Source organism: Kitasatospora sp. Ki12, assembly GCF_054601375.1.
This window is the reverse complement of record NZ_BAAIHT010000002.1, coordinates 1,135,513-1,248,419: the sequence shown is the minus strand read 5'-3', so window position 1 is coordinate 1,248,419 and position 112,907 is coordinate 1,135,513. Positions and strand designations below refer to the sequence as shown.

Annotated in this window: 105 protein-coding genes (2 of these 105 only partly in view); 58 read left to right on the top strand and 47 right to left on the bottom strand. The window is 74.3% G+C overall.

Annotation, left to right across the window (positions count from 1 at the left end):
• The 7 genes from ACYP53_RS23160 to ACYP53_RS23130 all read left to right on the top strand — a co-directional run.
• Positions 1-841 carry the end of a HelD family protein gene (locus tag ACYP53_RS23160; RefSeq protein WP_459649814.1) on the top strand. 1,187 nt of this gene lie to the left of the window's left edge, so 841 of the gene's 2,028 nt are visible here — the last part of the coding sequence; its start codon lies off the left edge, out of view; the stop codon is at positions 839-841.
• 142 nt (positions 842-983) lie between these two features.
• The gene (gene map, locus ACYP53_RS23155) at positions 984-1,751 is read left to right on the top strand and encodes a type I methionyl aminopeptidase (protein WP_189918849.1); all 768 of its coding nucleotides are present in this window, start codon (positions 984-986) and stop codon (positions 1,749-1,751) included.
• 51 nt (positions 1,752-1,802) lie between these two features.
• Positions 1,803-2,498: an HAD family hydrolase gene (locus ACYP53_RS23150; RefSeq protein WP_189918847.1), complete on the top strand. Its 696-nt coding sequence runs from the start codon at positions 1,803-1,805 to the stop codon at positions 2,496-2,498.
• A gap of 135 nt (positions 2,499-2,633) precedes the next feature.
• A complete protein-coding gene (locus tag ACYP53_RS23145) occupies positions 2,634-3,059 on the top strand; it encodes an acyl-CoA thioesterase (RefSeq protein WP_459648795.1) in 426 nt (141 codons plus the stop codon).
• A gap of 172 nt (positions 3,060-3,231) precedes the next feature.
• Positions 3,232-4,779 carry an alpha/beta hydrolase gene (locus tag ACYP53_RS23140; protein ID WP_459648794.1) on the top strand — a complete coding sequence of 516 codons (1,548 nt, stop codon included), beginning with the start codon at positions 3,232-3,234 and terminating at the stop codon, positions 4,777-4,779.
• A gap of 248 nt (positions 4,780-5,027) precedes the next feature.
• Entirely contained in the window at positions 5,028-7,319 is a 2,292-nt protein-coding gene (locus ACYP53_RS23135; RefSeq protein WP_459648793.1) for a transglycosylase domain-containing protein, read from the top strand.
• 87 nt (positions 7,320-7,406) lie between these two features.
• On the top strand, positions 7,407-7,730 hold the full coding sequence (locus ACYP53_RS23130) for a hypothetical protein (RefSeq protein ID WP_459648792.1): 324 nt from the start codon (positions 7,407-7,409) through the stop codon (positions 7,728-7,730).
• Positions 7,731-7,753: 23 nt separating this feature from the next.
• Here the strand turns inward: ACYP53_RS23130 and ACYP53_RS23125 are convergent, their stop codons facing one another.
• The gene (locus ACYP53_RS23125; RefSeq protein WP_189918840.1) at positions 7,754-8,353 is read right to left on the bottom strand and encodes a hypothetical protein; all 600 of its coding nucleotides are present in this window, start codon (positions 8,351-8,353) and stop codon (positions 7,754-7,756) included.
• 31 nt (positions 8,354-8,384) lie between these two features.
• The gene (locus ACYP53_RS23120; RefSeq protein ID WP_459648791.1) at positions 8,385-8,933 is read right to left on the bottom strand and encodes an RBBP9/YdeN family alpha/beta hydrolase; all 549 of its coding nucleotides are present in this window, start codon (positions 8,931-8,933) and stop codon (positions 8,385-8,387) included.
• Positions 8,934-9,188: 255 nt separating this feature from the next.
• Between ACYP53_RS23120 and ACYP53_RS23115 the strand changes: the two genes are divergently transcribed.
• From ACYP53_RS23115 to ACYP53_RS23105, 3 genes are all read left to right on the top strand, one after another.
• Positions 9,189-9,755 carry a DJ-1/PfpI family protein gene (locus ACYP53_RS23115; protein WP_189918836.1) on the top strand — a complete coding sequence of 189 codons (567 nt, stop codon included), beginning with the start codon at positions 9,189-9,191 and terminating at the stop codon, positions 9,753-9,755.
• Between the two features lie 168 nt (positions 9,756-9,923).
• Positions 9,924-10,439 (top strand): serine hydrolase, encoded by a 516-nt coding sequence (locus ACYP53_RS23110; protein WP_459648790.1) that lies wholly within the window; start codon positions 9,924-9,926, stop codon positions 10,437-10,439.
• A gap of 57 nt (positions 10,440-10,496) precedes the next feature.
• Positions 10,497-11,042 carry a gamma carbonic anhydrase family protein gene (locus ACYP53_RS23105; protein ID WP_189918834.1) on the top strand — a complete coding sequence of 182 codons (546 nt, stop codon included), beginning with the start codon at positions 10,497-10,499 and terminating at the stop codon, positions 11,040-11,042.
• Here ACYP53_RS23105 and ACYP53_RS23100 read toward each other — a convergent pair.
• A complete protein-coding gene (locus ACYP53_RS23100) occupies positions 11,039-12,298 on the bottom strand; it encodes an MFS transporter (RefSeq protein WP_459648789.1) in 1,260 nt (419 codons plus the stop codon). The genes ACYP53_RS23105 and ACYP53_RS23100 overlap by 4 nt on opposite strands.
• A 153-nt stretch (positions 12,299-12,451) precedes the next feature.
• On the opposite strand from ACYP53_RS23100, the gene ACYP53_RS23095 reads away from it, so the two are divergent.
• The 4 genes from ACYP53_RS23095 (at position 12,452) to ACYP53_RS23080 (ending at position 14,342) form a co-directional block, all read left to right on the top strand.
• Complete coding sequence (locus tag ACYP53_RS23095) at positions 12,452-12,688, top strand: DUF2277 domain-containing protein (protein WP_189918830.1); 237 nt, start codon at positions 12,452-12,454, stop codon at positions 12,686-12,688.
• A 25-nt stretch (positions 12,689-12,713) separates the two neighbouring features.
• Complete coding sequence (locus ACYP53_RS23090; RefSeq protein ID WP_189918828.1) at positions 12,714-12,950, top strand: DUF6296 family protein; 237 nt, start codon at positions 12,714-12,716, stop codon at positions 12,948-12,950.
• 56 nt (positions 12,951-13,006) lie between these two features.
• A complete protein-coding gene (locus tag ACYP53_RS23085) occupies positions 13,007-13,309 on the top strand; it encodes a DUF427 domain-containing protein (RefSeq protein ID WP_189918826.1) in 303 nt (100 codons plus the stop codon).
• 91 nt (positions 13,310-13,400) lie between these two features.
• Positions 13,401-14,342, top strand: coding sequence for a hypothetical protein (locus ACYP53_RS23080; RefSeq protein ID WP_459648788.1), 942 nt, complete (start codon positions 13,401-13,403; stop codon positions 14,340-14,342).
• A gap of 25 nt (positions 14,343-14,367) precedes the next feature.
• On the opposite strand, the gene ACYP53_RS23075 is transcribed toward ACYP53_RS23080, so the two are convergent.
• The 5 genes from ACYP53_RS23075 to ACYP53_RS23055 all read right to left on the bottom strand — a co-directional run bounded on the left by ACYP53_RS23075 (position 14,368) and on the right by ACYP53_RS23055 (position 18,441).
• Positions 14,368-14,706, bottom strand: a complete 339-nt coding sequence (locus ACYP53_RS23075) for a hypothetical protein (RefSeq protein ID WP_189918822.1) — start codon at positions 14,704-14,706, stop codon at positions 14,368-14,370.
• Positions 14,707-14,809: 103 nt separating this feature from the next.
• A complete protein-coding gene (locus ACYP53_RS23070) occupies positions 14,810-14,974 on the bottom strand; it encodes a hypothetical protein (RefSeq protein ID WP_189918820.1) in 165 nt (54 codons plus the stop codon).
• Positions 14,975-15,132: 158 nt separating this feature from the next.
• Positions 15,133-16,347 carry a cytochrome P450 gene (locus ACYP53_RS23065; protein ID WP_459648787.1) on the bottom strand — a complete coding sequence of 405 codons (1,215 nt, stop codon included), beginning with the start codon at positions 16,345-16,347 and terminating at the stop codon, positions 15,133-15,135.
• Positions 16,348-16,456: 109 nt separating this feature from the next.
• Positions 16,457-16,675, bottom strand: a complete 219-nt coding sequence (locus ACYP53_RS23060) for a ferredoxin (RefSeq protein ID WP_189918815.1) — start codon at positions 16,673-16,675, stop codon at positions 16,457-16,459.
• Between the two features lie 215 nt (positions 16,676-16,890).
• Positions 16,891-18,441, bottom strand: a complete 1,551-nt coding sequence (locus tag ACYP53_RS23055) for an ATP-dependent DNA ligase (protein ID WP_308437591.1) — start codon at positions 18,439-18,441, stop codon at positions 16,891-16,893.
• Between the two features lie 132 nt (positions 18,442-18,573).
• On the opposite strand from ACYP53_RS23055, the gene ACYP53_RS23050 reads away from it, so the two are divergent.
• The 5 genes from ACYP53_RS23050 to ACYP53_RS23030 all read left to right on the top strand — a co-directional run bounded on the left by ACYP53_RS23050 (position 18,574) and on the right by ACYP53_RS23030 (position 24,089).
• Positions 18,574-19,113 (top strand): ArsR/SmtB family transcription factor, encoded by a 540-nt coding sequence (locus ACYP53_RS23050; RefSeq protein WP_189918811.1) that lies wholly within the window; start codon positions 18,574-18,576, stop codon positions 19,111-19,113.
• The gene (locus tag ACYP53_RS23045) at positions 19,110-20,408 is read left to right on the top strand and encodes an MFS transporter (RefSeq protein ID WP_459648786.1); all 1,299 of its coding nucleotides are present in this window, start codon (positions 19,110-19,112) and stop codon (positions 20,406-20,408) included. The genes ACYP53_RS23050 and ACYP53_RS23045 overlap by 4 nt, the downstream gene beginning before the upstream one ends.
• Before the next feature lie 289 nt (positions 20,409-20,697).
• Positions 20,698-21,177 carry an N-acetyltransferase family protein gene (locus ACYP53_RS23040; protein WP_459648785.1) on the top strand — a complete coding sequence of 160 codons (480 nt, stop codon included), beginning with the start codon at positions 20,698-20,700 and terminating at the stop codon, positions 21,175-21,177.
• 115 nt (positions 21,178-21,292) lie between these two features.
• Positions 21,293-22,261, top strand: a complete 969-nt coding sequence (locus ACYP53_RS23035) for a CAP domain-containing protein (protein ID WP_459648784.1) — start codon at positions 21,293-21,295, stop codon at positions 22,259-22,261.
• 211 nt (positions 22,262-22,472) lie between these two features.
• Entirely contained in the window at positions 22,473-24,089 is a 1,617-nt protein-coding gene (locus tag ACYP53_RS23030) for a sigma-70 family RNA polymerase sigma factor (protein WP_459648783.1), read from the top strand.
• 49 nt (positions 24,090-24,138) lie between these two features.
• Here the strand turns inward: ACYP53_RS23030 and ACYP53_RS23025 are convergent, their stop codons facing one another.
• The 3 genes from ACYP53_RS23025 to ACYP53_RS23015 form a co-directional block, all read right to left on the bottom strand.
• Complete coding sequence (locus ACYP53_RS23025) at positions 24,139-24,375, bottom strand: hypothetical protein (protein WP_189918804.1); 237 nt, start codon at positions 24,373-24,375, stop codon at positions 24,139-24,141.
• A 106-nt stretch (positions 24,376-24,481) separates the two neighbouring features.
• Complete coding sequence (locus tag ACYP53_RS23020; protein ID WP_189918802.1) at positions 24,482-24,910, bottom strand: nuclear transport factor 2 family protein; 429 nt, start codon at positions 24,908-24,910, stop codon at positions 24,482-24,484.
• A gap of 291 nt (positions 24,911-25,201) precedes the next feature.
• The gene (locus tag ACYP53_RS23015; protein ID WP_459649813.1) at positions 25,202-26,671 is read right to left on the bottom strand and encodes a M1 family metallopeptidase; all 1,470 of its coding nucleotides are present in this window, start codon (positions 26,669-26,671) and stop codon (positions 25,202-25,204) included.
• Between the two features lie 403 nt (positions 26,672-27,074).
• On the opposite strand from ACYP53_RS23015, the gene ACYP53_RS23010 reads away from it, so the two are divergent.
• Positions 27,075-27,980, top strand: coding sequence for a carbohydrate kinase family protein (locus ACYP53_RS23010; RefSeq protein ID WP_459648782.1), 906 nt, complete (start codon positions 27,075-27,077; stop codon positions 27,978-27,980).
• A gap of 73 nt (positions 27,981-28,053) precedes the next feature.
• Here the strand turns inward: ACYP53_RS23010 and ACYP53_RS23005 are convergent, their stop codons facing one another.
• Complete coding sequence (locus ACYP53_RS23005; RefSeq protein ID WP_459648781.1) at positions 28,054-28,593, bottom strand: GNAT family N-acetyltransferase; 540 nt, start codon at positions 28,591-28,593, stop codon at positions 28,054-28,056.
• Between the two features lie 288 nt (positions 28,594-28,881).
• On the opposite strand from ACYP53_RS23005, the gene ACYP53_RS23000 reads away from it, so the two are divergent.
• Positions 28,882-29,871, top strand: a complete 990-nt coding sequence (locus ACYP53_RS23000) for a polysaccharide deacetylase family protein (RefSeq protein WP_229928775.1) — start codon at positions 28,882-28,884, stop codon at positions 29,869-29,871.
• A gap of 18 nt (positions 29,872-29,889) precedes the next feature.
• Here ACYP53_RS23000 and ACYP53_RS22995 read toward each other — a convergent pair whose 3' ends face one another.
• From ACYP53_RS22995 to ACYP53_RS22980, 4 genes are all read right to left on the bottom strand, one after another.
• Positions 29,890-30,330, bottom strand: a complete 441-nt coding sequence (locus tag ACYP53_RS22995; RefSeq protein WP_189918792.1) for a YchJ family protein — start codon at positions 30,328-30,330, stop codon at positions 29,890-29,892.
• Positions 30,331-30,458: 128 nt separating this feature from the next.
• Positions 30,459-31,115, bottom strand: coding sequence for an NADPH-dependent F420 reductase (locus ACYP53_RS22990; RefSeq protein WP_459648780.1), 657 nt, complete (start codon positions 31,113-31,115; stop codon positions 30,459-30,461).
• Positions 31,116-31,300: 185 nt separating this feature from the next.
• Entirely contained in the window at positions 31,301-32,836 is a 1,536-nt protein-coding gene (locus tag ACYP53_RS22985) for an FAD-dependent monooxygenase (RefSeq protein WP_459648779.1), read from the bottom strand.
• Positions 32,837-32,863: 27 nt separating this feature from the next.
• Positions 32,864-33,475, bottom strand: coding sequence for a TetR/AcrR family transcriptional regulator (locus tag ACYP53_RS22980; RefSeq protein ID WP_189918786.1), 612 nt, complete (start codon positions 33,473-33,475; stop codon positions 32,864-32,866).
• Between the two features lie 202 nt (positions 33,476-33,677).
• On the opposite strand from ACYP53_RS22980, the gene ACYP53_RS22975 reads away from it, so the two are divergent.
• Complete coding sequence (locus ACYP53_RS22975; protein ID WP_459648778.1) at positions 33,678-34,103, top strand: hypothetical protein; 426 nt, start codon at positions 33,678-33,680, stop codon at positions 34,101-34,103.
• Between the two features lie 78 nt (positions 34,104-34,181).
• Here the strand turns inward: ACYP53_RS22975 and qcrB are convergent, their stop codons facing one another.
• Complete coding sequence (gene qcrB, locus ACYP53_RS22970; RefSeq protein WP_189918957.1) at positions 34,182-35,804, bottom strand: cytochrome bc1 complex cytochrome b subunit; 1,623 nt, start codon at positions 35,802-35,804, stop codon at positions 34,182-34,184.
• 409 nt (positions 35,805-36,213) lie between these two features.
• On the opposite strand from qcrB, the gene ACYP53_RS22965 reads away from it, so the two are divergent.
• From ACYP53_RS22965 to efeB, 3 genes are all read left to right on the top strand, one after another.
• Positions 36,214-36,534, top strand: a complete 321-nt coding sequence (locus tag ACYP53_RS22965; RefSeq protein ID WP_189918782.1) for a hypothetical protein — start codon at positions 36,214-36,216, stop codon at positions 36,532-36,534.
• A 257-nt stretch (positions 36,535-36,791) separates the two neighbouring features.
• Positions 36,792-38,927 (top strand): iron uptake transporter permease EfeU, encoded by a 2,136-nt coding sequence (gene efeU, locus ACYP53_RS22960; RefSeq protein WP_459648777.1) that lies wholly within the window; start codon positions 36,792-36,794, stop codon positions 38,925-38,927.
• Between the two features lie 110 nt (positions 38,928-39,037).
• Positions 39,038-40,339 carry an iron uptake transporter deferrochelatase/peroxidase subunit gene (gene efeB, locus ACYP53_RS22955; protein ID WP_459649812.1) on the top strand — a complete coding sequence of 434 codons (1,302 nt, stop codon included), beginning with the start codon at positions 39,038-39,040 and terminating at the stop codon, positions 40,337-40,339.
• Between the two features lie 76 nt (positions 40,340-40,415).
• On the opposite strand, the gene ACYP53_RS22950 is transcribed toward efeB, so the two are convergent.
• On the bottom strand, positions 40,416-41,816 hold the full coding sequence (locus ACYP53_RS22950) for a HAMP domain-containing sensor histidine kinase (protein ID WP_459648776.1): 1,401 nt from the start codon (positions 41,814-41,816) through the stop codon (positions 40,416-40,418).
• Positions 41,817-41,919: 103 nt separating this feature from the next.
• Positions 41,920-42,600 (bottom strand): response regulator transcription factor, encoded by a 681-nt coding sequence (locus ACYP53_RS22945; protein WP_189918776.1) that lies wholly within the window; start codon positions 42,598-42,600, stop codon positions 41,920-41,922.
• Positions 42,601-42,778: 178 nt separating this feature from the next.
• On the opposite strand from ACYP53_RS22945, the gene ACYP53_RS22940 reads away from it, so the two are divergent.
• Positions 42,779-44,356, top strand: coding sequence for a glutamate synthase subunit beta (locus tag ACYP53_RS22940; protein ID WP_459648775.1), 1,578 nt, complete (start codon positions 42,779-42,781; stop codon positions 44,354-44,356).
• Here the strand turns inward: ACYP53_RS22940 and ACYP53_RS22935 are convergent.
• Positions 44,346-45,626, bottom strand: coding sequence for an MFS transporter (locus ACYP53_RS22935; protein WP_459648774.1), 1,281 nt, complete (start codon positions 45,624-45,626; stop codon positions 44,346-44,348). The genes ACYP53_RS22940 and ACYP53_RS22935 overlap by 11 nt on opposite strands.
• A gap of 159 nt (positions 45,627-45,785) precedes the next feature.
• Here ACYP53_RS22935 and ACYP53_RS22930 point away from each other — a divergent pair, with 159 nt between their 5' ends.
• Both ACYP53_RS22930 and ACYP53_RS22925 read left to right on the top strand, forming a co-directional pair.
• Positions 45,786-46,463, top strand: coding sequence for a TetR/AcrR family transcriptional regulator C-terminal domain-containing protein (locus ACYP53_RS22930; protein ID WP_459648773.1), 678 nt, complete (start codon positions 45,786-45,788; stop codon positions 46,461-46,463).
• Entirely contained in the window at positions 46,450-46,962 is a 513-nt protein-coding gene (locus ACYP53_RS22925; protein WP_189918770.1) for an isochorismatase family protein, read from the top strand. The genes ACYP53_RS22930 and ACYP53_RS22925 overlap by 14 nt, the downstream gene beginning before the upstream one ends.
• A 33-nt stretch (positions 46,963-46,995) precedes the next feature.
• On the opposite strand, the gene ACYP53_RS22920 is transcribed toward ACYP53_RS22925, so the two are convergent.
• Positions 46,996-48,450 carry a hypothetical protein gene (locus ACYP53_RS22920; RefSeq protein WP_459648772.1) on the bottom strand — a complete coding sequence of 485 codons (1,455 nt, stop codon included), beginning with the start codon at positions 48,448-48,450 and terminating at the stop codon, positions 46,996-46,998.
• A gap of 220 nt (positions 48,451-48,670) precedes the next feature.
• Between ACYP53_RS22920 and ACYP53_RS22915 the strand changes: the two genes are divergently transcribed.
• Positions 48,671-49,339 carry a HEAT repeat domain-containing protein gene (locus ACYP53_RS22915; RefSeq protein WP_373313785.1) on the top strand — a complete coding sequence of 223 codons (669 nt, stop codon included), beginning with the start codon at positions 48,671-48,673 and terminating at the stop codon, positions 49,337-49,339.
• Positions 49,340-49,345: 6 nt separating this feature from the next.
• Positions 49,346-50,359, top strand: a complete 1,014-nt coding sequence (locus ACYP53_RS22910; protein ID WP_459648771.1) for a HEAT repeat domain-containing protein — start codon at positions 49,346-49,348, stop codon at positions 50,357-50,359.
• Between the two features lie 87 nt (positions 50,360-50,446).
• On the opposite strand, the gene ACYP53_RS22905 is transcribed toward ACYP53_RS22910, so the two are convergent.
• Both ACYP53_RS22905 and ACYP53_RS22900 read right to left on the bottom strand, forming a co-directional pair.
• Positions 50,447-50,878, bottom strand: coding sequence for a ribonuclease domain-containing protein (locus ACYP53_RS22905; RefSeq protein WP_459648770.1), 432 nt, complete (start codon positions 50,876-50,878; stop codon positions 50,447-50,449).
• Between the two features lie 147 nt (positions 50,879-51,025).
• Complete coding sequence (locus ACYP53_RS22900) at positions 51,026-51,919, bottom strand: NADP-dependent oxidoreductase (RefSeq protein WP_459648769.1); 894 nt, start codon at positions 51,917-51,919, stop codon at positions 51,026-51,028.
• 70 nt (positions 51,920-51,989) lie between these two features.
• Between ACYP53_RS22900 and ACYP53_RS22895 the strand changes: the two genes are divergently transcribed.
• Both ACYP53_RS22895 and ACYP53_RS22890 read left to right on the top strand, forming a co-directional pair.
• Complete coding sequence (locus ACYP53_RS22895; RefSeq protein ID WP_189918758.1) at positions 51,990-52,586, top strand: TetR/AcrR family transcriptional regulator; 597 nt, start codon at positions 51,990-51,992, stop codon at positions 52,584-52,586.
• A 383-nt stretch (positions 52,587-52,969) separates the two neighbouring features.
• On the top strand, positions 52,970-53,467 hold the full coding sequence (locus ACYP53_RS22890) for a hypothetical protein (RefSeq protein ID WP_459648768.1): 498 nt from the start codon (positions 52,970-52,972) through the stop codon (positions 53,465-53,467).
• 31 nt (positions 53,468-53,498) lie between these two features.
• Here the strand turns inward: ACYP53_RS22890 and murQ are convergent, their stop codons facing one another.
• Positions 53,499-54,527 carry an N-acetylmuramic acid 6-phosphate etherase gene (murQ, locus tag ACYP53_RS22885; protein WP_459648767.1) on the bottom strand — a complete coding sequence of 343 codons (1,029 nt, stop codon included), beginning with the start codon at positions 54,525-54,527 and terminating at the stop codon, positions 53,499-53,501.
• A gap of 65 nt (positions 54,528-54,592) precedes the next feature.
• On the opposite strand from murQ, the gene ACYP53_RS22880 reads away from it, so the two are divergent.
• On the top strand, positions 54,593-54,751 hold the full coding sequence (locus ACYP53_RS22880; protein ID WP_459648766.1) for a hypothetical protein: 159 nt from the start codon (positions 54,593-54,595) through the stop codon (positions 54,749-54,751).
• Positions 54,752-55,031: 280 nt separating this feature from the next.
• Here the strand turns inward: ACYP53_RS22880 and ACYP53_RS22875 are convergent, their stop codons facing one another.
• Positions 55,032-55,712, bottom strand: a complete 681-nt coding sequence (locus tag ACYP53_RS22875; protein WP_189918752.1) for a DUF6445 family protein — start codon at positions 55,710-55,712, stop codon at positions 55,032-55,034.
• A gap of 85 nt (positions 55,713-55,797) precedes the next feature.
• Complete coding sequence (locus tag ACYP53_RS22870; RefSeq protein ID WP_459648765.1) at positions 55,798-56,445, bottom strand: TetR/AcrR family transcriptional regulator; 648 nt, start codon at positions 56,443-56,445, stop codon at positions 55,798-55,800.
• Between the two features lie 176 nt (positions 56,446-56,621).
• Between ACYP53_RS22870 and ACYP53_RS22865 the strand changes: the two genes are divergently transcribed.
• Together ACYP53_RS22865 and mca are read left to right on the top strand one after the other, a co-directional pair.
• Positions 56,622-58,082 (top strand): MDR family MFS transporter, encoded by a 1,461-nt coding sequence (locus ACYP53_RS22865; RefSeq protein ID WP_459648764.1) that lies wholly within the window; start codon positions 56,622-56,624, stop codon positions 58,080-58,082.
• Positions 58,083-58,175: 93 nt separating this feature from the next.
• A complete protein-coding gene (gene mca, locus ACYP53_RS22860) occupies positions 58,176-59,129 on the top strand; it encodes a mycothiol conjugate amidase Mca (protein ID WP_189918746.1) in 954 nt (317 codons plus the stop codon).
• A gap of 74 nt (positions 59,130-59,203) precedes the next feature.
• Here the strand turns inward: mca and ACYP53_RS22855 are convergent, their stop codons facing one another.
• The 4 genes from ACYP53_RS22855 to ACYP53_RS22840 form a co-directional block, all read right to left on the bottom strand.
• Positions 59,204-60,769, bottom strand: coding sequence for an extracellular catalytic domain type 1 short-chain-length polyhydroxyalkanoate depolymerase (locus ACYP53_RS22855; RefSeq protein WP_189918744.1), 1,566 nt, complete (start codon positions 60,767-60,769; stop codon positions 59,204-59,206).
• Positions 60,770-60,940: 171 nt separating this feature from the next.
• Complete coding sequence (locus tag ACYP53_RS22850; protein WP_189918742.1) at positions 60,941-61,939, bottom strand: YdcF family protein; 999 nt, start codon at positions 61,937-61,939, stop codon at positions 60,941-60,943.
• Between the two features lie 49 nt (positions 61,940-61,988).
• Positions 61,989-62,951, bottom strand: a complete 963-nt coding sequence (gene pip / locus ACYP53_RS22845) for a prolyl aminopeptidase (RefSeq protein WP_459648763.1) — start codon at positions 62,949-62,951, stop codon at positions 61,989-61,991.
• Positions 62,952-63,015: 64 nt separating this feature from the next.
• Positions 63,016-63,663 carry a TetR/AcrR family transcriptional regulator gene (locus ACYP53_RS22840; RefSeq protein ID WP_189918739.1) on the bottom strand — a complete coding sequence of 216 codons (648 nt, stop codon included), beginning with the start codon at positions 63,661-63,663 and terminating at the stop codon, positions 63,016-63,018.
• Between the two features lie 212 nt (positions 63,664-63,875).
• Here ACYP53_RS22840 and ACYP53_RS22835 point away from each other — a divergent pair, with 212 nt between their 5' ends.
• Complete coding sequence (locus tag ACYP53_RS22835; RefSeq protein ID WP_459648762.1) at positions 63,876-65,459, top strand: MFS transporter; 1,584 nt, start codon at positions 63,876-63,878, stop codon at positions 65,457-65,459.
• 105 nt (positions 65,460-65,564) lie between these two features.
• On the opposite strand, the gene ACYP53_RS22830 is transcribed toward ACYP53_RS22835, so the two are convergent.
• The 8 genes from ACYP53_RS22830 to ACYP53_RS22795 all read right to left on the bottom strand — a co-directional run bounded on the left by ACYP53_RS22830 (position 65,565) and on the right by ACYP53_RS22795 (position 77,053).
• Positions 65,565-66,380, bottom strand: a complete 816-nt coding sequence (locus ACYP53_RS22830; protein WP_229928769.1) for a lysophospholipid acyltransferase family protein — start codon at positions 66,378-66,380, stop codon at positions 65,565-65,567.
• Positions 66,377-67,240, bottom strand: a complete 864-nt coding sequence (locus ACYP53_RS22825) for a GNAT family N-acetyltransferase (RefSeq protein WP_459648761.1) — start codon at positions 67,238-67,240, stop codon at positions 66,377-66,379. Before ACYP53_RS22825 ends, ACYP53_RS22830 begins: the two co-directional genes overlap by 4 nt.
• Positions 67,241-67,636: 396 nt before the next feature.
• Positions 67,637-69,016, bottom strand: a complete 1,380-nt coding sequence (locus tag ACYP53_RS22820) for a serine hydrolase domain-containing protein (protein ID WP_459648760.1) — start codon at positions 69,014-69,016, stop codon at positions 67,637-67,639.
• 146 nt (positions 69,017-69,162) lie between these two features.
• Positions 69,163-70,488 carry a M1 family metallopeptidase gene (locus ACYP53_RS22815; protein WP_229928768.1) on the bottom strand — a complete coding sequence of 442 codons (1,326 nt, stop codon included), beginning with the start codon at positions 70,486-70,488 and terminating at the stop codon, positions 69,163-69,165.
• A 47-nt stretch (positions 70,489-70,535) separates the two neighbouring features.
• On the bottom strand, positions 70,536-74,480 hold the full coding sequence (locus ACYP53_RS22810) for a Pls/PosA family non-ribosomal peptide synthetase (protein WP_459648759.1): 3,945 nt from the start codon (positions 74,478-74,480) through the stop codon (positions 70,536-70,538).
• Positions 74,481-74,917: 437 nt separating this feature from the next.
• Positions 74,918-75,784, bottom strand: coding sequence for an NmrA family NAD(P)-binding protein (locus ACYP53_RS22805; RefSeq protein ID WP_459648758.1), 867 nt, complete (start codon positions 75,782-75,784; stop codon positions 74,918-74,920).
• Positions 75,781-76,341 (bottom strand): hypothetical protein, encoded by a 561-nt coding sequence (locus ACYP53_RS22800; protein WP_459648757.1) that lies wholly within the window; start codon positions 76,339-76,341, stop codon positions 75,781-75,783. The genes ACYP53_RS22805 and ACYP53_RS22800 overlap by 4 nt, the downstream gene beginning before the upstream one ends.
• Positions 76,342-76,531: 190 nt before the next feature.
• A complete protein-coding gene (locus ACYP53_RS22795; RefSeq protein WP_189918723.1) occupies positions 76,532-77,053 on the bottom strand; it encodes a MarR family winged helix-turn-helix transcriptional regulator in 522 nt (173 codons plus the stop codon).
• Between the two features lie 248 nt (positions 77,054-77,301).
• On the opposite strand from ACYP53_RS22795, the gene ACYP53_RS22790 reads away from it, so the two are divergent.
• Entirely contained in the window at positions 77,302-78,099 is a 798-nt protein-coding gene (locus ACYP53_RS22790) for a class I SAM-dependent methyltransferase (protein ID WP_459648756.1), read from the top strand.
• Between the two features lie 158 nt (positions 78,100-78,257).
• Positions 78,258-79,013 (top strand): hypothetical protein, encoded by a 756-nt coding sequence (locus ACYP53_RS22785; protein WP_459648755.1) that lies wholly within the window; start codon positions 78,258-78,260, stop codon positions 79,011-79,013.
• A 73-nt stretch (positions 79,014-79,086) separates the two neighbouring features.
• On the opposite strand, the gene ACYP53_RS22780 is transcribed toward ACYP53_RS22785, so the two are convergent.
• Together ACYP53_RS22780 and ACYP53_RS22775 are read right to left on the bottom strand one after the other, a co-directional pair.
• Positions 79,087-79,647 carry an NUDIX domain-containing protein gene (locus ACYP53_RS22780; protein ID WP_459648754.1) on the bottom strand — a complete coding sequence of 187 codons (561 nt, stop codon included), beginning with the start codon at positions 79,645-79,647 and terminating at the stop codon, positions 79,087-79,089.
• Between the two features lie 173 nt (positions 79,648-79,820).
• Entirely contained in the window at positions 79,821-81,095 is a 1,275-nt protein-coding gene (locus ACYP53_RS22775; RefSeq protein ID WP_459648753.1) for an FAD-dependent monooxygenase, read from the bottom strand.
• Positions 81,096-81,216: 121 nt separating this feature from the next.
• On the opposite strand from ACYP53_RS22775, the gene ACYP53_RS22770 reads away from it, so the two are divergent.
• The gene (locus ACYP53_RS22770; RefSeq protein ID WP_459648752.1) at positions 81,217-81,834 is read left to right on the top strand and encodes a TetR/AcrR family transcriptional regulator; all 618 of its coding nucleotides are present in this window, start codon (positions 81,217-81,219) and stop codon (positions 81,832-81,834) included.
• A gap of 15 nt (positions 81,835-81,849) precedes the next feature.
• On the opposite strand, the gene ACYP53_RS22765 is transcribed toward ACYP53_RS22770, so the two are convergent.
• Together ACYP53_RS22765 and ACYP53_RS22760 are read right to left on the bottom strand one after the other, a co-directional pair.
• Complete coding sequence (locus ACYP53_RS22765) at positions 81,850-81,990, bottom strand: hypothetical protein (protein WP_189918710.1); 141 nt, start codon at positions 81,988-81,990, stop codon at positions 81,850-81,852.
• A gap of 169 nt (positions 81,991-82,159) precedes the next feature.
• A complete protein-coding gene (locus tag ACYP53_RS22760) occupies positions 82,160-82,849 on the bottom strand; it encodes a TetR/AcrR family transcriptional regulator C-terminal domain-containing protein (RefSeq protein ID WP_189918708.1) in 690 nt (229 codons plus the stop codon).
• A 128-nt stretch (positions 82,850-82,977) separates the two neighbouring features.
• On the opposite strand from ACYP53_RS22760, the gene ACYP53_RS22755 reads away from it, so the two are divergent.
• From ACYP53_RS22755 to ACYP53_RS22745, 3 genes are all read left to right on the top strand, one after another.
• Entirely contained in the window at positions 82,978-83,310 is a 333-nt protein-coding gene (locus tag ACYP53_RS22755; protein WP_189918706.1) for a hypothetical protein, read from the top strand.
• Positions 83,311-83,569: 259 nt separating this feature from the next.
• Positions 83,570-85,189 (top strand): alpha/beta hydrolase, encoded by a 1,620-nt coding sequence (locus ACYP53_RS22750; protein ID WP_229928767.1) that lies wholly within the window; start codon positions 83,570-83,572, stop codon positions 85,187-85,189.
• Between the two features lie 344 nt (positions 85,190-85,533).
• Positions 85,534-87,159, top strand: coding sequence for an FAD-binding oxidoreductase (locus ACYP53_RS22745; protein ID WP_459648751.1), 1,626 nt, complete (start codon positions 85,534-85,536; stop codon positions 87,157-87,159).
• Between the two features lie 271 nt (positions 87,160-87,430).
• Here ACYP53_RS22745 and ACYP53_RS22740 read toward each other — a convergent pair whose 3' ends face one another.
• Positions 87,431-88,168 (bottom strand): ABC transporter ATP-binding protein, encoded by a 738-nt coding sequence (locus ACYP53_RS22740; RefSeq protein WP_459648750.1) that lies wholly within the window; start codon positions 88,166-88,168, stop codon positions 87,431-87,433.
• A gap of 407 nt (positions 88,169-88,575) precedes the next feature.
• On the opposite strand from ACYP53_RS22740, the gene ACYP53_RS22735 reads away from it, so the two are divergent.
• From ACYP53_RS22735 to ACYP53_RS22725, 3 genes are all read left to right on the top strand, one after another.
• A complete protein-coding gene (locus ACYP53_RS22735; protein ID WP_459648749.1) occupies positions 88,576-91,788 on the top strand; it encodes an FtsX-like permease family protein in 3,213 nt (1,070 codons plus the stop codon).
• Positions 91,785-94,613: an ABC transporter permease family protein gene (locus tag ACYP53_RS22730; RefSeq protein ID WP_459648748.1), complete on the top strand. Its 2,829-nt coding sequence runs from the start codon at positions 91,785-91,787 to the stop codon at positions 94,611-94,613. Before ACYP53_RS22735 ends, ACYP53_RS22730 begins: the two co-directional genes overlap by 4 nt.
• Positions 94,614-94,785: 172 nt before the next feature.
• On the top strand, positions 94,786-95,775 hold the full coding sequence (locus ACYP53_RS22725; RefSeq protein ID WP_459648747.1) for an ABC transporter ATP-binding protein: 990 nt from the start codon (positions 94,786-94,788) through the stop codon (positions 95,773-95,775).
• Positions 95,776-95,838: 63 nt separating this feature from the next.
• On the opposite strand, the gene ACYP53_RS22720 is transcribed toward ACYP53_RS22725, so the two are convergent.
• Positions 95,839-96,021, bottom strand: coding sequence for a hypothetical protein (locus tag ACYP53_RS22720; protein WP_189918694.1), 183 nt, complete (start codon positions 96,019-96,021; stop codon positions 95,839-95,841).
• A gap of 215 nt (positions 96,022-96,236) precedes the next feature.
• Complete coding sequence (locus tag ACYP53_RS22715; protein ID WP_459648746.1) at positions 96,237-98,525, bottom strand: MMPL family transporter; 2,289 nt, start codon at positions 98,523-98,525, stop codon at positions 96,237-96,239.
• A 175-nt stretch (positions 98,526-98,700) separates the two neighbouring features.
• On the opposite strand from ACYP53_RS22715, the gene ACYP53_RS22710 reads away from it, so the two are divergent.
• The 3 genes from ACYP53_RS22710 (at position 98,701) to ACYP53_RS22700 (ending at position 101,219) form a co-directional block, all read left to right on the top strand.
• The gene (locus ACYP53_RS22710) at positions 98,701-99,873 is read left to right on the top strand and encodes a sensor histidine kinase (protein ID WP_459648745.1); all 1,173 of its coding nucleotides are present in this window, start codon (positions 98,701-98,703) and stop codon (positions 99,871-99,873) included.
• Complete coding sequence (locus ACYP53_RS22705; RefSeq protein WP_459648744.1) at positions 99,848-100,510, top strand: response regulator; 663 nt, start codon at positions 99,848-99,850, stop codon at positions 100,508-100,510. The genes ACYP53_RS22710 and ACYP53_RS22705 overlap by 26 nt, the downstream gene beginning before the upstream one ends.
• A gap of 64 nt (positions 100,511-100,574) precedes the next feature.
• On the top strand, positions 100,575-101,219 hold the full coding sequence (locus tag ACYP53_RS22700) for an AAA family ATPase (protein ID WP_459648743.1): 645 nt from the start codon (positions 100,575-100,577) through the stop codon (positions 101,217-101,219).
• Positions 101,220-101,237: 18 nt separating this feature from the next.
• Here the strand turns inward: ACYP53_RS22700 and ACYP53_RS22695 are convergent, their stop codons facing one another.
• Complete coding sequence (locus ACYP53_RS22695) at positions 101,238-101,444, bottom strand: hypothetical protein (protein ID WP_459648742.1); 207 nt, start codon at positions 101,442-101,444, stop codon at positions 101,238-101,240.
• Between the two features lie 267 nt (positions 101,445-101,711).
• Here ACYP53_RS22695 and ACYP53_RS22690 point away from each other — a divergent pair, with 267 nt between their 5' ends.
• From ACYP53_RS22690 to ACYP53_RS22645, 10 genes are all read left to right on the top strand, one after another.
• The gene (locus tag ACYP53_RS22690) at positions 101,712-102,959 is read left to right on the top strand and encodes a serpin family protein (protein WP_459648741.1); all 1,248 of its coding nucleotides are present in this window, start codon (positions 101,712-101,714) and stop codon (positions 102,957-102,959) included.
• A gap of 162 nt (positions 102,960-103,121) precedes the next feature.
• Entirely contained in the window at positions 103,122-103,874 is a 753-nt protein-coding gene (locus ACYP53_RS22685; RefSeq protein WP_459648740.1) for a thioesterase II family protein, read from the top strand.
• A gap of 61 nt (positions 103,875-103,935) precedes the next feature.
• Positions 103,936-105,291: a styrene monooxygenase/indole monooxygenase family protein gene (locus tag ACYP53_RS22680; protein ID WP_459648739.1), complete on the top strand. Its 1,356-nt coding sequence runs from the start codon at positions 103,936-103,938 to the stop codon at positions 105,289-105,291.
• Between the two features lie 128 nt (positions 105,292-105,419).
• Positions 105,420-106,220, top strand: a complete 801-nt coding sequence (locus tag ACYP53_RS22675; protein WP_459648738.1) for a maleylpyruvate isomerase family mycothiol-dependent enzyme — start codon at positions 105,420-105,422, stop codon at positions 106,218-106,220.
• 193 nt (positions 106,221-106,413) lie between these two features.
• Entirely contained in the window at positions 106,414-107,862 is a 1,449-nt protein-coding gene (locus ACYP53_RS22670) for a HEAT repeat domain-containing protein (RefSeq protein WP_459648737.1), read from the top strand.
• A gap of 133 nt (positions 107,863-107,995) precedes the next feature.
• The gene (locus tag ACYP53_RS22665) at positions 107,996-108,451 is read left to right on the top strand and encodes an archease (RefSeq protein WP_459648736.1); all 456 of its coding nucleotides are present in this window, start codon (positions 107,996-107,998) and stop codon (positions 108,449-108,451) included.
• Between the two features lie 76 nt (positions 108,452-108,527).
• Positions 108,528-109,955 (top strand): RtcB family protein, encoded by a 1,428-nt coding sequence (locus tag ACYP53_RS22660; protein ID WP_459648735.1) that lies wholly within the window; start codon positions 108,528-108,530, stop codon positions 109,953-109,955.
• A gap of 162 nt (positions 109,956-110,117) precedes the next feature.
• On the top strand, positions 110,118-111,143 hold the full coding sequence (locus ACYP53_RS22655; RefSeq protein ID WP_459648734.1) for an ABC transporter ATP-binding protein: 1,026 nt from the start codon (positions 110,118-110,120) through the stop codon (positions 111,141-111,143).
• Positions 111,140-111,976 (top strand): ABC transporter permease, encoded by an 837-nt coding sequence (locus ACYP53_RS22650; protein ID WP_189918665.1) that lies wholly within the window; start codon positions 111,140-111,142, stop codon positions 111,974-111,976. The genes ACYP53_RS22655 and ACYP53_RS22650 overlap by 4 nt, the downstream gene beginning before the upstream one ends.
• A 221-nt stretch (positions 111,977-112,197) precedes the next feature.
• Positions 112,198-112,872 (top strand): hypothetical protein, encoded by a 675-nt coding sequence (locus ACYP53_RS22645; RefSeq protein ID WP_459648733.1) that lies wholly within the window; start codon positions 112,198-112,200, stop codon positions 112,870-112,872.
• Here ACYP53_RS22645 and ACYP53_RS22640 read toward each other — a convergent pair.
• A protein-coding gene (locus ACYP53_RS22640; protein WP_459648732.1) for a LysR family transcriptional regulator crosses the window boundary here: on the bottom strand, positions 112,785-112,907 show its 3' end. Its footprint extends 786 nt past the window's final position; only the last 123 of its 909 coding nucleotides appear in the window; its start codon lies beyond the right edge, outside the window; it ends in the stop codon at positions 112,785-112,787. The genes ACYP53_RS22645 and ACYP53_RS22640 overlap by 88 nt on opposite strands.

Here is a 112,907-nt window from a genome sequence, read left to right as displayed (position 1 = left end):
CGGCAGCGCCGAGTTCGACCGGGCCGTCGACCGGCTGTGGCCGCGCCTGACCGCCGAGCGCGTCGTCAACGCCCTGCTCACCGACCCGGCCGCGCTCGCCGCGCACCACCCGGCGCTCACCGCCGAGGAGCGCCAGCAGCTGCTGCGGACGGCGGACGCGCCGTGGACCGGCGCCGACCTGCCGCTGCTGGACGAGGCCGCCGCCCTGGCCGACGGCCCGCCCGAGCGGGCCTTCGGGCACGTCGTCGTGGACGAGGCCCAGGAGTTGAGCGCCATGCAGTGGCGGATGGCCGTACGGCGCTGCCCGGCCCGCTCGATGACGCTGGTCGGCGACTTCGCCCAGGCCGGCCCGGCGGCCACCGCCCGCAACTGGACCGAGGCGCTCGGCCCCCACCTGGGCACCCGCTTCGCCCTGCACACCCTGACGGTCAGTTACCGCACCACCGAGGAGATCCTGGCCACCACCCGCGAGCTGCTGGCCCGGATCGCCCCCGACCAGCGGCCGGGCACCGCGATCCGGCGCGGCGAGGCCCCGCGCACCCGCGCCGCCCACCCCCGTACCCTCACCGGCGCCGTCACCGACGAGCTGTGGGCGCAGGCCGCGGCCCGCCCGGACGACCTGCGGGCGGTGGTCTGCGCCGACGACCGGGTGGCGGAGCTGACCGCCGCCGGGATCGCGGAGTGGGCGGCCGTGGTGCCCGCCTCCCAGGCCCGCGGCCTGGAGTTCGACACCGTCCTGGTGGCCGGCCCGGACGAGATCGTCACCGCCCGTCCCTGCGGTGAGCGCGACCTCTACGTGGCCCTGACCCGCGCCACCAAGCGCCTCGTCACCATCACGTAGACCAGCGGGCGCCGGTCCGGCGCGACCTCGACGCACCCGGGCCCCGCCGTGCTCCCCGCGGCGGGGCCCGGGTGCGTTCGCCCAACCGTCGACCGTGATACAAATACCGGTATAAGAATTGGATCCAGGGGAGTGAAGCACCATGGTCGAACTCAAGACGGACGCCGCCCTCGACGCGATGCGCGAAGCCGGAAGGGTGGTGGCGGACGCGCTGGCCGCCGTACGGGAGACGGCCGCGGTCGGCGTCAGCCTGCTGGAACTGGACGAGGTGGCGCGGGGCGTGCTGACCGCGGCCGGGGCGAGCTCGCCGTTCCTCGGCTACCGCCCGTCCTTCGCGCCCGTCCCCTTCCCCGCCGTCATCTGCGCCTCCGTCAACGACGCCGTCGTGCACGGCATCCCGGACGGCTACCGGCTGCGCGACGGCGACCTGGTGAGCATCGACTGCGGTGCCGTCCTGGACGGCTGGGCCGGCGACGCCGCCGTCAGCTTCACCGTCGGCACCGCCCGCCCCGAGGACACCGCGCTGATCGACGCCACCCAGCGCGCCCTGGACGCCGGCATCGCCGCCGCCGTCGTCGGCAACCGGACCGGCGACATCTCCCACGCCATCGGCCGCGTCGTCCGCGCCGGACGGTACGGCACCCCGGAGGGCTTCGGCGGCCACGGCATCGGCCGCCGCATGCACGAGGACCCGCACCTGGCCAACACCGGCCGCCCGGGCCGGGGTTACCCGCTGCGCCCCGGCCTGGTGCTGGCCATCGAGCCGATGCTCACCGCCGGCGGCCGCGACGACTACGACACCGACCCGGACGGCTGGACCCTGCGCACCGTCGACGGCAGCCGCGCCGCCCACATCGAGCACACCGTCGCCATCACCGAGGACGGCCCCCGGGTACTCACCCTCCGCTGAGGCCTCAGGCCCCACCGGGCCCGTGCCGAACGCCCGGCTAGGCTCGGGCCCATGACCAAAGGCGTGATGTTCGATTTCTCCGGCACCCTCTTCCGGGTGGTCTCCACCGCCGAGTGGCTGGCGGCCCACACCGCCACCGCCGGCCTCGGCCTCTCCGCCCCGGAACAGGCCGAACTCATCGACCGTCTGGAGGAGTTCGGCGCGCTGCCGGGCGGCGTACCGCCGCGCCGGATCCCGGCCGAACTCCAGCAGGCCTGGGACACCCGGGACCTGACCCCCGAGGTGCACCGCACCGCGTACACCGGGCTGACCCGCGCCGCCGAGCCGCCGGCCGCCCTCGACGTGGACGCCCTCTACGACACCCACATGGCGCCCGCCAGCTGGCGCCCCTACCCGGACGCCGCCGCCGTGCTGCGCGAGCTGCGCCGCCGGGGCGTCCCGGTCGCCGTGGTGAGCAACATCGGCTGGGACCCGCGCCCGATCTTCCGCGCCCACGGCCTGGACGAGCTGGTCGACAGCTATGTCCTGTCCTACGAGGTCGGCGCCCAGAAGCCCGACCCGGCGATCTTCGAGACCGCCTGCGCCCGGCTTGGCCTCGCCCCGGCGGACGTCCTGATGGTCGGTGACGACCGGACCTGCGACGGCGGCGCGACCGCGCTCGGCTGCGGCTTCCACCCCGTCGATCACCTGCCCGTCGACCGGCGCCCGGACGCCCTGACACCGCTGCTGGCGCTCCTGCCGACCTGACGCGTACGGCCTGACACGTGAGGCCTGAGCCGTGAGGCTTGACGGGTGTGAGGCCTGACGGGTGTGAGGCTTGACGTGTCAGGGGTGACGCAGGACACGAGGTGGCACCCCGTCGCCCGGAGTAGCGTGCGGGGCATGACCGATCAGGACTTCACCACCCGCATCACCGTCCGCGGGTACGAGACCGACACCCAGGGCCACCTCAACCAGGCGGTGTACCTCCAGTACGCCGAGCACGCCCGCTGGGAGTACCTGCAGGCGGCCGGGATCCGCCAGGCCGACCTGGTCGCCAAGGGCGTGGGCCCGGTCGTCCTGGAGACCACGGTCAAGTACCTGCGGGAGCTGCGCGCGGGCGACTCGGTGGACGTCAGCTGCTCGTTCGCCTGGCGGGACGGCAAGACCTTCCAGGTGGTGCAGCGGCTGGTCCGTGAGGACGGTGTGCTGGCCGCCGAGATCACCGGCGTCGGCGGCATCCTCGACCTGGCCGAGCGCCGGCTGGTCGCCGACCCGCGCGAGCCGCTGCGGACCCTCGCCGCCGAGCCGTCCGTACTCGGGCTCTGACCCGGCCCCCGACAGCCCCCCTGGCGCACCGTCGGACAACCTACCCGCCATCCCCCGGGTGGCAGGCCGCACCCGGACGCGGCCTCCGCCCGGCGGGCGGGGGTTTCCCCCACCCCCGACCGGCCCGCTGTCCGGATGGGCCGAACTGCCCGGTCCCAGCAGACTCTTGGGCATGCCGAAGAACACGAAGCACACGACGAGCACCCCGAAGAACACGCTGAGGAACACGTCGAGGAACGCGCTCACCGCCGCCGCGGCCGCCGCCCTCGCCGTCACCGGGCTGACCGCCCTGCCCGCCGCCGCCGACCCCGGGCGGGCCGGCCAGGACCGCCTCACCTGGTCCGCCTGCGAGGGCCAGGCCGACCCGCGTCAGCAGTGCGCCACCGTCACCGTCCCGCTGGACTACCGCGATCCGCACGGCGAGCAGATCACCCTCGCGGTCTCCCGGATCCGCGCCGCCCGGCCGGACCAGCGCCACGGCGTCCTGCTGACCATCCCGGGCGGGCCGGGCGGCTCGGGCCTGAACGTGCCGGCCAAGGCGGCCAAGCGCCTCCCGCAGTCCGTCCTGGACCGCTTCGACCTGGTCGGGTTCGACCCGCGCGGCGTCGGCCGCTCCACCCCGGTCAGCTGCGGCCTGGACCGCTCCGACCTGTCGATGGTCAAACTGCACGGCTGGCCCGCCGCCGACGGCTCGATCGACGGGAACGTCGCCTACGCGCGCCGCGCCGCCGAGACCTGTGCCCGCAACGGCGGCCCGGTGCTGCGCAGCATCTCCACCGCGAACGAGGCGCGCGACATCGACTCGATCCGCCGGGCCCTCGGCGAGCGCCGGCTGTCCGCCTGGGGCACCTCGTACGGCACCTACGCGGGCGCCGTCTACGCCACCATGTTCCCGCAGCGGACCGACCGGATCGTGCTGGACAGCAACGACGACCCGGACCCGACCCGGGTGGAGCGCGGGTGGCTCGCCGCCTACGGGCCGGGTGTGGAGGACCGCTTCCCGGACTTCGCCAAGTGGGCCGCGTCGCCCGGCAATCCGGACCGGGTCGCGGACACCCCCGAGGAGGTCCGCCCGCTCTTCCTGGACCTCGCCGCCCGCCTGGACCGGGCGCCGCTGCCCTGGCCCGGCTCCGACCCGGCGGAGCTGAACGGGAACGTGCTGCGCGAGGCCATGCTGCAGAGCCTGTACGCGGACGCCAAGTTCCCCGACCTGGCCCGGCTGATGCTGGCCGGCCTCGGCCGCCGCCCGATGCCCGCTCCGGTGACGCTGCCCGACCAGGCCGTGCAGGCCGTGCAGAACTCCGTCGCGGTCTCGGTCGGCACCCTGTGCAACGACGTCGCGTGGCCCACCGACCCGGCCGCGTACGCCAAGGACGTCGCCGCCGAGCGCGCCGCCCGTCCGCTGACCGCCGGCATGCCGGTGAACGTGGGGCCCTGCGCCTTCTGGCCGTTCGCGCCCGCCGAGCCGCCGGTGGAGGTGACCGACCGCGGCCCGGCGAACGTCCTGCTGGCGCAGAACCTGCGGGACGTCGCCACCCCGTACCGCGGCGCGCTCAAGCTGCGTGCCGCGCTGGGGGAGCGGGCCCGGATGGTCACGGTGGACTCGGGCGGCCACGACGTGTACGTCGCCAACGGGAACGCCTGCGGCGACGCGGTGGTGACGGACTACCTGGTGACCGGGCGGCGCCCGGCCGGGGACGTGTTCTGCCCGGCGCGGTGAGCGCGGGCCGGGCCCGGACGGGGGTCGGGCCCGGCCGCCGGAAAGCTGGGAGCCCGCTGGGGAGTTGCTGAGCGTGAGCCGGGGGAGCGGACGGCACGCGGGCTCAACCAGCCGTGGACGAACGACCCTTGCCCCTCCGTGCACGTCCGTTCGACCCTCGTGTATGAGTCGAATCTGTCGCGATTTTGTGACAATCCTTCGCCGACACCCTGCCCGCGAGGTGTGTTCACGGCCTTAATGTTCGAGCTATGTCACCGAAGACCCCACGTCGGATACCCCACCAGGACCCGGGCGACACCTGGGTGCCGCGCCCGAGGCGCCGGCAGACCCCGCTCGGAATCCTGCGCCACGCGGCCACGTTCCTCGGCGCCAGCGTCCTCGGCGGTGTCCTGCTGGCGGGCCTGATCCTCCCGGCGGCCGGCGCGGTGGGACTCGGGGCGAAGAGCGGCGCCGAGGGCTTCGAGAGCATCCCCGACGACTTCAAGACCCCGCCGCTCACCCAGGCCACCCAGATCTTCGACGCCAACGGCGGCCTGATAGCCAAGGTGTACGAGCGCGACCGCACCGTCCTGACCGCCGACCAGATGTCCCCGCTGATGCGCCAGGCGCAGGTGGACATCGAGGACGCCCGCTTCTACGAGCACGGCGCGGTGGACCTCAAGGGCGTCCTGCGGGCCGTCACCAAGAACGCCGAGAGCGGCGCCACCGTCCAGGGCGCCTCCACCCTGACCCAGCAGTACGTGAAGAACGTCAACGTGGAGAAGGCCGGCGACGACCCGGCGGCCGTCCTGGAGGCGCAGCGCAAGACGCTCGGCCGCAAGATCCAGGAACTCCGGTACGCCATCAAGCTGGAGGAGGACCTGACCAAGGAGCAGATCCTCACCAACTACCTCAACATCACCTTCTACGGCCACCAGGCGTACGGCATCCAGGCCGCCGCCCAGCGCTACTTCAGCAAGGACGCCAAGGACCTGAGCCTGCCCGAGGCGGCGATGCTCGCCGGGCTGGTGCAGAACCCGTCCCAGTACGACCCGAAGCTGCACCCGGTGGCCGCCCAGAAGCGCCGCGACACCGTCATCGACAAGATGGTGGAGAACAAGCACGTCACCGCGGACCAGGCCAGGGAGGCGAAGGCCGCCCCGCTGGGCCTCACCTACAAGGACCCGCAGAACGGCTGCATCACCGCCAAGGCGGGCATGGGCTTCTTCTGCGACTACGTGCGCCACGTGGTCAAGCAGGACCCGGTGTTCGGCAAGAGCTCGGCCGAGCGCAAGAAGCTGTGGGACACCGGCGGCCTGAACATCTACACCACGCTGGACCCGGACAAGCAGGCCGCCGCCCAGAACGCCGTCTCCACCAAGGTGTTCGTCACCGACCCGGTCTCGGCCGCGATGACGATGGTCGAGCCCGGCAGCGGCAAGATCCTCTCGATGGCGCAGACCCGCCCGTACGGCCTGGAGAAGGAGAAGAACGAGACCGTCGTCAACTACAACGTGGACGCGGCGATGGGCGGCGGCATCGGCTTCCAGCCCGGCTCCAACTTCAAGCCGATCGTGGCCGCCGCCGCCCTGGAGGCCGGCCTCTCGTCCACCCAGCGGTACGACTCCCCGAACCGCATGGACTGGCCGACCATGAAGACCTGCGACGGCACCTGGAAGAACCTCAGCAAGGGCAAGAAGGAGGGGACGATCCCCAACGAGTCCGAGTCCGAGAAGGGCCCGTACGAGCTCAAGCAGGCCATGGCGCTCTCGGTCAACACCTACTTCGTGCAGATGGAGCAGGAGATCGGCCTCTGCGCGGTCAAGCAGATGGCCAACAAGCTGGGCGTGGCCGGCAAGGCCGACGGCTCGCCGCTCCAGGAGGTGCCCGCGCTCGGCCTCGGCACCCAGGAGGTCTCCCCGCTGACCATGGCCAACGTGTACGCGACCTTCGCCGCCCGGGGCAGCTACTGCGCGCCGATGGCGATCAACCGGATCACCACCGTGGACGGCAAGGACGTGCCGGTGCCGCCGGCCCGGTGCGGCCAGGTGATGTCCGAGGACACCGCCGACGTGATCAACAGCGTGCTGCTGGGGGTCACCGAGAAGGGCGGCACCGCGCGGGACCTCGGCCTGGACGACGGCCGCCAGATCGCGGGCAAGACCGGCACCACGGACGAGAAGAAGTCCGCCTGGTTCACCGGCTACACCGGCAACCTGGCCGGCTCGGTCTGGCTGGGCAGCCCGGGCACCAAGGTGCCGATGCGCAACATCCGGATCGGCGGCAAGTACCAGGCCGAGGTGTTCGGCGCGACCGGCCCGGGGCCGATCTGGCAGAAGGCGATGAGCGACGCGGTCCGGGGCATGCCGGACAAGGAGTTCACCACCGTCTACATCCCGGACCCGCCCAAGCGCGACCCCGGCTGCGCCACCTCCAGCGGCTCGCCGAGCTCGGCCACCTGCACCGGCGCCCCCAGCACCGGCAGTCCGGGCAAGCCGCGCGGTGGCAACCCCACCGGCCGGTCCGCGCCGTCCACCCCGGCGGACCCCGAGGACCAGTAGCCGGACCCGGCCGCACCCGGCCGGAGCGGCCCCGCATGAGTACCCGTACTCATGCGGGGCCGCGGCGTTCCGGCGGACGATGGCGCCATGCCGCACAGCATCCTCGGCGTCCCCGCCGTCCTCTGCCCCTCGACCGGCTACCTGGCCGGCTCCCTGGCGATCGGCCTCGCCGCCGCGTACGAGCTGCGCGCCGGTGCCGGTGCCGCTGCCGCTGCCGACACCGGGGGCGCCGGTACCGCGGTGCGGCAGTGGATCGCGGTGGTCTGGACGATGCCGGGCTTCCTGATCGCGATGACCCTCAACCCGTTCCCGGACGGCTCGACCGCCCGCTTCCTCTCCGCGACCGCCCTGGGCGCGGCCGGCAACGCCGCGCTGCTGGCGCTCGCCGCCCACGCCCTCGGGCTGGGCTGAACCGGCCCCCGCGCGGTTCGGGGCTACCGCGCCTCGACCGGCTCGCCGCTGTCCAGGTCGAGGTTGAACACCCGCCGGTAGGAGTCGGTCACCACGGTGATCTGCTCCCGCCCGGTCCAGCTCGCCTCCACCAGTCGGGCGTCGTCCGGGCCGCCGCCGATGTCGGCCAGCGCCCAGCGCCGCGCCTCCCAGCCCTCGCCGGACTCCAGGAACACCTGCCAGTGCTCGCCCGGCGCGGGCCCGGTGGCGTACGAGCGGTGCACCACCACCAGCGCCCGCTCCGCCCCGGCCGGGGCGGCCTCCCGGCTGCGGGTCTCGGCCGCCGACACCTTGTGCGCGGCCAGCACACCGAGCAGGAAGACCACGCCGGCGGTGACCGTGACCGCCCGGGTGGCCTGCCGCAGGGCGGCGGCGCGCAGGTCCCACAGCCAGGCGGCCGCGATCAGCGCGGCCAGCGCCCCGCCGAGCAGCAGTTCCGGCCGGTTGAGCAGGTCGGCGACCACCATCCGGCCGCCCGAGCGGCTCTCCCACTGCCCCTCGGTGTACAGCAGGACGGCGGCCAGCCCGCCGGCCGCCAGCAGCCGGACCAGGACGCGCCTGGTCCGGGACGTGCGCCTGTCCATCCTCTTGTTCATCGTCCCCCCGTTCACGGTGTCACAGCTCGGCGAGCAGTGTGCGGCCCTCCGGCCAGTCGCCCAGCCCGGAGTCGGAGTTGAGGTGCCCGTACGCGCCCGGCTCGACGTAGCGGGAGCCCCAGGCCGCGGCGAGGGCGCGGGCCCGCGCGGGGGAGACCCACGGGTCGTCGGTGGAGGAGACCACCACGGTCGGGAACGGGAACGGCTCCAGCGCCACCGGCCGGAAGCCCACCAGCTCGGGCACCTCCGCGGTGTCCACGTCGGCCGGGGCGACCAGCAGCGCGCCGCGGACGGCGGCGGTCCGGTCTGCGGGCGCGGTGGCCACCCAGCGGGCCGCGGTGACGCAGCCCAGGCTGTGGGCGACCAGCACCACCGGGCCCTCGGCGGCGGCCGCCGCCACCGCCGCGTCCACCCGGGCCACCCAGTCCGTCCGGTCCGGGTGGTCCCAGTCGGCCTGCTGGACCCGGCGGAAGGACTCCGGCTCGGCGGTCTCCCAGCGGGTCTGCCAGTGCTCGGGGCCCGAATTCTGGTAGCCGGGGAGGACGAGGTAGGTGGTGCGGTCCGGCATGGGCTCCTCCGGGAGAAGGTCGGTCGTGGGCAGCAGGAGTCTAGGACGCGCGGCCCCGGGCGCGGCAGCCGGGCGGCCACCCGGCGCGCACTCCTCGCAACCGGCGCGCACCGGTCCGTATGCGCCGCCGTGCGCCCGGTGCGCCCTGTTGCCAACGGTGCGACGGGTACGGGAGGTTGGACCGGGCCCAGCCGGCCGCCACCGCCCGGAGCCCGTACCGGACCTGACGTTCGATCATGTGGAGGGATGCCGACGATGGCACCGAAGATCCTGCTCGTCACCGGGGACGCCGCCGAGTCGCTGGAGGTGTTCTACCCGTACCAGCGGCTGCGCGAGGAGGGCTACCAGGTCGACATCGCGGCCCCGACCAAGAAGCGGCTGCAGTTCGTGGTGCACGACTTCGTCGAGGGCTACGACACCTACACCGAGAAGCCCGGCTACACCTGGCCCGCCGACATCGCCCTCGCCGACGTCGACCCGGCCGACTACGTGGCCCTGGTCATCCCCGGCGGCCGCGCCCCCGAGTACCTGCGCAACGACCCCGACGTGCAGCGGATCGCGCAGCACTTCTTCGCCGGGGACAAGCCGGTCGCCCAGATCTGCCACGGCCCGCTGATCACCGCCGCCGCCGGTGTCCTGGACGGCCGCCGCACCTCCGCCTACCCGGCGCTGGCCCCGGACATCAAGGCCGCCGGCGCCGAGTTCGTCGAGGGCGAGGCGGTGGTGGACGGCGTGGTCGTCTCGGCCCGCGCCTGGCCCGACCACCCGGCCTGGCTGCGGGCCTTCGTCGAGGTGCTGCGCAAGCACGCCCCGGTCGCCTGACCGCTCCGCCCGCACCGTAGCCGCACGCTGCTGTCGCAGTTGTCGTCGTCGCGGAACCCGGAGCCGTACCCCGAGCCGTCTCGGGGTACGGCTCCGGGTCCGTTCGGGGTTCGTTCCGGGTCGACTCCGCCCCCCGGCGCGACGACGGCCGCTCCAACGCCTGGGAGGGTGTCAGAAGCCGCTGATCACAAGCCGGTTGACCACTCCGCGACCCAGACCAGGGACGCCGGCATGACCGCCGCCCCGACCACCGGCCCGACCGCCGTCACCCTGCTCAACCCCACGATGGCGGGATCCTCCGGCGCCGGCGTCTCCACCACCGCCGACCTGACCGCCTTCCTCAAGGCCCTGTTCGACGGCCGCCTGCTGCGCCCGGCCGAACTCGCCGCCATGCAGCAGACCACCACGCACGGCGAGGGCCGCACCTACGGCCTCGGCCTGCAGCGGCTGGACACCCCCTGCGGCACCTTCTGGGGCGACGCCGGAGGCTTCCCCAGCTACGTCACGATGATGCTGAGCTCGGCGGACGGCAAGCGCCGGTTCGCGGCGAGCACCACCATCTACGACATCCCGGACCAGGACACCGCCGACGCCGCCTGGAACAAGGTGACCACGACCGCACTGTGCGGTCCGCAGTCGGCCACCACCGCCCCCGCGACCGGCCTCGCCCGCACGGCCCAGTGACCGACCCCCTACGCTGACCGGCGACACCACGGCCCACCGTCGCCAGGAGGACGAGACATGGCAGAGCCGCTGATCGCCGCAGTCGGGGGCCGGGTGCCCGCCGTCGACCCCGGTGCCTTCGTGGCGCCGAACGCCGTCGTGGTCGGGGACGTGACCGTCGCCGCCGGCGCCAGCCTCTGGTACGGCGCGGTGCTGCGCGGCGACGCCGAGTCGATCACCGTCGGCGCGGGCAGCAACATCCAGGACAACTGCACCCTGCACGCCGATCCCGGCTTCCCGCTGGTGGTCGGCGAGCGGATCTCGGTCGGCCACAACGCTGTGCTGCACGGCTGCACGGTGGAGGACGACGTGCTGGTGGGGATGAACGCCACCGTGCTGAACGGCGCCCGGATCGGCACCGGCTCGCTGGTCGCGGCCGGCGCGGTCGTCCCGCAGGGCATGGTCGTCCCGCCCGGCTCGCTGGTCGCGGGCGTCCCGGCGAAGGTCCGTCGCGAACTCAGCGAGGAGGAGCGCGCGGGCATCAAGCTCAACGGCGAGGGCTACCTGCTGCTGGCCGACGCCCACCGGGAGATCCAGCCGTCCGCCGGCCTCTCGGAGAGCTAGGCGGTCGTCATCGCGGCCGCCGCCGGTGCCGCCTCCGCCTCGGCTGGTGCCACCACAGCCGGTTCCGCCTCGGCAGGTACCACCACAGCCGGTTCCACCGCCGCCGGGGCGGGCCGGCGCCGGTCGAGTGCCCAGGCGAGTACCGCGACCAGCGCGCCCGAGGCGGCCAGGCCCGAGCCCACCAGCGTCGGGGAGGTCCAGCCGAGCCCGGCGTCCAGGGCCAGCCCGCCGAGGTAGGCGCCCTGGGCGTTGGCGAGGTTGAAGGCGCCCTGCACCGTGGCGGAGGCGAGCGTCGGCGCGCTGCGCGCCTTCTGCATCACCAGGGTCTGCACCGGCGGCACGATCGCGAAGCCGAACAGTCCGACCAGCAGCACCGTCAGGGCGGCCGACCACCGGGCGTGCGCGGTCACCGCGAACAGCGCCAGGGTGGCGGCGAGCAGCACGAAGGCCGCGCAGACGGTCGGTCGCAGCGCCCGGTCGGCGGCGAAACCGCCGAGCACGTTGCCGATCGTCATCCCGACCCCGAACAGCGCCAGCACCAGTGTCACCGAGCCGGTCGCGTACCCGGAGACCTCGGTGAGCAGCGGCGCGATGTAGCTGTAGCAGGCGAAGAAGCCGCCGCAGCCGACCACCACGGTGGCCAGCGCCAGCCACAGCTGCCCGCTGCGGAAGGCCCGCAGTTCGTGCCTCAGCCCGGACTGGGCGGGGGAGGGCAGGGCGGGCACCAGCCTGGCGATGGCGAGTGTCCCGGCGGCCGCGATCACCACCACCACCAGCATGGTCGCCCGCCAGCCCAGGTGCTGGCCGAGCAGGGTGGCGGCGGGGACGCCGACGATGTTGGAGACGGTCAGCCCGGAGAACATCACGGCCACCGCCCGGGCCCGCCGATTCGGCGCGGCCAGTTCGGCCGCGGCCACCGCGCCCGCGCCGAAGAAGGCGCCGTGCGGCAGCCCGGTGATCAGCCGGGCGGCGGCCAGCGTCCAGAAGTCCGGGGCCAGTGCGCACAGCAGGTTGCCGACGGTGAACAGTCCGGCCAGCGCCACCAGCACCGCCTTGCGCGGCCGTCCGGCGGCCAGTGCGGTGAGCAGCGGCGCGCCGATCACGACTCCCAGCGCGTACGCCGAGATCAGCCAGCCCGCCTGCGGGATGGAGACGTGGAGCCCGTCGGCGACCTGGGGGAGCAGCCCCATGGCGGCGAATTCGGTGGTTCCGATGGCGAACGCGGTGACGGCCAGCGCGAGCAGCGCGAGAGGCAAGGGGGTGACTCCGGGGTGATGGCGGCGACCGGGGGAGCGCGCGGCGGATGAATTCGTTCGTCCGGAATCCTAATCTGCCCGGATGTCGCCCCCATGAGGCGAATGTGACGAAAGGGGGTCGCCGGGACGGCCCGCGCGCGCGAGACTGGGTGCATGTGCCGCAACATCAAGACGCTGCGACCGCCCGTCACGCCCGACGCCGACGAGGACGACTTCCGCGCCGCGGCGCTGCAGTACGTCCGCAAGGTCTCCGGCTTCCGCGCCCCGGCCGCGCACAACCGGGAGGCCTTCGACCGGGCCGTGGACGCGGTCGCCGAGGCCACCGCCCGGCTGCTCGCCGACCTGGAGGTCCGTGGCTCGCACGCCCGGGCCGCCGAGGCCGCCGGGTGACGGCGAGAGGGAACAGGAACTGCCGATGAACCCCGAAAAGCGTTACGCCCTCACCTTCCCGGGCACCCCCGGCACCCAGGCCCCGCAGGACGTCGTCGTGGTCACCCGCACCAGTGCGACCGGCCCGGGCGGCCACCCGGTGTACGAGGACGAGAGCGGCATCGTCCGGGCCGAGATCAGCGACTCCGGTGAGGTCCGGATGCTGGCCAGCGGCGGCCACCAGACCCCGCACCTGCCGGTCCACGCCCACCCGCTGCCCTGACCGCGGTCCTCCCGCACCCATGGCCACGGTGATCGTCCATCGGGCACAATCACCGCATGACCACAGCGAGTTGGCAGGGCGTCGTGATCGCCGAGAGCGCGGACACCGTCGTCGTCGAGGGCAACCACTACTTCCCGGCCGAATCCGTCCGCGCCGAGTACCTGCGGCCCTCCGGCACCACCACGGTGTGCGGCTGGAAGGGCACCGCCGGCTACTACACCCTGGAGGTGGACGGGCGGAGCAACCCCGACGCCGCCTGGTTCTACCCCGACCCGATGCCCGGGGCCGAGCACGTGCGCGGCCGGGTGGCGTTCTGGCGCGGGGTCGACGTCACCGAGTCGCCGGTCGACGTCGCCTGAGCCGTCGGTCGACGTCACCGGGTCGGGTCGAGGTCACCGGGTCGGCGGGGGGCACCGCGTAGCCCCCGGGCCGCGGGGGTACGTGATCCCCATGGCAGTCTTCCGCAGACCGAAGCGCCCCGGGCCCGTCCCCGAGGCGGACCTGGGCGAGCAGCTCGCCGACCTGGTCGAGGAGTCCGAGCAGCCCGTCGGCAAGGGGCCGGTGGCCGAGTACGCGGCGAGGCAGCGCGGCCGCGGCCGGGCCGTGGTGGTGCACGCCGCCCGGCTGCTGGGCAACGGCGGGAAGGCCGCCGCCCGGGGCGCCGCGTACGGCGGCAAGGCCCTCACCGAGCAGCTGGTGCGGGCCGCGCCACGGATCCCGGTGCGCGACCTCGCGACCCTGCGGGCACAGCACCCGGGCGCGGCCTCCCCGGAGCAGCTGGCCGACCTCCTGGTCACCGGCGCCGTCCGGGCCTCCGGCGCGCTCGGCGCGGGCGTCGGCGCGGCGGCGATGATGCCGGTGCCGCCCGCGATGCCGGCCGAGATCGCCGCCGAGACGCTGGCGGTCGCGGCCGTGGAGATCAAGCTGATCGCCGAGCTGCACGAGGTCTACGGCGTCCCCGCGCAGGGCAGCGTGACCCAGCGGGCCGGCGCCTACCTCGGTGCCTGGGCCAACCGCCGCGGGATCGACGCGACGCTGCTGGTGCGGCCGGCCGGGTTCGCCGCGCTGGCGATCGGCGCCGAGGTGCGCCAGCAGGTGCGCCGCCGGCTCACCCGCAGCACGCTGCGCCACCTGCCGTCGCTGACCCCATTGCTGGTCGGCGCGGGCATCGGCGCCACGATGAACCGCCGGGACACCCGACGGCTGGCCGACGAGGTCCGGGCGGACCTGCGCGCCCGGCCGCCGGCCGACCGCGCCTACTGGGCCGCGGCCGGGCCGGTGGTGCCGGGTTCGACGGTCCCGGGGTCGGGTTCGACGCTGCCGGATTCGGATGCGGATTCAGGGTCGGGTTCGGGTTCGGGCTCGGCTTCGGGTTCGGATTCGACGGAGTAGACCCCCGCCCACCGGGTGTGGCCGGCTACGTCGTGAGCGGCGGCGGGGCGGCCGCGCCCCGGCCCGCCTTGACGCCGTTCACCATCGCCTGGTGGATCGCCCGCGCGGTGATCTCGTCGGCCGCGGGGACCGGGCTGCCGGACACCGTGTACCAGTCCAGCGCACCGGTGTACTGCACGGTCAGCCGCGCTTCGCCGTCCACCCAGGTGGTGTGCACGGTGAGGTCACCGGAGATCGGGCCGACCTCGGCGGTGGTCACCCCGCCGGGGCCGCTGATGATCGACTGGGTGGTCCAGGTCGCCCACGACGCGCGCGGGTCCGTTGGCGGCCGGGCCTGCCGATTGCCTTGGTCGTGTTCGGTCATGCGCCTATCCTCCCCCGCCGGTGCGTCGCCACCCGGGCAGCGACACCTGCGGTCGCGGCGACCGCCCGGTGGGACCGGGCGGTCGAGTCGGTACGGCGGACGGTCAGTCGAGTCGGTCGGATTCGTCCAGCATCGCGTCGCCCTCCGCCTGGGAGGTGTCCTGCGCGTGCAGGTTCTGCATCGAGGTGATGCCCTCCTCGGGATCCGCGGCGCGAACGTCCTCGTCCTGGTCGGTGCTCACCTCGAACCGTTCGCTCATGTCGGTCATCGCGGGCTCCGTCTCCTCGGCCGGTCCGGGCGCGCCGGTTCGGCGGCACGGCTGGGCCGGGTGTCTCTCTGCCCCTCCAGCCTGCCCCCGCCCCGGCGCCGGGGCCAGCCGGGTGACCGGATCGCCGCCTTCCGCCGCCCGGCCCCGACCGGGCGGGGTCACCAGGTCACGGGCAGTGACCGCATCCCGTAGATGAACGAGTCCGTCCGGAACGCCAGCTCCGCGCGGGGGACGGCCGGCCGCAGGCCGGGCAGCCGCCCGAACAGGGTGGCCAGGGCGATCTGCAGCTCGGCGCGGGCCAGCGGCTGGCCGAGGCACTGGTGCACGCCGAAGCCGAAGGCCACGTGCCGGCGGGCGTCCCGGTCCAGGTCCAGCTCGTCGGTGGACGGCCGGTCGGCGCCGCCGAACACCGTCTCGTCCCGGTTGGCGGTGGAGAGCATCGCGATCACGCCCTCCCCGGCCCTGACCGTGGTGCCGCCCAGCTCCACGTCCTCCAGCGCCACCCGGGGCACCCCGGTGTGCACGATGGTGAGCAGCCGCAGCAGCTCCTCCACCGCGCCGGGCAGCGCGGCCGGGTCGGCCAGCCTGGCGACCTGCTCCGGCCGGTCCAGCAGCAGCGCCGTGGACAGCGAGATCATGTTCGCGGTGGTCTCGTGCCCGGCGATCAGCAGCAGGAGGCCGGTGGCGGCGGCTTCGTCCGGGGTCAGGTCGTCGCGCGTGGCGAGCCGGCTGAGGATGTCGTCCTCCGGCCGCTCCCGCTTGCGGGCCGCCAGGCCCCGCAGGTAGTCCAGCAGCTCGTCCTGGGCCTCCCGGAGCCGCTCCACGGTGCTGGTGCTGTTGAGCAGCGTCCGGCTGACGTCCTGGAAGAACTCGCGGTCCTCGTACGGGACGCCGAGCAGCAGGCAGATCACCAGGGAGGGGACGGGCAGCGCGAAGTCGGCCACCAGGTCCGCCTCCGTACGGCCGGCGGTCATCCCGTCCAGCGCCTCGTCCACGATCCGCTGGACGGCCGGGCGCATCGCCTCGACCCGCTTGACCAGGAAGTCCCCGGTGACCATCCGGCGCAGCCGGGCGTGCTCGGGGTCGTCCAGCCGCAGGAAGGCCGGGTTGTCGGTGACGAGCTCCCGGGCGCCGGCGACCAGGAAGGGGAAGTTCGGGTGGCGCAGGTCCGCGCTGAACCGGCGGTCGGACAGCACGGTACGGACCTCGGCGTAGCCGGTGGCCAGCCAGCAGGACTCGCCGCCGGGCAGGTCGGCGCGGGTGAGCGGGCCGGTGGCGGCCGCCTCGGTGTACGCGGGCGGCGGGTTGAAGGGGCAGCCGGCGGAGTGCGGGGCCGGCAGCCGGACGGCGGGGGTGGTCGGTGTGCTCGTCAAGGCGGGGTCTCCTCGCGTGGCGGTGTGCTCCGGTGGGGGGTGGGGTGACTGGCGTGCCGTCACGGCGGTTCGGGTGGTACGTGGTGGTACGTGGTGGTGCTCCTCCGCGTCAGCCGGTGGGCCCGGAGGACTCGTCCTCGGTGACGGTGATCGCGCCGCCCGGGCAGAGCTGGGAGGCCAGTCGTAGATCGTCGAACTGCTCGGGCCGGAAGGTGGTCTGACGGAGTCTCACCAGACTGTCCTGGTCGTCCTGGTCGAACACCTCGGGAACGTTCATGACGCACATCCCGGAGCTGCAGCAGCGGTCCCGGTCGATGTTCACCCGCATGGTCGGGCACCTCTCGCCAGTGCGCCGCCGGCTGCCCGGCGGCCGCCTCTCGTTGTCATTGCCAACCTAACCCGCCGCTCCTCCGTCCACGGAGGGTGCGGTGGCCGGATCGCCGAGAATGGCCGATTCGGCCCCTGTCGCAACATCCGTGGGGCACAACAGGTTTGAATCTCCATCAGATTCGTCGGAGTCCGCCCTCGGGTCTGGCGGCGAGCTCAGGGGGACAGGCCTTCGGCGGCGGCGATCTCCCGGACGGTCGTGACGGTGTCGGCCTCGGCGGCGCCCTTGTCCGGCCGGTAGCGCACCACCCGGGCGAACCGCAGGGCGAGGCCGGCCGGGTAGCGGGGGCTGCGCTGCAGGCCGTCGAAGGCGATCTCCACCACCAGCTCCGGGCGCACCCGTACCGTCCAGGCGTCCCGCTCGGTCTCCCGGGCCAGCAGTTCGGCGGTCTGCCAGGCGAGCGTCTCGTCGGTGAGGCCTTTGAAGGTCTTGCCGAGCATCACCCAGGGGCCGAGCCCCGGTTCGTCCGCCGCCCGGGCGCCCAGGTGCAGGTTGCTGAGGAACCCGATCCGCCGTCCGCTGCCCCATTCGGCGGCCAGCACCACCAGGTCGAGGGTGTGCCGGGGCTTCACCTTGATCCAGCCGGCGCCGCGCCGTCCGGCCGCGTACGGGGCCGCCGGGTCCTTGACCAGCACGCCCTCGTGGCCCAGGGCCAGGGTGTCGCGGAAGAAGGTCAGCGCCCGCTCGCGGTCCCCGGTCTCGGTGCGGGCCACCCGCAGCTCCGGCGGCGCCGCCCCGGCCAGCGCCGCCCAGCGCTCCCGGCCGGGCCGGTCCACCAGGTCCGCGCCGTCCCGGTGCAGCAGGTCGAAGAAGTGGACGCTGAGCGGGACTTCGGCACGCAGCCGTTCCGGATCCCGCCGGGCCGCGGCGCGCGCGGCGGTCTCCTGGAACGGGCGCGGCCGCCCGTCCGGGCCGAGTGCGATCGCCTCGCCGTCCAGCACCGCCGAGCGCAGCGGCAGCGCCAGCGCGGCCTCCACCACCTCGGGGACGCGCGCGGTGATGTCGTCCAGGCTGCGGGTGAACACCGCGACCTCCCCGCCGTCCCGGTGCACCTGCACCCGGATCCCGTCCAGCTTCCACTCGATCGCGGCCGGGCCGGTGCGCTCCAGCGCGGAGGCGACGTCCGGTGCGGAGGCGGCCAGCATCGGCCGCACCGCCCGCCCCACCTCCAGCCGGAACTCCGCCAGCGCCGGCGCTCCGCCGGTCAGCGCCGCCTCCGCGACCGCCCGGGCCGAACCCCGGAACATCAGCGCCCGCCGCACCGCCGTCGCCGGCACCTCGGCCGCCTGCGCGACCGCGTCCCCGACCACCGCGTCCAGCGCCCCCTGCCGCAGGTCTCCGACCAGCACCGCCCGCAGGAACCCCTGCTCCACCCCGGTCGCCCGCGCGAACAGCCCGTGCAGCAACCGCCGCCGCTCGGTCTGCGACCCGGCGCCGTGCACGCCCGCGATCCGCTCCAGCTCCCGCTCCACCTCCCGCACCCCGAGCGAAGCCTCCCCGGCCGGCCCCGGCAGGCCCCGCAGCGCCGCCGGCCCCACCCCCGTCCGCAGCCGCTGCGACTCCCCGGACAGCAGCGCCACCGCGGCCGGTGCCTCCGCCGGGCCCAACTCCCGCAGACAGCCCGCCAGCAGTCCCGTCTTCGCCCGCCGCCCCGGCTCCGCGGCCACCGCCCGCGACACCTCCGCCAACCGCAGCAATCCGGACACACCACCACCTCCTCCACCCAGCATCCCCGCCCCCGCGGGCCGTCGCCCGGGCAGCGGATTCCGGGCAGCCGATTCCGGAAAACCGGGAAAACCCCCTTGCGCAATGGTCAAGAAGTGTTGACCATTGGAGCCATGCCTACCGATGATCTTCCCGAGACGTTCCACGTCACCACGGACGAGCAACTACGCGCCGTCTCCAACCTCACGCGCCACCGGATCATGGCCGTGCTCCGCTTCGAGCCCGCGACGATCACCCAGATCGCCGAGCGAGTGGGCCTCGCGAAGGGGAGTTCCAGCTACCACGTACGGCTGCTCGAACGGGCCGGGCTGGTGAAGGTGGTGCGGACGCGCAAGGTCCGGGGGGTCACCGAGCGGTACTACGCGATGGCCGCCCGGTCGATCGTGCTGCCGGCCCCGGGCGAGGGAGGGCCGGACGTGCTGATGCGGCACGCGGTGGCGGACCTGGAGGCATCGCCGGCGGACGGCGAGCGGCACGTACGGATGGCGCACCTGCGGCTCACCGAGGAGCAGTTCGCGGAGCTGGGGGCGCGGCTGCAGGCCCTGGCGGACGAGTACCGGGAGCTGTCCGACCCGTCGCTCCCGGACGCGTCACTCGTCTTCGCACTGTTCCACCCGGCGACCCGCGAGCAGGCCGAGGGGGAAGCCAAGTGACCTCGGAGACACAGAAGCTGCCGACCGGATTCGGACGGCTGTGGACCGCGCAGACGGTGTCCTCGCTCGGTGACGGGGTGATGCACGCCGCGCTGCCGCTGCTCGCGCTGACCTTGACGCGGGATCCGATGGCGCTCGCCGTCGTCACGGCCACCGGAACACTGCCGTGGCTGCTCTTCGGCGTGCTCGGCGGTGCGCTGGTGGACCGCTGGGACCGCCGGCGCACGATGTGGATCGCGGACGCGGCCCGCGCGGTGCTGCTCGCGATACCGGCGGCGGCGGCCGCGCTCGACGTGCTGAGCATTCCACTGCTCGCCGCCGTCGCCTTCCTGCTCGGCCTCGGCGGGCTCTTCTTCGACACGGCCGCCACGGCCTACCTGCCGGATCTGCTCGGCCGCGACCCCGCGCTCCTGGAGCGCGCCAACTCCCGTCTGCGCGGCACCCAGACCGCCGCGTCCGGCTTCGCCGGGCCGCCCGCGGGCAGCGCCCTGCTCGCGCTCGGGCGGGCGGTCCCGCTGCTCGCCGACGCGGTCTCGTTCGCGCTCTCCGCACTGCTCGTACGGTCGCTGCCCGCCGCGCCCCGGCCCGTACCGCAGGCCGGTGAGTCGCTGCTGCGGCAGGCGCGGGCCGGCGCCTCGTACGTGTTCCGGGACCGGCTGCTGCTCGGGCTCGCACTACGTCCGGCGGTCGGGAACATCGCCTTCCTCGGCGTGGAGACCGTACTCGCCCTCTTCGCGCACGACCGTCTCGGCACCGACACCTTCGGCTTCGGCCTGCTCCTCACGGCGGAGGCCGCCGGAGGCCTGCTCGGCGCGGGCATCGCCTCCTTCCTCGGCCGACGGCTCGGCACCGGCGCCGCGCTCACCTGTACGGCCGCGGTCGAGGGGTTCGCCATCCTGGGCCTCGCCGCCGCCCCGAACCCGTACGTCGCCGGCCTCGCGCTCGCCGTCTGCGGAGCGGGCATGGGCGCCACGATGGTGCTGGCCCCCTCCCTCCGACAGTCGATCGTCCCCGCCCACCTGATGGGCCGGGTCGCCTCCACCTCCCGCATGCTGAGCATGTGCGCCGCCCCGTTCGGCGCCTTCCTCGGCGGCTGGCTGGCCACCGCCTTCGACGTGCGCACCCCGCTCTACACCGCCGCCGGCCTCCTCCTCACCATGACCGCCGTCACGTCGACCATGACCAACAACCGCCGGGTCGAGGCGGCGCTGCGTGCCGCCGCCCAGGCCGCCGCTCCGGCCGCTGCTCCGGACCGCCCGGAATCCCGGGAGCCCGTTGAGGCAGTCGCCGTCTGACGGCTTCGCGAGGCCGTCGAGCCAGCGCCGAGCCCAAGCCCGGCGTTCCCGGGTGGCCAGGCGCATCGCCGTCGATCCCCATCAATCCCCGTCGTCCTCGGCTCCGCCGGGGTGCCCCCGGACTGACGGCGGGTGGCCCACCCCCTGGGGACCGCTCCGGCACCGCCCGGATGCCACGTGCCGGAGTGGAGCGCGGGGCCGGCGGTCTTGGCCGGGGTGGAGATCGGTGGCGGGGCGACGGGGCGTCATGCTGGGGGCCGCGAAACGCCGTGACCCCGAGGAGACCGAGATGAGCAGCACCCCCGCCGACCGCTGGAGCGTCGGCGCGCCCGAGGCCGACGAGTTCGCCGCCTGGCGTGAACTCTTCCGCGGGTACTGCGACTTCTACCGGGTGCCGTGCCCGGACGAGAAGGCGGAGCTGGTGTGGTCCTGGCTCCGGGATCCGGCCCACGAGCTGGACGGGCTGCTGGTCCGGGACGGCGAGGGGCGGCCGGTCGGCCTCGTCCACTACCGGCCGTTCGCCCGGCCGCTGCACGGAGCCGTCGGATGCTTCCTGGACGATCTCTTCGTCGCGCCGGAGGTGCGCGGCGGCGGGGCGGTGGACCTGCTGCTGGCCCGGCTGCGGGAGATCGCCGCCGAGCGCGGCTGGGTCACCGTCCGCTGGATCACCTCCGAGACCAACTACCGGGCCCGCGCCAAGTACGACCAGGTCGCCACCCGGACCCCGTTCCTCACCTACGACATGGCCCCGGACACCGCGGTGCGCTGAGGCCGTGACCGTCCCGCCGGACATTCGTTCGGACTTTCTGTTATCGGCGCGCCGCCGGGAGGTCTCCCAGGTGTCGGCACCCGACAGCCGGCCCCGGAGCAGAAAGTGTGACGACGTGAACAGCGACGACAGGACGACCATCCTCCCGGCGACCGGTGACGACGGCGGCACGGGTGGCCGGGCCGGTGGCCGGGCCGCGCGGCGGGCCGCCGACCGGCACGCCGGGCGGGGCCGTCGGGGGCGGCGCGGCGGGTTCGTGCCGGTCACCGCCGTCGTCGCGGCGGTCGCCGGGACGGGGCTGATCGCCGCGCTGGCCGGCGCCGGCTACGCGGCGTACGGCGGCAAGCAGACCGACCGGGACACCATGGGCCAGGCGATGGCCGCCGACGCGCTGATCGCCGCCGAGATCGGCACCCACGAGGGCATCCAGGTCCCCGGCGCCGGGGGCGCGGACCTGGGCGCGGCGGTGCCGTCGGCCGGGCCGAGCACGACCGACCCGGCCGCCACCCCGAGCGCCCTGGCCACGCCCACCGCCACCGCCCCGGCCACCCCAACGGCCTCGGCCACCGCCACCCCGACCCCGACCCCCACCGCCTCGGCCTCCGCCGCCAAGGCGACCGCGAGCGCGTCCAGGACGGCGGCCGCCGCGCCGACCACCGCCCGGCGCACCGCCACCGCCCCGGTGGGCGGTGGCGCGGCTCCCTCCGACGCCCAGGCGGTCGTGGACCTGGTCAACGCCGAGCGCGCCAAGGCCGGCTGCGGGCCGGTCGCCGCCGAGCCCAGGCTGGCCACCGCGGCCCAGTCGCACAGTGACGACATGGCCGACCGCAACTACTTCGACCACGCGAGCCCCGAGGGCTACCACGCCGACCACCGGATCGAGGCGACCGGCTACCGCTGGAGCACCTGGGGCGAGAACATCGCCCGCGGGCAGAAGGACCCGGCCGCCGTGATGGACGCCTGGATGAACAGCCCCGGTCACCGCGCCAACATCCTGAACTGCTCGTTCAAGCAGCTCGGGGTGGGTGTGCGGACCGGGTCGGGCGGCCCGTGGTGGACCCAGGTGTTCGCCGCCCCGGCCTGACCGAGCCCGGCCCGGCAACCGGCCCGACCCGCTTCCACGTACCCCCGACCCGCCCGCCCGGCCTGACCCGTGACCTGACCCGTGGCCCCGTTCCGGGCCCCGGGGCGGTCCGATTTTCCGATTCCGCGCACATTGTTGTTATCTGATCACTCCCCACAGGTCTCCGAGGAGGCAGCGGCGGACGGAAACACGGCAATTCGGAGTGCGGACCATGAACGCTGATGTGCAGAACAGGACCGGGAGCACCCTGGTGCTCGCGGCGCAGGCCGGCGACCGGCAGGCCCAGGAGGCGCTGGTCGCCACCTGGCTGCCGCTCGTCTACAACGTGGCCGGCCGCGCTCTCGGCGGCCACGCCGACGTGGACGACGTCGCGCAGGAGACCATGATCCGCGCCCTCGACGGACTGGACGGGCTCCGCGACCCGGAGTCCTTCCGGTCCTGGCTGGTCGCCATCACCATGAACCAGATCCGTCGCCGCCACGCGGCCGGCCAGCAGCAGGCCGTCGGCGGACTGGACGAGACCTGGGAGGTCGCCGACCCCAGGGCCGACTTCACCGACCTCACCATCCTGCGGCTCGGCCTCTCCGGCCAGCGCCGCGAGGTCGCCGAGGCGACCCGCTGGCTCGATCCGGACGACCGCGAACTGCTCTCGCTGTGGTGGCTGGAGGCCGCGGGCGACCTCACCCGCGCCGAGCTCGCCGAGGCCCTCGACCTGAGCACGGCGCACACCGCCGTCCGCGTCCAGCGGATGAAGAAGCAGCTCGAAGCCGGCCGCGTCGTCGTCCGCGCGCTCGGCGCCTACCCGCGCTGCCCCGACCTGACCGAACTCACCGCCGGCTTCGACGGCACCCCGAACTCGGTCTGGCGCAAGCGGATCGCCCGCCACATCCGCAGCTGTGCCGGCTGCGACGGCCTCGGCCGCGACCTCTACCCCGCCGAGGCCCTGCTGGCCGGCCTCGTGCTGGTGCCGATCCCGCTCGGCTCGCCCCTCCTGCTCCACTTCCAGCACACCGCCGCCACCGTGGCCGCCCAGACCGCTGCCCAGAGCGCCGCGGCCGGAGCCGGCTCGGGTGCCGGACTCGGTTCGGGTACGGGAGCCGGCTCCGGCACGGGAGCGGGCGCGCACGCCGGTGCGGGAGCACACGGGGGCTGGGCCGGCACCGCAGCCCGCAAGGCCGTCCTGGTGAGCGGCGCGGCCGCCGCGGTGGCCGTGACCACCCTCGCGCTGGTCTGGCCGCAGCACGGCGAGCCGCCGCAGGTGGTCGTGCCGGAGACGACCGCCCCGGTCGCCGCCCGGGACACCCCGACGGTCGCGGCCGCACCCGTGGCCGTCGTCCCCTCGCCGGTGCCCACCCCGACGCCCACGGAGACCCCGACCCAGACCCCGACGCCCACCGCCACACCGACCGCGACCCGGACCATCAGCGCCCCGCCGGCGCCCAACCCCGAGCGCCAGCTGGTGGACCTGGTCAACGCCGAACGCGCCAAGGCCGGTTGCGCCCCGCTGCGGATCGACCCCAGGCTGCACAGCGCCGCCCAGAAGCACGCGGACGACATGGCCACCCGCGGCTTCTTCGACCACGTCAACCCGGACGGTGTCCGCACCGACGCCCGGATCACCGCCGCCGGCTACCGCTGGTCCCAGTGGGGCGAGAACCTCGACCGGGGCCCGACCACCCCGGCCGCCGTCTTCACCCGCTGGATGGACGGCGGCATCCACCAGTCGAACATGCTCGACTGCGGCTTCAAGGACATCGGCGTCGGCCTCGCGACCAGCCAGGCCGGCACCCCCTACTGGACCCAGGACCTCGGAGCGCCGATGTCCTGAACAGCCCGCCCGGAGCGGACAGCACCGGAACGGAGCGGAGCGGACGGGACTAGGCGGGGGTGACCCCGACCAGCCCGTCCGCCGAGCCGGTCACGTAGCCCGTGGCCTGGCCGACGACCCCGCCCGCGTCGCCGACCTGGCCCGGCACCACGTCGGGCGCGCTGCTCAGCGGCCCGGGCAGTCCCTCCTGGCCGCCCACGGCGCTGGCGTGCGCACTGGGCGCGGTGAGGGAGGCCACGACACCCACGGCGAGCGAGGCGACGGCGAGCATGCTGCGCTTCTTCATGGCCGGTCCAACGACGCTGCGCCGGAAGGGTTACGGGAACGGCGCGCGCGTGCCGCCCCGCACACCCCCCGTCGCGCACCTCCGGCACGCACGCGCAGACGGTGCGTCAGGCGCGGTAGAAGGTCCGCCCGGCGGAGCCGGAGGAGACCGACCACACCTCGGTTATCAGCCCGTCCTCGATCCGCAGGGTGTCCGTCCCGCTGCGCGCCACCACGCCACCCTCGCCGTCGGAGAAACTCGCCAGGTACGGCCGGGCCACCAGACCCGACACCACCCCGTCGACCGACTCCAGGTCGACCACCGCGACGCCCTCGGCCGCGAACCGCAGCTCCGACCGCTTGGCGTGCCACTGCCGGATCACCTCGGCCAGCCCCGCCGGCGTCCGCACCTCGTCGAACACCTCCGACCCCGCCTGCGTGTACCGCAGGGTGAAGTCGGGCGCCATGATCTTCTCGGCCAGCTCCAACTCGCCGTTCCACAGCGCCGTCCAGCGGTCGTAGACCCCGACCCCGAACTCCCTCAGCTCGACACCCATGGACAGCCCCCGTTCGCTCCACGACCGTTCCTCGATCGTGTGGGGAACGCTAGCAGCGGCCACTGACAATCGGGCTCGGGCCGACGCGGACGGGCGGACGGCGACCGGGCGGTGGGCAGCCGGGCGGCCGAGAGCTGGACGGCCCGCGCGCCGGCCGGGACTCAGGCCGGACGGCGGGCGGGCCGTGGGAACCACCATGGCCCCACCAGCCCCTGCCGGTCAGGGCGCGCACGCCGCGGCCGGACGCACACCGGTGCGCCGGGGCGTGCGACAGCCGCCCCGGTCGCGCCGTCAGAGCGTTCCGGAGCCCCGGGCCACCCCCGTCCCGTCCGCCGCCCGGGCCTCGCCCGGAGCGGCTCCCGCGCCGACGGGCGCCACCGTCCAGTCCGGGTGCCCAGGCATCGGAGGTGTGCGCAGCCCGTACAGCCAGTCGTGGAGGAACCCGCCCAGGTCCTGCCCGGACACCTCGGAGGCGGTGCGCACGTAGTCCTCGGTGCTCGCGTTGCCGTACTGGAAGCGGCTCAGGAAGGTGCGTTCGATCCGGTCGAAGGTGTCGGCGCCGACCTTCTCGCGCAGCGCGAACAGCACCAGTGTCCCGCCGGTGTAGCGCTGGCTGTCGAAGAGGTCGGCGGCGTCCGGGGCGGCGACCGGCCCGGAGTCGTGGCGCCACTGGTCGCCGAGGCCGTAGACCTGGCGCATCCGGTCGACCAGGGTGGTGTGGCCCGCGCTGTCCGGCCAGCCGCGCTCGTAGCGGTAGAGCAGGCCGTAGTAGTCGGCGTGACCCTCGTTCAGCCAGAGGTCGGACCAGCGGGCGGGGGAGACGCTGTCGCCGAACCAGGAGTGCACCAGTTCGTGCATCATGTGCGAGCCGATCGCCGCCTCCGGCTGGCGCAGGAAGTTCGGCTTGTAGAGGGTCAGGGTCTGGGTCTCCAGGCCGGTGAACGCGAACGCGGCGGGGTCGTCGGTGTTGGCCGGCATGAGGCCGTAGGTCCGGAACGGGAAGCGCCCCAGGTGCGCCTCGGCCCAGGTGAGTTGGTCGGCGGTGAGGTCCAGCGCGGGTTCCAGCTCGGCGGCGCGGGCGGTCGGCACGACGTCGCGCAGCGTCAGCCCGTGCGGTCCGGTGCGCTCGCGGACGGTGTAGTCGCCGACCGAGACCTGCACCACCTCGGTGGCCATCGGTTCGGCGGAGACGTACCGGCGGGTGGTGCGGCCGTCGCCGTGCCGCTCGGTCCGCGCCAACTCGCCGCCGGCGACGCCCAGCAGGCCGTCCGGGGCGGTCACCGCGATGGTGAACCGCGCCTTGTCGCCGGGGTGGTCGTTGCACGGGAACACGGTGTGCGCGCTCCTGGGCTGGCCGGCCACCGCGAAGCCGTCCGGGGTGGGGACCCAGCCCGTGTGCGGCAGCGCGGCCCGCGGATCGGCGGTGTACTCGACCGTCACCTCGGTGGTGACGCCCTGGCGGAACGGCCTGGCCGGGGTGACGGTCAGCTTCTCGTCGTGGGTGGCGAAGCCGGCCGGGCGGCCGTCGACCCGGACGGCGCGCACGGACAGTCCGAGCGCGTCCAGGTCCAGGTGGGCGAGGGTGCGGTCGGGCCGGGCGGGGATCACGGCGGTGGCGTCCACCGTGCGGCTGTCGGCCCGGTAGTCGAAGGCCAGGTCGTAGGCGAGCGCCCGGTACCCCGTGTTCCCGAGCGTGGGGAAGACCGGATCGCCCAGCCCGTCGACGGCGCCGGCCGTCGGAACGCTCGCGGACAGCAGCACCGCGCTGAACGCGAGCGACAGGAGGAGACCGGTACGGGGCCTGGGCAAGGGCGATCACCGCATTTCAGCAGCGGGGAGCGGGTGCGGGAGCCGCCGGGACAGGAAGACCGCGCACGGATGCTAGTGGACCGCCGGGCGCCGCCGGGCGCGATTCGGAGATCAAGGGGGAACGGCGAACAGGGAGCGGGCGACACTCCGTCGTCCCCCGGACGGCCCACGGTGATGGCGCGGCCCCCGGGCACGGTCTAACGTCGGAAGTGCTTCGTCCCCTGACGGACGGGGCCACGGCCGCCGGAGACCTGGCCAGGTCCGGCGGCCGTACTTCCATGCCCTGGCGCCCCACCCGGACGCACCCCGTAGGCTGGCGGCCCAGCCGACGCCCCACCGGATGCCAGGAGCCGCCGTGACCAGCCCAGCTTCGCACGTACTGGTGATCGGCGAGTGCGTGGCCGACATCGTCCGTACGGATGGCGCCCCGGACCGGGTGCACCCCGGTGGCAGCCCCGCGAACGTCGCGTACGGCCTGGCCAGGCTGGGCCGCCGGGCCACGCTGCTCACCGAGCTCGGACCGGACGCCGACGGCCGGCTGATCCGGGCGCACCTGGAGTCGGCGGGCGTGCGGGTACGGGCCGCCGAGGTCGAGCGGACGCCCACGGCCGTGGTCCGGCTGGACGGGCAGGGGCGGGCCGAGTACGCCTTCGACATCGGCTGGACGCTGCCGTCCACCGCGGTGGCGGCGGCCGAGCTCGCGGAGGCGCCCACCGCGGTCCACATCGGCTCGATCGGCGCGGTCACCGAGCCGGGCGCCGCGGCGGTGCTGGCGCTGGTGGAGCGGTGGCGCGGCCGGGCGGAGATCAGCTACGACCCCAATGTGCGCCCCGCGCTGATGGGGGAGCGGGCCGAGGCCGTCCGGCGGGTCGAGCGCTGCGTGGCCCTGAGCGACCTGGTCAAGGCGAGCGACGAGGACCTGGCCTGGCTGTACCCGGGCGAGCGCCCGGACGCGGTCGCCGAGCGCTGGCTGGCCCTCGGCCCCGCCGTGGTCGCGGTGACCCTCGGCGCCGGGGGCGCGTTCGCCCGCAGCGCGGAGGGTGAGCGGGTCGGGGCGGCGGCCGTCCCGGTCGCGGTGGCGGACACCGTGGGCGCCGGGGACTCCTTCATGGCCGCCCTCCTGCACACCCGCGCGACCGCCGCCGACCTCACGACCTGCCTCTCCCACGCGGTGACGGCCGCCGCCCTTACCGTCTCCCGCCCGGGCGCCAACCCGCCCTCGGCGGCCGAGCTGGAGGCCGCCCTGACGGACGGCCGGTAGCCCTACTCCGACGCGGTGCAGACCCGGACCGTCGCGGCGATCACGTCCAGGGCCGCCGGGTCGTCGCTGCCGCTCAACTCGCCGGGCGGGCGGGCGCGGTGAGCTCCTTGCCGTACCAGACCTGGGCGTACGGGCCGTTGCTGTAGGCGGGGATCTCCTGGTAGCCGTGGCGGAGGTAGAGCGCCCGGGCCTCGACGAGGTCGAGCCGGGTGTCGAGGACGATCCGCTCGGCGCCGAGGGAGCGGGCGGCCTCGGCGACGGCGGCGAGCAGCCGGGCGCCGCCGCCGGTGCCGCGCAGGCCGGGGCGGACGTAGACCCGGGTCAGCTCGACGGTGGTGGCGTCGAGCCGCCGCAGGCCGGCGCAGGAGTGGGCGGTGCCGTCGTGGCGGCCGATCAGGAACAGGCCGTCCGGCGCGGTGAGGTCGTCGCTGGGGGAGTCGGCCAGGCCGGACTCCAGCTCCTCCGGGGTGCCCTCCCGCCCGAGGTGGAGGCGGTAGTAGCGGTTGGCCACGTCGTAGTAGTACTCGCGCAGCAGCTCCAGGGCCTCGGGTGTGGTCACGTCGGCCGGAGAGACGGCCCAGAGGTCGGTACGGCGAGGCGCGGTGTCGGTCATGCGGGCATGATCCACTTCCGGCCGGGCCGTCGCAACCGGTTTTCGGAGCCCTCGCCGTCGTCATCGGTCCCCGGGCGGACGGCTCCCGACGGCTCCGGACGGCTTCCGACGGCTCCCGACGGCTCCCGACGGCAAAGGAACGGCAAGGCCCCCGGCGCGCCGTTGCCCCGCGCGGGTGATGGGGGGATTGGAGGGGGTGCACGGCGGGGGAGCAGTGCAGCTATGGACAGACCATCAGATTGTCAGATTAATGGGGGTTTGAGGGGGAGTCAGAAGCGTCGGGGCGGTGTGCGGAACGGCCTGCTGGCCACCGTCTGCCTCTCCGCCGTCCTCGCCGGCTGCGCCGGTCCGGCCGGCCCCGCCGCGCCCGGGGCGGCCCCGGCCAGGACGGAGCCGGCCAGGACGGACGCGGCACCCGCCCCCAAGGCGGCCGCGGCTCCCGGCGGGCCCGTCGAGGCCGCGGACCGCGGCGCGGCCCGCGTGCCGGCGGCCCCGCCGCTGCTGCCCGGTCTGGCCCGCCAGGAGGAGGAGGCCAGCAGCGAGGCGGTCGCCCGCCAGGAGACCGCCGTCCGGACCGCCCTGGAGACCGCGCAGCGCTGGGGCCTGGAGCGCCCGCCGCTGAAGGCCCTGCCGCGCCCGGCGACCAGGGCCCGGCTCACCCCGGTCCAGGGCGTCAAGCTCGCGGACGGCCGCCCGCCGGTGGTCTACCGGGTGCCGACCGACGACAAGGTGGTCTTCCTGACCGTCGACGACGGCGCCGAGAAGGACCCGGCGTTCACCAGGATGGCCGAGGAGCTGGGCATCCCGTTCAGCGCCTTCGTCTCCGACTACCTGGCCCGCGAGAACTACGGCTACTTCCGCGACATGCACGCCCAGGGCGTGGAGATCAACAACCACACGATCAACCACCGCAACCTGAAGGTCCTGGACTACGAGACCCAGCGCCGGGAGATCTGCGACCAGCAGGACCAGCTGGAGCAGCAGATCGGCGTCCGCCCCCGGCTGTTCCGGCCGCCGTACGGCGAGTACAACGACGAGACGCTGCGCGCGGCGGCCTCCTGCGGCGTGCAGGCCGTGCCGCTGTGGAACGAGGAGGCCTTCCCGGACCACATGGAGTGGCGCTACGACGACCGGCAGCTGCACCCGGGCGACATCATCCTGACCCACTTCCGGGGCACCGACATCTGGAAGGCGACCATGCCGGACCTGCTGCGCAAGGTCGTCAACGACGTCACCGCGGCCGGGTTCACCCTGGGCCGCCTGGACGACTACCTGTAGTTCCCCGGGCGGGGCGGCTCAGCCGAGCGAGAGGGCGTCGAGGTACACCCAGGCGCCCTCGTACCGCACGAAGCGGCTGTGCTCGGCGAGTACGCCCTGCTCCGTGCCCTCGGTCCAGTGCGCGCGGAAGGCGACTGTGCCCTCCGCGTGGAACGCGCCGCCCTCGGTCGTGGAGACCACCTCCAGCCGGGTCCAGCGCAGCGCCGGGTCGAAGTCGACCTCGGCGGGCCGGGTGTCCGGGTGCCAGGTGCGCAGCAGGTACGCCTCGTCCTGCGCGGCGAAGGCGCTGAACCGGGAGCGCATCAGCGACTCGGCGGTGGTGGCGGCGGCCTGGCCGCGGTGCAGTCGGCCGCAGCAGTCCCCGTAGGCGGCGGGCAGGCCGCACGGGCAGGGGGAGGAGGGCAGCAGCCGGGGCGCGGCGGCGCGGGGCTCGGAACGAGGTCGGGACATGCGGTCCATTCTCCCCCACCGCGGTGCGGCCACCGCCGCCCGGGGCCCCGGTCCACCCGGTCCCCGTACGCCGCCCCGTGCGACCCGCGGTGGACGCGGGCCGCCCCCTCGGCGCACCGAGGGGGCGGCCCGGTGCGTTACGCGGGGCGCCGGAACGAGTAGTTGAAGTCGGCGTCGCCGAAGTGCCGCATCATCCGGAGCCAGAGCGGCATCATCATCTCCGTCGCCCGGGCGGCCGAGATGTCCCCGAGGTCGATGATCCACTCGGCCGGCCAGCCGAAGCCGCCGAGCAGCGCGACGGCCTCCGCCTTGGCCGCCGCGTCGTCGCCGGCGATGAAGAGGTTGTGCTCGCCGGACAGCCGGCCCGGCTCCACCATCAGCTCGCAGTTGATGGTGTTGAGGGCCTTGACCACCCGGGCCTCCGGGAACTCGCGCTGGATGCGCTCGCCGACGCTGTCGGTGTTCACCGGGTCGAGGCTGACCTGGCCTTCCGGACCGAAGACCAACGGGTTGGAGACGTCGATCAGCAGCTTGCCCGCGAGGTGCTCGGCCCCGGCCGCCCGCAGCGCGGCCAGGGCGACCGTCCCGCCGGTGGCGTTCAGCACCACCTCGCCGAAGGCGGCAGCCTCGGCGAAGGTCCCGGCCTGGGCGTCGGGGCCGGCCTGCGCGGCCCAGGCCAGGCCCTTCTCGTTGCCCTTCTCGCGGGATCCCAGCGTCACCTGGTGGCCGAGCGAGACCAGCTTGCTCCCCAGCGTCTGCCCGACCATGCCCGTGCCGATGATTCCGATGCGCACAGTTTCCCCGTCTCGTCGGTTGGAGGACCGCCCCCGGTGGGGCGGGCCGCGACGACCATAGTTGACCGGGCGTCACTCGCGCCGGAAGGTCCGGATCAGGTGTTTCCCCCGACGGTGAACACCGGTGAACACCGCGACCACGTGCGCGTACTCAGCCGTGGGCGTGGCGCAGCGGTGGCCGCGACTCAGCCGCGGGCGTCGCCGAACCAGGTGCGCAGGGCCTCGGCGAGGCCGTCCGGATCGGTGTCGCCGGCTTCCGACGCCCAGGCGACGTACCCGTCCGGGCGCAGCAGCAGGGCGCCGGCGGGCGGTTCGGCGCAGTCGGCGACCACGGTGTCCACCCGGTCCCGCCACCCGGCCGCGCCGTCCGCGTGCTTGCCGCCGCCAAGGTCGAGCAGCAAGGGGCGTCCGGTGCGGGCGAGTTCGGCGAGCCGGACGGGCCCGGCGGCGGTGCCGAGCGCGAGGTCCGGCGCGAACCGTCCGGCGAGCGGGTGCGGGCAGCCGGTGTCGTAGCGGATGTCGCTGCCCGCCATCAGCGCGGTGATCCGGCCGAGGTTGTCCGGGTGCGACAGCAGTTCGCCGAACAGGGCGCGCACCGCCGTGGTCCCGGGGCCCGGGGCCATCAGCGCCATCTGGGCCTGCGAGTGCATGAAGACCCGCTCGCCGATCGGGTGCCGCTCGTCGTGGTAGCTGTCCAGCAGGCCGGGCGGGGCCCATCCGGAGAGTTCGGCGGCGAGCTTCCAGCCGAGGTTGGCGGCGTCCTGCAGGCCGAGGTTGAGGCCCGGGCCGCCGGTCGCGGCGTGCACGTGCGCGGCGTCGCCGACCAGCAGGACACGGCCCTGCCGGTAGCGTTCGGCGAGCCGGGTGTTGTGGCCGACCTGGCGGCGCGGGGTGAGCGGGCCGGGCGTGCGGGCCGGGGTGAGCGCCAGGTCGGCGCCGGTCACCCGGCGGATGCTGGCGCGCAGTTCGTCCAGGGTGAGCGGGCTCTCCTCGGCGGGCGTCGGGCCGCCCCACTCCGACGTGGCGACCATGGTGGCGTCCGGGCCGAAGGGGGCGATGACGAAGACGCCGTGCTCGGTACGGGTGTGGGTGAACGGTCGGAACGGGGTCGGGCAGCCGGGCAGCAGGAACTCGCCGGTGTCGGTGGTGCGCACCTCCTCCGGGAGCAGCACGTGCGCGATGCGTGAGACCGGGTCGGGCGAGGTGACCCCGGGGAAGCCGATCCCGGCCAGCTTGCGGACGGTGCTGCGTCCGCCGTCGGCGCCGACCAGGTAGCGGGCGCGCAACCGCCCGTCACCGTCCGGGCCTTGGCAGTCGATCGTCACTCCCGTCGCGTCCTGGGCGAGGCCGGTGAGCTCGCAGCCGCGGCGTACGGCGATGCCGAGCCCGCGGGCGCGCTCCTCGAGGACTTCCTCGATCCGGTGCTGCGGCACCGGCAGTGCGTACAGCGGGTTGCCGTCGAGCTGTCGCAGGTCCAGCGGGAAGGCGCCGAACACGAAGCGCGGCACGGGTCGCGGGGTGCCCGGGCCGGCGAGCGGCTCGTACAGGCCCCGGTGGTCGAGCAACCGGATCACCTGGCCGACGAGGCCGTTGGCCTTCTGGGCCGGCGAGCGTTCGGGCAGCCGTTCCAGCACCACCGGACGGATCCCGGCCAGTGCCAGCTCGCAGGCCAGCATCAGCCCGTTCGGACCGGCGCCGACGACGGCGACGTCGTGGATCATCTCGGGTCCCCCTCTGAGAAGACGGTTTCATCGGGTCGACGGATCGGGCAGCCCGGCTGCCAGCAGGCGCAGCGCCTCGGTGAACAGCGGCTGGAACGGCGCCGGCGGGTCCGCGGTCAGGTACTGGTCGTTGGCGGCCTTGACCGCGGCCATGGCCGCCGCGGCGACCAGCTTCGGGTAGAGGTCCCGGTCCGGGTCGGTCCCTGTCCGGGCGGCCACGGCGGCCGCGAGCTGGGCCTCCTCGGCCCCGCCGCGCCACAGCTCGGCCTGGAGCGCCGGTTCGCTCAGCAGCAGCCGGACGGCGGCGGTCCAGCGCGGGTGCGGCTGCTCGGCCGTGTCCCCGAACGGTTCGAGCAGGGCCCGGGTCAGTGCCTCCCAGAGCGGCTCGGTGGCCGGCCGTCCCCGCAGCGCTCCGGCGGCCCGCCGGACGCGGTCGCGGTGCCGGAAGACGATCGCCTCGGCCTTGCTGGAGAAGTAGTTGTTGTACGTGCGGGGCGACACCCCGGCCTCGGCCGCGATGTCCTCCACCCGGACGTTCTCCAGTCCCCGTTCCACCGCCAGGCGCAGGGCGGCCCAGCTCAGTGCCTCCCGGGTCGCGGCCTTCTTCCGTTCCCGCAGGCCGGGTTGATCCGTCGTCATGGCCACCACTGTCCGGCAAAAGGTGCGCAACGCGCAATAGTGCGTAGCGCGCAACTTTTTCTCGGCGTACGGGGCCGTGGCGAGCCGCTCGCCACCTGCGATTTGTCGCTGGTAGTAGTTGCCTGATCGCGGAGCGATTCCGCCCGGGGGTTCGGCCCCGCACATTCCGGCGGGACGGCCCGACAGGACTTGAGGAGCGGCCATGGGTGGCAGGCAGCGTCCGCCGCGCGCGCGGAACCCCCGCCAGGGCAAGCCCGCCGGGAACGCCCGCCGGGCGGACTCCCGGGAAGAGCCCCGGGCGGACTCCCGGGTGGAGTTCGCCCGGATCGAGGGCTACCTGGCCTGGGAGGCGGAGGTCGCGGCGGCCGAGCGGGACGCCCGCGCCTTCGCCGCGCAGTTCCCCTGGCTGCCGGCCGCGGAACGGGAGAACCTCGAACAGGCCTACACCGCCGACCGGCTGCGCTACGCCGAGGAGGTCGTCGACCGCGCGGTGGAGCGCTGCCGCCGACTGGCCGCCCGCTACCGGGCCGAGTGCCGCCGGATCTGCACCCGCTGGGCGGCGCTCTGCCTCTCCGTCACCGTCGCCGCCGCGCTGTTCGCCGTCGTCCCGGCGGCCCTGCGGGGCTGAGGTTCCAGGGGCGGCCCGAACGACGAGGGCCCGCTGTGCCGTCGGCGCAGCGGGCCCTCGTCGTGCCCCCGGGAGGGGTCAGTGGTGGCCGTGGCCGCTCGTGACCTCGGCGTGCTCCTCCGCCGTGGGCTTGGCGATCTGGCTCTCCCGGCCGTAGAAGCCGCGGGACAGCTTCACCCGGGCGCGGGTCAGCAGACCGGTCTTGCGGACCACCCCGTTCTCGTCCACCGCGGGCGGCAGGACGTCCGGCTGCGGCTGGTCGTGCGAGGTGAGGGTGAAGAGCCGGCCCTGCGGCAGCGGGGCGTGGATCTCGACGAACTCGCCGTGCTGGAGCCGCTTGATGACGCCGGTCTCCCGGCCGTGCAGCACCTTCTCCTTGTCCCTGCGCTGCAGGCCAAGGCACCACCGCTTGGTGATCACGAAGACGATCACCGGCAGGGCGAAGAAGCCGGCCCGCACCGCGTAGGTGATCGCGTTGATCGACAGGTGGAAGTGGGTGGCCAGCAGGTCGTTGCCGCCGCCGGCCAGCAGGATCAGGTAGAGGCTGATCCAGGCGGCGCCGAACGCGGTGCGGACCGGGGCGTTGCGCGGACGGTCGGCGATGTGGTGCTCACCGCGGTCCCCGGTGACCCAGGCCTCCAGGAACGGCCAGCCCCAGAGGACCATCAGCACGGTCGGGAAGATCATCAGCGGGACGAACACCCCGAGGTTCAGGGTGTGGCCGCCCCAGACGCTGATCTCCCAGCCCGGCATCACCCGGATCAGGCCCTCGGAGAAGCCCATGTACCAGTCCGGCTGGGCGTCCGTGGACACCTGGTCGGGCCGGTACGGGCCGTACGCCCAGATCGGGTTGACCGTGGCGATCGCCGACATGACCGCGACCACGCCGAAGACCAGGAAGAAGAAGCCGCCCGCCTTGGCCATGTAGACCGGCATCAGCGGCATGCCGACGACGTTCTGGTTGGTCCGGCCGGGTCCGGCGAACTGGGTGTGCTTGTGGTAGAAGACCAGGATCAGGTGCGCCACCAGGAGCCCGAGCATGACGCCCGGGATCAGCAGGATGTGGACGGTGAACAGCCGCGGGATGATGTCGTGGCCCGGGAACTCGCCGCCGAACATGAAGAACTGCAGGTAGGTGCCGACGATCGGGACGGCGAGGACGGCGCCCTCCATGAAGCGGATGCCGGTGCCGGAGAGCAGGTCGTCCGGCAGCGAGTAGCCCATGAAGCCGTCGAACATGCCGAGGAAGAGCAGCAGCGCGCCGAAGACCCAGTTGATCTCGCGGGGCTTGCGGAACGCGCCGGTGAAGAACACCCGCATCATGTGGGTGAACATCGAGGCGATGAAGACGATCGCCGCCCAGTGGTGGATCTGGCGCATCAGCAGGCCGCCGCGCACCTCGAAGCTGATCCTCATCGTCGACGCGTAGGCCTCCGACATCGGGATGCCCTTGAGCGGGACGTAGGAGCCGTCGTAGACGACCTCGCCCATGCTCGGGTTGAAGAAGAGGGTCAGCCAGACACCGGTCAGGATGATGATGACGAAGGTGTAGAGCGCGACCTCGCCCAGCATGAAGGACCAGTGGTCCGGGAAGATCTTGCGCAGATTGGCCTTGGCCAGGGAGTAGATGCCGAGCCGGCCGTCGGTCCAGTCGGCCAGCGCCTCACCCGCGTTCGACGGTTTGGCGCGCGTGCTGGTCACCGGTCCCGGCTGCGACTGCTGGTCGGCTCTCACGACGGGCTCCCCGGCGTCCTCGGCGTGCCGTGAGGGAGCCCCGTCGGCGGGAGCGCCGGCCGGCGAAGTGTTGTGATCATGGGACCTCTCGATACGGGCCTGCCGGTCGGACCGGCGCGCGGACCGGGTCGGCCCGCTGGACTCGTTGCTCAGGGTGATGGATCGCTTACTCTGACATGCTGTCGGCAGGGGACCGACTGTGCACGTCCATCGGCCCGTCCGGCCGCTCGTGTCGGGCCTTACGGGGGTTCCCGGCGCCCGATCGGCTGGCCGCCGCTCGGCCCAACGGGGGTCGATGCTGCGGTCGGGTGCCGCTGAACCGATTCGGCGCGCGCCGCGTCCGGGGGTCGCGCGGTCGACGGCCTACGCTGCGCCAATGGTGGATCACCGTGAACTCTTCGAGGACGTCACCGGGGCCCTGGCCCGCGCCGGGTTCGACACCGAGCCGGGCCCCTCACCGCTGTGGATCGGCCACCACCCCGAGGGTGTGGTGGTCGGCTGGACGCCGGGCGCGGACCCGGACGGCCCGCCCACCCGGGAGGCGCGCGCGGCACTCAGCGACGCGGCCGCGCTCGTGCTGCGCGAGTGCGGCTACCTGGTCGCCGCGACGGAGGCGGGCGACCTGCTGGTGCGCTCCGCCGAACCGGTGACGGTCCCGGCCGAGCCCGAGCCGGTGCCCGAGCAATGGTGGGGGTGACGGTCCGACGGCCTGACGGGCGGTGGGCTGACGGGTGATGGGCCGGCGCCCCGTCGGGGAGGGCGCGGCCGTCCCCATACCCAACCCTTACTCGCGCTGGGGTTGCAGTTGACCAGTGCGGCTCTAAGGTTTGCCTAAGCTAAGTCGGCGCCCTGGACCGTGACGTCCGGGGCGTTCGACTGTGGCGCCGCGCCGCCGTCGTGGCGGGGCGGGGACAGGTGACGGTCCGGGCCGGGCCCGGGGGAGGAGCCCGCTGCATGTGGGACGAGGCGTTTCCCAGCTTCCTGATCGGGTTGCGCGAAGGCCTGGAAGCCGGACTGATCGTGTCGATCCTGGTCGCCACGCTGGTCCGGGCGGGCCAGAAGGCCCGGCTGCCCCAGGTGTGGACGGGCGTCGCGGCCGCCCTCGCGCTCAGTCTCAGCTTCGGTGCGGTGCTCACCTTCACCGCCGCCAACCTCTCCGGCCACGCCCAGGAGGCGTTCGGCGGGGTGCTCAGTCTGATCGCGGTCGGCTTCGTCACCGCGATGGTGTTCTGGATGCGCCGCTCCGCGCGCACCCTCTCCGCCGAACTGAAGGAGAAGGTCCAGGCCTCGCTGGCGATGGGCGCGGGCGCACTGGTCCTCACCAGCTTCCTCGCCGTCGCCCGCGAAGGCCTGGAGACCTCGCTCTTCCTGTGGACGAACGTGCGCACCGCCGGGGAGTCCACCGGCCCGCTGCTCGGCGCCGCCGTCGGCCTGGTGCTCTCGACCGTCCTGTGCTGGGGCCTGTACCGGCGGGCGCTGAAGATGAACCTCACCCGGTTCTTCACCGTCACCGGCGCCGGACTGATCGTCGTCGCGGCCGGCGTGCTCGGCTACGGACTGCGCGACCTCCAGGAGTCCGGGCTGGTCGGCGGCGGGAGCACGTACGCCTTCGACCTGAGCGGGCACCTGGACGCCTCGTCCTGGTACGCCACGCTCGTCCAGGGCACGCTCAACCTGACCGTCACCATGACGGTCCTGCAGGTCGTCGGGTACGTCGCGTACCTGGGCGTCGTGATGACGATGTTCATCGAGGGCGTCCGGGGCGGGGCGGGCGCTTCGGCCCCGGGCCCGGCTCCGGGCCCGGCTTCGGGCCCGGTTCCGGCTTCGGCTTCGGCGAGGAGTGGGAGTGCGAAGGGTGGGGCCGCGAAGGGTGAGTCCGGGACGGCCGGGGCCGTGGTCGAGGATGCCGGGCGGGTGCGCGCAGGCCGTCCGCGCTGGGTGCTGCCGACCGCGCTGGTCGCCGTCCCGGTGATGGTGGCCGGCGCCGTGATCGCGGTCAGCGACGGCAAGCAGGAGAGCTCCGCCACCGTCACCGTCTCCGAACGGGACTGCGGAAAGGGCTTCGGCACCCCGCGCCCCGGCCAGCAGGTGTTCCAGATGCACAACACCGGCGACAAGGTCTCCGAGGTGTACCTGGTCGACCCGGGCAGCGGCGCGGTCTACGGCGAGATCGAGGGCCTGGCCCCCGGCACCATCCGGGCCCTGACCGCCACCATCGGCTCGGGCGACTACGCCTGGCGCTGCGTGCCCACCGGCGGCAGCGCCGTCACCTCCGCCGCCGTGCGCGTCACCGGTGGCGGCGAGGTCAAGACCGTCAAGGCCGTCAAGCCGGTCTCCGAGGACGACCTCAAGGGCCCCCTCGACAGCTACAAGGAATACGTCGACCAGGGCCTCGCGACCCTCGTGACCCAGACCCGCAAGCTCCAGGACGACGTCCACTCCGGCGACCTCGCCACCGCCAGGGCCGACTGGCTCACCGCGCACCTGCGGTACGCCTCGCTCGGCGCCGCCTACGGCACCTTCGCCGACCTCGACGGCAAGATCGACGGGCGCCCGGACGGCCTCGCCGACAAGGTCCGGGACAGCGGATTCACCGGCTTCCTGCGCCTGGAGTACGGCCTGTGGCACGACCAGTCGGCCGCCGACCTGACACCCGTCGCGGACGAGCTGGCGCAGAACGTCGCCAAGCTGGCACAGGACTTCCCCGGCCAGGACTTCGACCCGGCCGACCTGCCGCTGCGCGCCCACGAGATCCTGGAGAACACCCTCCAGTTCGAGCTGACCGGCGACACCGACATGGGCAGCGGCACCAACCTGGCCACCGCCCAGGCCAATCTGGCGGGCACCCAGGAACTGCTGACCCTGCTCCGGCCGCTGCTCGACGAGCGCGACCCGCAGCTGCCGGCCCGGGTGGACGGCGGGGTGAAACGGGTCGGTGACCTCCTCGCGGCCGCCCACGGGCCCGAGGGCTGGACCCCGGTCGACCGGCTGCCCGCCGACGCCCGCCGCAAGCTGAACGGCGCCACCGGGCAGCTGCTCGAAGACCTCGCTCCCGTCCCCGCCCTGCTCGAGATCCGGAAGGCCGTCTGATGACCGACCACACCGCAGCCGCCGGTTCCTGCCCCTTCCCGCACGCCGCCGCCGCTGCTCGGGGTGGCGCGCCGGACGCCGTCGGGACGCACGCCATCGGGCCGGATGCCATTGCTTCGGAGGCTGTTGCGCCGGCCGGCGCGGTTCCGGCGGAGGGCGGTTGTCCGGCCCGTCCTGCCCGGCGCAGCTTCGTCCGGGCCGCACTCGGTGCCGGGGCCGGGGCCGCCGTACTCGGCGGCGGCGCCCTCACCCTCGGCGCCGGCCCGGCCTCCGCCGGGGACGGCTCGCAGGCGAAGAACGGGGCGGTGCCGTTCCACGGCGAGCACCAGGCCGGGATCATCACCCCGGCCCCCGGGTACGCGGCCTTCGTCTCCTGTCAGGTGATCGCCCAGGACCGCAAGGGGCTCGAAGACCTCCTCAGGACCCTGACCGGGCGGATCCGCTTCCTCACCGCCGGCGGCACCCCGCCCGACCTCGGCGTCGGCGCGCCTCCCTCGGACAGCGGCATCCTCGGCCCGACCGTCCCCGCCGACCACCTGACCGTCACGGTCGGCGTCGGCGCCTCGCTCTTCGACGAGCGCTACGGGCTGGCCAAGGCCAAGCCGCTCAAGCTGACGCCGATGAAGACCTTCCCCAACGACAACCTACAGGCCGCCGAGGTGCACGGGGACCTCTCGCTGCAGATCTGCGCCGACCGCCAGGACACCGTGCTGCACGCGCTGCGCGACATCACCCGGCACACCCGCGGCGCGCTGCAGATCCTCTGGCGGATCGACGGCTTCCAGAACCAGTCCCGCCCGGACGGCGCCCAGCGCAACCTGCTCGGCTTCAAGGACGGCATCGTCAACCCGGACACCGGCTCCGCCCGGGAGACGGACCGGCTGATCTGGGTGAACGGCACGACGGGCGAGCCCGCCTGGGCCGTCGGCGGCAGCTACCAGGTGATCCGGATCATCCGGATGCTGATCGAGTTCTGGGACCGCGTCACCCTCGCCGAGCAGGAGAAGATGTTCGGCCGCCGCCGCGACACCGGCGCCCCGCTCGACGGCCGTCAGGAGACCGACGCGCCGGACTACGCCAAGGACCCGGAGGGCAAGGCGATCCCGCTCGACGCGCACATCCGCCTCGCCAACCCGCGGACCGCGGAGACCGACGACTCCCGCATCCTGCGCCGCGGCTTCAACTACGACCGGGGCGTCGACCCGGCGGGCAACCTGGACATGGGCCTGGTGTTCTGCTGCTACCAGCAGGACGTGGTGCGGCAGTTCGAGGCCACCCAGACCAGGCTCATCGGGGAACCGCTGGTGGACTACATCTCACCGACCGGTGGCGGGTACTTCTTCGTCCTGCCGGGGGTCAAGGACGACGCCGACTGGCTCGGGCGGGGGTTGCTGACGTCCGTCCGGGTCTGACGGCCGCTTTCTGCGGCGGGCCCGGGGCCGCGGGCGGGATCCGAGCGCCGGATCCGAGCGCCCGGTCCGTTCGCGGTCAGTCGCCGAGCGTGAAGCCGATCACCGCGCCGCCGCCCTCCCGGTTGACGGCGAAGGCGGTGCCGCCGTGCGCGCGGGCCACCTCGTGCACGATCGCCAGGCCCAGCCCCGAACCGGGCAGGCTGCGGGCCGCGGTGGCCCGGTAGAAGCGGTCGAAGACCCGGTCGAGGTCGGCCTCGTCGATGCCCGGGCCCCGGTCGCGGACCTCCACCCGCAGCCCGCGCACCACCACCTCGATCGGGCCCGCGCCGGCCGGGTCGAACTTGGCCGCGTTGTCCAGCAGATTGCCCACCGCGCGGGCCAGTGCGTCCGGGCGGGCGATGACGACGGTGTCGTCCGCGTCCACCAGGATCTCCCGGTCGCTGCGCCGCCGGACCTGGGCGGCAGCCCCGCGGACCACCTCGGACAGCACCACCTCGGTCGGGTGCTCGTCCGCCCGGTGGTCCGCGGCGAGCGCCACCAGCTCCTCCACCAGCTGGGACAACTCCCTGGCCTCGTCCGTCAGATCGGCCATCAGCGCGGCGCGCTCGGCGGGTGGCAGCCGGTCCATGGCGGGGAGCACGGAGAGGTTGGTGCGCAGGCTGGTCAGCGGGGTGCGCAGCTCGTGGCCGGCGTCCTGGACGAGACGGCGCTGGTTCTCCTTGGCGGCGGCGAGCCGGACCAGCATCCGGTCGAAGGCCCGGCCGAGCCGGCCCACCTCGTCCGTGCCGGAGGCGGGCACCGGAACGTCCAACCGGCCGCTGGCGGCCACCAGTTCGGCCGCGGTGGTGAGTCGGACCAGTCGGCCGGAGATCCACCGGGCGAGCAGCCAGCCGGCTCCGCCCGCGATCACCGCGACCACAGCCACCAGCCCGGCGGTGCGGTACCGCAGGGCGGCCAGCAGCCGCTCGGTCGGACCGACCTGCTGGATGATCTGGACCGCGCCGCGGTGGCCGCCGAGCGAGACCACCCCCACCCGCAGGGTGTCGCCGTGCAGCCGGCGCATCCCCGACTCGGTGCGGCCGGGCTCCTCGGCCCGGGCGAGTTCGAGGTCGGCCGGGGTCGGCGGAAGGTCGATCCGGGCGGTGCCGGGGAGCACCCGGGCGCTCGGGTCGAGCGCCTGCGCCGTCACCCGGATCGGGCGCAGCAGGTCGTCGCTGAGACCGTCGGGGCCGGTGAAGTCGCCCGGGAAGAGGGTCTGCCGTTCGACCTGGCGGTCGACGGAGGCCACGGCCGCGGTGAAGTCGGCGCCCTCGTCGTCCCGGATCAGTCGGGCCGCGGCGTGGTAGCCGAGGGCGCCGATCAGCACGGCGACCAGGGCGGCGATCGCGGCGAAGGCGAGCGAGAGGGTGATGTGCAGGCCGGGGCGCGGCAGGCGCGGCCGACGGCGTCCCGGGGCGGTCACGACGCGCGCGGTCACGATGCGCGCCCTATCGTGACTCGCCCCGTCGTGACCCGCCCCGTCGTGACCCGCCCGGTCACGACCCGCTCTGGCACGACCCGCCCGGTCGTGCCCTGGCCGGTCACGGCTCGCGCAGCGCGTAGCCGACGCCGCGGACGGTGTGGATCAGCGGGCTCATGCCCGGGCGGTCGAGCTTGCGGCGCAGGTAGCCGATGAAGACGGCGAGGTTCTTCGAGCCGGGGCCGAAGTCGTAGCCCCAGATCCGCTCGTACAGGGTGGCCTGGTCCAGGACGGATCCGGCGTTCCGGGCCAACAGCTCCAGCAGGTCGAACTCGGTGCGGGACAGCTCCAGCTCCTGCCCGGCCCGCCAGGCCCGCCGGGCGGGCGGATCGATCCGCAGGTCGGCCACGGTCAGGGACTCGGCGATCTGGACGGGCTGGTTGCGGCGCAGCAGGGCGCGCAGGCGGGCGAACAGCTCGTCCACGTCGAAGGGCTTGACCAGGTAGTCGTCGGCCCCGGCGTCGAGGCCCGCGATCCGGTCCGGGACCTCGACCCGGGCGGTGAGCATCAGCACCGGGGTGCGGTCCCCGGAAGCGCGCAGGCGGCGGCAGACCTCCAGGCCGTCCGGCGCGGGCATCATCACGTCGAGCACCAGGGCGTCCGGGCGCTGCTCGGCGAGGACGGCCAGGGTCTGGGTGCCGTCCGCGGCGATCCGCACCCGGTAGCCCTCCAGCGTCAGGGCGCGGACGAGCGAGTCACGGATGGCGCGGTCGTCCTCGGCGACCAGCACGGTGTGGGTCATGGGGGAGATTGTCCCTGGCGTGCTCACGGCGGTCACGCGCGGGGCCGGGGACCACCCGGACGGGTACCTGCGGCGGCCGCTTTCGCGCGCTGCTTCGCAGGCGTACGGTTGCCACACGGTGGTGCGCCCGCCGGGGTGGGCCGCCGGTCCGAGTGGCACGCCCTGCCGGAGGCCCGCGATGGCAGACCGGATGGCCTTCTTCACCACCCCGCGCGCGGAGCGGGCGCGGCGGGACGCGCGCGAGCGGCTGGGGGACCGGCGGGAGGTGTACCGGCCGGGGGCCCTGCTGCCGATGGTGGGCGGACAGGCGGAGCGGTGCATGGACTGCGGGCTGCCGTTCTGCCACAGCGCCTGCCCGCTGGGGAACCTGGTGCCGGAGTGGAACCAGCTGGTGGCGGCCGCCGACTGGCGGGCCGCGGCGGCCCGGCTGCTGGCGACGAACAACTTCCCCGAGTTCACCGGGCGGCTCTGCCCGGCGCCCTGCGAGAGCGCCTGCGTGCTGGCGATCGACGGGGCCGCGGTGGCGATCAAGAACGTGGAGCTGGCGATCGCCGACCGGGCCTGGGAGGAGGGCTGGGACAGGCCGTTGCCACCCGGGGGGTCCGAGGGCTCCGGGGACTCAGAGGGCCCCGGGGGCTCCCGGGGTTCGGAGGGTTCCGAGGGCTCCGGGCGGTCGGGGCGTGCCGGGTGGTCGGGGAGTGCCGAGCGGGGTGGCGGACGGCGGGTCGCGGTGATCGGCTCCGGCCCGGCCGGGCTGGCGGCCGCTCAGCAGCTGACCCGGGCCGGGCACGCCACCACGGTGTACGAGCGGGCCGACCGTCCCGGCGGGCTGCTGCGCTACGGCATCCCGCCGTTCCGGCTGGAGAAGCACCGCCTGGAGCGGAGGCTCGAACAGCTGCGGGCCGAGGGCACCGCGTTCCGCACCGGGGTGTGGGCCGGCCGGGACGTGCCCGGTGAGGAACTGAGGGCCCGGTACGACGCGCTGGTGGTCGCGGTGGGCGCGACCGCCGGCCGGGAGCTGCCCGTCCCCGGGCGCGAACTGCCCGGTGTGCACCAGGCGATGGAGTACCTGACCTGGGCGAACCGGGTGGACGAGGGCGACTGCTTGGCCCCGCCGGTCTCCGCCGAGGGCCGCCACGTGGTGATCGTCGGCGGTGGGGACACCGCGGCCGACTGCCTGGGCACGGCGCTGCGCCAGCACGCCGCCTCGGTCACCCAGCTGGACATCAACCCGCGCCCGCCGGAGCGCCGGGCGCCCGGGCAGCCCTGGCCGGTTCACCCCAAGGTGTACCGGGAGACCACCTCGCACGAGGAGTCCGGCGCGGCCGGGGCCGGCCCCCGGGTGTTCGCGGCGGTCACCGTGGGCTTCGAAGCGGGCCCGGACGGCCGTCTCGCCGCCGTCCGGTTCGCCGAGGCCGAACCCGCCGAGCGCAGCCCGCGGACCGGCACCGAGCGGAGCCTGCCGGCCCAGCTCGTCCTGCTCGCGCTGGGCTTCACCGGGCCCGAGCCGGACCAGCGGCTCTTCAGCCAACTCGGTCTCGCCACCGGGTCGGAGGGCACCCTGCCCAGGGACGACGGCTTCGCCACCGCGACGGAGGGCGTGTTCGTCGCGGGCGACGCCGGACGCGGGCAGTCGCTCGTCGTCTGGGCGATCGCCGAGGGACGGGCGGCCGCCGCGGCGGTGGACCGCTACCTACGTGGGCGCACCGAACTCCCGTCGCCGATCAGGGCGTCGACGCGGGCACTCACGCTGTGAGCGACTGGTCGGGAGCCGGTTCGACCCGGTGCGTGCGCTGGTCGTAGCGCCAGAGCGCGGGTATCGCGGTGGACAGGACCGCGGCGCTGCCGCAGCAGAGCAGGCCGCCGGTGCGCAGGGCCGCCCGGATGCCCTGCCGGGCCGCGAGACCGCCCGCCCGCAGATCGCCCAGGGCGGGCCCGGCGGAGCCGATCAGCATCTCCAACCCGGCTGCGCGGCCACGCAGTTCGTCCGGAATGGACTGGTTCCAGATCGCGCTGCGGAAGGTGTCCCCGATCCAGTGCGCACCGCCGGCGACCACCAGGCAGAGCAGCACGCCCCACAAGCCCGGGGCGAACGCCGCCGCGGCCGTCGCCAGGCCGACCAGGGCGGCGGAGAGCACGACCAGCCGGCCGTGCCGGTGCACACGCTCCGTCCAGCCGCCCGTCGCCGCGGCCACCAGGCTGCCGGCCGCGCCGGCCGAGTAGAGCAGGCCGAGCGCCCACGTCGCGTCCAGGTCCGCGGCCAGGAACGGGAACAGCGCGGTGGGCAGGGCGAAGACGGTGGCCGCGAGGTCGGCCAGATAGGTGCCGATCAGGTCGGGCCGACGTGCCGCGTACCGGGCGCCCTCGACGAACTCGCCCAGCCGCGGCTTCTCGGCGTCCCGCTCCGAGGGGACGGGCCGGACCTGGGCGAGCAGCGCGATCGAGAGCAGGAAGGTACCGAGGTCGACCAGATAGGCCGCCGGGACGCCGGCGGTGGCGATCAGCAGCCCGGCGGCGGCCGGGGCGGCCACCCCGCCGACGCTCCAGCGCAGTGAGAGCAGCACGCCGGCCGCCACCAGCTGGTCGTGCGGCACCAGCCGGGGGACCATCGCGTCGACCGAGGGCTGCTGGATGCCCTGCAGGGCCGCCGCGACCCCGGCCGCGGCGTAGAGCGGCCAGACGGCCGGGGTACCGAGCAGCGCGTTGGCCAGCAGCAGGGCGCTCAGCGCGGCCAGCGCCACTTCGGTGACCAGGGCCACCGTCCGGCGGTCCATCCGGTCGGCGAGGACGCCGCCGTAGAGGCCGAACAGCACGGCGGGCACGAGCTCGACCGCGCCGACCGCGCCCACGGCCCACGGCGAGCCGGTGAGGTGGGCGATCTGCAGGGGGATCGCCGTCATGGTGAAGGTCGAGCCGAGCATGGTGACCGCGCCGGAGGTCCAGGTCAGGCGGAAGTCCCGGGAGGAGCGCCAGGGCGCGGTGTTCGGCAGCAGCCGGGACCGGAGGCGGTCGGGAGCGGAGGCCATACGGGGTGATCCCTTCGCGGTCGGTCGTCGTCGGGGGAGTCGGTGCAGTCAGTGCGGGTGTGGGCGTGGTGATCGTCCTTATCGCCGATAAGTCCTGGCTCGGGAACTTATCGGCGATAAGGTGGACCTGGCAAGCGATTAACCCGGGAGGGTGGACGGATGGCGCTGCAACGCGACGAGGTGGTGCGCACCGCGCTGCGCCTGCTCAACGAGGAGGGCATCGAGGGGCTGACCACCCGACGGCTCGCCCGCGAGCTCGGCGTCCAGTCACCGGCGCTGTACTGGCACTTCAAGAGCAAGCGGGAACTGCTCGACCTGATGGCCGAGGCGATGCTCGCCGAAGCCCTCCCACCCGACCGCGAACCGGACCCGGAGCACTGGCCCGAGTGGATCGCCGCCGACGCCCGGGCCAAGCGCGGCGCCCTGCTCGCCTACCGCGACGGCGCCCGGGTGCACGCCGGCACCCTGCCCACCGAGGACGAACTCCCGGCCGTCGAGGCCCAGCTGGGCGCGCTCTGCCGGGCCGGGCTGCGCCCGCGCACGGCGCTGCGGCTGCTGCTGACCGTCGACCGGTACATCATGGGCTGGGTCACGGAAGAGCAGGCCTGGCGGCAGGACGCCGCGGACCGCGAGCGGCCGCCCTTCCCGGACGACGCGCTGCGCGGGCTCCCGCTGCTGCGCGAGGCGGCCGACGTGCTGCGGATGACCGACCACGACGCCGACTTCGAGTACGGGCTGCGCGTGATGATCGAGGGCTTCCGCGCGGAGATCGCCCGGGAAGCGGCGGGGCCGGCCGGGGCGGGGGATGGGCTAGGTTGGCGCCATGACCACCCTTGATCCCCGCGACACCGCCCTGGTCCTGATCGACCTGATGGACCGGATCGTCGCCAACCCGCTCGCGCCGCACACCGGTTCGGAGGTGGTGGCCGCCTCGCTGGAGCTCGCCCGGGCCTTCCGTGCGGCCGGTGCCCCGGTCGTCGCGGTCCGGGTCGAGCGGCCGAACGTGGCCGAGCAGCCGCCCGGGAGCGAACTCCTCGCGGAGGTCGAAGCGGTGGCCGACGAGGTCGTGGTGAAGCGCACCATCGGCGCCTTCCAGGGCACCGGCCTGCACGAACTGCTCCGGGCGCGGGGCGTGGAGACCCTGGTCTTCGCCGGGATCGCCACCAACCTCGGTGTCGAGTCGAGCGCCCGCGCGGCCGCCGACCACGGCTACCGGCTGGTCTTCGTGGAGGACGCGATGACCGGGCTCAGCGCGGAGGAGCACCGGGCCTCGGTCGAGCTGGACTTCCCGCGGCTCGGCGAGGTCGTCGTCGCGGGGGACGTGCGGCTGGGCTGAGGCCGGTCAGGCCGGATGGTTATGGCCGGCCGGTCAGGGCTGCGCGGTCGGGTCGACGGGCAGCGGGACGCCGTACCTCACCAGCTCCGTCGCGGAGATCAGGTAGCGGCCGTCGGGCCGGCGTTCGAGTCGGGTGCGCACGCTGATCCCGTTCGGTGTGCGGGACCAGCCGTCCGCCGCGACGTAGGCGCAGCTGGTGGAGACCTCCAACTCGACCACGTCCCCGGTGAGGTCGCCCGGATCGGTGTGGCCCTCCAGGGGCATCGCGGTCGCCCACATCACCACCGACCAGCCCCGGCGGGCGGCCAGATCGGCGGGCCAGACCGTGCCGTCCGCCGAGCAGGCGTTCAACCCTCCTCCGGCGGCGGCGAGTTCCGGCGTCAGGTACGGACGGACCCGGCGCAGGACGGACGCCGGCCCGGTGTCGCCGCGGGACGCGTCGAAGCTGCCCGAGGTGACCGCCCAGGCGACCGCGACGGACTCCGCGTCGTGGTCGTCGACCGTCAGCGGCGGCGTCTCCGCGGCCGGGTGCTCCTTCGGGACGAGTGGCTGCACCGGGTCGGCCCCCGGCGCGGAGGAGAAGGTGAGGCCGGCCGGAGCGGTGGCGACCGCGGTGCCCGGGATCACCTGCTCGTCCTGGTCGTAGCAGGGGTTGCACCGGATGCGCTCGCCGGCGCCCTTGCCGTAGCCGGTCTCCCAGCCCCTCCCGTGGGTCGAGATCTCGGTGCCGCGTTCCGTCCGCACCCCGGAGACCCGGAACGGGCGGTCACCGTCCTTCAGCGTCCAGGTGCGGGGTTCGCCGTCGACGGTGCCCTCGACCGTGAGCACGTAGTCGTAGCTGTGCCGGGTCGCCAGCACGGTGAGGCTGATCAGTTCGGGCTTCTGGTTCTCCAGGTAGAGGTACTTGTTGGTGAAGAACGGGGCGAACGACACCGGTCCGGCGGCCCCGATCAGTGCGACCGGCTGGGCGGCGTCCAGGTCGAGGCCCATGTCGACCTTCTTGCCCTCGCCCTGGCCGGTGCAGTTCACGATCGTGCCGGGCAGCGGGTCGCGGGGCTCGCCCACGATGGTCGCCCGCACCTGCTCGATCGCCACGGTGTGGCCGTTGCCGACCATCGAGAGCGAGAGCGGCGACGCACCCACGTCCGTGGCGCCCTGCTGGTGCGACCACGTCCGGGCGGCGCCGCAGCCGGTGACGGCGGGGAGTTCGGCGGGCTTGACGGTCCTGGGGACCACCGCGGTCGAGTCGGCGTCACCGTGCTCGGGATCGTAACGGGCGCCGAGTACCGGCCCAGTGCCCCCATCCGTCGCCTTCAATACCCAGTACGTCGTGCCGGCGCCCAGCAGCGCCAGCACGCACGCCACCGCCACCAGCAGGCGCAGCCGCGGCCCGCGGCCGGTCATCAGGGAGATGATGCCGCCCATGACCACGTTGCCGTGGATGGTGCTGTTACTGATCCTGTTGTGCGTGTCGCGCTGCTCGCCCACACCATCCACCCCGTCCGACGGATCCGCGCCCACCACAGTGCAGGTCCCGGCGGGCGAAGGGAAGACCGCCACCCCCGCTGCGGCTCGGCCCGGCTCCGCTCGGCGGCGGGCTCGGCCTCGGGCTTGACCGTGACCTCGACGTCGGCCTTGACGTCGGCCTTGACCTTGACACGGTGACAAGGCCTTCACTGAGCCGGAGGAGGTGGTCCCCATGACCGGCATGACCAAGCGGACGGCAGACACGAGCGCGCCCCAGGCGCTCCGGGGCCTGGAGCACGACGACCCGTCGGTCCGGCTGCGGGCGGCGCTGGCGGTCGGCACGGCCCCGGACCCCCGGTACGTCGGCGCGCTTGTCCGGCGGAGCGCGGTCGAGCCCGAGTTCTCCGTGCGCGAGACGCTGACCTGGGCGCTCACCCGCCACCCGGCGGCGACGACCGTCCCGCCGCTCCTCGTCGAGGTCCGCTCGGAGCGGGCCCAGGCGCGGAGCCAGGCGCTGCACACCCTGTCCAAGATCGGGGACCGGCGGGCATGGCCGGCGATCACCCCGGCGCTGCTGGCCGACCCCGACGAGGAGGCCGCGCGCAGCGCCTGGCGGGCGGCCGTCGTCCTGGTGCCCGAAGGTGAGGAGCACCGGCTGGCCGTAGGGTTGGCGACACAGCTCGGGCGCGGCGGCCGCGAGACGCAGCTGAGCCTCAGCCGGGCGCTGATCGCGCTCGGGGAGGTGATGCTGCCGGTGCTGGGCGCTGCGACGGCGTCCCCCGACCCGAGGGTGCGCGCACACGTGCTCGCCACCGAACGGTTGTGGCGCGATCCGGACGCCGGATTCGAGCTCGCGATCGAGGAGGCGAAGCGCGTCGCGGTCCTCGGTGGATCCGACCAGGAGGGGTAGTAGGCGGTGTTGATCGGTGATGTCGCCCGGCGGTCCGGGGTCAGCGCCCGGATGCTCAGGCACTACGAGTCGCTCGGCCTGGTGCGGCCGTCCACCCGGACCGACTCCGGCTACCGGGAGTACTCCGGCGAGAACATCCGGCGGATCTTCCACATCGAGAGCCTGCGGTCACTCGGGCTGTCGCTGAGCGACGTCGGGCGCGCGCTCGACGATCCCGGCTTCGCGCCGTCGGAGCTCGTGGACGACCTGATCCGCCGGACGATGGACCGCATCGCCGCGGAGACCGAACTGCTCACCCGGCTGCGCCGGATCGGCGCCGCGGAACCCGCCGGGTGGGAGGAGGTCCTGCGGACCGTCTCGCTCCTGCAGGCCCTGGAGTCGGGGAGCGCGGGGGCACGGCAGCGCGCGGCCCTGTCCGCAGCCGAGGGTGACCCCGTGCCGGCGGAAGCCCTGGCCGAGGCCGCGCTGGGGGAGTCGGACCCCAATGTCGCCGGAGCCCTCCGGTGGGCCCTGGCGCAAGCGGGCGAGGAGGCGCCGGCCCTGCTGGCGAAGGGCCTCGGCTCGCCCTCGGCGGAGGTGCGCGAGCGGGCCGTCCGCTCCATCGCCGAGATCCCGACCGCCGGGGCGACGGCACTGCTGCGGGACGCCCTCACCGTCCCCGACCCCGTCGTCCGGGGCCACGCGGCCCTGGCGCTCGGCACCCGCGGCGTGGCCGAGGCGGTGCCGACGCTCATCGACATGATCGTCGAGGGGCGGAACGACGCCGACGCGGCCGACGCGCTGAGCGCACTGGCGGGTGACCCGGCGTCGGCGGACCGGATCGCCACCGGGCTCGTCGCCCGCCTGGCCGGCGCGGCTGCGGGAGCCGCCGGACCGCCCGCCCGCCGCCGGCTGACCCAGGCGCTCGCCGACATCCCGGGAGGCACGGCGACCCGCGCGCTGGAGGAGTTGTCCTCGGACGAGGACCGTGCGGTGGCGCTCACCGCGGCGTACGTCCTCGGACTGCGCGGCGCTCGATAGCGGGTGCTGGTTCTCGGAGGTGAGGTGACGTCGGTGGGCGCCCCCTCGGGTCGGCGAGGGGGCGCCCACGGCGTTCGGGGAAGGGGTTCAGCAACCCTCGGAGATTTCCCGAAAGTTGGCGTAGTGGTCGGCCGAGTACCAGACCTGCGCGGTGTGCCGGTCCCGGACCAGGCGCTCGGCGTCGCGGTGGGTCGTGGGCGTGGGGCGGGGGTTGACGTCGTACTCGTGGTAGTCGCCGCCGGCGGGGAGGTCCTTGCTGCGGTTGCCGTACGGGTTGCTGCCGCGGATGAACTCCGGGCCGGGGATGCGGTAGTCGACGGGGGTCGGGCTGACGGGCCAGTCGAGGCGCTCCCAGATCCGGCAGGCCTGTTCGACCTGCGGTGGGAGGGCCTCGACCGGCAGCGGCGGCTGGATGACCGCGGCGGCCGCGGGGGTGACCGTGGCGGGGACGGCGACGGTGGGAATCACGGCGAGCGCGAGGGCCAGGGCGGCCTTCACGAAGCGTCGGGGTGTGGTCATGCGGCCAGCAGTACCGCCTCCGGCGTGCGGGGAGCGGGTGACCGTGCCGGTCGGTGACGGACACTCACCTGATCTGTGGAAGAGTCTGGTTGACGCGGGCGCGGGGCCGAGCGGGTGCCAAGTCCCGGGGTTGCGTCCGACCGGCGCTCAGACGACGATGACCCGGCGCCCGCGGGTGTGCCCGGCCTGGCTGTCGATGTGCGCGGCCGCGGCCTCGGCGAGGGTGTACGCCTTCTCGACCGGGATGTGGAGCCTTCCCCGCGAGATGAGGTCGACGGCCTCGGCGAGCGCCTCCGGTACGCTCCCGGCCGCGCCGGAGAAGCGGACGCCGAGCTCGGGCGCGGTGAGGTCGGCGATGGAGACCACCTTCCGCGGGTCCCCGGTCAGTTCGACGAGTTCGCGGATCACGCCGGAGCCGGCCAGGTCGAGGGCCGCGTCGACCCGGCCGAGCTCCCGGACCCGGGTGACCCAGCCCTCGCCGTACGTCGTGGCGAGGGCGCCCAGGCCGCGCAGGTAGTCCTGGTTCGCGGCCCCGGCCGTACCGATCACCGTGATGCCGCGGTCGCGGGCGATCTGCAGCACCGCCGATCCGACTCCGCCGGAAGCGCCGCTGACCAGCAGCGTCTGTCCGGACCGCACGCCGACCTCGCGGACGAGCCGCAGCGCGGTCTCCACCACGGAGGGGTACCCGGCCGCCTCCTCGAACGTCAGCCCCTCGGGCATCCGGGCCCAGGCGGAGAGCACCGCGAACTCGGCGTAGGTGCTGGAGCCTTCGCCGAACACGTGGTCGCCGACCTCGACACCGTCGACCCCCTCGCCGACCTCGTCCACCACCCCGGCGGCGTCCAGCCCGACCCCGGACGGCAGCTCGATCGGATGGGCCTTCAGGACCTGGCCTTCACGGATCCTCCAGTCGACGGGGTTCACGCCGGCCGCCCGTACGGCGACGCGTATCCGGCCGGGGCCCGCGTGGGGCTCCTCGGCATCCACCAGGTGCAGTACGTCCGGGCCGCCGAACTCGGCGAAGCTCACTTTCTTCATGCGGCCGACCGTAACACTAACGGTTAGTGTTTTGAAGCTGTTCTGTTTTTGTGACTGATAGCATCACGGCATGACCGAGCCCTCCGGACGCCGCGAGCGCAAGAAGGCCGCGACCCGCCAGAAGATCGCCGACACCGCGCTGAGGCTCTTCCTGGAACGCGGCTACGAGGCGGTGGGCATCCGCGAAGTGGCCGCCGAGGCCGACGTCGCCGTCACCACGGTCTTCTCCCACTTCGCCTCGAAAGAGGCCCTGGTGTTCGAACAGGACCAGGACTTCGAGCAACGCCTCACCCGGGCGGTCACCGACCGGTCGCCCGACGAGCCGCTCATCCCCGCGCTGCGCCGCGAGATCCACGCCATGGTGCGGCACTGCACCGCGGACGGAGCCGGCCCGATCTGGCGCATGATCGACGAATCGCCCGCCCTGCGGGAGTACGAGGAGACGATGAGGCTGCGCCACGCGGACGCGCTGGCGACGGCCGTCGCCGCCGATTCCGACCCGGCGCGGTCGGCGACGGCCTGCCGGACGATCGCGCGGTTCGTGATCGGAGCGTTCTCGCTGGCCCGTGAGGCGGATGATCCGGCGGCCGCGGTGGACGAGATCTTCCGGATGATCGAGGCCGCCTGGGCCGTAGTCCCCTCCGGGACCTCCGCCGACGCGGCCTGACTGGCCGTCACGGTGTCACCCCGGGTCGGGCGGGGCCGGGGGCGCGCGTGGGTTCGGGTCGCGGGGCCCAAGGCACGTGGGTTCGGGTCGCGCGGGCTTGGGGCGCGGGGGTTCCGGGCGAAGGCGTCACTCGACCGGGCTAATCCCGGCGGAATCGCCGGGTCGCGTCCGGTCGGCCGCCTAGGGTGGGAAACGTCGTACCCGTCCGGTCGAGCGAAGGCCCCGGGGCGGGTGAGAAGCCGGTTGATCGAGAAGCCAGTCGGTCGAGAACTCGGTTGGTCGAGCGCTCGGTTGGGTCGAGTGCCCGGTCGGGTCGAGTGCTCGGTCGGTTGAGAAGGAGTCCTGTGCCGTCCTGCGACCCCCGAGACGCTCCCGTCGGCAATGTGAGCGCGGCGCTGCTGGTGATCGACTCCCGGCTCAGAGCCGTCTACGACGGCAAGACCGGGACGGACCCCGAGGAGCAGCGGATGCTCGAGGAGGCCGTCGCGTCCTTCAGTCCGGGCGAGGCCAGGGCGGTGCTGGAGGGGGTCTGCACTCTCGTCTACCTGTACATGAACTGGCTGAGCAAGGCGTTCGCGGAGCACGAGGAGGACGTGGTCGAGCACGTGGTGCCCAGCCTGGTGGCCACGATGCGGATGATGCCCAGGACCTTCCGTCCGGAGGTCGTCCCCACCATGGCCGGGCTGCTCACCGCCGCGGGCACCGGACTGAGCCCCACACTGTGGCGCGCCCAGTACGGCCCGTGGACGGAGGAGGAGATGAACCCGCTGGAGGCCACGGCGGTCCTGCTCGCGGAGTACGTCAACCGGATCTCGGGCAAGGGGAACGACTTCGCCACCACGCTGGTCTCCGACGTGCTGTCGAGGGCGGAGCAGGACTGACCGGGCCCGGGGAGTCGGTCCCCGGCCGGGTTCAGCCGTGGCCGCCGGCGCGCAGGGCGTCGCGCAGGCGGCCGCCCGCGGTGTCGAGGAGCCGGGCGGCGGTGGGCGCGTCCACGTCGGCGAGCAGGACCAGGATCGCGTCCTTCGCCCGGCCGCCGGTCGCGGCGAGGGCGGCCCGGACGGCGGCGTCCTCGGCGCCGGTGGCCTCGGCGACGATCCGTCGGGCGCGCTCGCGCAGCTTGGCGTTGGTGGCCCGGACGTCGACCATCAGATTTCCGTACGTCCGGCCGAGGCGGACCATCGCGGCCGTCGAGAGCATGTTGAGCACCAACTTCTGCGCCGTTCCCGCCTTGAGCCGGGTCGAGCCGGCGAGCACCTCGGGGCCCACCTCCACCTCGACGGCCAGTTCGGCGGCGGACGCCAGCGCGGAACCGCGGTTGCACGCCAGCGCGACGGTCAGCGCGCCGGTGGCCCGCGCGGCCCGTACGGCCGCCACCGCGTACGGGGTACGGCCGGAGGCGGACACACCGACCAGGGTGTCGGCGGGGGTGAGGGCCAGCGCGGCGACATCGGCCGCCGCGAGGTCGGGGCTGTCCTCGGCACCCTCGGCGGCGGCCGTCACGGCCGGGAGGCCACCGGCGATCAGGCCCACGACGAGGGCCGGATCGGTGCCGAAGGTGGGCGGGCACTCGGCGGCGTCCAGCACCCCGAGCCGGCCGGCCGTCCCCGCTCCGGCGTAGACCAGCCGGCCGCCGCGGGCCATCCGGGCGGCCACCGCGTCCACGACGGCGGCGATCCGCTCCAGCTGTCCGGCGACCGCGGTGGGGACGGTGCGGTCCTCGGCGTTCATCAGGCGGAGCAGTTCGGGGGTGGGCAGGGCGTCGATCGCCGCCCATTCGGGGCGGATCGTCTCGGTCGGGGGCACGGCGGGTCGGGTCGGCTGGTTCTGGTTCTGGTTCTGGTTCCGGTTCTCGTGCTGGTTCTGGATCTGGAGCTGGATCTGGCGCCGGCCCGGGTGGTGGTGGCTCGGGCCGTCGGTGTTCGGGTGGTCGTGGTCCATGCGGCGAGCGTCCCCCGGTGCGCGGGGGCCGAATCCGGGCGAGCGTGGGGGAGGAGGAGGTGGCCATGGCGCCGACCGTGGCCGAGCTGCTCGACCGGTTCGGCCGGACCTACGCGGAGGAGGCCGGGATCGCGCAGCGCGACAAGCCCTCCCCGCTCTACCGGCTGCTCATCCTGACGGTGCTGTGCTCGGTGCGGAACAGCGCCGGCACGAGCGGGCGCTGACGGAGGCCGGGGCGCTCGGCTTGCCGGCGAGCCCGGCGAGCCTGACTGAGCTGGTCGCGGCGGAGGACTGGCCCGGTTGGCGGCGGCGCTGACGCGGGCGGGTCTGGCGCGGGTGGCGCTGGCGCACGTCGGGGCGGGCCGCGCCGGGTGGTGCGAGATGCGCGGTTGAGACACGCGGCCGGTGCGGGGCGGTCGGCCCGTGCGCGAGTGGGTCGTGGGGCCAGGTGGTGCGTGGCGGGGCCAGGTGGCGCGTGGCGGGGTCAGCCGGTGCGCCGCGGGGTCAGGCCATCCAGAAGAACACCGCCGTCATCCGGCGCTGGGCCAGCTCGTCGCCGTAGTAGCCGGTGGCGCTGTGGATCAGATTGGCGTGGTAGAGCAGCAGTTGGTTGTAGCGGTTGGGGACGCGGACGTCCTCGACGAAGTGGTCGCCGGGCACGCGGCGGGTGCCGAGCGCCTCGACCAGGTTGTTGTGCGGGGCGTTCACCAGGTTGCCGCCGAGGCGGCCGCCGGGGAACTGCTGGCGGTAGAAGCTGGTGCCGGCGTCCTTGGGTGCGTCCGGGCTGAGGTAGAGCACGGCTGCGTAGCGGCAGAGCGCGCGGGAGTCGGTGTGCGGCCGGGACTCCGATTCGCCGTCGCCGACGACCTGGACGCAGTTGTGGTTGAGCGTGCCGCCGCCCGGGGTGCTCTGCACCCAGAGCCGGGAGGCGCCGGTGGCCTTGCGGACCAGGCCCTCGACCCGGGCCAGCTCGTCGGGCTCCAGGCCCGGCATGGTGCGCAGGCCAGGCCAGCTCTCCGGGCGGTACGGGTAGCCCTCGGTCCAGTCGCCGCGGGCCAGGCAGCGCTCGCGGACGGCGTCAGGGTCGGGCAGGACGTCGTTGAGGACCCAGTAGTCCCGGCCCCGGGTGGGCTTGCGGTACGGCAGGACCGGCAGCGCGGTGGGCCTGATGGGCTGTGAGGGCATGCGCCGACCATAGGGGCGGTGATCGTCAACTTTCTGCCGTGAGCAGGTCAACCTTTCGTCAAGGGTGCTTGCCTCGGGCGGGTGGTCAGGCCGCCCGTACGGCGAAGCCGCCCAGTGCGCCCTCCAGTCGGTCGTAGGCGCGTACGGCGGAGGGGCGTACCGCGGCGGCGATCGTGGCCGGGTCCTCGGCGGCGAGGGTGCGGCGGAGCACCTCGCTGAACACCGCCCGGTCGACGCCGGCGAGCAGGGCGGCGGCGACCCGGCTCTCGAAGCCGACGGGTCTCTCGTGCACGGCCTCGGCCAGCGCCTCGGCCAGTGCCGTCTCGCCCTGCTCGTGCACCTCGCGCAGCCGGGCGACCAGTGCCGGGCTGTCGAAGACCGTCCGGGCGAAGTCCGGGCCGGAGAAGCCGAGGCGGGGGTCGTGCCGGTCGATCCCGGCCAGGCAGTCGCGGCGCAGCGCGGCCAGGGCCGACTCGCCCGGGGCGCGCCCGGCGACGGACCGGGCGAGCCGGCCGACCAGCTCCTCGTGCAGGTCGAAGAAGAGGTCCTCCTTGCGCGGGAAGTGGTTGGTGACGGTCATCTTGGCGACGCCCGCGGCGGCGGCGACCTCGGCGATGGTCGTCCGGTCGAAGCCCTGGGCGATGAAGAGCCGCGTCGCGGCGTGCGAGATCGCCTCTCGGGTGCGGCGCTTGTTGAGCTCGCGCAGGTTCGGCGTGGTCCCGGTCTCGGTCATGGCGGGAGCCTAGCGCAGGTCGATGGGTCGAGTACAGGAATTAGGCTTGACCTAATGAGTGGGTCCGTCCTAAGTTCTTCTCGGGCGGTCGGAACGGCTGCTCGGAGTGACCGCCGGAGCGGCCCGAGGGGGCGTCTGGGCGGCTCGCTCGATCGAGAGCGACCAGGGGAGGGCGCATGACGACATCCGTCACCGCGAAGGGCCGGCGAGGGGGAGTCCGGGAGGGGGAGCCGGAGCCGATCCCGCCGGGCCTGTGGAAGATGGGCGGGGTGCTCGCGCTGGGCCCGGTGCTCGCGCTGCTGGACTCCACGATCGTCAACGTCGGCATCGACTCCGTCGGTCGGGACCTGCACAGCTCGATCGGGGCGGTGCAGTGGGTGGCCACGGGGTACCTGCTGGCGATCTCGCTGACCATGCCGCTCTCGGGCTGGGCCGCGGGCCGCTTCGGGGCCAGGCGGGCGTGGCTCGCCTCGGTCGTCCTGTTCGTGCTCGGGTCGGCGCTGTGCGGGCTGGCCTGGTCGACGGGCAGTCTGATCGCCTTCCGGGTGCTGCAGGGGGTCGGCGGGGGGATGATTCAACCGCTCGGCCAGGCGATCATCATACAAGCGGCGGGGCCGTCCAGGATCGGACGGGTGATGGGCACCCTGATGCTCCCGATCAGCCTCGCCCCGGTCCTGGGGCCGATCCTCGGCGGCCTGGTGCTGGAGCACCTCGACTGGCGCTGGATGTTCCTGCTGAACGTGCCGGTCGGGCTGCTGATCCTGCTGCTGGCCGCCCGCTGGCTGCCGGCTGACGAAGCGTCGGACGCGCCGCGGCCCGGGCTGGACGTGACCGGCCTGCTGCTGCTCTCACCGGGCCTGACCGGGCTGCTCTACGGGCTCTCGACGATCGGCGACGGCGGCCCGGCCGGCTGGGCCGCCCTGGCGGCGGGCACGGTGCTGGTGGTGCTCTACGGCGGGCACGCGCTGCGCACGGGGCGCGGCGGCACCCGGGCGCCGCTGATCGACCTGCGGCTGTTCGCCCGACGCGGCTTCACCGTGGCGACGGCGAACAGCTTCCTGCAGGGCGCCGCGCTCTACAGCTCGATGTTCCTGGTGCCGCTGTACTACCAGCAGGTCCGGCACGTCGGGGCGGTCGAGGCCGGCCTGCTGCTGGCACCGCAGGCCCTCGGCACGGCGGTCACCGCGATGCTGGCGGCCCGAATAACCGATCGCCTCGCGCCGCGTCCGCTGGTCCTGATCGGCATCGTCTGCTCCCTGGTCGGCACGCTCGCGTTCACCCGACTGGGCAGCGGCTCCGAACCGGCCGGCTGGCTCATCGCCGGCTCGCTGGCACTGCGCGGCGCCGGCATGGGGATCATCGCGATCCCCGGCCTGGCGGCGGTGTACGGGAGCGTCGAGAAGGCCCAGGTGCCGGCGGCGGCAGGGGCGGTCAACGTCCTGAACCGGGTCGGCGGGGCGCTCGGCACGGCGGTGCTGACGCTGGCCCTCCAGCAGGCGCAGCACGGCCGGCCCGACCAGCCGGGCGCGGCCTTCGGGCAGACGTTCTGGTGGGTGCTGGCCCTGTCCGCACTGGCGATCGCACCCGCCTGCCTCTACCCCAACACCCGTAAGGACACCGCTAAAGACCCCGCCTGACGGACCGGCGGACCGCCCGCCGGGCGGTCCTGCACACGACGACTCGTCAACCCGCCACCACCAGCACGTCGACCGACGATCACGGAGGTACCCATGTTCACCCAGCGCGCCGACGGCCTGCGCCTGCTCACTGTGCACGCCCACCCGGACGACGAGTCCAGCAAGGGCGCGGCCACCCTCGCCCGGTACGCCGAGGAGGGCGTGGACGTCCTGGTCGCCACCTGCACCGGTGGCGAGCGCGGTTCGGTGCTCAACCCGGCGCTGGACCGCCCCGAGGTCCTGGCCGACATCGCCCGGATCCGGCGGGAGGAGATGGCGGCCGCCCGCGAGATCCTCGGTGTGCGCCAGCGGTTCCTCGGCTTCGTCGACTCCGGGATGCCGGGCCCGGACGAGCCGCTGCCGGAGGGCTGCTTCGCCGCCCAGCCGGTCGAGGCCGCGGCGGCGCCGCTGGTCGCGCTGATCCGTGAGTTCCGCCCGCACGTGGTGATCACCTACGACGAGACCGGCGGGTACCCGCACCCGGACCACGTGATGACCCACCGGATCACCGTGGAGGCCTTCGAGGCCGCCGCCGACCCGCGGCGCCACCCCGAGGCGGGGGAGCCCTGGCAGGCGGCCAAGCTCTACTACCACCTGGCGCTCTCCCGGGCCTGGTTCCAGACCCTGCACGACGCCATGACGGATCGCGGCGTCCCCTCCGACATGGGCGAGCTGCTCGCCGGGTGGCCCGACACCCCGCCCGCCCTGGCGACCACCACCCGGATCGCGTGCGCCGAGAAGTTCGCCGTACGGGACGCGGCGATGCTGGCGCACGCCACCCAGGTCGCCCCGGGCGTCGCCTTCATGGCCCACCCCCGGGACATCGAGCGCGAGGTCTGGCCCACCGAGGACTACCACCTGGCCCGGAGCCTGGTGCCCGCGGCCGGTGGGGCGGGCGGCGCGGGCGAGGTCGAGGACGACCTGTTCGTCGGGCTCCGTGCGGGAGCGGGAGCAGGAGCAGGAGCAGGCGTGGGAGCAGGCGTGGGAGCGGAGGTGGGGGCGGGGTGAGCCTCAGGCCGGAGGAGGTGGTGCGGGCTGCGGCGCCGGCCGGGGTACCGACCGCCGTGCCCGCTGCCGCCCGCTCAGCACTGGCCGTCGGCGAGCACGTAGTAGCCCGGGCCGGTCCGCTTCAGGGTGTGGGTGACGAAGGTGTTCCAGAGCCCCATGTTCTGGCCCGAGCCGAGCGCGTAGGTCAGGCCGCCGCTCTGGGTGGCCCGGCCGGCCACGACCTGGTCGTAGTTGGTCGCGGTGAAGCACTGGGGAGCGCCACCGGGGGTGGTCGCCGTGACCGTCGCCGATCGGGCGCCCACCGCACCGGTGGTGTCGACGGCCGCCACACCGTAGCCGTACGTCGTCCCGGCGGCGAGGCCGGTGTCGGTGAACGACGGGTCCGTGGTGCTGCCGACCTGGGTGCCGTCGCGGTACACCCGGTACGAGGCGGCGCCGCTGACGGCTTGCCAGCCGAGCGTCACCGAGCCGGCTCCGGCCGGAGTCGCGGTCAGCCCGGACGGGGCGGGCAGGCCGGGGGTAGTGGGGCCGGTGCCGCCGTCCAGGCCCCAGAACTGCGCGGTGTAGTAGCCGGAGCAGATCGTGTCGAGGAAGTAGGCGCCGGTCGCCCCGCACTGGTCGGCCCCGGAGCCCGGGTGGACGGCCAGTCCGTGGCCCATCCCGCCGACCGTGAACAGCGCGACGGCCGGGCGCCCGGCCGCGTCCGCGTAGAGCTCCTGGGTGGTGCCGCCCGGCAGGCTGCGGGTGGTGGTCGGCTGGCGGCCGATGCCCTGGACGTTCGTCCACTGGTCGCGCAGCTCGGTCGCGTTCACCGGTCTGACCACGGTGTCGGCGCTGCCCTGCCAGATCGCCACCCGGGGCCACGGGCCGGTGTACCCCGGGTACGCGGCCCGGACCTTGTCGCCCCACTGGGCCGGGGTGAGCCCCTGGTCGCTGTTCTGGCAGCCGGAGGCGGCGCCCTGGGTGGTGGCGCAGTGCGCGGGCAGACCGGAGTCGATCGCCCCGCCGGCGAAGACGTCGGGGTAGTCGGCCAGCAGGTCGGCGGCCAGTCCGCCGCCCGCCGAGAGCCCGGTGACGAACACCCGGTGGGCGTCCGAGCCGTACAGGGCCTTGGCCTTGGTGACCATCTCGGCCACCGATTCCGCCTCACCGACGCCCCGGGAGTCCTTGGTCGCGTCGAACCAGCTGAAGCAGGAGAGGCTGTTGTTGCTGCTGCCGGTCTGCGGGAACACGACCGCGAAGCCGTACTGGTCGGCGAACTTGGTCCAGCCGGAGTTGCGGTAGTAGTCGGTGGCGCTCTGCAGACAGCCGTGCAGGGCGACCACCAGGGGCGCGTCGGCGGGCAGTCCGGCGGGGGTGTAGGTGTACATCGCGAGGTTGCCCGGGTTGGGGCCGAACCCGGTGACCTGCTGGAAGCTCCCGGTGGAGGCATCGGTGGCGGCGGTGGAGGTCGGGGCGGCAGTGGTCGGGGCGGTGGAGGTCGGGTCGGCGGTAGCCGGGGCGGGCACGGCGGCGACGGCGAGGGCGGCGGCCGTCAACAGCGCGGCGGCGGCTGGGCGCAGAGGCACGGGGACTCCTGGGTGGGGGAGGAGTGGGGGCGTGTGCCGAGCAGCGTGGCGCGCCGCGCGCCCCGAAGCCATGTGGCGGTCAGCCGAGGTCCGCCGCCCGGACATGGCGCGGACCGCCATGGCGCGTCGGACCGGTCGGGGCTGTACAGACGGGGGGTCGACGGACGGGGGTCGGCAGACGGGGGCGGACGGACGGGGCCCATGGTCCGGCCGGCCGGACTCGCCCGGGTGCCGTCGGGCCGGTCAGAGTGCCGCGAGCACTCCGCAGAGCGCGAGCAGGCCGCAGATGCCGAAGTTGACCAGCTTGTGCGAGAGGAACACCGCCGCGAACTCGCGGATGGTCGCGCTCGGCCAGTAGTAGCTCGCGGTGGGCGAGCCGAGGACGTGCCCGTTCACACCGGTCCGGCGGGCGAGCAGCGCCGCCCGGAAGGCGTGGAAGTTGTTGGTGACCACGACGCAGCGGTAGTCGGGCTTGGCCTGCTCCATGATGGCCTTGCTGAAGAGCAGGTTCTCCTCGGTGGTGCGCGAGCGGTCCTCCCGTTCGACGTGCTCGGCGGGGAAGCCGCGCTCGATCAGGTAGTCGGCCATCGCGTGGGACTCCGGCAGCTTCTCGTCCGGTCCCTGGCCGCCCGAGGTGATCAGGACCGGCGGGTTGCCGCGTCCCGCCTGCTTCTCGTACGCCTCCCGGCCCCGGTTCAGCCGGCTGGCCAGCAGCGGCGGGACGCGCTCTCCGCCGATCAGCCCGGAGCCGAGCACGACCACGAAGTCCACGTTCCGGCGCGGCCGGTGGCGGCTGTACAGGAAGGCGTAGCCGACGAAGCAGACGAACAGGAAGGAGACGTAGAGGACCACCAGGACGGCGGTGCCGGCCAGGACGGCCAGCTGCCGGGAGCCGGTGACGAGGGCTGCGCCCAGCAGCGCGATGACGGCGACGATGCCCAGCCCGGCGAGCAGCGACAGCAGGTTGGCGGGTCGCCGGCCCTCCTTGCGGATCATGGTCAGGCCGTTGGAGATCAGGAACCAGACCAGCGCGACCGTGCCGACGGCCGGGAGCAGGATGATCGCCGCCGCCACGAGCTCCACCACCAGGGTCGGTGCCTTGCGCAGTTCGGCGAGCAGGGCGATGGAGAGGAGCGAGACGGCGATGCCGAGGAGGACGGCGTTGCTGAACTGCCGGCGGTCGCGTAGTACCCCGATCCCGAACAACAGGAAGAACAGGGCGGCTGGGGCATAGACGATCATGCGTCGTATCGTAGGCGGTTCGTGGGAACGGTCCCCTTGCGCGAGGCGGTCAGCGCCGGCCGGCGAAGCGCTCGATCGCGGCGAGGACGGCGTCCCGCATCCGGGGGCTGCCGGTGTGCCCGGACTCGTCGATGACGGTCAGCCGGGCGTCCGGCCAGGCCTCGGTCAGCTGCCAGGCGGTGTAGAGCGGGCCGCCGAGGTCCAGCCGGCCGTGGATCAGTTCGCCCGGGATCCCGGCCAGCCGCCCGGCGTCGCGCAGCAGTTGGCCGTCCTCCAGGAAGGCGTGCCGCGAGAAGTAGTGCGCGGTGATCCGGGTGAAGGCCATCAGGGCGTCGGAGGGGCGGTCGGTGTACGCGTTCGGCTTGCCCAGCGACTCGTGCGAGATGACCGCGTCCTCCCAGGTGGCCCAGGCGTTGGCGGCGGCCCGCCGGACGGTCTCGTCCGGGCTGTTGAGCAGCCGGCTGTAGGCGGCGACCAGGTCGCCGTCCCGGTCGGCGGGCGGCAGGAAGTCCCGGAACTCCTCCCAGGGGCCGGGCAGGAAGCGGCCGACGCCCCGGTAGAGCCAGTCGGTCTCCTCGGGGCGGGTCATGGTGACGCCGCAGAGGACGATCGCGGAGACCCGCTCCGGGTGGGCCTGGGCGTAGGCGAGGATCAGGGTGGAGCCCCACGAGCCGCCGTACAACAGCCACTTGTCGATGCCGAGGTGTTCGCGCAGCCGTTCCATGTCGGCGATCAGGTGCCCGGTGGTGTTGTGCTCCAGCCCGGTGGTGGCCTCGGCGGCGTGCGGGCGGCTCTGCCCGCAGCCGCGCTGGTCGAACTGGACGACGTGGTACCGCTCCGGGTCGAAGTACCGCCGGGAGCCCGGGCTGTGGCCGGAGCCGGGCCCGCCGTGCACCACCACGGCCGGGGTGCCCGCCGGGTCGCCGGAGGCGTTCCAGTACATCAGCTGTCCGTCGCCGACGTCCAACAGGCCCTGTGCGTACGGCTCGTAGAGGGGGTGCGGCTCGGTCATCGGTGGCTCCTCCGTGGTCGTACGGACAGGACTCGGGGAGCCTACCCCGCGTGTGGGGGCCGGATCAGCGGCGGTCCGGCGGGAGCAGGGCCGCGAGGCCGTCCAGGATCCGCTGGACGCAGAACTCGAAGCGGGCGTCCATGTCCGGCGCGGTGAGGTCGTCGGCGAGGTCGACGAGATTGGGGAAGTCCTCGGCGGGCAGGGCCCGGAAGAGGTCGCCGGCGGCGACGGCGATCTCGCGGCGGCTGCCGCCGAGGACTTCGGCGGCCGAGATCGGCGACTGTTCCTGCAGCACGAAGCCCTGGACGAAGGCGCCCAGCAGGTAGCTGGCCATGGCGGCGTCGGCGTCGGAGAGGCCGGCCGCGCGGAGCCGGTCCAGCTGGTCCTCCATCAGTCCGAGCAGGTTCGGGCCGGGGGCGAGGCGACCGGCGACGACCTTGGCCGCGTCGCGGTTGTCGAGCAGCAGTCGGCGGTAGCGCCAGCAGTACGCGTGGAACTGCTCGCGCCAGCCGCCCTCGCGCGGCGGGGGTTCGGCGGAGCCCATGATGGCGTCGTTGAGCAGGTCGAGCAGTTCCTGCTTGTTGCGCACGTGCCAGTAGAGCGAGGCCGCCTTGACGCCGACCTCGGCGGCGACCTTGCGCATCGACAGCCCGGCGAGTCCCTCCCGTTCCAGGACCCGCAGGGCCGCCTGGGCGAGAGCTTCCCTGGTCACGGCGGGTGTCGCGGCACCGGCCCCTGGCGTGGCGCTGCTCCCCGGTGTGGCGTCGGCCCCCGGTGCGGTCGTGTCGTTCTCCGGCATGGCGGTGCTGACGCCTTCCTCGCTGTCGTGGAATTCCCGCTTGCAATCTAACACCGTTAGGGGCACTCTGTGGCTGCCGAACCAACCCCTAACAGTGTTAGGCAGCCATGCTCGGGAGGGAATCCATGGACGGGTCGAGTACCCGCCGCCAACGGCTCGCACTGCTGACGCTCTGCGTCACCATGTTCATGTCCATGCTGGACAACGTCATCGTCAACAACGCGCTGCCCCGCATCGGGCAGGACCTGGACGCCGGGATCAGCGGCCTGCAGTGGGTGGCCGAGGGCTACAGCCTGGTCTACGCCGCCCTCGTGCTGACCGGCGGCGCGCTCGGCGACCGCCACGGCCGCACCCGGGTGTTCCGCCTCGGGCTGGCCCTGTTCACGGCGGGCTCCGCCGTCGCGGCTCTCGCCGGGACGATCGGCGTCCTGGTCGGCGCCCGGATGCTGCAGGGCGTGGGGGCCGCGCTGCTCACCCCCGGCAGCCTGACCCTGCTGCGACACGTCTTCACCGACGAACGCGAGCGGGCGAGGGCGATCGCCACCTGGTCCGGGGTCTCCGCACTCGGCCTCTCGGTCGGCCCGGTGGTCGGCGGCCCGATGGTCGAACACCTCGGCTGGGCCAGCGTGTTCTGGATCAACGTGCCGATCGGCGCCGCCGGGCTGCTGCTCGCCGTCCGGGTCCTGCCGGACATCCCGCCGCGCCCCCGTCGGATCGACCTCGGTGGCCTCGCCCTGTCCGCGGCCGGTCTGGCGCTGCTGGTCTACGCGCTGATCGAGGGCCCGTCCCGGGGCTGGACCGACACCCGGGTGCTCGGCTGCGGCGCCGCAGCCGTGGTCCTGCTGCTCGCCTTCCTGGTGCTCGAACTGCGCCTCGTCGAGCCGATGCTGGAGCTGAGGCTGTTCCGCGACGGGGCGTTGGGCGGCGCGCTGCTCAGCGGCTTCGTGGTCAGCTTCGGGATGTTCGGCGCGCTGTTCTTCCTGCCACTGCTGATGCAGGGCGTCCTCGGCTGGTCCCCGGCCGGCGCCGGCTACGCCGGGCTGCCGATGACGGCGATGCTGGTGGTCGCCGCGCCGCTGTCCGGCCGGCTGACCGCACGGTTCGGCCCGCGGCCGCCGCTGGTGCTCGGCCTCGGGCTGTGCGCGGTGGGACTCGGCGGGCTGGCGCTGTACGGGGACCAGGCCCGCTACCCCGAGTACCTGTGGACGCTGTTCGCGATGGGCCTCGGGATGGGGCTGACCTTCACCCCGGTGTCGATCGTGGTGATGACACGGGTGCCCCCGGCGCAGACCGGGATGGCCTCGGCGACCGTCAACACGCTGCGCGAGCTCGGCGGGGTGCTCGGGATCGCCGTGCTGGGCGCCGTCCTGACCGACCGGTGGTCCGACTCCCTGACGGCAGCCCTGCACCGGCTCGGCGTCCCGCCGGACGCCGCCGGCCGGATCGCGGACGCGCCCGCCGGCGCCCTGCACGGCGGTGGCGGAGGCGGTGGCGGACCGGCGGCAGAGGTACTGCCCGGCCCGCTCCGGGACGCGGTGGACGGCGCGTTCGTCGACGGCATCCACCTCGCCGTGCTCTGTGGCGCGGCCGCGCTCGCCGTCACCGCCGTCCTGGTCGCCGTTCTGCTCGGCCGGGCCCGACCGGTCGCCCGGGCCGGTGCCGACGGCCCACGGCAGCCGAACCCGGCGGAGCCGGTGGAAGCCCACTGAGCCCGCCCGCCCGGCGGCCCGCCTGTCTGCCTGCCCGACCGGCCTACCACCTGCCCGCCCGACCGGTCATCCGCCCGCCCGACCGGCCGCCGTGGGGGCGGCCGGTCAGCGGATCCCCTCGACCGCCGCCTGCGCCGCCCGGGCCAGTTCGCGCCGGGCCCCCGCCCGGGTGGGCTGCGGGGTTGGCGGTGGGATCGGCGGCAGGAAGGTCACGTCGGCGACCAGCCCGCGCGCCGCGACGACCCGGGCGAGCGAGGTGAGCAGCCCGTCGTCCCCGACGAAGGCGGGGACGCTGGTCGGCCGTCCGTCCGCCAGCCGGTAGCGGATCGTCACCGGCTGGACGAAGGCGCCCGCCTCCACCGCGGCCTGGAACAGGGCCGGCCGGAACCGCCCGCTCTCCCGGCCGCACCAGGTCGAGCCCTCCGGGAAGACGATCACCGGGTGTCCGGAGCGCAGCTCCTCGGCCACCGCCGCCACGGTGTCGGGCAGTGTGCGCAGCCGGTCGCGGTCGAGGAAGACGGTGCCGCCCCAGGCGATCAGCGGACCGAGCACCGGCCACCGCCGGACCTCGGTCTTGGCCAGTGAGCGGCCCGGCCGGCCGGCCGCGAGCAGCGGGATGTCCAGCCAGGACACGTGGTTGGCCACCACCAGCACCCCGCCGCCGCCCGGGCCGCCGCCCGGCCCGGTGAGGTGGACGGTCACCCCGAGGGTGCGCAGCAGGACGCGCGCCCAGAGCCGGGCCAGCCGGTCCCGGCCGTCGTACGGGAGCAGCCGGACCGGCAGGCTGAGCAGGAGACCGGCCAGGACCGCCACCAGGAAGGCCGTCAGCCGCAGCGCCCGCCGGGGGTGGGAGACCTCCGGCGCCGGGTCGGCCAGGCAGGTCTCGGGCCGGCAGGTCGCCGTGGGCAGCCAGACGCTCACGACGCGGTGCCCAGACCGGGCAGGCCGGCGAGGAAGTGCCGCAGGTAGCGCGGGTCGGTGCGCTCCAGCGAGAGCAGCACGTACAGGTCGGCGCAGTCGAAGTCCGGGTCGTACGCGGGCTCGCCGCAGACCCAGGCGCCGAGCCGCAGGTAGCCGCGGAGCAGGGCCGGCAGCGCGCCCCGCTCGGCCCGCGGCACGCCGGTGGCGTCCCAGCGGCGGTGCGGGGTGACCCGGTACTCCGCGGGGGCCAGGTGCTTGGTGCTGACGCTGTCCCAGACCCGGGCCGCGGTGGCACCGCCGTCCTCCAGGCCGATCGAGCAGCAGCCGCCGACCCAGGTGTTGCCGGTGTCGGCGAGGTAGCGGGCGATGCCGCCCCACATCAGGTTGATGACGGCGCCGTTGCCCCGGTGATCCGGGTGGATGCAGGAGCGGCCGAGCTCGACCAGGCCCGGGCGGACCGGCGCCAGCGCGGACAGGTCGAACTCGCCTTCGGAGTAAAGCCGCCCGGCCCGCCGGGCCGCCTCGGGCCGCAGCAGCCGGTAGGTGCCGATGACGGTGCCGTGCTCGCCCTCGCGGACCAGGAGGTGGTCGCAGAACTCGTCGAACGGGTCGACGTCCAGGCCCGCGACCGGGCTGTGCAGGACGGCGCCGAGCTCGGCCCCGAACACCTGGTGGCGCAGCCGCTGGGCGGCGCGCACGTCGTCCTCGTCGCGGGCGAGGGAGACGGTGTACGGGGCGGCGGCCGGCACGGGGGCGGCGGGGACGGCGGCCGGGACCGGCCGGCGGCGGGGGGCGGGGAGCGCCGGGGAGTCGTGGGTGGGGGCGACCGCGGACGGAGCGTACGTGGGGACGGTGGTCATGTCGGACCCTCCAGGGCAGCACGATCGGCGGTGCCAAGGATCAGCCAGGGCACCGTCCCGGTCCGCAGGTGGTTGGGCATGGACGCGAACCGGTCTCGGTATGTCTCTCCGAATCGGTTGGCATCCACGTTGCGGCACGGCGGAGCGCAGATGTGCACCTGTTGAATGGGACCCCCCGTGGCCTGCCCGTCACCTGCGCGGCACCGGGAACTCGTCCGCAGGGGGTGGACAACAGGGGCGTGCGGCTGCACCGCACGCCCCAGCCGTCGGACCCACGCGCCCCTGCCGTCAGGCCCGCTCCACCCGGCTCACCGGCCCCGCTCCACCCGGCTCACCGGGCCAGCCCCACCCGGCTCACCGAGCCCGTACGGCGAGCCCGGACGGCGGCCACCCGGGTCACCGACCCCGCCAGCCCTCCGGGTCGACGCCGCCCGGGACGGCGTCGTCCGGTCCGTACGGTTCGCGGGTGTGGACGAAGGAGCCGATGTCCAGGTGGCTGACCGAGCCGTCGGCGCGCCGGACCACCCGCAGGGTCTCGCCCGCGTAGTAGTTCTCCAGGCCGGTCCAGGTGCCGTCCGGCTCGGGCCGGAAACGTGAGCCGCGGCCGCCGCCGGCGAGTGTCGTGAGCTCCAGCACCCGGCCCGGCCGCAGCCGCAGGACGGTCGGGGAGGCGCCCCAGTACCAGGGACCGGTGAGCGCCAGCAGTTCCTCGTCCACCTCGGGCAGCGGGTGCCAGGGCTCGGGCAGCCGGGGCTCGTGTTCGGCGGTGAGCGCGATCAGCTCGGCGGCCAGCTGCGCGGTGCTGCCGCCGCTGGTGGCGTTGGCCAGACCGAACGCGGCCAGGCCGTCGGTCTCGCTGACCCACAGTCCGGCCGTGAAGCCGGGCATCGAGCCGGTGTGCCCGTACAGCAACCGGCCCTCGTGGCGGCGCAGTTGCAGGCCGAGCCCGTACGCGGTGGTCCACCCCGCGTCGTCCGGGGCGACCGCGGGGCGGCGCATCTCGGCGAGGGTACCGGCGGACAGCACCTTGTCGTCGCCGGCGCAGAGGAAGGCCGCCCAGCGGGCCAGGTCGGCGCCGGTGGACCAGAGTTGACCTGCCGGGCCCATCAGCCCGGTGTCGGTGAGCGGCTCGGTCCGCAGGACGTCGGCCCACGGGTGGACGGCGAAGCCCCCGGCGTGCGGGGGCTCGGGGAGCAGCGTGGTGCGGCCCATGCCGAGCGGTGCGAGCACCTCGCGGCGCAGCACCTCGCCCCACGGCTCGCCGCGCACCTTCTCCACCAGGGCGCCGAGCAGCGCGTAGCCGGGGTTGGAGTAGTGGTGGAGGCGTCCGGCCGGGTGCTTGAGCGGGCGTTCGGCCTCCAGGATGTCGTCGAGGCGGGGCCGCAGCGAGCCCTCGGTCCGCTCCCACCACGGGGCGGGGGTCTCGGCGGCGAGCCCGGCGGAGTGCGAGAGCAGCTGGGTGACGGTCGCCTCGTCGGCGGGGGTGCCGGGCAGGTTGCGGGAGAGCGGGTCGGCGAGGTCGAGCAGTCCCTCGTCGCGCAGCCGCAGCACCAGCACGGCGACGAAGGTCTTGGTGAGCGAGCCGATCCGGTACTGGACGTCCGGAGTCGGCGCGTGCCCGTCCACCAGGCCGCGGGCGCCGCTCCACACCGGCCGCCCGCCCCGCAGCACGCCGGCGACCATCGAGGGCGTGCGGCCCTCGGACTGGGCGACGGCGAGCCGGTGCAGCAGGGCGCGGCGGGTGGTGGGCAGCAGCTCGTCGGGCAGGTCGGTCATATGGACTTCTGAACTCATCGACATGTGCACGGACAGTAGCCCAGCCGGGGGCCGGACCCGAGCGGAACGACGCGCGGGCCGACCGGCCGACGGTCCGCCCGGGTCGACAGCTCGACAGCTCGACGGGGCGCCGGGGTGACGGGCCGTCAGCCCGGCAGCGGCGGCAGCTCCGGCCGCTCCAGCCAGGCCTCGAAGAGCGGGCCGAGCGGGGTGGGGGTGTACCGGGAGGCGTGTGCGCGCAGGTCCGCGGTGTCGACCACGCCGTACCGGTTGAGGCTCGCCCAGTCCCGCAGCATCGCGAAGAACGCGTCGTCGCCGAGCGCCCGCCGCAGCGCGTGCACGACGAGCCCGCCGCGCTGGTACAGCCGGTCGTCGAACATCAGCTTGCGGCCGGGGTCGCCGAGGACGAGGTCCTGCGGCTGCCCGGACAGCAGCGTGTGTGCGGCATGGGCGTGGGTGGCGGCGGCCGGGCCGCCGGCGTGCTCGGACCAGAGCCACTCCGCGTACTTGGCGAAGCCCTCGTTGAGCCAGATGTGCCGCCAGTCGGCGATCGTGACGCTGTTGCCGAACCACTGGTGGGCCAGCTCGTGCGCGATCAGCCGTTCGCGCTCCCAGCCGCCGCCGAGGTGGTTGGTGCCGAAGGTGGCGACGCCCTGCGCCTCCACCGGGACGTCCAGCTCCTCGTCCGCGAGGACGACCGCGTACTCGCCGAACGGGTACGGCCCGAAGACCTCGCCGAAGTACGCCGTCATCTCCGGCTGCCGGGCGAAGTCCCGGGCGAACCCGGTGGCCAGCCGCTCCGGCACGTACCCGGTCTGCGGCACGGCCGGCCTGGCGGCCAGCGGCACCGCCCGGTAGTGGCCGATCGACACCGTCACCAGGTACGTCGGGGTCGGTGCGCTCTGCTCGTACACCCAGGTGGTGCTGGACGCCCGGGTGGTGCGGGTGAGCAGCCGGCCGCTCGCCACCACGGTGAACGGCGACGGTGTGGTGACCGCGATCTGGTAGGTCGCCTTGTCGGCGGGCCGGTCGTTGCAGGGGAACCAGGACGGCGCGCCGATCGGCTGGCTGGCCACCAGCGCGCCCTCGGTCAGCTCCTCCCAGCCCAGGCCGCCCCACGGGCTCTGCACCGGGCGCGGGTTGCCGGTGTAGTGCACCTCGACGGTGAACGCCGCGCCCGCCGCGAGCGGCTTGGCCGGGCGGATGCGCAGCTTGCCGGCGCGGTGGGTGTAGCGGGCGGCCCGGCCGTCGACCAGCACCCGGCCGATCCGGAACTCGGCCAGGTCCAGGGCGAACTCCGCCAGCACCGCGTCGGCCACCGCGCTCAGCCGGGCCGAGCCGGCCAGCCGGTTGGGCCCGGGCCGGTAGTCCAGGGTCAGCTCGTAGCGGTGCACCCGGTAGCGGTGGTCACCGCTGTTCGGGAAGTACGGGTCAGGGGCGCCGGCGGCCGCCGGGACGTGCTTGGACTTCACGGGGACGTGCGCTTCCTGAGGGCCGGGACGGGGGGTCGTCGAGGCGGTCATGACGTGGTCTGCCACACCTCGATGGGGTTGCCCAGCCACCGCGTGTCGGCGGGGACGGACTCGGCGCGCATCACCAGCGAGGCCGGGCCCAGCGTGCTGCGCGCGCCCACCGTGCTGCCGGGCAGCACGATGCCGCCCGGGCCCAGGGTGGCGCCCTCGCGGAGGACCACAGTATCCATCCGCATGATCCGGTCGTGGAAGAGGTGGGTCTGCACGACGCAGCCCCGGTTGATGCTGACCCCGTCGCCGAGGGTGACCAGGTCCGCCTCCGGCAGCCAGTAGCTCTCGCACCAGACGCCGTGCCCGACGTTCGCGCCGAGCGCCCGCAGCCACAGGTTCAGCACCGGCGTGCCCGGCACCGCGCCGACCAGCCACGGCACCGCGAGCATCTCGACGAAGGTGTCCGCCAGCTCGTTGCGCCACACGAAACCGCTCCACAGCGGGTGCTCCACCGCCCGGAACCGTCCGACCAGCAGCCACTTCGCCGACACCGCGACCACGCAGGCCACCGTGCCCGCGCCGAGCAGGACGAGGCCCGACAGCAGCGCGGCGGTCAGCGGCGAGCCGGCCGCCAGCCAGGACAGCGCCGCGACCGTCAGCAGGCCCAGGGCCGCCGAGGCCAGCACCGGAACCACCCGGACCACCTCGACCAGTCCGCGCGCCCACAGCAGCCGGGCCGGCGGCTCGTAGGTCAGGCTCTGATCGGCCTGGTCCGCCGAGCGCGGCAGCCGCATCGGCGGCATCCCCAGGTACGAGCCGCCCTTCTTCGCCTTCGCCGGCGTCGCCGACAGCACGCCCACCAGTCCGCGCTTGGGCACCGAACGGCCCGGCGCGGTCATCCCCGAGTTGCCGAGGAACGCCCGCTCGCCGACCTTCGCCTCGCCGAGCCGCACCCAGCCGCCGCCCAGCTCGTACGGCGCGATCAGGGTGTCGTCGGCCAGGAACGCGCCGTCGCCGACCGTGGTCAGGCTGGGCAGCGCCAGCACCGTGGAGGCCTCGACGTGCCGGCCGATCCGCATGCCGAGCGCCCGCAGCCACAGCGGGGTGACCAGTCCGGCGTAGAGCGGGAACAGCACCTCGCGTGCCCGGTCCATCAGCTGGGTGACCGTCCACGCCTGCCAGCCGACCCGGCCGTGCAGCGGGTGCACCCCGGGCACCAGGCCGACGCTCAGCACCCGGACCAGGACCAGCAGCTGCACGGCGTACACCGCGCCGTAGGCGAGGGTCGCCGGCACCAGGCCGAGCAGCGCGCCGCCGAGCGCCGGGGCGAGGGCGTCGCCCTGGTCGACGAAGCGGGAGAGCACGGCCAGCGCGGCGAGCGCGGGCAGCGCCGGGAGCAGGCCGAGCACGGCACCGCTGGCGCCGTACAGCGAGGCCCAGCGGGCCCGGCGCACCGGGCGGTCCTTGGGCCAGGTGCGCTCGGCGCGGCCCAGCTTGACGGCGGGCGCGCCGCCCCAGCGCTGGCCGGTCGGCACCTGGCCGGTGACGCTGGAGCCGGCCACCACCTGGGAGCGCTTGCCGACCCGGGCGCCGGGCAGCAGCGTCGAGCGGGTGCCGACCACGGCGCCGGAGCCGACCTTGATCTGGCCGATCAGCAGCCGGTCGCCGTCCAGCCAGTAGCCGCACAGGTCCACCTCGGCCTCGACCGCGCAGCCGCGGCCCAGCTTCAGCATCCCGGTGACCGGCGGCAGCGAGTGCAGGTCCACGTCGGGGGCGATCTTGCAGCCCAGCGCGCGGGCGTAGCGCACCAGCCAGGCGCCGGACAGCGAGGTCGCGCCGCTCAGCTCGGCGAGCCGCTCGGCGGTCCAGAGCCGCAGGTGGACGGCGCCGCCGCGCGGGTGGCTGCCGGGGCGCAGGCCGCGCAGCAGCAGCCGGGCGCCGCCCGCCGAGAGTGCCAGCCGGCCCGCCGGGGTGTACAGCGCCAGCGCGCCCGCGCCGACCCACCACCAGGAGGCGGTGGGCGCCCACGGGTAGTCCCCGAGGTGGCCTAGCAGGTTGCCGGCGGCCAGCAGGGCGACCGTCCAGCGCAGGCCGACCACGGTGAACAGGGGGATCAGCAGGAGCAGCTGCAGCAGCTTGGCCCTGGCCGGCACCAGGGTGACGGTGCGGGTCTCGGCACTGTCGGCGCCGGAGCGCTCCAGGTGCCGGGCGAGCTTGCGCAGCGTCGGGTGCTGGTAGATGTCGAGCACGGCCGCGTTCGGGTAGCGGGTCCGCAGCAGGGTGGTCAGCCGGGCGGCGGCCAGGCTGCCGCCGCCGATCGCGAAGAAGTCGTCGCGCGCGCTGCCGACCTTGACGCCGAGGATCTCCGACCACTGCTCGGCCAGCCAGGCCTCGGTCCCGTACAACTGCTCGCTCGGGCCGGTGGACTCCAGCTCGGGCAGCGGCCAGGGCAGGGCGTTGCGGTCCACCTTGCCGGAGGTCCGGGTGGGCAGGGTCTCGACGGTCGTGAGCAGCGGGACGAGGGCGGCGGGCAGCTCGGCGCGCAGCCGCTCGACGGCCTGCTCGCGGTCGAAGCCCTCCTGGACCACCAGGTAGCCGACCAGCAGCTGGTTGCCGCCGCGCGCGGTGCGGACGGCCGCGGCCGCGCCCGCCACGGCGGGCAGGGCCTGCAGCGCCGCGTCCACCTCGCCGAGCTCGATCCGGCGGCCGCCCAGCTTGATCTGCTCGTCGGTGCGGCCGAGGAACAGCAGGCCGGCCGGGTCGGCCTGGACCAGGTCACCGCTGCGGTAGGCGCGCTCCCAGCCCAGCGAGGACAGCGGCGCGTACTTCTCGGCGTCCTTCTCCGGGTCGAGGTAACGGGCCAGGCCGACCCCGCCGATCACCAGCTGACCGGTGCCGCCGGGGGCGACCGGCTCGCCGGCGTCGTCCACCACGGCGAGGTCCCAGCCGTCCAGCGGCAGACCGATCCGCACCGGACCGTCGCCGGTCAGCAGGGCGGCGCAGGCGACCACGGTGGCCTCGGTGGGGCCGTAGGTGTTCCACACCTCGCGGCCCTCGGTGACCAGCCGCTGCACCAGCTCGGGCGGGCAGGCCTCGCCGCCGAAGATCAGCAGCCGGACCTCGTTGAGCGCCTCGGCCGGCCACAGCGCGGCCAGCGTCGGCACGGTGGAGACCACGGTGATCTCCTGCTCGGCCAGCCAGGGGCCGAGGTCGGCGCCGCTGCGCACCTGGGAGCGGGGGACCGGCACCAGGCAGGCGCCGTACCGCCAGGCCAGCCACATCTCCTCGCAGGAGGCGTCGAAGGCCACCGACAGGCCGGCCATCACCCGGTCGCCCGGGCCGATCGGCTCGTCCTGGAGGAAGAGCGCGGCCTCGGCGTCCACGAAGGCGGCGGCGTTGCGGTGGGTGACGGCGACGCCCTTGGGCTTTCCGGTGGAGCCGGAGGTGAAGATGATCCAGGCGTCGTCGGCGGGGGTGGGGCGGCGCTCCGGGGCGGGCGGGCGCTCGGCGGTGGGTGCGGTGGCGGGGGCGGAGGTGGCCCCGGCCGTCGGGGTGCCCCCGGCCGTCGGGGTGAGGGCCCGCTCGGCGCCGAGCACGGCGGCGACCCCGGCCTCGCCGAAGACCAGGTCGGCGCGCTCGTCCGGGTCCTCCGCGTCCACCGGGACGTAGGCGGCCCCGGCGGCGAGCACGGCGAGGATCGAGACGTACAGGTCGTTGGTACCGGAGGGGACCCGGACGCCCACCCGGTCGCCCGGGCCGATCCCGGCGGCGGCCAGCCGGCGGCGCAGCTGGTCGACCTCGGCGGCCAGCGCGCGGTAGCTGAGCACGGCGCGGCCGTCGTCGAGGGCGGGCTCGTCGGGGTGGGCGCGCACGGTGGCGTCCAGGACGTCCACCAGGGTGCGGGGCGCGGCCGCCGGGCGGCCCGGGAACTGGGCGCGCGGCGCCGCGGTGACCTGCTGCGGCCGGATCGGTTCGTTCGGCTGGCTCGGTTCAGCTGTCATGGCAGCCCGTGCGCTCCTCGTCCTCGCCCCGTTCCGATCGATGCCCGGCCCTTGGGGGCGGTGGGAGCACTCGCCGTAACCGGGTGACCCCACTCCGGGGCCGGAGCGGACAACCTGACCGATGGTAGCTCCGGATCTCCGGCGGCGCCTGGGCAGGTTCGGGCCCAACTCGGCCGACGGTGGCCGAATCTGACGCATCGTCAGTCAATAACTGATGCCCTGTGGCAAGGATGTGACGGGATGTCAGTCGAATTGACGGACAGTCAGGTCGGATTTCGGATCGTGATCCACGCCACAGCGAATACTGCTCCCTTCGGGTGGCGGGCCCGGCGTTTCGGCCGTGTCCAGGCCTTTTCCAGGCTGCTTCGGGTCCGGGCCGGGGCTGAATCCGCCCCGGTTCCGGGCCCGCCACGGGTTCCGGAGGGAGGGGTGGGGCGTCAGTGGAAGTGGTGCAGATGCTCCTGGAGGAAGGCCTCCAGGGTGCGCGGACTGCGCCCGGTGAGACGGGTGAAGGCGCCGTCGGGCGTCTCCCGGCGGACCACCGCGAGCTGCTGGATCTCCACCACATGGGCGGCGAGCCAGCCGGGCATCCCGGCCCGCTCGACCAGGTGGGCGTGCAGCTCGGCCGGCGAGAGGTCGACGTAGCGCACCGGCCGGCCGAGCAGCTCGCCCAGCAGCGCGGTGACCTCCGCGTGGCTGTAGGCCCGCCCGCCGGTCAGCGGATAGGTGCCGCCCACCAGCTCCGGGCGGGTGAGTACGTCGGCGGCGAGGTCGCCGATGTCCCGGACGTCCACGTAGTTGCACCGCGCCTGCCCCATCGCGCCGTGCACCACCCCGGCGGCGGCGATGCCGGGGGCCAGGAGCAGCAGCTTCTGCATGAACGCGTACGGGCGCAGGACGGTGGTCGCGACGCCGGAGGTCCGCAGGCGCTCCTCGATCAGGTGGTGGCCGCGGGAGATCACCACGGGGGAGTCCGGCTCGGCGGCGGGGGCGGACACCTTCACGATGTGCCCCACCCCGCAGTCCAGCGCCGCGTCGATCGCGTTCAGCTCGTACCGGACCTGGTCCGGGCTGTTGGCCATGGTGAGGAAGAGCTGGTGCGCGCCGCGGAAGGCCTCGCGGAGCGAGTCCGGGTCGGCGGCATCGGCCGCGAACGGCTCGGTACGGGCCAGGGTCCGCTCGTCCAGGCCGGCGGCCAGGCGGCCGGGGTCCCGGCTGAGTGCGCGGCTCGCGACTCCGAGGGCGGAGAGGCTGCGCAGGGTGGCGCCGCCGGTGGCGCCGGCGGCGCCCATGATGACGATCATGACGTCTGCCTTTCGGGTACGGGGGTGGGGGCGGGTGCGGATGGTGCGGTGGGAGTGGCGCTGGGAGCGGGTGCGGGCGTGGGTGTGGCCGCGCGGGCGGCCTGGGCCGGGGGCTGCGGTTCGCGGGTGCGCCGGCTGCCGCGCCAGCGCCAGGTGGTGATGGTGGCGGCGATCGCGGACGAGACCGGCAGGTCGATCGGCAGCCGCTTCGGCCACGGGCTGTCGCTGAGCGCCGGGACGTGTGGGAGCCAGTGCGCGGCGGCGAGGCCGATGCCGAGCGCGAGCCCGGCGGCGAGCACGCCGAGGACGGCGGCCGCGAGCGCGCGCGGCGTCCGGGCGGGCCGGGGGCGGACCGGTCGGCGGCGCAGGAGGGCGCCGAGCGCGGCCGCCACCAGGGCGGAGGTGCCGCCGATGGTGGTGAGCGCGGCGACCACCAGTTCCTGCTGCCGGCTGGCGACTCCGCCGAGCCCGGCCATCACGGCGGGCATCAGGTAGGCGACCAGGACCTCGCGCCACAGGACGAACGGCGGGGGAGCGCCGCGGGCCTTCTTGCTCATGGGTTGTCCTCACAGTCGGGTGTCGTGGTTCCGGTGCTGCGGGTGCTGTCGGTGGTGCCGGCGCTTCCGGCGGCACCGGTGCTTCTGATTAGGTACCTAAGTATTTGTGCTTAGGTGCCTAACTATTGGGGCTGGGAAAAGGCGGGCCGACCGGCGGCCCGCCCGGGGTGCGGGGTCGTCCCCGCCGTTTTCAGTCCGCGGTCAGCGCGTCGATGCCCGCGACCACCCGGGCCAGCAGGTCGAGGAAGGTGGCGCGCTCCTCGACGGACAGTCCGCCGACCAGCGCCTGCATCCGGGCGAAGTGCTCGGGTGCCAGGTCGCGCAGCTTGTCGGCGCCGCGCGCGGTGAGGATCACCACGTTGCCGCGCCCGTCCTCGGTGGACGGACGGCGGGCTACCAGGCCCTCCCGCTCCAGGCCGTCGACCAGGCCGGTCACGGTCGCCCGCGAGACGCCGAGGCTCGCCGCGAGCTGGGACGGCGACTTCTCGCCGCCGTGGTCCTCCAGGTCCGCCAGCAGGCGGTAGCGGCCGGTGGAGAGTCCGAAGCGGCCGAAGTGCACCTCGCCGGCCTGTCCGAGCCTGGCCCCCGCCGCCATCAGCCGGGCCGCCACCAGTACCGCCTGCGGATCGGCCGGGAGGCCGTAGCGGGCGATCTGACGGCGGGCCTGATCGAGGCTGGGGGCGCCGGAGTCGGGTGCGGGGTGCTGCGTCACGAGAAGTACTATGGCGCCTAATCAGATGCTCCGTCAAGCGAGGCTGACGGCCGCTGCCCGGGGCGGCCCTGCTCGCGGGCGTCCCGGGACCGGTCGGGGGACGGGTGGGGCGGGTGGGGGTCCGGCCGTCGCCGCGCCGTGGCCAGGACGGGGGCGCGCGCCCGTGCCACACTCGCACCACCGGGCGCCGCGGACGGGCCCGGCGGCGGGCCACAAGCCCCGCCACCTGCGACGGGAGGCACGACGGCATGCCCTTCGAAGGCGCGATCCCCGACATCTACGAGCGGTACCTCGTCCCGCTGCTCTTCCGCCCCTACGCCCGGGACCTGGCGCGGCGCCTGGCCGAGCGGCACCCCCGGGACGTGATCGAGACGGCCGCCGGCACCGGCGCGTGCACCCGCGAGCTGGCCGCCGTCCTGGCACCGGACACCTCGATCACCGCGACCGACCTCAGCCGGCCGATGCTCGACCGCGCCCGGACCCTGCCGCTCGCCCGCCCGGTGCGCTGGGCCGAGGCGGACGCCATGGCACTGCCGTTCCCGGACGGCTCCTGCGACGCCGTGGTCTGCCAGTTCGGCGCCATGTTCTTCCCCGACCGCCCACGCGCCTTCGGCGAGGCCCGCCGCGTGCTGCGCCCCGGCGGTGTCCTGCTGTTCAACGTCTGGGACGCCATCACGGCGAACGAGTTCAGCGCGGTGACCGAGTTGACGGCCGCCGGGCTCTTCCCCACCGACCCGCCGGACTTCCTGAGCCGCGTCCCGTACGGATACCACGACCCCGCCGCGATCGCGCGGGACCTCGCGGACGGCGGCTTCACGAGCAGCCCGCTGATCGAGACCGTCGTCGAACGGGGGCGCGCCGAGTCGGCGCGGGACGTGGCCACGGCCCTGTGCCAGGGCACCCCGCTGCGCAACGAGATCGAGGCCCGGAACGGGCACACCCTCGACGAGGTGACCCGGGCGGTCACGGCGGCGGTCACCGACCGCCTGGGCACCGGCCCGGTCGAGGCGGCGCTCAGCGCCCTGGTGGTGACGGTCACCCGCTGACGGCCACCGGCACGTTCCCGCCCCTCGCAGCCCGGCAACGCGCGGCGGCGGTGACCGGGGCCGGGGGCGGCGGAAAATGCGATGAGGCCGCTCCGACAGGCCCGCTACGCTACGGCCCGCTCCGACGACCGATGCCATCCACCAGCGAAAGCGGGCCCATGACCCGGGACATGCTCACCGTCTGTCTGCCGCCCACCGACCCCGCCGACGTGGCGGAGGCGCTGGCTGCCGCGATGGCCCCCTACTGGAACGACGCCGAGGTCCCGCCGGGCGGCGAATGGCAGGGGGAATGGCAGTGGTGGCACGTCTTCGGCGGCGACGGCGACCACGGTCTGCCGGTCCGTGCCGGATACGAGGCCGACCCGCGGCTGGTGCGCAACCCGCTCTGGAGCGACGGCAGCCCCCGACCCGCGCAGCCGGTCGTCCGCTGCGACGGCGGCCCGCGCGGCCTGCTCGATCTGGACCGCGACCGCGCGCCGGTGGCCGAGGAGGCGGGCGCGGACTGGGATGCGTGGACCGCCTTCAGCGCCGACTACGAACCGGCACTGTCGGAATCCGAGATGTTCGCGCAGACCTCCGGCAGTCCGCAGTGGCGGGAGGCGTTCTTCGCACAGCCGGTCATCCGGGCCGTGGCCGCCCTGCGGCCGACCTGGGAGGAGGCCCCCCGCTGGGCCAGAGCGCACGACCCGGTCGCCTGCTACGCCGGAGGCCGCGAGCAGTACGTGCGCCGAATGGCCTCCCGCGTCGTGCCGACCAACGTGCTGCTCACCCTCGACGGCGAGTGGATCGACGGAAACTGGTTGTCCCACGACCCCGACGCCCTCGTCGGCCACCGGTACCGCGACTTCGCCGACCGCTACCTCGACGACCTCGCCGAGGACGCCCTCATGGTCCGCATCCGCTTCCACGACTGATCCGAGCGACCCTGCGCCGCCGTCGAGGCCTTGCTTCGGGGCGTGTCCGCTCCAGGCCGGCGAACCGTACCGGTCAGGGCAGCCGGCTGCCGCGCTCGGCGCACAGCGTCGCGGCGTAGGCCGCCGCGTCCGCGTCCAGCTCGGGGCGGGTGGCCGAGAGGACGCGGACCTCGCCGCCGGCGCGGGCGGCCAGGGCGGCGTGGAGACGGGAGATGCGGAGGGCGCCCATGTAGGCGGGAAGGTCGGCCGGGGCGACCCAGGCGGCCTCGCGGATCTCGTCCGGCTGGAGGCGCAGCGGCGGGTGGGGGAGCGGGACCGTGCCCAGATCGAAGTAGAACTGGACGCCCGGCATGTTCGGCAGGTCGCTGCCGTCGCCCTTGGCCCAGGCGATGTGGAGCAGTCGCCCGACCGCCAGGCGCAGCCCCGTCTCTTCCTCGAGCTCCCGCTCCGCGGCCTGCTCCGGGGTCTCGCCGGGGTCGATCACACCGCCGGGACAGCCCCACGGCTCCCGGTTGAAGCTGCGGACGAGCAGAACTCGGCCGTCCGGGTCGGTGACGAGGCAGGAGACTGCCGGGAAGGCGCGGGCGATGCCGGAGAGGTAGGCGGGGACCTCGGCGGATCCAGGGTGTGACACCGTCAGGACTCCTCGCATGGTGCGTTGCTCGTGTACGTCTGGAGATTCCGAAGACGCCGCGAGAGGCGCAGCCGGTTCGCCTGCTGCCCGACTGGGTGTCGCTGGGCTCACGGAGGGGTGGCCCACCGTCTCATGAGCTCGGCGCTTCGGGGTGACGGCGGTGCGGATCGAGGCTAGGCGGCGCGGGGCGTGATCCGGGGTGCGGTCCAGTCGGCGTGCTTCAGGACGGTACGGACCATCACGCCGGGCGGGGTCAGCCGGATCGCGGCGTTGCGCAGGCCGACCGCCAGCGGGTTCGCGAGCTGCTGGCCCATCCGGCCGGCCCGGCGGGCGTCGCGGGCGACGGTCTGGCTGCGGGGACGGCGGACCGCGTCGTAGCGGGCGAGCGCGTCCTCGACCGTCCGGCCCTCGGCGAGCGCCGCCGCCAGGGTCACCGCGTCCTCCAGGGCCTGGCAGGCGCCCTGGCCCAGATGGGGCGTCATGGCGTGCGCGGCGTCGCCGAGCAGGGCGACCCGGCCCGCGACGTAGGAGGGCAGCGGGGTGACCAGCTCGTTCACGTCGTGGTGCAGCACCGCCTCCGGTCGGGTCGCGGCGAGGAGCGCCGGGATCGGCTCGTGCCAGCGCGCGAAGCGGCGGCGGACCTCCGTGAGCGGGTCGCGGTACCGGACCCCGGCCGGGGCGTTCAGGACGGCGTGCCACTCGGCGGTTCCGTCCGGGAAGGCGATGTGGCCGAACTCGGCGCCGTGGCCCCAGGTGAGCTCGAAGTCTGCCGTCAGCCCGTCGACCGGGCGCTCGGTGATCGCCCGCAGCACCGTCGAACCGCTGTAGGCGGGCCCGGGGTGGGCGGGGAAGAGGCGACGCCGGACGCGGCTGTTGATCCCGTCGGCTGCCACGACGAGGTCGGCGTCCAGGACGGTGTCCCCATGGGTGACCCGGACCCGGGCGGGGCGGGAGGCGTCCACGTCGCTCCTGCCAGCCGCCTCGGCCGTGCCAACCGCCTCGGTCACGCCAGCCGTCTCGATCACGTCGGTCGTCTCGGTCACGTCGGTCACCTCGGCGCCGATCACCAGGGAGCCGGGCGGGAGCGCCTCGCGCAGGATCCGGTGCAGCGCCGCGCGCGGGATGCCGACGATGGGTGCGCCCAGTTCCCGTTCCAGTGCCTGTCCGTCCATCACCGCGAGCCGACGACCGTCCGGGGTGCGGGTGCCGCCCGTGTACTGACGGCGCGAGGCCGCCTCGACCGCCTCGCCGACCCCCAGCGCGGCGAGTGCGCGCATCCCGTTGGCGGCCAGCGAGATGCCGGCCCCCGCGTCGGCCGGCACCGCCGCCCGCTCGAGCACGGTCACGTCCCACCCCGCCAGCCGGAGGCCGATCCCGGCCGCCAGCCCGCCGATCCCGCCTCCGACCACCACCGCGCTGCCACTACCCATGCCGCTGCCGCTGCCCATGCCCGGTCCTCCCCGTGTCCCCGCGCTGCTTTCTACATCTGTAGAAGGAGCGTACTACGGCCTCACGGCGCGACCGACGGCCGGTGGGCGGCCCTCGGGCCGGTGCCGGTAGAAAGGGGGCATGCAGCGGGATGAGGAGCAGGGGCGGCCGGACCGGCGGACGGTGCTGGCGGACGCGGCGATCGGGGTGCTCGCGGACCTGGGGGTGCGCGGCCTGACCCACCGGGCGGTGGACGCGGCGGCGGGCCTGCCGACCGGGACCACCTCGGCCTACCTGCGGACCCGGCAGGCGCTGCTCACCGCGCTGGTGCGGCGGCTCGTGGAACTGGACCAGGGGGAGCTGCAGGCGATGGGCGAGCGGCTGCCCGTCCGTTCGGTGGAGGAACTGGTCGACGGAATCCTGGTGTTGATGCGGTACCGGTTGACCGGCGAGGGGCGGCGGCGTTCGCTCGCCCGCTACGCCTGCGCGGTGGAGAGCGTGCGCGACCCCGAGCTGCGGGAGATCCTCGTCCCGCGCGAGAACGCCGGGCGCGCCGCCGTCCGCGCCTTCCTCGTCGAGCGGGGCGTGCCGGACCCGGACGGGCGGACCGGCACGCTGCTCGCCTGCGTCGACGGCCTGGTCTTCGACCGTCTGGTGGGCGGGGGAGAGCCCGGGGCGGACGAGATCCACGGTCTGGTGGCGGCCGCCCTGCGCGGGGCGGGCGGGGAGGGCGGGAGCGGGGAGCTCGGGTCGGTGTGAGCACCGCCCGCCGTACTACCTGCGGGAGGCGCGAGCCGCAGCGACGAAGAACGCGATCAGGCCGAACACCAGGAAGACCGTCACGGCGGGCCACAGCGGATCGCCTTCGAGGAACGCGGTGACGAGGGTGCGGAGTCCCGTGACGATGACGTGCATGCGGGTACCGTAGCGTCACCCGTCACCGGGAGGAGCACCGGAGGCCCCGGGCGAGAAGGCCCCCGGGCAGGGGGCCGCTGGTGCTGGTGCCGTCGCTGGTGCTGGTGCCAGTGCTGGTGGCCGTTGCCGAAGCCGTCGCAGGGGCGTTGTGTCGAGCGTTCCTGGCCGGTCACGGCCGTTCCGGCTCCTCCGGGTCCGATCCCGTCCGGCCCAGCTCTGCGGCGTAGCCGGCGAGCAGGATGCGGAGCGTGCGCCGGAAGCACTGCTCGGAGTCGAGGCCCTCGCCGGTGGCGAAGGCCCGCGCGAGGTGGGGGTAGGTGTCGGCGTCCAGGGCGGTGAACTGCTCGGGCTGGGGCTCGGTGCCCTCGTGGTGGGGGGTTTCGCCGACCTCGCCGAGGGTGTGTCCGATGGTCCAGCGGACGACGGAGTTGAGCACGTCGAGCGCGTCGCCGAGCGGGACGCCGTCCTGGTGGAGCACGGTGATGCCGCGTTCGAGCAGGGTGAGGGCGGCCGGGGTGGCGGCGGGGCGGGTGGCCAGCACGGTGAGCATGGCGGGGTGGGCGAGCAGGAGTCGGCGCAGCTCGACGGCGAACTCCCGGACGACCTCGGTCCAGGGGCCGCTGGGCTCGGCGAACAGGTCCCCGGCGGAGAGTTCCAGGAGGCGTTCGACCATGCCGTCGAGCAGGGCGGCTTTGCTGGGGACGTAGTAGTAGAGCGTCATGCCCTCGACGCCGAGCGCCGCGCCGAGTTTGCGGTTGGAGAGCGCGGCGAGGCCGTGCTCGTCGACGTAGGCGAGGGCGGCGTCGATGATCTTCTCGCGGGTCAGCCCCGTCCTCGGGCGGCTGCGTCGGCCGGGCATCTGCTCCTCCTGGGGTTCGGGCCTCACCGGGCCGGTTGCGCTGGGGCCTTGACAACTCTTGCAGTGCAAGAAAATAATACTCGACGTCAACTTCTTGCACTGCAAGAAAAAGCTTTGGGGAGGACGTCGTGCAGCTCGTCGCGGTCATGGTGCGCAAGCTCAACGAGGGTGTGGAGTACGGGGAGTTCCGCAAGGCGTGGATCCCGGACGAGGTGTTCCCGGACGACCCGCGCACCCGGGTGATCAGCGCCACCGCGCTGGAGGACTCACGGGAGATCATCACCATCGCGCTGATCGAGGGCGACCACGGGCCGGAGTCCATGCAGGCCTGGATGGAGCGGCTCACCCCGGTCGAGGAGCGCCGCTTCGAGCGGATCAAGGACATGGTCGGCCCGCCGACCATGAACGCCGTCTACCAGGTGGTCGCCGAGGACAACCTGTCGCGGCCGATCGCGGAGTAGCGGCCTGGGCCGGCGCCGGGCCGGTGTGGGGGCAGTGCGTGGCCAGTGCGGGGCCGGTTCCGGCGCGGGGAAGACCGGTGCGAAATGCCGGGCCCGGATGACCGACCGTCGGGTCAAATAACCGTCAAGTTGGTTCATTCACAGAATATTCCGGCGAGTGCGATGTGGTGCGCGGATGATTTCCGCAGCTCCGAGGTCTTCACAGGGAGATCTCCGGCTGACAGTCTGGGGCAGCCCATTTCAGTACGGAGGAGGTTCCTTGTCCCGCATATCCACGTTGGCCGGAGCGGTCACCTGTGCCCTTGCCCTTGTCACCGGTAGTGCTGTCGCCGCGTCGGCGGCGCCGATCGACCAGGCCCCCAGCCTGCTCGAGGCGAAGGTCGACCCCGTCGCCTGGACCCCGTGCAACCCCGACCCGAGCAAGCCGGACCCGGGTATCTACGACTGCGCCGTCTACCCCGTGCCGCTGGACTACGACAACCCGTCGGGCGAGAAGATCGGCATCGCCATGATGCGGCGGCGGGCGAGCGACCCGTCGAAGCGGATCGGCTCCCTGTTCCTCAACCCGGGCGGTCCGGGCGGCAGCGGCTACCTGTGGGCGACGACCGCCCGCTTCGGTGCCGAGGTGCAGTCCAAGTTCGACCTGGTCGGCTTCGACCCCCGCGGGGTGGCCCGGAGCAACCCGCTCAAGTGCTTCAAGACCCAGGAGGACGCCGACGCGGTCAACAACCGCATGGTCGGCGTGCCGGTCACCAAGACCGAGGTCAACGAGACGCTGGACGCGGACCAGGACTACACCGACGCCTGCAGCAAGAACGCGGGCCCGCTGATCGAGCACATGTCGACCATCAACGTGGTGCGCGACCTCGACCGGATGCGCCGCGCCGTCGGTGACTCCCAGCTCTCCTTCGCCGGCTTCTCCTACGGCACCCTGATCGGTTCGACGTACGCCAACATGTACCCGAACAAGGTGCGGGCGATCATCATCGACGGCAACGTCGACCCGAACCTGCGCCTGCACAACGGTCTGGAGTACGACCGCCAGCGCGCGGGCGGCTTCGAGCTGGCCCTGGACGAGTTCCTCAAGCGCTGCCAGGCCGCCGGCGCCCCGCGCTGCGCCTTCGGCGAGGGCGACACCCGGGCCAAGTTCGACTCGCTCCGCGACCACCTGCGGACCAGCCCGATCACGCTGCCGAACGGCTCCAAGGTGACGCTGAGCAGCTTCACCAGCGAGGTCGCCAGCGCCCTGTACTCGCAGGCCAAGCTGGCCCCGCTGGCGAAGTCGCTGCAGGCCACGTACCAGGTGCTGCAGAAGCCGGCCGCCGCCAACCTGCTCGCCCCGAAGGCGAACGCCGTCGCGGAGGAGGACGCCAACCTCCTCACCGTGGACGTCCCGCGGGCGCTGCGGGAGGCCCCGGCGGACTCCGAGTACACCGCCGACGACTCCTACATGGGCGTCAACTGCCAGGACAAGCCGTACCCGTCGAACGACCGGGTGTTCGCGAACCTGGCCAAGACCTGGGAGCAGGAGTCGCCGACCTTCGGCCGCTACCAGGCCTTCGACGCGCCGGCGTGCGCGAGCTGGCCGGCTCCGGCCCGGGACGCCGAACGCTTCACCGGCCCGTGGAACAAGAAGACCTCCAACACCGTGATGGTCATCGGCAATCTCTACGACCCGGCGACCCAGTACAAGTTCGCCCAGCGGATGCAGCAGGAGCTGAGCAACGCCGTGCTGGTCAGCGTCGACTCGATCGAGCACTGCGCCGTCGGCCGCAGCAAGGCGCTGAACGCGCTGGTCACCCGCTACCTGGTGGACGGCACCGCGCCGCAGCCGGGCCAGCTGCTGAAGCCGGACGCGGAGATCTTCCCGGCGGTCTGACGGATCGATCCCCGTACGCCTGACGGACGGGACGACGGTTGTGGTGGTCGGCGGTGCTGCCGGCCACCACAGCCGCGTTTTCCGGCCGGTTCCGCGGAACGCTCGGGAAATGCGGTGGAAGATCGTCATCGAACCTCCTCGGGGTGGCTTCCGTCCAGTCGTCGGTGACCATAGCCGACGCCACTGACAATGGGGTCCGGCGGAGCGGCGGCCGCAAGTTCCGGTACGGATCGCCAGAAATGACGTACTGTCACATTTTTTATAAACAGTTTCCCATCGGTCGAATACCCGTGTTAGCGTGCGGCCCGCCAGCTTCTCTCGAATCGAGAAAGTGGGGACGGGCCATGCGGAGCGAATTCTCCCGACGGGGATTCCTGGGCGGTGCCGGCGCGGCGGCCGCCGGGATCACCGCCGGTTCCATGAGCGCGGCGTCGGCGGCGGGCGGCGCGCCGCGCGAGCTGCCTAAGGGGCGGTCGATCCTGCCGGGCGACCCCCGCTACCAGACGCTCGGTCAGGGCTTCAACCAGCGGTGGAGCAGCAGCCCCTCCTACATCCGCCTGGTGGGCAACGAGGCCGACGCCGTCGCCGAGCTGAACCGGGCGCTGGACCGCGGACTGCGGCCCACGGTCCGCGGCGGCGGGCACTGCTACGAGGGCTTCGTCGACAACGACCGCGGCGTGATCCTCGACCTCAGCACGATGCGCGGCGTCGCCGCCTCGACGGACAAGTTCGGCCGGCCCACCTACTGCGTGGAGGGCGGCGCGACCAACTGGGACGTCTACACGACGCTGTTCCGCGAGCACGCCGTCACCCTTCCCGCCGGGTCCTGCTACTCGGTCGGCGCGGGCGGGCACATCTGCGGCGGCGGGTTCGGGCTGCTCTCCCGGCGGCACGGGCTGACGGTCGACCACCTCGTCCAGGTCGACGTGGTCACCGTCCGGGGCGGCACCGCGGTGGTGACGGCGGCGCACCGCGAGGACGCGAAGGGCTCACCCGAGCAGGACCTCTTCTGGGCCCACACCGGCGGCGGTGGCGGGAACTTCGGAGTGGTGCTGCGCTACCACTTCGCGCCGGACGCGCCACAGCCGCCGCCCCGGGTCTGGCTCAGCAGCGTGGCCTGGCCCTGGGAGGAACTGCTGGAACGGCCGGCCGACTTCGAGACCCTGGTCCGCAACTTCGGCACCTTCATGGCGGAGCACAGCGGCCCGCAGGAGTCGCTGTACCAGGGGCTGTTCGCGATCCTGAAGCTCACCCACCACTCCAACGGGAACGTCGTCCTGGTCAGCCAGTGGGACGGCGACGACCCGGCGCCGCTCGACTCCTTCGTGGCGGCCGTCGAGCAGGGGATGGCCACGCGCTCGGTGGTGCAGACCCGCGCGGCCGGCGGGCTGTTCCTGCCGTACCCGGAGAAACGGCGGCAACTGCCGTGGTTCCAGGCCACCATGACGCTCAACCCCTCGGGCGACAACCGGCGCGGCAAGTACAAGTCGGCGTACCACCGGGAGCCGTTCAGCCCGGCCCAGATCGCCACCTTCCGGGACTGGCTGACACGGGACGTGGAGGGGGCGGACCTCTCGAAGACGCTGGTCCAGATCGACTCCTACGGCTGCCGGATCAACACCCGCCGGCCGGAGGAGACGGCCGTCCCGCAGCGCGACTCGATCATGAAGCTCCAGTACCAGACCTACTGGACGGATCCGGCGGAGGACAGCGACCACCTGACCTACCTGCGTGACTTCTACCGGGACGTCTACCGGGAGACCGGAGGCGTGCCGGAGATCGACACCGCGACGGACGGCGCCTACGTCAACTACCCCGACGTCGACCTGGGGACGGCCAACCAGCGCGACCCGGCCTACCCGCGGCTCTACTACAAGGACAACTACGCACGGCTCCAGCGGACCAAGGCGTACTGGGACGGGGAGGAGGTGTTCCACCACGCACAGTCCGTCCGCCCCGCCAAGGCCTGAGCGTCGTCGCACCTGACCCCGCGGCAGCCACTCCCACCTCGGCCGACCACCCGGGTGCGTGATGGCCGGCCGAGCGGCGGGATGCGGGTGGTGGCAGGTTGATGGCGGCAGGTGGGGACGCACCCCGCATCCCTACCCGCCGCGCGGCTCGGTCCGCCCAGCGCGGGCCGCGGTCCGGTTCACGCGGTCCGGGCAGCCCGGCCCGGTCCGCGGTCCGGTCGCCAGGTCCGGTCACCGGGTCCGGTCCGCCCGGTCGCGTCGTCGGCCTCCGTCAGGCGGCCTGCTCCGTCCCCTCCTCCACGATCCGGCCGTCCTTGAGCTCGATCACCCGGTCGGCGAGCCCCATCAGCGTCGGGTCGTGGGTGGCGACCAGCACCGTGACGCCCTCGCTGCGCACCACCGCACGCAGCAGCTCCATGATCGAGCGGCCGGTCTCCGAGTCCAGCTGGCCGGTGGGCTCGTCGGCGATGATCAGGCCGGGTTCGTTGGCCAGCGCGCGGGCGATCGCGACGCGCTGCTGCTGGCCGCCGGAGAGCTCGCCGGGGCGCTGGTTGGCGTGGTCGGCCAGGCCGACCAGTGCCAGCAAGGTGTGCGCGCGCTCCTCGCGCTCGGCGGGCGACACCTTGCGCAGCCGCATCGGCACACCGACGTTCTCGGCGGCGGTGAGCATCGGGATCAGGCCGAAGGACTGGAAGACGAAGCCGATCCGCTCCCGGCGCAGGGCGAGCCGGCCGTCCTCGTTCAGTCCGACGAGGTCGATGCCGTCGAGGGAGATGCCGCCGCCGGTCGGGGAGTCCAGTCCGCCGACCAGGTTGAGCAGGGTGGTCTTGCCGGAGCCGGAGCGGCCCTTGAGCGCGGTGAGTTCACCGCGTCCGACGGTGAAGGAGACTCCGCGCAGCGCGTGCACGGTCCGCTCACCGGTGCCGAAACTGCGGCGGAGGTCGGTCACGGCGACCATCGGCTCGGTGGTCGTAGTGGCGGTGGCGGTGGCGGCCTGATCCTGCGTCATGCGGCGTCCCCCCTGGTGGGCGTGTGACCCGGTCCTATCCGGTGTCTACGGATGCGGTGGCTCCGTCGGTTCACGTTCTCCGAGAGGAATCCGAGAAGTCGGAGTCCCGGGCGAAAGGAGCGTGGTGGAGGCGGAGTTGTGAAGTGTGCATGGCATTTCCACGGCGCATCCTCGGCTGGGATGCTACCTATGAAAGGAATTTGCTCATTGCTTACTTGATTCGCGCAAGTCCCTTCCGTTCCTGGATCGAATCTGACAGCATCGTCCGCTATCCGGTGACCGAATGCCGGTGGTCAATGCGCCGGTGTGCTCTCGATGTGTCCATCCGTGGTCGATTTGTGCGCGGATCGGGTCGATGGGCGGGGCCGGTTGACGCTACCGGGGACGTAATCCGGGGGAGGAACTTGATGCTCGGCTTCGTCGTGCGCCGACTGCGCGGGCGACTGCCGCTGGCTGCCGCCGTCCTGCTGACGGTGCTGATCACCACGGCGGTGCTCACCGCTCTGGTGACCTTCAACAGCAGTGTCGGGCGGGCCGGCCTGCGGCAGGCGCTCCAGGGCCCCGGCCACACCCGCACCACGGTGGTGGTGACCGCCGAACACGGTCTGGACCAGCGGGCCAAGGACGAGGAGGCGCTCGCCTCCTACCGGCAGAGGCTCTTCGGTGACCTGCCCGTGCGCACCGACAGCATGCTGCGCAGCCGTTCCTACGGCCTGCCCGGCAGTGACGCCGCCGGCGCGCCGGGGACAGCCGACGCGTCAGGAGCAGCGTCAGGAACAGCTCCAGGAACACCAGGAACAGCGCCAGGAACAGCGCCAGGACAGGCCGCCGGGGCCAAGGCGGACCTGACGGTCCTCGCCGACATCGACCACGACCGCGTCCGGCTGGTCGCCGGGGCGTGGCCCGGCGCCGCCAGCGCACCCGTCAACGCCACCGCCCCGCAGGCCGCCGTCCCGCAGAGCATGCTGGTCCGGCTCGGCCTGACCGAGCAGGCGCTGCCCGCCGACATCCGCCTCACCGACCGGTTCGACGGCAAGCCGCTGACCGTCCGGATCACCGGCGCCTACCGGGCCGTCGACCCGTTCGCCCCGTACTGGCGGATCGACCCGGTGGGCGGCCACGAGGTCGAGGTCGGCGGCTTCACCACCTTCGGCCCGATGATGGTCGACCAGAGCGCGTTCACCGCGGGCGGTCTGCTGCAGAGCAGCCGGAGCTGGCTGCTCGACGCCGACTTCGCGGGCGTCGACCAGGACACCGCCCAGGCCGTCGGCGACCGTGCCCCAGGCCTCACCGACGACCTGCGGAAGACCGCCTCGCTCAGCGTGACGACCGAACTGACGGACGTCATGCGCGAGTTGTCGGCGAGCATGATGGTCGCCCGGTCCACCCTGCTGATCGGCGCGCTGCAGCTGGCGGTCCTCGCCGCCGCGGCCCTGCTGCTGGTGGTCCGGCTGATCTCCTCCCGCCAGGAGTGGGAGAACGAACTGCTCGCGGCCCGCGGCGCCTCCGGCACCCGGCTCGGTGGCTTCACCGCCCTGGAGCTGGTGCTGCTCGCGGCCCCCGCGGCGGTGTTCGCACCGCTGCTCACCCCCTTCCTGGTCCGGGTCCTGGCCGGTCTCGGCAGGTCCCACCAGGTCGCCCTGGAGACCGGTATCGCCTGGACGCTCTGGCCGGTGGCCGGGCTCTGCGCCCTCGCCTGCATCGTGCTGGCCACCGTGCCCAGCCTGCTGCGCGGCGCCGGCGCGGCCCTGCGCCGCCGGACCGGGCGCCGGCAGGCCGTGGTCTCCGGCATCGCCCGCAACGGCGGCGACCTCGCCGTCCTGCTCCTGGCCGCCCTCGCCTACCAGCAGTTGAGCCAGTACGGCGGCGGGCTCTCCACGGACTCCTCGGGTGAGCTCGGCGTCGACCTCCTGCTGGTCGCCACCCCGACCCTGGCACTGTGCGCGGGCACCCTGGTGGTGCTGCGCCTGCTGCCGCTCGCCGCCCGGCTGGGTGCCCGGGTCGCCGCCGGCGGTCGCGGCCTCGGCCCGGCCATGGTCGGCTGGCAGCTGGCCCGTCAGCCCGCCCGCGCGACGGGCCCGGTGCTGCTGCTCGTCATGGCCGTCGCCACCGGTGTCCTGGCCCTCGGTCAGCAGGCCACCTGGACCGCCTCCCAGCGGGACCAGGCCGCCTTCACCACGCTCGGCGGCCTGCGGATCTCCGCCTCGCACAGTTCGCTGATGGGCCAGGCCGGCCGCTTCGGCGCGCTGCCGGGCGGTGACCGGCTGATCCCGGTGGTGCGCGAGGAGCAGCAACTGCCCTCCGGTACCGGACAGGTGCTCGCCCTGGACGCCGCCGCCTTCGCCGAGCGCGTCCCGGTGCGCGAGGACCTGCTGGACGGGCACGGCCGGGACGAGCTGTTCCGTCCGCTCGCCCTTCCCGCCGCGGCCGGTGTGCCGGACGGGGTGCCGCTGCCCGGGCATCCGCTGCGGATCGACGCCGAGCTCGCGACCGACTCGACCGGGTTCCCGTCCACCGAGCCGTCCCTGCGGGTGACGCTCCTCGCCCGGGACCGCTTCGGCATCGTCTACAAGCTCCCGTTCAACGGCGTCCCGACCGACGGCGGCCTGCGCGGCTCGGCCTCGCTGAGCACGCTGGTCGACGCCCCGCTGGGCTCGGTCGCCGCGCCGCTGACCGTCATCGGGGCGACCGCCTCCGCGAGGGGCAAGACCGACCTCGACACCTCGTTCCGGACGCTGGCCGTCTCCGACAGCGAGGCGGGGCCCGCGACGGCCGTCCCGCTGCCGGCCGGCATCTCCTGGGGGACCAGGGGCGGCGCCGGCAAGACCGGGGCACCGGCCACCGTGCCGGGTGTCGCCACCCGTGACTACCTGAAGGCCACCGGCTCCTCGGTCGGCGACACCGTGCGGGTGCCGTTCGGCGGGGCCACCCTCCCGATCAAGGTCACCGCAGCGGTCGAGGCCCTGCCGGTGGCGGGCCGCACCGCGGTCGTGATCGACCTGGCCACCACCGCGCGGGCGCTGCTGGCCCAGCACAGCACGGTCGCCAACAGCGCCGAGTGGTGGCTGCCCGCCACCGGCCCGGACGACCGCACCCCGGCGCAGGCGGCCGCGGCCGTCCGCTCGGCCCCCGGAGCGCAGGACGTCCGGCTGTACGACGAGGTGGCCGAGGGCTTCCTCGGCGACCCGGTCGGCGCCGCCCCGCAGAGCGCGCTGTCGGCCATCGCGGTCGTCACCGCGGTCCTCGCGGCGATCGGCTTCGGCGCCGCCGTGGCCGGCTCCGCCCGTCAACGCTCCCAGGACTCGGCCCTGCTGCTCGCCCTGGGCGCGCCCCGTCGGCTGGTCTCCCGTACCACCACGGCGGAGCCGGCCATCCTGGTGGCCCTCGGTGGAGCGGTCGGACTCGGGCTCGGGGCACTGCTCGTCCACCTGATCGTGCCGTTCGTCGTGCTGACCCCCGCGGCGCGCCGTCCGCTGCCCGAGGCCGTGGTCGAACTGCCGCTGGGCCAGGCGCTCCTGCTCACCGCGGCGATCGCCGTCGTCCCGTTGCTGTCCGCCTTCCTCGTCGGACGCCGCCGTAGGAACGTGGCCGCCCGGCTGCGCCTCGTGGAGGAGATGTGACCACCAAGGCCGGCACCCCCGTGCCCACTCCTGTGCCCACCCCCGCCTCCGCCCACCGGCCCGCGGGCTGGGTCCGCACCAGGCTGCGCGCCAACCCCGCGGCCGCGCTGCTGATGGCGGCCCTCACCCTGGTGACGGTCTTCCTGGCGGCCTCCTTCCCCCGCGTCGCGGACCGGGGAGCGGACGCCGCGCTGCGGGACTACGTGAGCCACCAGGGCCTGAACCTGACCAGCCTGCAGGCAGCCACCAAGACCCGGACCGGAGACACCGCCGCCGAACTGGACTCCGCCCACGAGCAGATCGCCACGCGGATCGGCCGGGAGCTGACGCTGTCCAGGCCCGGTGAGGCCTACGGCACCAAGGCGCAGACCGAGGCCAAGATGCACAACCCCGGCTACGCCCGGCTGTCCGACAACGCCGCGCCGACGATCTCCCTGCTCTACCTGCACGGCCTCGCCGACCGGGTCACCCTGACCGCCGGCACCTGGCCCGGGCCCGCCCCGGCCACCGTCGGAGCCCCACTGCCGATCGTGGTCAGCGAGAAGGCCGCGGCGACCGTCGGCATCAAGCTCGGCGACACCGTCGACAACGGCGCCGGCGGACCGGGCACGGGGCCGAGCAGCGTGGTGACCGGCTTCTACCGCGTCAACGAACCGCTGGACCCCTACTGGGACGACCTCGGCTGCCCGGCCCGCGCCTGCCTGCACATGGGGCCCAACGGCATCAACTGGTGGCAGACCACCGGCTTCGTCGACAGCGGCAGCGTCACCGCGCTGGCACTCTGGGGCTCGGGCGGCGACAACTTCTGGCGCCTGCCGGTCGACCCCGCCTCGCTGCGGGCCGACCAGCTCGACCGCACCCGCGCCACCATCGCCTCCTTCCAGACCGGACGCGGCGCCTCGGCCCTGGTCGACGCCACCAAGCGCGCGGACCTGCACACCACCTCCAACCTGTCCGACCTGCTCACCCGGGCGGACGCCCGCTACCAGGCCGCCATGCCGCTGAGCGCGATCGGCCCGGCCGGCGTCGCCGGTGTGGCCGTCGTGGTGCTGTTCCTGGCCGCGGCCCTGACCACGGACCGGCGCACCGCCGAGATCCGGCTGCTCCAGGCCCGCGGCGGCTCGCGCGGCGGCGTGCTGCTGCGCCTGCTCGGCGAGGGCGCGGCGACCGTCCTGCCCGCCACCGTGCTCGGGACGGCGCTCGCCCTGGTGCTGCTGCCCACCCCGCGCTGGGGGTACGCCGTCCTGGCGGCCCTCGTCGCGGCCCTGTGCGCGCTGCTGGCCTTCCCGGCCCGGGCGGCCCTGCTCTGGTCGCGGAACCGCGCGGTCGGCGGCTGGCGCCGGGCGATCGGCGAACTCGTCGTCCTGGCCGTGACCGTCGCGGCCGTGGCGGAGGTCCGGCGCCGCGGGGTCGGGCACTCCGGCGCCGGGGTGGACCCGCTGCTGGTGGCCGCGCCGCTGCTGCTGGCCGTCACCGGCGGGCTGGTGCTGGCCCGGATCGAGCCGGTGGTGGTCGGCTGGCTGGCCGCGCTCACCGGTCGCAGCCGGGGCCTGGTCGGCTTCCTCGGCCTGGCCCGGGCGGCCCGTGACAACTCGGGCCGCCGTCGGCCCTCCGCGCTGCCGCTGCTCGCCCTGCTGATCGCCGTCACCACGGCCGGCTTCGGCGCCACCGTGCTCGACACCGTCGACCACGTCCGGACGCAAGCCGCTCGCATCGCGACCGGGGGTGACGCCTCGGTGGTGATCCCGGAGTACGCCACGCTGTCCGAGTCGTTCACCAAGGCCGCCGGTGCACTGCCCGGGGTGCGCGCCGCGACCGGGGTCCGGGTCGAGGGCAAGGCCCTGTTCATCGGCGCCGACAAGGAGTCCACCGAGGCCTACCTGGTGGTCGCCGAGCCGACCGCGTACGCCGAGATCGCCCGCACCCTCGGGCGCGGCGAGTTCGACCCGGCGAAGCTCGCCGGCACCCCCGGCGGCCGGGACACCCCGGTGCCCGCACTGTTCAGCCGCGACCTGGCCAAGCGCCTGGCCGCGGGCGATCCGCAGGTCCGCGTACCCAGCGGGAACCAGGTACGCACCACCGTCGCCGGGACGGTCACCGCGACGCCCGCGCTGCCGGACCCGGGCAAGCCGTTCGTCGTGGTGCCGGCCGGCCCCGCCGCCGAACGCCTGCCGGAGCTCAACCGGATGAACAAGTGGTTCGCGGTCGGCGACCCCGATCCCGAACAGGTCCGGGCGGTCCTCCGGGACGGTGGCGTGACCCAGCCGACGGGTATGGCCAAGCTCATCGCCGACGAGGCCGCGGCCGCCGGCAAGGCCACCCACGGCCTGCCCGCGGGATACACCGTGCACAGCAGCCGGGAGGCCGCCGCCGCCCTGGCCGACGACCCGCTGCAGCACGCGGCCGGGCGGCTGTTCTGGTACGCGGCGGCCGCCGGCGGCGGATTCGCCCTGCTCGCCGTCCTGCTGACGCTCTTCCGGGCTGCGCCGGACCGTACGGCCGTGCTGGCCCGGCTGCGCACCATGGGGCTGCGGCCCCGGCAGGGGCTGGCGCTGATCGTCGCCGAGGCGCTGCCGCAGACCCTGGCGGCGGCCGTCGGCGGCGGCCTGGTCGCCGCGGCGGCGGTCGGACTGCTCGGGCCCGCGTTCGACATCTCCACCCTGGTCGGCGCCGAGGTCGGCGACGCCCTGACGCCCGCGCTGATGCCGGTGCTGCTGCCCACCGCGGGCCTGGCACTGCTGGTCTGCCTCGGAGTGGTGCTGGAGACCCTGGTCGCCGGCCGGCGCCAGATCGCCACCGAACTGCGGGCGGGGGAGCAGCAATGACACGGGAGGCGGCCGCCCGGGCCGTGACACGGAGAGCGGTGACACGGAGAGCGGTGACGCGGGGTTCGGTGACACGGGAAGCGGCGGACCGGTTCGTGACACCGGCAGGCCGCCCCGCCGGGACAGTGGAAACCGGCACGATGAAGCACTCAGTCGAGACAGGAGACCAGCGGTGAAGAGCACCCCCCAGGAGCGGCCGGTCGTCGAGGCCCCCAGCCTGCAGGAGCTCCGGCAGCGGGCGCTGGCCGCCGCCTCGCCCAGGGCGTACGGCGAGGGCGCGGCGATCGTCTGCGACCGGCTGGTCCGGATCTTCAGCGCCGAGGGCGTCGAGGTCCAGGCGCTCCAGGGCCTGGAACTGACGATCCGGCAGGGCGACCTGGTCGCCCTCGTCGGTGCCTCCGGAAGCGGGAAGTCCACCCTGCTCACCATCCTCGCCGGGCTGGACGTGCCGACGGCCGGCACCGCCACCGTGGCCGGCTGCGACCTGCTGGAGATGTCGGTCAAGGAGCGGCTGCGCTACCGGCGCGAGGTGGTCGGCTTCATCTGGCAGCAGACCGCCCGCAACCTGCTGCCCTTCCTCACCGCCGCCGAGAACATCGCCCTTCCCATGCAGCTGCGCGGCCGCCGGTCCAGCGCCGGTGGCGCGAAGCAACAGGCGGCCCGGGTCGCCGAGTTGATGGAGGCGCTGGAGATCGGCGAACTCGCCCACCGCAAGCCCAACGAGCTCTCCGGCGGCCAGCAGCAGCGGGTGGCGATCGCGGTCGCGATGGCCAACAACCCGCCGGTGCTGCTGGCCGACGAGCCCACCGGCGAGCTGGACTCCGAGACCGCCGGGGTGATCTTCGAGTCCTTCCGCACCGTCAACCGCGAACTCGGAGCCACCGTCGTCATCGTCACCCACGACCCGATGGTCGCGGGCGAGGTCCGCCGCACGGTCGCCATCCGGGACGGCCGGACCAGCAGCGAGGTGCTGCGCCGCACCGTCACCGACGAGCACGGCGAGGAGTCGGTCAACGAGCGCGAGTACGTGATGCTGGACCGCACCGGGCGGGTGCAGCTGCCGGTCAAGTTCCTGGAGGCGCTGGGCATGGAGCACCGGGTGGCGGTCGACCTCGCGGCCGACCACATCGAGGTGCGTCCGGACGACATCGCGGGGCACTGACCCGGATCCGGCCGGCGGTCCGGTCCGGCCCGGCGGAAGGGTGGCCCCGGAGGGCGGCGCGTGTCAGCCGTCGCCGCCCATCCGCTGGAACAGCCCGCTGCGCTCGGCGTCCGTCCGGGAGCCGGACGGTGCCTCCTCGGCGGCGCGCTCGCCGCGGGAGGCGGAGGTGCAGAGGGCGAAGACGATCAGGGCACTGGCCGCCACGGCGAGGATGCCCAGTGCGGTCAGGACGCGTAGCCAGGTCAAGGTAGTGCCTCCCGGGGCTGGTGCGGGGAACGCCGCCGGGGGATGTATCGGCAGGTCGGCCCGCACGGTCGAGTGCCCACGGACGGTTCTTCCCGCCGGGGGCCGCGCGAGAGGTCGCCCGCGTCGGCGCTCGAAGCACTGGAGGGGCGCTTTACAGCCCATCGCACGCCCCTGCGGTGGCGGTCGCGGTGGCCGGGGCCGGGGCCGGAGTCGAGTCAGCGGTCGGCCAGCCGTGGACGCGGGGCCTCACCCGTGGATTCGGCGTCGGTGTCGTCGGTGCCGACCGGGCCGCGGGGAAGCATCCGGTCCAGCCACCTCGGCAGCCACCAGTTGGTCCGGCCGAGGAGTGTCATGGTCGCCGGTACCAGCACCATGCGTACGACCGTGGCGTCGACGAAGATCGCGGTGGCCAGGCCGAGCCCGAACATCTTGGTGGAGGGGTCCTCGGCGACGGCGAAGGACAGGAAGACCGCCACCATGATGAGGGCGGCCGAGGTGATGATCCGGGCGGTGCGCGAAACGCCCTCGACGATCGCCGTGCCGTTGTCGCCGGTGCGCAGGTACTCCTCGCGTACGCGGGAGAGGAGGAACACCTCGTAGTCCATCGACAGGCCGAACAGGATGGCGAAGAGGAACATCGGGATGAACGACACGATCGGAACCGTCGCTTCCAGCCCGATGAGTGCGCCTCCCCAACCCCACTGGAAGACCGCGACCATGATGCCGTAGGCCGCGCCGATGCTCAGCAGGTTCAGCAGTACCGCCTTGAGCGGTACGAGTATCGAGCGGAAGGCCAGCATCAGCAGCAGGAACGACATCGCCAGCACGGCGGCGACGAACACCGGCAGGCGTTGGCTGGTGCGTCGGCCCACATCGGACAGGCTCGCGGCGGCGCCGCCGACGTGGGCCCTGGCCGGGCCGTGCCCGATCGCCGTGGGCAGCACGTCGGTGCGCAGCCGGGCGATGGTGTCGGCCGTGGCCTTGTCCTGAGGGCTGGTGGTCGGGAACACCACGAGGGTCGCGATGCCGGTGGCCCGATCGAGGTGCGTCGGCGCGACGGATGCGATGCCCGGATCCGCCGCGACCGCTGCGACGAGTCGGTCCAGCACGCCCGGATCACCGGCGGGGTCCGCGGCGATGACGAGGGGACCGTTGCTGCCCGGGCCGAACCCCTCGGCGACGAGGTCGTAGGCCCGGCGCTCGGTACGGCTGTGGGGCAGCGAGCCGTCGTCGGGCAGGCCGACGCGCAGGCCGAGCACGGGCAGCGTCGCGGTCAGCAGCAGCCCCGCCGCGCCGACCGCGTACGGCATCGGGTGTCGGCTGACGTGCCCGATCCAGCGACGCCACCCGGTGGCGTGGGCGGCGCCTGCCGCCGGGTCCCGCCGCCGTGCGAGTCGGCCCGGCGTCCTGCTCTGCAGAGCCCGGCCGATCCGGCTGATCCGGCCGATCCGGCCGGCCCGGGCCAGGCGTGGGCCGGCGGCGCCGAGGAAGGCCGGCAGCAGCGTCACCGACGCGACCACCATGGTCAGAACGACGATCGAGACGGCGAGCCCGCCCACCGTCATGAACGGTACGTTCGCGACCGCCAGGCCGAGGATCGATACGACGACGGTGCCGCCGGCGAAGACCACGGGCCTCCCCGCCGTGGCCACCGCTCGCCCCGCGGCCTCGCGGGGATCGAGCCCGCGCGCGAGGTACTCCCGGTGCCTGGCGAGCACGAACAGCGCGTAGTCGATGCCCACGCCGAGCCCGACCATGCCGCCCAGGACCGGTGCGAAGGTGGGGACGTCCGTCACCCCCGCCAGTACCGTCATCGTGGCGACCCCGACGGTCAGTCCGAAGACCGCCATGCCGATCGGCAGCGCGGCGGCGACGAGCGAACCGAACGCCAGGAACAGGATCGCGGCCGCGGCGAGGAGGCCGATCAACTCGCTCGCGCCGCCGTCGGGGTCGGAGAAGGCGTAGAAGAGGCTCCCGCCCATCTCGATGCGCAGGGGCAGTTCGGCGCGCAGCCGGTCGCCGAGATGGACGAGGGCGTCGAGGTCTTCGGCCGACAGCCGGCTCTGGTCGGGGTACTGCACCCGGACGACCGCGATCCGCCCGTCGACCGAGACGAGGCCGCCGCGCACGGCGGTGTCCCCGCCCGCGTCGAGTGCCCCCGCCGGGTCGCTCGCGCCGAGCACGTGCGGCAGCCGCTTCACCTCGGTCCGCAGCCGCGTGAGAGCGGTGCGCGCACTGTCGTGGTCGAAGAACGTCGCGGCGCCGTCGAGGGGGGTGACGACGACTTGGGCGGTCATCCCCTCCTGACCGGTGCCGGCCCGCTCGATCAGTTCCGCGGCCCGCTGGGAGTCCAGTCCCGGAACGGTCATCGAATCCACGTTCCGCCCGCCGAAGGCGACGGCGGCGAGGACGGCGAGCGTGGCGGCGACCAGCCAGGCCGCGATCACCCGCCAGGGATGGCGGGCGGCGCTTGTGCCCAGGCGCAACAGGGCTTTCGAGAGCATCGGGTCCTCCAACCACCTCGTCGGCCGTCCTTGTACGGCCGCCGATGCCGAGGCTCGTCGCCACGGCGCTCCGCGGCATCGGCCCGCGGGCCGCGGATCCGTCGGCCCCGGGGCGGAGTGACGACCCGTCCTTTCGGCCGATGCGCGGCACGCCGCGGTCCCTAGGCTGGGAACCGTGCTCCGAGACGACCTGCGAACCCTGTGGACCGAACCCCGGCCGCCCGACGCGCCCGCCCGGCTGCGGCGGGACTGGGCGCTGCCCGCCGCGGGCCTTGCCGGTGTGGCGCTGGAGGCCACTCTGCGCGAGAACGTCGTGTGGCGTCCGGTGGCGGTGGTGTTCGCCGTATGGCTGTGCCTGCTGCCCCTGTGGCGCCGGACCCGCCCGCTGGCGACGGTCACGCTGGCGTTCGGCTCGGTGGTCCTGCTTCAGGTGGCCTCGCTCGTCGCCGCACCGCGCGAGCCCGTCGGCCTGTACACCGGCGCGGTCGTGCTCGTGCTGGTGTACGCGCTGCCCCGGTGGGGATCGGGACGGGAGATCGTGCTGGGCGGCGCGATGATCGTCGTGGCGTTCGCGCTGTGTGTCGTCGCGGACGACACCCCGGTCGTCGAAAAGGTCGCGGGCTTCGTCTTCGGGCTGCTGCCCGGCGTGCTCGGGGCCGCGGTGCGGTTCCGGGTGACCGCTCGCGAGCGGCAGTTGGAGCAGGTGCGCTCCCGCGAGCGCGAGCAGCTCGCCCGGGAACTGCACGACACGGTGGCCCACCACGTGTCGGCCATGGTGATCATCGCCCAGGCAGGCCGGGTGCTCGCGGGCACCGAACCGTCCGCCGCGGTCGGGGCGCTGGAGGGGATCGAGGAGGAAGGGGCGCGCACGCTGGAGGAGATGCGCGCCATGGTCGCCGCGCTGCGCGACCGCGGGGTCGGCGCCGAGCTGGCGCCCCCGGCCGGCGTCGCGGATCTGGAGCGCCTGGTGCGCACCCCCGGCGGTCGCGTCAGGGTCGACCTGGGGCTCGACGGCGAGCTGGACACGCTGCCCCCGGCCGTGGACGCCGCCGTCTACCGCATCGTGCAGGAGTCGGTGACCAACGCGCTGCGCCACGCGGTCGACGCGACCGAGGTCGTCGTCCGGGTCGCCGCGAAACGGCACACGGTACGGGTGAGCGTGCGGGACGACGGCCGGCGCACCGGCCGGGGTCGCGACGGATACGGACTCACCGGACTGCGCGAGCGCGCGACCCTGATCGGCGGCACACTACGAGCCGGCCCGGGCACCGACCGGGGCTGGTATGTCGAAGCCGAGCTGCCGAGAGCGAGGAGCGAGAGCGGTGTCCATACGCGTCCTCGTCGCTGACGACCAGACGATCATCCGCACCGGGCTGCGGATCATGCTGAACGCCCAGCCCGGCATCGAGGTGGTCGGCGAGGCCGCCGACGGACGGGAAGCGGTACGTCTGGCCCGCGAACTGCGCCCCGACGTCTGCCTGTTCGACATCCGCATGCCCGTACTCGACGGGCTCGAGGCCACCCGGCTGGTCGCCGGCCCGGGCGTCGCCGACCCGCCGGCCGTGGTCGTCATCACCACGTTCGACCTCGACGAGTACGTCTACGGCTCGCTGCGGGCCGGCGCCCGCGGATTCCTCCTCAAGGACACGGGACCAGACCTTCTGGCCCAGGCCGTGCGGTCGGCGTCCGACGGGGAGGCGCTCATCGCGCCCAGCGTCACCGTCCGTCTCCTCCAGGCATTCGCGGACCTGCCCGCCGGCCGGCCCGCGGCCCAGCCGGTCTCACCCGTCACCGCCCGCGAGGAGCAGGTGCTTCTCGCCGTCGCTCGCGGGCTGACCAACACCGAGATCGCCGATGCACTGCACATCAGCCTCAGCACGGTGAAGACGCATCTGGCCAGCCTGATGGCCAAACTCGGCGCCCGCAACCGGGTCGAGATCGCGATGTGGGCCTACGAGACGCGCCGTATCCTCCCCGGAACCTGAGCCGGGTACCGAGCCATGTCCGATGAGTTGTTAGGGTTCCCGGTCGGACGTGGACGGGGGTCTGGTGGGCAGCAGGGTGGAAGCGGTCGTGGCGCCGCGCGGGGTGGTCGACCTGCGCGGTCAGGCCGGGGCGGGCTTCGTGGCGGCCTACCCCGCCGGAGCCGTGGTGGTGGTGTCCGGGCTGCCCGGCGCCGGGAAGAGCACGCTGCTGCGCCGCTGGTCCGGGCCGGCGGTGCGGTCGGTGGACCCGCGGACGGTGCACGAGGCCTGCGAGGCGGTGATGCCGGACCGTCTGCCGTACGCCGTGTACCGGCCCTGGGCGCGGTTGGAACACTTCCGGCTGCTGCGCGCCTCGGTGCGGCGCGGCGGACCGCTGCTGGTGCACGCCTGCGGCAGCCGCGCCTGGATGCGGCGCTGGCTGGCCCGGGAGGCGGGCCGGCGGGGCCGGGAGCTGCACCTGGTGCTGCTGGACGTCGGCGCCGACACCGCGCTGGACGGCCAGCGGGCCCGCGGCCGGCACGCCTCCGCCCGGGTGTTCGCCCGCCACCACCGGGGCCTGGAACAGCTGTTGGCCGCCTTCACCCGGCACGTGCGCGCCGGCGGGCCGCTGCCGACGCCGGAGGCCTCCTCGGTGCTGCTGCTGGACGCCGCCTCCCGCTCCCGGGCGGAGGCGGTCCGCTTCGGCCCGGAGGACGGGCCACAGCGGTAGGCCTCGGGACCGGTGGCCTCAGCGGCGGGCACGGCGTTCGGCCTCCGCGTGCCACCAGCCGGGCGGGGAGGGCCCGTTGACGGCGACGGTGGGCTGATCGGGGTGCAGCCCCAGCGGGCGCAGGGCGTCAGCGGCGACCTGGACGTCGTACCAGCCGTGCCAGTGGCCGTCGGCACCGACCCCGCAGGCCAGGCCGAATCGCAGGGCGTCCGCGGGGAAGGGCATCCAGTCGATGCCCCGGTCACGCAGTCAAGCCCGGACGGCGGCCCACGGGGTGGGGCAGCCGGGCAGGTTCTCGTAGGCGGCGACGGTGATCCAGTCGGTGTCGGGCTCGCTCATGGGGACATCCTGCCAGGACGGCGCACGGCCGGAGGCGCGATAACCGCTCGCACCCGGCCCGGCCTCCGCCCTACGCTCGGCGCGTCCTACGCCGGACACGCATTACAGATGACAGAGCACAGAGCAGACAGAGCACAGAGCACAGGGGGACGGATGAGCAAGGCCGGAGCCGTACGGGCGGCCAACGCGCTGGGCGTGCGGTGGGTCGAGCAGGCAGACCCGGCGGAGGGAACGGTCCTGATGCCGGCCGGCGTCTGGCCGCTGCTCGGGCTGTTGGCCCCGGCCGGGAGCCCCGAGGTCCGGGGCGAGTTGGCGCAGGCGCTCGGCCTGCCGCCGGCGGCCGCCGCCGACCGGGCCCGGGACCTCCTCGGCCTGCTGCGGGACGTCCCGGCGGTCGGTTCCGCGCTCGGCCTCTGGACCTCGCCGCGGCTGCGGCCGCGCCCCGAGTGGCTGTCCGGGCTCCCGGCGGACGTGCACGGGCGGCTGACCGGCGACGTCGAGGAGGACCGCCTGGTGCTGGACGACTGGGCCAAGGCTGCCACCGACGGCCAGATCGACGCGATGCCGGTGGAGGTGGACGAGGACACCCGGCTGGTGCTGGCCGCCGCGCTCACCGTCCGCACCGACTGGATCCGCCCGTTCCAGGAGTCCTACGGCGTGCCGTACGGCGAGGACGACGGGTGGGCCGAGCCCGTCCGCTACCTGTCACGGTGGACGTCGATGCTGGACCGGGTCGCCGTCCTGGAGACCCCGGCGGGCCTCGTCACCGAGGCCAGGGTGCTCGGCTACGGCGACATCAGCGTCCATCTGCTGCTCGGGGAGCCGGACGCCAGGCCCGGCCGGGTGCTGGCCGCCGGGATCGAGGCGCTGAACCAGCGGCACCGCCGGACCACCGCCGACCGGCTGCCCGACGGTACTCCCGGCCCCGGTCTCACGATCGCCCGGATCGCGCGGTACCAGCCGGAGGACCTGCTGGCCGTGACCGTCCCGCGGTTCACCGTCGAGGCCGACCACGACCTGCTGACCCACAAGGAGGTCTTCGGCCTGCGGACGCTGAGCGCCCGCTCGGAGACCGAGCACCGGCTGCCCGGCCTCGCGGACGGCGAGCCGCTGTACCTGAACAGCGCCCGCCAGCGCGCCACCGCCACCTTCGGCCCGCTCGGCTTCCGGGCCGCCTCGGTGACCGCCCTCGGCGTGGCCATCGGCGCCGCCGCGGAGACCCGGCGCCCGCCCTACCTGCAGCGGATCGCCCGGGTCGAGTTCGGGAGGCCCTTCGGCTTCCTCGCGGTCCACCGCACCTCCGGCCTGGTCCTCGCGGCGGGCTGGGTCACCCGGCCCGACCGCGAAGCCGACCGCGAGCCCGAGGACGACCCGTGGGAGGAGTGGCCGGACGAGGACTGACGGACCAACGGACGAAACGGATGGACTAGCGGGTGGGCGAACGGACGGCCGCCGGCAACCGGCCCGGCCGGGGCGCGTGATCACCACAACACCCCGTGCCCGGCCCCGCACTGCCAGACTGGGGCAGGCAACAGTCCGTCACGGAGAGAGGCACCATCCCGCATGCCCAGCAGCGCCGACGTCGACAACCCGTGGTTCCGCCGGTACAACCCGTCCGACTCCGCGCCCGCCCGGGTCGTGATCTTCCCGCACGCCGGCGGCTCGGCCAGCTACTACCTGGAGTACGCCAACGCGCTGGCGCCGTACGCGGACGTGCTCGCCGTCCAGTACCCGGGCCGGCAGAACCGCTTCATGGAGCCGACGATCAGCTCCATCGACGGACTCGCCGAGGAACTGTTCCGCGAGCTGCGGGACTGGACCGACCTGCCGCTCACCTTCTTCGGCCACAGCATGGGCGCGGCCGTCGCCTTCGAGACCGCCCGGCGCTTCGAGCGCGCCGGCCTGAAGGGGCCGGTGCGGCTGTTCGTCTCGGCCGGCCGCGCGCCCTCGCTGCCCCGGGACACCGCCGTCCACAAGCTGCCGGACGGCGAGCTGATGGAGGAGATCGTCCGGCTCGGCGGCACCGACGACCGGATCCTCGCCGTCCCCGCCCTGCAGGAACTGGTCCTGCCCGCCCTGCGGGCCGACTACACCGCCGTCGAGACGTACCGCTGCGCCCCGGACGCGACCGTGTCGGTGCCGATCACCGGCCTGATCGGCGAGACCGACCCGAACGCCACCGTCGAGCAGGTCGGCCAGTGGGACCGGCACACCACCGGCGGCTACGACCAGCGGATCTTCCCGGGCGGGCACTTCTACCTGGCGGACCGGACCGACGAGGTGGTCCGGCTGCTCGTCGACCACCTGCGCGGCTGATCGCAGCCGTCCCGGCACACGCACTGGTGACCGAAGCCCGCCGCTCGGCTACTGTGCGAGCTTGACGATCCGTCAGGACTGCCGGGGCCGCCAGGCCGGGCAGGTGGACCGAGCAGCCCACGCAGACCAAGCAGACCAAGCAGACCAAGCAGACCACCGGGAGGCCGCGTTGCGCCGGATCGCCGTCGTCGGAGCGGGCCAGGCCGGCCTGCAGTTCGCGCTCGGACTGGTGGCGGACGGGTACGAGGTGACGCTGGTCGCCGAGCGCACCCCGGAGCAGCTGCGCGGCGGGCGGGTGCTGTCCACCCAGGCGATGTTCGGCCCGGCGCTGCGGCTGGAGGCGGCCGCCGGGCTGGACCTCTGGGCGGACCGGACGCCCGCCGTCGCCGCCGTGGCTGCCGTGCTGGCGGCACCGCCCGCCGTACGGGCGCTCGAGTTCACCATGACGCTCGACGAGCCGGCCCAGTCGGTGGACCAGCGGCTCAAGCTGGCCGGCTGGCTGGAACTGCTGGCCGATCGCGGCGCCCGCGTCGAGTACCGCTCGCTGGACCGGGACGGGCTGCGCGAACTGGCCCGCCGGCACGAGCTGACCGTGGTCGCGGCCGGGCGCGGCGAACTCGCCGGAATCTTCGAGCGCGACGCCGTCCGCTCGCCCTTCGACCGGCCGCAGCGGGTGCTGTCCTGCCTCTACGCGCACGGCGTCGGCTCACCCGACCCGGCCGCCGAGCCCCGGGCGCGGATGCACGCCCTGCCCGGCCTCGGCGAGCTCTACCTGCAGCCGGCGCTCACCCTCTCCGGCCCCTGCGCGATCCTGCTCTGGGAGGCGCTGCCCGGCGGCCCGCTGGACGGGTTCGGCGACGCCCCGCCGCCCGACGTCCAACTGGCCAGGATCCGCGACCTGTTGGGCGAGTACCTGCCGTGGGAGGCGGAGCTCTGGACGGAGGCCGAGCCGACCGATGCCGGAGCCGGACTGTTCGGCGCGGTCACCCCGACCGTCCGGCGCACGGTCGCGGAACTGGGTTCGGGCGTGGACGCCGTCCATGTGCTCGGCCTCGGCGACGCCGTGGTGGTGAACGACCCGATCACCGGCCAGGGCGCCAACAGCGCGGCCCGCGCTGCCGAGGCCTACCGACGGGCCGTCGTCGAGCACGGCGACGCCCCCTTCACGGCCGACTGGATGTGCCGCACCGTCGAGCACTTCTGGCAGCAACACGCCCGCCACACCGTGGAGTTCACCGCCTCGATGCTGACCATGCCGGACCACCTGCAAGGCGTCTTCGCCGCGGCCGCCGAACACCCCGAAGTCGCCCGCCGCCTCGCCAACACCTACGCCGAACCCAGCGACCACGCCGCCTGGCTGGCCACCCCCGGCCTGACCGCCGCCTACCTCGCCTCGGTGGCGGCCGCCGACAGCTGAGCACCCGCTCCTCTCCCCGGACTCCGAGCGCCGGATTCGTGCGGCGGACTCGTGTGCCGGATTCGTGCCACCCGAGGGACTGTGAAAATCGCTTTCCGATCACCGGAGCACGGTGATAGACATCCGGCGTGCAAAAGAATCTTGAGTTTTCCGACCTGCTGCGACTGATCGATGAGCGGTCGACCGCCTTCCGCGCCGTGGTCGCCGCCGCGCCCAGTCTCGACGCAGAGGTGCCGACCTGCCCCGGGTGGACGCTGTTCGATCTGGTGAAGCACCTGGGTGGGGGAGACCGTTTCTGGGCCGCCATCGTCGGAGCGGGGCCCGCCGACGGTCCCCCGGCCGAGGCCGCCGCCGCGCGCGCCGCCCTGGAACTGCCGCGGGAGCGTGAGGTCCTGCTGGCCTGGCTGGCCGAGTCGACGGAGCTCCTGCTGGGCGCCCTGCGCGAGGCGGGCCCGGACGGCGGTTGCTGGACGTGGTGGTCCGCGTCGCAGTCACCGCAGACCTCCGGCGGTGTCGCCCGGCACCGGGTCCAGGAGACCGCGGTGCACACGTACGACGCCCAGCTCGCCGGGGGCGCCGCGCAGCCGCTGCCGGTCGAGGTGACACTCGACGGTGTGGAGGAGTTCCTGTTCACCGTCTGCGGAACGCCGAGTGCCTGGCCGCACAAGCCCACGGCCTTCGACTTCCACTCCGCCGAAGGCCTCTCCTGGCGCCTCACCGTCGACGGCGACGGCGCACGCTCCGCCCGCATCCCGGCGCCCACCGCCGCGACCGGCGAGGAGCCGGAGGCGGCCGGCGCCTCCGTCCATGGCACGGCCAGTGAGTTGGTCCTCTACCTGTACGACCGCATCAAGGCCGAGTCCTTGCGCGTGGACGGGGACGCAGGGCTGCTCGACCTGCTCCGCGCCTGGGAGCCGGAGGAGAAGTAGGACCCGGCGGGGCGGTCGGCGGCTCCTGACGGCGGCGAATATCGGAAGCGGCGGGTCGCCGCGCCGGGGCAGGATGGCGCGGTGACCTTCTTCTTCCGCCGTCAGCAGTCCCGCCCGCAGCGCTCCCCGGGGCGTGGGTGCCCTGGAGCGTGTCCGGCTGGCGGTGGCCGGGGCGCGGTCCCAGGAGGGGGGCGTGTTCGAGGAGTTGATCGGCGCGCTGCTGGCGGCCGGCTCGGTGGACCGCCCCGACGGCTCGCTGGAGGCGCTGCGGCTGCTGGCGGAGCGTCCGGCGCTGCTGTTGCGCCTGGACGCCTTCATCCGCCGGGAGTCGTGGTACTCGACGCGCCCCGCCCCGACGCCCACCGAGGCCGACCCGGTCGCGCTCGCCCTGGCGGGCTCGCACGCCGACGGCCGCGTCCGTGAGCGCGTGGTGCGGCGGATGCTGGACCGGCCGAGCCCCGAGCTGATGCCGTTCCTCGCCCTGCGGACCACCGACTGGGTCCGGCAGGTCCGGGAGCCGGCGTGCGCGGGCCTGGCCGTGCTGCTCCACGAGAAGCCCCTGCTGGCCACCCCGGCGACCGTACGGACGGCCCTGCTGCTCAACCGGCGTCGGCACGGCGCCTTCGCGCTCGGCCAACTGCGCGTGCCGCTGCTGGCGGAGCCGGGTTCGGCCCTGTCCGGACGGCTCCTCACGGCCCCCGAGCCCGCGGTGCGTGGCTTCGTCCTCGACACCACCGCGCACCGCCTCGGGCTCCGTGACCTCGCGGCCCTCGCGGAGAGCGACCCCGCCCGGCCGGTCAGGGCCCGCGCCGTCGAGGCTGCCGCCCGGCAGGCGGTCTGGACCGACCAGGCCGAGCTGCTGCGCCGACTGGCCCGCAGCCGGCACGCCGAGGTACGGATCACCGCCCTTACCGGGCTGATGCGCACCGGCGCCCCGCAGGCCGTGCTGACCCACCTCGACGACCCGGCCCCGCTGATCCGAGCCCTGGCCCGGGAGGCGGCGCGCCGCACCGGTACGGATCCGCTGGCGCACTACCGCGCGGCCGTCCGGGCCCCCGAGCCGCCGGTCGGGGCGATCGGAGGGCTCGCCGAGACCGGTGGCCGGGCCGACGGCCCCCTGTTCACCACCCTCCTGGACCACCCGGCGCCTGCCGTCCGGGTCCACGCCCTGCGGGCCCTGCGGAGCCTCGACCTGGTGCCCGTGCCCCGGGTCACGGAACTGCTGCGGGACGACTCCGCCGCGGTGGTCAAGGAGGCCGCCGGCGCCCTCACCCCCGGTGCCACCCGGCTGCCCGTCGACCTGCTTTGGGACCTGCTCGCCGATCCGCGGCGACCGGCCGTCCGACGGGCCGGGTACCGGCTGCTGAACCGGCACGACCGCCGCACCGCGCTGCGCGCCGCCCTGCTCGCGAGCGGCGACACCCACCCCCGACTCGCCGCCCAGGGCACGACGGACGCCACCACCCGGATCCGCGAGCTGGCCCCGCACCCCTGGCGCACCCGCCCGCTGCCGTCCCTCGACGCCGACCCCGGCCAGGCCGCCGAACTGCTCGCCCTGGCCGAGCGGCGGCGCACCGAGCTCACCGACAGCGTGGTCGAGCTGCTGCGGGACGTGCTCCGTCCGGTGTCCGACCGCACGTAGCCGCCGGCGGCTACCGGCCCGGCCCGGGTCGGCGACTGCGGAACCGTCCCCCGTGACCGGCGCGACTTGCCCCCGGGCTGCCCGGGGGACGAGGCTGGAGGGAGGACGGCAACGGGTTCGGGAGGCGTCGCCCGTGGACGGACAGCAGCCCGCGGGCCGGTCCGGCAGCGGCCACCGGAGCGTGCCGCACACGGCGGACCTGCGGGTGGAGGCCTGGGCGCCGACGGCCGAGGGCTGCATCGGCGAGCTGGTGCGCGCCGTCGTCGACGGCTTCGCCGACCTGCGCGGCGCGCGCGTCGTCGGCGAGCGCGGCTGCACCGTCCTCGGGGTGAGCGACGCGGACCTGCTCGTGGGCGTCCTGGAGGAGGTCATCTACCGGATGGACGCGGACGGCGAACTGCCCGTCGCGCTGGCGATCGGCCGCATCGAGGGGCTGGACGGCGCCCGGACCGTGGCCGTGCGCTTCCGGATGGCCGACACCGCCACGGGCGCCCTGGTCGGCGCCGTGCCGAAGGCCGTCTCACTGCACGACCTGGACCTGCGCGCCGGGCCGGACGGCTGGACCTGCCGGGTCACCGTGGACGTCTGAGCGCGCGAGCGGTGCGCGCGAGGTGAGCAGGGCGAGCGGTGCGAGCGGTGCGAGCGAGGTGAGCGGGGTGAGCGGGATGGAGATCGCACTGACCGCGGCGGGCCGCTGCCGCTGGCGGATCGAGCAGCGCCCGCCGATGCGGGTGCCCGGGGTGGTCTTCGCCTCCGAGGCGCTGCTGCCGCAGGACGCCGGGGACAAGGCGCTGGAACAGGTGGCGAACGTGGCCACGCTGCCCGGGATCGTCCGCGCCTCCTACGCGATGCCCGACGTGCACTGGGGCTACGGCTTCCCGATCGGCGGGGTCGCGGCCACCGACGTCGACGAGGGCGGGGTGGTCTCGCCGGGCGGGGTGGGCTTCGACATCTCCTGCGGGGTCCGGCTGCTGGCGGCCGGCGTCGACCGGGAGGAGCTCGACCCCGAGCGGATCGGCCGGCTGATGGACCTGCTGGACCGCACCGTCCCGCGCGGCCTCGGCCGGGGCGGCCTGTGGCAGCTGTCCGGGCCGGAGGAACTGGACGACCTCCTGCTCGGCGGCGCCCGCTACGCCGTCGAGCACGGCCACGGCGTACCGCGCGACCTGGAGCGCTGCGAGGACCGCGGCGTGCTGGCCGGCGCGGCCCCCGGCGAGGTGAGCACCCGGGCCGTGGAGCGCGGGCTGCAGCAGGTCGGCAGCCTCGGTTCGGCGAACCACTTCCTGGAGGTGCAGGCCGTCGACCGGGTGCACGACCCGGACACCGCGGCCGCCTTCGGACTGCGGCCCGGCCAGGTCTGCGTCATGATCCACTGCGGCTCACGCGGCCTCGGCCACCAGATCTGCACCGACCACGTCCACGCCATGGACCGCGAACTGCACCGCTACAAGATCGACCTCCCGGACCGCCAACTCGCCTGCACCCCGGTCGACTCGCCGCGCGGCCGCGCCTACCTGGGCGCGATGACCGCCGCCGCCAACTACGGCCGCGCCAACCGGCAGCTGCTCTCCGAAGCCGCCCGACGCGCCTTCGCCACCGCGCTCGGCGTCGGGCTGGAGCTGGTCTACGACGTCTCGCACAACCTCGCCAAACTGGAGACCCACGAGGTGGACGGCGCGCCCCGGCGACTGTGCGTCCACCGCAAGGGCGCCACCCGCGCGCTGCCGCCCGGCGACCCGGACCTGCCCGCCGACCTCGCCGCCGCCGGGCAGCCGGTCCTGGTGCCCGGCACCATGGGCACCGCCTCGTACGTCATGGTCGGCCTGCCCGGCAACGAGGCCTTCCACTCCGCCTGCCACGGCGCCGGACGGGTGCTCAGCCGGCACCGGGCGCTGCGCACCGTGCGCGGCGAGCAGCTCAAGAGCGACCTGGAGGCGCGGGGCATCGCGGTCCGGCCCACCTCGTGGCGGGCGCTCGCGGAGGAGACACCCGAGGCGTACAAGGACGTCGACGCGGTGGCGGCCGTCACCGAGGCCGCCGGGCTGGCGCGGCCGGTCGCCCGGCTGGTGCCGCTGGGCGTCTGCAAGGGATGAGCCGGCGTTCCCGGTGCGGGGCGCCGCGCGTTCGACGCCGTGGCTCGGGCCGTCGCCGGTGCGCCCGCAGCCGAGTGGTACCCGGTTGCCCCGGCCAGGTCTCTCGACAGACCCCGCCGCGAGCGCTTTGATAACCGACGCACCCGACACAGGAGGTGGGCCATGCCAGGCGACGGAACCGGCTCGGTGATCGAACTGCGGTCGCTCACCAAGCGCTACGGCGGCACGGTCGGCATCGAGCGGCTGGACGTGTCGGTCGCGGCCGGCGAGGTGTTCGGCCTGCTCGGCCCCAACGGCGCCGGCAAGACCACCACCCTGCGCTGCCTGGTCGGCCTGCTCGGCCCCAGCGAGGGGCAGGTGCGGGTGCTCGGCCTGGACCCGGTCGCCGACCACCGCCGGCTCGCCCCCTCGATCGGCTACCTGCCCGGCGAACTGCGGCTCTACCCCGAACTGACCGGGCAGCAGACCCTCGACCTGCTCGCCGCCCTCCAGGGCGCCCCGGTGCCGCGCCAGGGCGAACTGTGCGACCGGCTGAAGCTCTCCCGGGCGGACCTGGCCCGCCCGGTGGGGGAGTACTCGCGCGGCATGAAGCAGAAGCTCGGGCTCGTCCAGTCGCTCCAGCACCGGCCCCCGGTGGTGGTACTGGACGAGCCGAGCGAGGGCCTGGACCCCCTGGTCCAGGAGACCTTCTACGAGCTGCTCGCCGAGGAGGCCGCGGCCGGGCGGACCGTCCTGCTCTCCAGCCACGTACTGCCCGAGGTGCAGCGCACCTGCGGACGGGTCGCCATCGTGCGCCACGGCCGGCTGGTGACCGTCCGTTCGGTGGCCGAACTGCGCCAGGCCCGGGCCCGCCGGGTCCGGCTGGTCTTCGCCGACGGACTGGGCGCCCGGCCGCTCGGCGCCGCCGAACGGTGGTCCCCGCGCTGGGACGGCCGGCGGGTCGAACTGCTGGTGCCGCCGGACGAGGTCGTCCCGGCCGTGCGCGGCCTGCTGGCCGAACTGCCGGTGGCCGACCTGACGGTGGAGGAGGCGGGCCTGGACGAGGCCTTCCTCGACCTGTACCGCTCGGGCGATGGCGATGGCGAGGGCGACGGCGAGGGCGAGGGCGAGGCGGCGGTCGGGGCGGCGGGCGAGGACGAGGCGGCGGACGGGAACCGCGACGGCTCGGACGGGGAGACGACGCCGTGACCCCCGGCACCGTCAGCCGCCGCCTCCCCCTGGTCTGGCTCGCCCTGCACCGGCGGCGCCGGATGCTGCTCTCGCTGCTGCTCGGCATGGTCGTCTTCGAGACCCTGATCGTGGTGATCGCCGGAACCGTCGCGCCCGAGGAGCTGTTCGGCGCGGCCCGCCGCAATCCGCCGGGCGCGTTCCGGGCGTTCAGCGGCTCCAACGGCGACATCTCCATCGCCAGCTACCCCGGCCTGCTCGGCGCCGGGCTGACCCACCCGTTCTGGATCGCGCTCCAGCTCACCGTGATCGGCTCGCTCGGCGCCGCCGCCGTCGCGGCCGACGTCGAGTCCGGCACCATCGAGCTGCTGATGACCCGCCCGGTCTCCCGGCGCCGGCTGCTCGCCGAGCGGACCGGCGCCCTGGTCGCCGCCTCGGTGCTGCTCAACGCCGCCGCCACGCTGACCGTCGCGCTCGGGGTCGCGTTCTCCCCGAAGCTGCGCGACGCCGTCCCGGAGGGCGCGGTGTTCACCGCCGGACTGCTCGGCTGCGCCCTCGCCTTCTGCCTGACCGGGCCGGTGCTGGCGGTGTCCGCGCTCAGCCGGCGGCGGGCGCACGTGATCGGTGCGGCGGTGGTCTTCGGCGCGGTCGGCTTCGCGCTCAACTTCGTCGCGCTGGCCTGGTCCCCGGCCCGGGCGCTGCGCTACTTCAGCCCGTTCCACTACTACGCCCCGGGCGACGTGCTCGGCCACGGCGGGGTGCCGTGGGCGGCGCTGGGGGTGCTGACCGGTGTCGGTCTGCTCGGACTGCTGCTGGCGTTCCGGCTGCTGGAGCGGCGCGACCTGGCGATCTGACCCCGCTGCCGGCCGAGAGCACGCCGGCCGAGAGCACGCCGGCCGACCGCACGCCGGCCGGCCGACCGCACACCGCCCGACCGCACGCCGGGCACGCCGGTCGACCGCCTGACCAGGTGCACCGGTCGACCGCATCCCGCTTCACCGCCCGGAGCAGCCGTCCGGCATGATGATCCCCCTCGCCGACCCGGCGACGGTGATCATTACGCGCGGACGGACACATGGACAGCAGCGACGACAGACCCGCCCCACCCCGCCGGGCGGGCAGCGGCACGACGACCCGGCGAGCGCCGTGGCCGGCGGCGGTGGCCGCCCTGGCGGTCGCGGCGCTGGCCGGCTGGGGCGCCGCGACCGCCCCGGACTGGAACGGTCCGTGCGCCCCGGGCTTCCCCGGGGTGCGGGAGCTGCAGGACGCCCTGCCCACCTTCGCCTGCTTCACCGTGGGCGACCGGACCGCCGCCGGTTACCGGCTCGACGTGCGCTACTCGGGCAAGGAGCACGACCCGGACGAGGCGATGGCCGTCGCCCGCGCGGAGGCCGAGGTGTTCTGGCGGCGTTTCCCGTACCCGGTGTCGAGCGTGCACATCGACACCACGGCGGCCTTCGGCGAGTCGGCGGTCAAGCAGGTGACGCTCGACGCGGGCGAGCTCCGGTCCCGCTTCGGCCCGCAACCGGCCGGGCCGACCGCCCGTTTCCCCGAGCCGCCGGTCGGGCGCACCGGGATCGTGCTCTGGTCGGCCTGCGGGCTGTCGGCCGCCCTGGCGGCGGGCCTCCTGCTCCGACGTCGACCGGGTCGGCGGCCCGGACCTCAGCAGGCCCAGGCCTCGGCCAGCAGCCGTTCGCGGACCAGGGCCACGTGCGGATTGGCCGACTCGGCCGGGCGGCGGACCAGGTAGGCGGTGTTGATCGGCGGGTCGGCCGGTTCGTGCAG

Bases quoted from the DNA above. Each gene is read 5' to 3' on its own strand.
- ACYP53_RS22785 (WP_459648755.1), top strand. From the start codon at position 78,258: ATGACCCGGGACATGCTCACCGTCTGTCTGCCGCCCACCGACCCCGCC.
- ACYP53_RS23115 (WP_189918836.1), top strand. From the start codon at position 9,189: ATGGCACCGAAGATCCTGCTCGTCACCGGGGACGCCGCCGAGTCGCTG.
- ACYP53_RS22775 (WP_459648753.1), bottom strand. From the start codon at position 81,095: ATGGGCAGCGGCAGCGGCATGGGTAGTGGCAGCGCGGTGGTGGTCGGA.
- ACYP53_RS22850 (WP_189918742.1), bottom strand. From the start codon at position 61,939: ATGATCGTCTATGCCCCAGCCGCCCTGTTCTTCCTGTTGTTCGGGATC.
- ACYP53_RS22985 (WP_459648779.1), bottom strand. From the start codon at position 32,836: ATGATCCACGACGTCGCCGTCGTCGGCGCCGGTCCGAACGGGCTGATG.
- ACYP53_RS22865 (WP_459648764.1), top strand. From the start codon at position 56,622: ATGACGACATCCGTCACCGCGAAGGGCCGGCGAGGGGGAGTCCGGGAG.
- ACYP53_RS22895 (WP_189918758.1), top strand. From the start codon at position 51,990: ATGACCGAGCCCTCCGGACGCCGCGAGCGCAAGAAGGCCGCGACCCGC.
- ACYP53_RS23020 (WP_189918802.1), bottom strand. From the start codon at position 24,910: ATGGGTGTCGAGCTGAGGGAGTTCGGGGTCGGGGTCTACGACCGCTGG.
- ACYP53_RS23125 (WP_189918840.1), bottom strand. From the start codon at position 8,353: ATGGACAGGCGCACGTCCCGGACCAGGCGCGTCCTGGTCCGGCTGCTG.
- ACYP53_RS22995 (WP_189918792.1), bottom strand. From the start codon at position 30,330: ATGGACCGCATGTCCCGACCTCGTTCCGAGCCCCGCGCCGCCGCGCCC.
- ACYP53_RS23005 (WP_459648781.1), bottom strand. From the start codon at position 28,593: ATGACCGACACCGCGCCTCGCCGTACCGACCTCTGGGCCGTCTCTCCG.
- ACYP53_RS22790 (WP_459648756.1), top strand. From the start codon at position 77,302: ATGCCCTTCGAAGGCGCGATCCCCGACATCTACGAGCGGTACCTCGTC.
- ACYP53_RS22695 (WP_459648742.1), bottom strand. From the start codon at position 101,444: ATGCCCTTCCCCGCGGACGCCCTGCGATTCGGCCTGGCCTGCGGGGTC.
- ACYP53_RS23030 (WP_459648783.1), top strand. From the start codon at position 22,473: ATGAACGCTGATGTGCAGAACAGGACCGGGAGCACCCTGGTGCTCGCG.
- ACYP53_RS22820 (WP_459648760.1), bottom strand. From the start codon at position 69,016: ATGACCGACCTGCCCGACGAGCTGCTGCCCACCACCCGCCGCGCCCTG.
- ACYP53_RS23130 (WP_459648792.1), top strand. From the start codon at position 7,407: ATGCCGCACAGCATCCTCGGCGTCCCCGCCGTCCTCTGCCCCTCGACC.
- ACYP53_RS23150 (WP_189918847.1), top strand. From the start codon at position 1,803: ATGACCAAAGGCGTGATGTTCGATTTCTCCGGCACCCTCTTCCGGGTG.
- efeU (WP_459648777.1), top strand. From the start codon at position 36,792: ATGTGGGACGAGGCGTTTCCCAGCTTCCTGATCGGGTTGCGCGAAGGC.
- ACYP53_RS22975 (WP_459648778.1), top strand. From the start codon at position 33,678: ATGGGTGGCAGGCAGCGTCCGCCGCGCGCGCGGAACCCCCGCCAGGGC.
- ACYP53_RS22765 (WP_189918710.1), bottom strand. From the start codon at position 81,990: ATGCACGTCATCGTCACGGGACTCCGCACCCTCGTCACCGCGTTCCTC.
- ACYP53_RS22935 (WP_459648774.1), bottom strand. From the start codon at position 45,626: ATGGCCTCCGCTCCCGACCGCCTCCGGTCCCGGCTGCTGCCGAACACC.
- ACYP53_RS22880 (WP_459648766.1), top strand. From the start codon at position 54,593: ATGGCGCCGACCGTGGCCGAGCTGCTCGACCGGTTCGGCCGGACCTAC.
- ACYP53_RS22965 (WP_189918782.1), top strand. From the start codon at position 36,214: ATGGTGGATCACCGTGAACTCTTCGAGGACGTCACCGGGGCCCTGGCC.
- ACYP53_RS23050 (WP_189918811.1), top strand. From the start codon at position 18,574: ATGCCTACCGATGATCTTCCCGAGACGTTCCACGTCACCACGGACGAG.
- ACYP53_RS22660 (WP_459648735.1), top strand. From the start codon at position 108,528: ATGGAGATCGCACTGACCGCGGCGGGCCGCTGCCGCTGGCGGATCGAG.
- ACYP53_RS23070 (WP_189918820.1), bottom strand. From the start codon at position 14,974: ATGACCGACATGAGCGAACGGTTCGAGGTGAGCACCGACCAGGACGAG.
- ACYP53_RS22915 (WP_373313785.1), top strand. From the start codon at position 48,671: ATGACCAAGCGGACGGCAGACACGAGCGCGCCCCAGGCGCTCCGGGGC.
- ACYP53_RS22925 (WP_189918770.1), top strand. From the start codon at position 46,450: ATGACCACCCTTGATCCCCGCGACACCGCCCTGGTCCTGATCGACCTG.
- ACYP53_RS22870 (WP_459648765.1), bottom strand. From the start codon at position 56,445: ATGACCGAGACCGGGACCACGCCGAACCTGCGCGAGCTCAACAAGCGC.
- ACYP53_RS22715 (WP_459648746.1), bottom strand. From the start codon at position 98,525: ATGCTCTCGAAAGCCCTGTTGCGCCTGGGCACAAGCGCCGCCCGCCAT.
- ACYP53_RS22740 (WP_459648750.1), bottom strand. From the start codon at position 88,168: ATGACGCAGGATCAGGCCGCCACCGCCACCGCCACTACGACCACCGAG.
- ACYP53_RS23140 (WP_459648794.1), top strand. From the start codon at position 3,232: ATGCCGAAGAACACGAAGCACACGACGAGCACCCCGAAGAACACGCTG.
- ACYP53_RS23135 (WP_459648793.1), top strand. From the start codon at position 5,028: ATGTCACCGAAGACCCCACGTCGGATACCCCACCAGGACCCGGGCGAC.
- ACYP53_RS22855 (WP_189918744.1), bottom strand. From the start codon at position 60,769: ATGGCTTCGGGGCGCGCGGCGCGCCACGCTGCTCGGCACACGCCCCCA.
- ACYP53_RS23060 (WP_189918815.1), bottom strand. From the start codon at position 16,675: ATGCGGGTGAACATCGACCGGGACCGCTGCTGCAGCTCCGGGATGTGC.
- ACYP53_RS22980 (WP_189918786.1), bottom strand. From the start codon at position 33,475: ATGACGACGGATCAACCCGGCCTGCGGGAACGGAAGAAGGCCGCGACC.
- ACYP53_RS22940 (WP_459648775.1), top strand. From the start codon at position 42,779: ATGGCAGACCGGATGGCCTTCTTCACCACCCCGCGCGCGGAGCGGGCG.
- ACYP53_RS23095 (WP_189918830.1), top strand. From the start codon at position 12,452: ATGTGCCGCAACATCAAGACGCTGCGACCGCCCGTCACGCCCGACGCC.
- ACYP53_RS22805 (WP_459648758.1), bottom strand. From the start codon at position 75,784: ATGATCGTCATCATGGGCGCCGCCGGCGCCACCGGCGGCGCCACCCTG.
- ACYP53_RS22745 (WP_459648751.1), top strand. From the start codon at position 85,534: ATGCGGAGCGAATTCTCCCGACGGGGATTCCTGGGCGGTGCCGGCGCG.
- map (WP_189918849.1), top strand. From the start codon at position 984: ATGGTCGAACTCAAGACGGACGCCGCCCTCGACGCGATGCGCGAAGCC.
- ACYP53_RS23080 (WP_459648788.1), top strand. From the start codon at position 13,401: ATGGCAGTCTTCCGCAGACCGAAGCGCCCCGGGCCCGTCCCCGAGGCG.
- mca (WP_189918746.1), top strand. From the start codon at position 58,176: ATGTTCACCCAGCGCGCCGACGGCCTGCGCCTGCTCACTGTGCACGCC.
- ACYP53_RS22930 (WP_459648773.1), top strand. From the start codon at position 45,786: ATGGCGCTGCAACGCGACGAGGTGGTGCGCACCGCGCTGCGCCTGCTC.
- ACYP53_RS23025 (WP_189918804.1), bottom strand. From the start codon at position 24,375: ATGAAGAAGCGCAGCATGCTCGCCGTCGCCTCGCTCGCCGTGGGTGTC.
- ACYP53_RS22945 (WP_189918776.1), bottom strand. From the start codon at position 42,600: ATGACCCACACCGTGCTGGTCGCCGAGGACGACCGCGCCATCCGTGAC.
- murQ (WP_459648767.1), bottom strand. From the start codon at position 54,527: ATGGACCACGACCACCCGAACACCGACGGCCCGAGCCACCACCACCCG.
- ACYP53_RS22875 (WP_189918752.1), bottom strand. From the start codon at position 55,712: ATGCCCTCACAGCCCATCAGGCCCACCGCGCTGCCGGTCCTGCCGTAC.
- ACYP53_RS22655 (WP_459648734.1), top strand. From the start codon at position 110,118: ATGCCAGGCGACGGAACCGGCTCGGTGATCGAACTGCGGTCGCTCACC.
- ACYP53_RS23090 (WP_189918828.1), top strand. From the start codon at position 12,714: ATGAACCCCGAAAAGCGTTACGCCCTCACCTTCCCGGGCACCCCCGGC.
- ACYP53_RS23040 (WP_459648785.1), top strand. From the start codon at position 20,698: ATGAGCAGCACCCCCGCCGACCGCTGGAGCGTCGGCGCGCCCGAGGCC.
- ACYP53_RS22900 (WP_459648769.1), bottom strand. From the start codon at position 51,919: ATGAAGAAAGTGAGCTTCGCCGAGTTCGGCGGCCCGGACGTACTGCAC.
- ACYP53_RS22645 (WP_459648733.1), top strand. From the start codon at position 112,198: ATGGACAGCAGCGACGACAGACCCGCCCCACCCCGCCGGGCGGGCAGC.
- ACYP53_RS23105 (WP_189918834.1), top strand. From the start codon at position 10,497: ATGGCAGAGCCGCTGATCGCCGCAGTCGGGGGCCGGGTGCCCGCCGTC.
- ACYP53_RS22825 (WP_459648761.1), bottom strand. From the start codon at position 67,240: ATGACCACCGTCCCCACGTACGCTCCGTCCGCGGTCGCCCCCACCCAC.
- ACYP53_RS22810 (WP_459648759.1), bottom strand. From the start codon at position 74,480: ATGACAGCTGAACCGAGCCAGCCGAACGAACCGATCCGGCCGCAGCAG.
- ACYP53_RS22770 (WP_459648752.1), top strand. From the start codon at position 81,217: ATGCAGCGGGATGAGGAGCAGGGGCGGCCGGACCGGCGGACGGTGCTG.
- pip (WP_459648763.1), bottom strand. From the start codon at position 62,951: ATGACCGAGCCGCACCCCCTCTACGAGCCGTACGCACAGGGCCTGTTG.
- ACYP53_RS22690 (WP_459648741.1), top strand. From the start codon at position 101,712: ATGAGCAAGGCCGGAGCCGTACGGGCGGCCAACGCGCTGGGCGTGCGG.
- ACYP53_RS22800 (WP_459648757.1), bottom strand. From the start codon at position 76,341: ATGAGCAAGAAGGCCCGCGGCGCTCCCCCGCCGTTCGTCCTGTGGCGC.
- ACYP53_RS23085 (WP_189918826.1), top strand. From the start codon at position 13,007: ATGACCACAGCGAGTTGGCAGGGCGTCGTGATCGCCGAGAGCGCGGAC.
- ACYP53_RS23145 (WP_459648795.1), top strand. From the start codon at position 2,634: ATGACCGATCAGGACTTCACCACCCGCATCACCGTCCGCGGGTACGAG.
- ACYP53_RS22735 (WP_459648749.1), top strand. From the start codon at position 88,576: ATGCTCGGCTTCGTCGTGCGCCGACTGCGCGGGCGACTGCCGCTGGCT.
- ACYP53_RS22905 (WP_459648770.1), bottom strand. From the start codon at position 50,878: ATGACCACACCCCGACGCTTCGTGAAGGCCGCCCTGGCCCTCGCGCTC.
- ACYP53_RS22760 (WP_189918708.1), bottom strand. From the start codon at position 82,849: ATGCCCGGCCGACGCAGCCGCCCGAGGACGGGGCTGACCCGCGAGAAG.
- ACYP53_RS22835 (WP_459648762.1), top strand. From the start codon at position 63,876: ATGGACGGGTCGAGTACCCGCCGCCAACGGCTCGCACTGCTGACGCTC.
- ACYP53_RS23120 (WP_459648791.1), bottom strand. From the start codon at position 8,933: ATGCCGGACCGCACCACCTACCTCGTCCTCCCCGGCTACCAGAATTCG.
- ACYP53_RS22685 (WP_459648740.1), top strand. From the start codon at position 103,122: ATGCCCAGCAGCGCCGACGTCGACAACCCGTGGTTCCGCCGGTACAAC.
- ACYP53_RS23075 (WP_189918822.1), bottom strand. From the start codon at position 14,706: ATGACCGAACACGACCAAGGCAATCGGCAGGCCCGGCCGCCAACGGAC.